This window comes from Aquibacillus saliphilus, assembly GCF_020404745.1.
Lineage (GTDB): Bacteria > Bacillota > Bacilli > Bacillales > Amphibacillaceae > Aquibacillus > Aquibacillus saliphilus.
Genome location: NZ_JAIZAP010000021.1, coordinates 1 through 91,218 on the forward strand (window position 1 = coordinate 1; position 91,218 = coordinate 91,218).

The 91,218-nt window shown below is 35.1% G+C and carries 90 protein-coding genes; 62 read left to right on the top strand and 28 right to left on the bottom strand.

Going from position 1 to position 91,218, the window contains the following annotated elements:
• The first annotated feature begins 253 nt into the window (after window positions 1-253).
• The gene (locus tag LD272_RS17915) at window positions 254-361 is read left to right on the top strand and encodes a YjcZ family sporulation protein (protein WP_226037980.1); all 108 of its coding nucleotides are present in this window, start codon (window positions 254-256) and stop codon (window positions 359-361) included.
• Window positions 362-422: 61 nt separating this feature from the next.
• Here the strand turns inward: LD272_RS17915 and LD272_RS17920 are convergent, their stop codons facing one another.
• A complete protein-coding gene (locus LD272_RS17920; protein ID WP_226037981.1) occupies window positions 423-2,063 on the bottom strand; it encodes a putative ABC transporter permease subunit in 1,641 nt (546 codons plus the stop codon).
• Entirely contained in the window at window positions 2,056-2,781 is a 726-nt protein-coding gene (locus LD272_RS17925) for an ABC transporter ATP-binding protein (RefSeq protein ID WP_226038065.1), read from the bottom strand. Before LD272_RS17925 ends, LD272_RS17920 begins: the two co-directional genes overlap by 8 nt.
• A 173-nt stretch (window positions 2,782-2,954) precedes the next feature.
• Here LD272_RS17925 and map point away from each other — a divergent pair, with 173 nt between their 5' ends.
• The 4 genes from map to LD272_RS17945 all read left to right on the top strand — a co-directional run bounded on the left by map (window position 2,955) and on the right by LD272_RS17945 (window position 5,506).
• Window positions 2,955-3,710, top strand: coding sequence for a type I methionyl aminopeptidase (map, locus tag LD272_RS17930; protein WP_226038066.1), 756 nt, complete (start codon window positions 2,955-2,957; stop codon window positions 3,708-3,710).
• A 210-nt stretch (window positions 3,711-3,920) separates the two neighbouring features.
• Entirely contained in the window at window positions 3,921-4,649 is a 729-nt protein-coding gene (locus tag LD272_RS17935; RefSeq protein WP_226037982.1) for an AzlC family ABC transporter permease, read from the top strand.
• On the top strand, window positions 4,646-4,939 hold the full coding sequence (locus LD272_RS17940) for an AzlD domain-containing protein (RefSeq protein WP_226037983.1): 294 nt from the start codon (window positions 4,646-4,648) through the stop codon (window positions 4,937-4,939). Before LD272_RS17935 ends, LD272_RS17940 begins: the two co-directional genes overlap by 4 nt.
• A gap of 33 nt (window positions 4,940-4,972) precedes the next feature.
• Complete coding sequence (locus LD272_RS17945; RefSeq protein WP_226037984.1) at window positions 4,973-5,506, top strand: GNAT family N-acetyltransferase; 534 nt, start codon at window positions 4,973-4,975, stop codon at window positions 5,504-5,506.
• A 353-nt stretch (window positions 5,507-5,859) separates the two neighbouring features.
• On the opposite strand, the gene LD272_RS17950 is transcribed toward LD272_RS17945, so the two are convergent.
• Genes LD272_RS17950 through LD272_RS17970 form a run of 5 tightly spaced genes read right to left on the bottom strand, consistent with a single transcriptional unit; the run spans window position 5,860 to window position 11,313 of the window.
• Window positions 5,860-7,647 (bottom strand): L-fucose isomerase, encoded by a 1,788-nt coding sequence (locus LD272_RS17950; RefSeq protein ID WP_226037985.1) that lies wholly within the window; start codon window positions 7,645-7,647, stop codon window positions 5,860-5,862.
• A 42-nt stretch (window positions 7,648-7,689) separates the two neighbouring features.
• Complete coding sequence (locus tag LD272_RS17955; protein WP_226037986.1) at window positions 7,690-9,159, bottom strand: rhamnulokinase; 1,470 nt, start codon at window positions 9,157-9,159, stop codon at window positions 7,690-7,692.
• Between the two features lie 15 nt (window positions 9,160-9,174).
• Window positions 9,175-9,825, bottom strand: coding sequence for a class II aldolase/adducin family protein (locus LD272_RS17960; RefSeq protein ID WP_226037987.1), 651 nt, complete (start codon window positions 9,823-9,825; stop codon window positions 9,175-9,177).
• 22 nt (window positions 9,826-9,847) lie between these two features.
• On the bottom strand, window positions 9,848-10,279 hold the full coding sequence (locus LD272_RS17965; RefSeq protein ID WP_226037988.1) for an RbsD/FucU family protein: 432 nt from the start codon (window positions 10,277-10,279) through the stop codon (window positions 9,848-9,850).
• 5 nt (window positions 10,280-10,284) lie between these two features.
• On the bottom strand, window positions 10,285-11,313 hold the full coding sequence (locus LD272_RS17970; RefSeq protein WP_226037989.1) for a LacI family DNA-binding transcriptional regulator: 1,029 nt from the start codon (window positions 11,311-11,313) through the stop codon (window positions 10,285-10,287).
• Window positions 11,314-11,572: 259 nt separating this feature from the next.
• Between LD272_RS17970 and xylB the strand changes: the two genes are divergently transcribed.
• The 5 genes from xylB to LD272_RS17995 all read left to right on the top strand — a co-directional run bounded on the left by xylB (window position 11,573) and on the right by LD272_RS17995 (window position 17,386).
• Window positions 11,573-13,081, top strand: a complete 1,509-nt coding sequence (gene xylB / locus LD272_RS17975; protein WP_226037990.1) for a xylulokinase — start codon at window positions 11,573-11,575, stop codon at window positions 13,079-13,081.
• A gap of 11 nt (window positions 13,082-13,092) precedes the next feature.
• The gene (locus LD272_RS17980) at window positions 13,093-13,758 is read left to right on the top strand and encodes a transaldolase family protein (RefSeq protein ID WP_226037991.1); all 666 of its coding nucleotides are present in this window, start codon (window positions 13,093-13,095) and stop codon (window positions 13,756-13,758) included.
• 17 nt (window positions 13,759-13,775) lie between these two features.
• Window positions 13,776-15,260, top strand: a complete 1,485-nt coding sequence (locus LD272_RS17985; protein WP_226037992.1) for a sugar ABC transporter ATP-binding protein — start codon at window positions 13,776-13,778, stop codon at window positions 15,258-15,260.
• A 29-nt stretch (window positions 15,261-15,289) separates the two neighbouring features.
• Entirely contained in the window at window positions 15,290-16,282 is a 993-nt protein-coding gene (locus LD272_RS17990; RefSeq protein WP_226037993.1) for an ABC transporter permease, read from the top strand.
• 72 nt (window positions 16,283-16,354) lie between these two features.
• On the top strand, window positions 16,355-17,386 hold the full coding sequence (locus LD272_RS17995; RefSeq protein WP_226037994.1) for an ABC transporter substrate-binding protein: 1,032 nt from the start codon (window positions 16,355-16,357) through the stop codon (window positions 17,384-17,386).
• Window positions 17,387-17,715: 329 nt separating this feature from the next.
• On the opposite strand, the gene LD272_RS18000 is transcribed toward LD272_RS17995, so the two are convergent.
• Window positions 17,716-18,579 carry a cation diffusion facilitator family transporter gene (locus LD272_RS18000; protein ID WP_226037995.1) on the bottom strand — a complete coding sequence of 288 codons (864 nt, stop codon included), beginning with the start codon at window positions 18,577-18,579 and terminating at the stop codon, window positions 17,716-17,718.
• 344 nt (window positions 18,580-18,923) lie between these two features.
• Between LD272_RS18000 and wrbA the strand changes: the two genes are divergently transcribed.
• The 4 genes from wrbA (at window position 18,924) to LD272_RS18020 (ending at window position 22,488) form a co-directional block, all read left to right on the top strand.
• Window positions 18,924-19,526, top strand: coding sequence for an NAD(P)H:quinone oxidoreductase (wrbA, locus tag LD272_RS18005; protein WP_226037996.1), 603 nt, complete (start codon window positions 18,924-18,926; stop codon window positions 19,524-19,526).
• Between the two features lie 161 nt (window positions 19,527-19,687).
• Window positions 19,688-20,968, top strand: a complete 1,281-nt coding sequence (locus LD272_RS18010) for an MFS transporter (protein ID WP_226037997.1) — start codon at window positions 19,688-19,690, stop codon at window positions 20,966-20,968.
• A gap of 161 nt (window positions 20,969-21,129) precedes the next feature.
• Window positions 21,130-21,372 carry an IDEAL domain-containing protein gene (locus LD272_RS18015; protein WP_226037998.1) on the top strand — a complete coding sequence of 81 codons (243 nt, stop codon included), beginning with the start codon at window positions 21,130-21,132 and terminating at the stop codon, window positions 21,370-21,372.
• 231 nt (window positions 21,373-21,603) lie between these two features.
• Window positions 21,604-22,488, top strand: coding sequence for a M15 family metallopeptidase (locus LD272_RS18020; RefSeq protein WP_226037999.1), 885 nt, complete (start codon window positions 21,604-21,606; stop codon window positions 22,486-22,488).
• A 122-nt stretch (window positions 22,489-22,610) separates the two neighbouring features.
• On the opposite strand, the gene LD272_RS18025 is transcribed toward LD272_RS18020, so the two are convergent.
• The gene (locus tag LD272_RS18025; protein WP_226038000.1) at window positions 22,611-23,528 is read right to left on the bottom strand and encodes a zinc dependent phospholipase C family protein; all 918 of its coding nucleotides are present in this window, start codon (window positions 23,526-23,528) and stop codon (window positions 22,611-22,613) included.
• 383 nt (window positions 23,529-23,911) lie between these two features.
• Here LD272_RS18025 and fumC point away from each other — a divergent pair, with 383 nt between their 5' ends.
• The 5 genes from fumC to LD272_RS18050 all read left to right on the top strand — a co-directional run bounded on the left by fumC (window position 23,912) and on the right by LD272_RS18050 (window position 26,771).
• A complete protein-coding gene (gene fumC, locus LD272_RS18030; protein WP_226038001.1) occupies window positions 23,912-25,297 on the top strand; it encodes a class II fumarate hydratase in 1,386 nt (461 codons plus the stop codon).
• A gap of 168 nt (window positions 25,298-25,465) precedes the next feature.
• Window positions 25,466-25,669, top strand: coding sequence for an alpha/beta-type small acid-soluble spore protein (locus LD272_RS18035; RefSeq protein WP_226038002.1), 204 nt, complete (start codon window positions 25,466-25,468; stop codon window positions 25,667-25,669).
• A 106-nt stretch (window positions 25,670-25,775) separates the two neighbouring features.
• Window positions 25,776-25,979 carry an alpha/beta-type small acid-soluble spore protein gene (locus LD272_RS18040; RefSeq protein ID WP_226038003.1) on the top strand — a complete coding sequence of 68 codons (204 nt, stop codon included), beginning with the start codon at window positions 25,776-25,778 and terminating at the stop codon, window positions 25,977-25,979.
• A 44-nt stretch (window positions 25,980-26,023) separates the two neighbouring features.
• Entirely contained in the window at window positions 26,024-26,230 is a 207-nt protein-coding gene (locus tag LD272_RS18045; protein WP_226038004.1) for an alpha/beta-type small acid-soluble spore protein, read from the top strand.
• A gap of 286 nt (window positions 26,231-26,516) precedes the next feature.
• Window positions 26,517-26,771 (top strand): hypothetical protein, encoded by a 255-nt coding sequence (locus tag LD272_RS18050; protein ID WP_226038005.1) that lies wholly within the window; start codon window positions 26,517-26,519, stop codon window positions 26,769-26,771.
• Window positions 26,772-26,815: 44 nt separating this feature from the next.
• Here the strand turns inward: LD272_RS18050 and LD272_RS18055 are convergent, their stop codons facing one another.
• The 4 genes from LD272_RS18055 to LD272_RS18070 all read right to left on the bottom strand — a co-directional run bounded on the left by LD272_RS18055 (window position 26,816) and on the right by LD272_RS18070 (window position 30,908).
• Window positions 26,816-27,913 (bottom strand): ABC transporter ATP-binding protein, encoded by a 1,098-nt coding sequence (locus LD272_RS18055; RefSeq protein WP_226038006.1) that lies wholly within the window; start codon window positions 27,911-27,913, stop codon window positions 26,816-26,818.
• A 123-nt stretch (window positions 27,914-28,036) separates the two neighbouring features.
• A complete protein-coding gene (locus LD272_RS18060) occupies window positions 28,037-28,933 on the bottom strand; it encodes a PucR family transcriptional regulator (RefSeq protein ID WP_226038007.1) in 897 nt (298 codons plus the stop codon).
• Between the two features lie 364 nt (window positions 28,934-29,297).
• Window positions 29,298-29,483: a hypothetical protein gene (locus tag LD272_RS18065; RefSeq protein WP_226038008.1), complete on the bottom strand. Its 186-nt coding sequence runs from the start codon at window positions 29,481-29,483 to the stop codon at window positions 29,298-29,300.
• Window positions 29,484-29,627: 144 nt separating this feature from the next.
• On the bottom strand, window positions 29,628-30,908 hold the full coding sequence (locus LD272_RS18070) for a YheC/YheD family endospore coat-associated protein (protein ID WP_226038009.1): 1,281 nt from the start codon (window positions 30,906-30,908) through the stop codon (window positions 29,628-29,630).
• A 164-nt stretch (window positions 30,909-31,072) separates the two neighbouring features.
• Between LD272_RS18070 and LD272_RS18075 the strand changes: the two genes are divergently transcribed.
• From LD272_RS18075 to LD272_RS18115, 9 genes are all read left to right on the top strand, one after another.
• Window positions 31,073-32,209 carry a DUF445 domain-containing protein gene (locus tag LD272_RS18075; RefSeq protein WP_226038010.1) on the top strand — a complete coding sequence of 379 codons (1,137 nt, stop codon included), beginning with the start codon at window positions 31,073-31,075 and terminating at the stop codon, window positions 32,207-32,209.
• A gap of 137 nt (window positions 32,210-32,346) precedes the next feature.
• A complete protein-coding gene (locus LD272_RS18080; RefSeq protein WP_226038011.1) occupies window positions 32,347-32,700 on the top strand; it encodes a YlbF/YmcA family competence regulator in 354 nt (117 codons plus the stop codon).
• A 213-nt stretch (window positions 32,701-32,913) separates the two neighbouring features.
• A complete protein-coding gene (locus LD272_RS18085) occupies window positions 32,914-33,813 on the top strand; it encodes an ABC transporter ATP-binding protein (RefSeq protein WP_226038012.1) in 900 nt (299 codons plus the stop codon).
• Complete coding sequence (locus tag LD272_RS18090; RefSeq protein WP_226038013.1) at window positions 33,806-35,077, top strand: ABC transporter permease; 1,272 nt, start codon at window positions 33,806-33,808, stop codon at window positions 35,075-35,077. Before LD272_RS18085 ends, LD272_RS18090 begins: the two co-directional genes overlap by 8 nt.
• 172 nt (window positions 35,078-35,249) lie before the next feature.
• Window positions 35,250-36,482 carry a metallophosphoesterase family protein gene (locus LD272_RS18095; protein WP_226038014.1) on the top strand — a complete coding sequence of 411 codons (1,233 nt, stop codon included), beginning with the start codon at window positions 35,250-35,252 and terminating at the stop codon, window positions 36,480-36,482.
• Between the two features lie 8 nt (window positions 36,483-36,490).
• Entirely contained in the window at window positions 36,491-39,445 is a 2,955-nt protein-coding gene (locus LD272_RS18100) for an ATP-binding protein (protein WP_226038015.1), read from the top strand.
• A 174-nt stretch (window positions 39,446-39,619) separates the two neighbouring features.
• A complete protein-coding gene (locus LD272_RS18105) occupies window positions 39,620-40,180 on the top strand; it encodes a GbsR/MarR family transcriptional regulator (RefSeq protein WP_226038016.1) in 561 nt (186 codons plus the stop codon).
• Between the two features lie 135 nt (window positions 40,181-40,315).
• A complete protein-coding gene (gene yhaM / locus LD272_RS18110; protein WP_226038017.1) occupies window positions 40,316-41,260 on the top strand; it encodes a 3'-5' exoribonuclease YhaM in 945 nt (314 codons plus the stop codon).
• A gap of 96 nt (window positions 41,261-41,356) precedes the next feature.
• Entirely contained in the window at window positions 41,357-41,563 is a 207-nt protein-coding gene (locus LD272_RS18115) for a sporulation YhaL family protein (RefSeq protein WP_226038018.1), read from the top strand.
• A 62-nt stretch (window positions 41,564-41,625) separates the two neighbouring features.
• On the opposite strand, the gene LD272_RS18120 is transcribed toward LD272_RS18115, so the two are convergent.
• Complete coding sequence (locus LD272_RS18120; protein WP_226038019.1) at window positions 41,626-42,516, bottom strand: peptidylprolyl isomerase; 891 nt, start codon at window positions 42,514-42,516, stop codon at window positions 41,626-41,628.
• Between the two features lie 198 nt (window positions 42,517-42,714).
• On the opposite strand from LD272_RS18120, the gene LD272_RS18125 reads away from it, so the two are divergent.
• The gene (locus tag LD272_RS18125; protein WP_125908269.1) at window positions 42,715-42,798 is read left to right on the top strand and encodes a YjcZ family sporulation protein; all 84 of its coding nucleotides are present in this window, start codon (window positions 42,715-42,717) and stop codon (window positions 42,796-42,798) included.
• A 138-nt stretch (window positions 42,799-42,936) separates the two neighbouring features.
• Here the strand turns inward: LD272_RS18125 and LD272_RS18130 are convergent, their stop codons facing one another.
• The 3 genes from LD272_RS18130 to LD272_RS18140 all read right to left on the bottom strand — a co-directional run bounded on the left by LD272_RS18130 (window position 42,937) and on the right by LD272_RS18140 (window position 44,887).
• Entirely contained in the window at window positions 42,937-43,116 is a 180-nt protein-coding gene (locus LD272_RS18130) for a hypothetical protein (RefSeq protein ID WP_226038020.1), read from the bottom strand.
• Window positions 43,117-43,228: 112 nt separating this feature from the next.
• Window positions 43,229-43,765: a DUF3267 domain-containing protein gene (locus tag LD272_RS18135; protein WP_226038021.1), complete on the bottom strand. Its 537-nt coding sequence runs from the start codon at window positions 43,763-43,765 to the stop codon at window positions 43,229-43,231.
• A gap of 636 nt (window positions 43,766-44,401) precedes the next feature.
• Window positions 44,402-44,887 carry a GbsR/MarR family transcriptional regulator gene (locus LD272_RS18140; protein ID WP_226038022.1) on the bottom strand — a complete coding sequence of 162 codons (486 nt, stop codon included), beginning with the start codon at window positions 44,885-44,887 and terminating at the stop codon, window positions 44,402-44,404.
• A 364-nt stretch (window positions 44,888-45,251) separates the two neighbouring features.
• Between LD272_RS18140 and LD272_RS18145 the strand changes: the two genes are divergently transcribed.
• The 4 genes from LD272_RS18145 (at window position 45,252) to LD272_RS18160 (ending at window position 49,319) form a co-directional block, all read left to right on the top strand.
• Window positions 45,252-46,451, top strand: a complete 1,200-nt coding sequence (locus LD272_RS18145) for a quaternary amine ABC transporter ATP-binding protein (RefSeq protein WP_226038023.1) — start codon at window positions 45,252-45,254, stop codon at window positions 46,449-46,451.
• Window positions 46,444-47,289 (top strand): ABC transporter permease, encoded by an 846-nt coding sequence (locus tag LD272_RS18150; RefSeq protein WP_226038024.1) that lies wholly within the window; start codon window positions 46,444-46,446, stop codon window positions 47,287-47,289. Before LD272_RS18145 ends, LD272_RS18150 begins: the two co-directional genes overlap by 8 nt.
• A 73-nt stretch (window positions 47,290-47,362) precedes the next feature.
• On the top strand, window positions 47,363-48,301 hold the full coding sequence (locus LD272_RS18155; protein WP_226038025.1) for a glycine betaine ABC transporter substrate-binding protein: 939 nt from the start codon (window positions 47,363-47,365) through the stop codon (window positions 48,299-48,301).
• A 103-nt stretch (window positions 48,302-48,404) separates the two neighbouring features.
• Window positions 48,405-49,319, top strand: a complete 915-nt coding sequence (locus LD272_RS18160) for a glycine betaine ABC transporter substrate-binding protein (protein WP_226038026.1) — start codon at window positions 48,405-48,407, stop codon at window positions 49,317-49,319.
• A gap of 62 nt (window positions 49,320-49,381) precedes the next feature.
• On the opposite strand, the gene LD272_RS18165 is transcribed toward LD272_RS18160, so the two are convergent.
• From LD272_RS18165 to LD272_RS18175, 3 genes are all read right to left on the bottom strand, one after another.
• Complete coding sequence (locus LD272_RS18165) at window positions 49,382-49,747, bottom strand: YtxH domain-containing protein (protein WP_226038027.1); 366 nt, start codon at window positions 49,745-49,747, stop codon at window positions 49,382-49,384.
• A gap of 120 nt (window positions 49,748-49,867) precedes the next feature.
• Window positions 49,868-50,386 carry a tryptophan transporter gene (locus tag LD272_RS18170; RefSeq protein WP_226038028.1) on the bottom strand — a complete coding sequence of 173 codons (519 nt, stop codon included), beginning with the start codon at window positions 50,384-50,386 and terminating at the stop codon, window positions 49,868-49,870.
• Between the two features lie 215 nt (window positions 50,387-50,601).
• Entirely contained in the window at window positions 50,602-51,033 is a 432-nt protein-coding gene (locus LD272_RS18175) for an HIT family protein (RefSeq protein ID WP_226038029.1), read from the bottom strand.
• A 1,042-nt stretch (window positions 51,034-52,075) separates the two neighbouring features.
• On the opposite strand from LD272_RS18175, the gene LD272_RS18180 reads away from it, so the two are divergent.
• The 3 genes from LD272_RS18180 to LD272_RS18190 are packed head-to-tail and all read left to right on the top strand — an operon-like array spanning window position 52,076 to window position 54,755.
• Entirely contained in the window at window positions 52,076-52,819 is a 744-nt protein-coding gene (locus LD272_RS18180) for an ABC transporter ATP-binding protein (RefSeq protein ID WP_226038030.1), read from the top strand.
• Window positions 52,812-54,026: an ABC transporter permease gene (locus tag LD272_RS18185; RefSeq protein ID WP_226038031.1), complete on the top strand. Its 1,215-nt coding sequence runs from the start codon at window positions 52,812-52,814 to the stop codon at window positions 54,024-54,026. The genes LD272_RS18180 and LD272_RS18185 overlap by 8 nt, the downstream gene beginning before the upstream one ends.
• 12 nt (window positions 54,027-54,038) lie before the next feature.
• A complete protein-coding gene (locus LD272_RS18190) occupies window positions 54,039-54,755 on the top strand; it encodes an EcsC family protein (protein ID WP_226038032.1) in 717 nt (238 codons plus the stop codon).
• Between the two features lie 466 nt (window positions 54,756-55,221).
• Here LD272_RS18190 and LD272_RS18195 read toward each other — a convergent pair whose 3' ends face one another.
• The gene (locus tag LD272_RS18195; RefSeq protein WP_304511986.1) at window positions 55,222-56,394 is read right to left on the bottom strand and encodes a M20 metallopeptidase family protein; all 1,173 of its coding nucleotides are present in this window, start codon (window positions 56,392-56,394) and stop codon (window positions 55,222-55,224) included.
• 205 nt (window positions 56,395-56,599) lie between these two features.
• Window positions 56,600-57,064, bottom strand: a complete 465-nt coding sequence (locus LD272_RS18200) for a ferritin-like domain-containing protein (RefSeq protein ID WP_226038033.1) — start codon at window positions 57,062-57,064, stop codon at window positions 56,600-56,602.
• Window positions 57,065-57,226: 162 nt separating this feature from the next.
• On the opposite strand from LD272_RS18200, the gene LD272_RS18205 reads away from it, so the two are divergent.
• The 6 genes from LD272_RS18205 to LD272_RS18230 all read left to right on the top strand — a co-directional run bounded on the left by LD272_RS18205 (window position 57,227) and on the right by LD272_RS18230 (window position 61,707).
• Window positions 57,227-57,892: a phosphatase PAP2 family protein gene (locus tag LD272_RS18205; protein ID WP_226038034.1), complete on the top strand. Its 666-nt coding sequence runs from the start codon at window positions 57,227-57,229 to the stop codon at window positions 57,890-57,892.
• A gap of 151 nt (window positions 57,893-58,043) precedes the next feature.
• Entirely contained in the window at window positions 58,044-58,814 is a 771-nt protein-coding gene (liaF, locus tag LD272_RS18210; protein ID WP_226038035.1) for a cell wall-active antibiotics response protein LiaF, read from the top strand.
• A 12-nt stretch (window positions 58,815-58,826) separates the two neighbouring features.
• Entirely contained in the window at window positions 58,827-59,864 is a 1,038-nt protein-coding gene (locus LD272_RS18215; protein WP_226038036.1) for a sensor histidine kinase, read from the top strand.
• 87 nt (window positions 59,865-59,951) lie between these two features.
• Entirely contained in the window at window positions 59,952-60,581 is a 630-nt protein-coding gene (locus tag LD272_RS18220; protein WP_226038037.1) for a response regulator, read from the top strand.
• Window positions 60,582-60,784: 203 nt separating this feature from the next.
• Window positions 60,785-61,222 carry a disulfide oxidoreductase gene (locus LD272_RS18225; RefSeq protein WP_226038038.1) on the top strand — a complete coding sequence of 146 codons (438 nt, stop codon included), beginning with the start codon at window positions 60,785-60,787 and terminating at the stop codon, window positions 61,220-61,222.
• The gene (locus LD272_RS18230; protein ID WP_226038039.1) at window positions 61,219-61,707 is read left to right on the top strand and encodes a thioredoxin domain-containing protein; all 489 of its coding nucleotides are present in this window, start codon (window positions 61,219-61,221) and stop codon (window positions 61,705-61,707) included. The genes LD272_RS18225 and LD272_RS18230 overlap by 4 nt, the downstream gene beginning before the upstream one ends.
• Before the next feature lie 171 nt (window positions 61,708-61,878).
• Here the strand turns inward: LD272_RS18230 and LD272_RS18235 are convergent, their stop codons facing one another.
• Window positions 61,879-62,388: an antibiotic biosynthesis monooxygenase family protein gene (locus LD272_RS18235; protein WP_226038040.1), complete on the bottom strand. Its 510-nt coding sequence runs from the start codon at window positions 62,386-62,388 to the stop codon at window positions 61,879-61,881.
• Window positions 62,389-62,568: 180 nt separating this feature from the next.
• Between LD272_RS18235 and LD272_RS18240 the strand changes: the two genes are divergently transcribed.
• The 8 genes from LD272_RS18240 to LD272_RS18275 all read left to right on the top strand — a co-directional run bounded on the left by LD272_RS18240 (window position 62,569) and on the right by LD272_RS18275 (window position 71,314).
• Window positions 62,569-64,740 carry a transglycosylase domain-containing protein gene (locus LD272_RS18240; protein WP_226038041.1) on the top strand — a complete coding sequence of 724 codons (2,172 nt, stop codon included), beginning with the start codon at window positions 62,569-62,571 and terminating at the stop codon, window positions 64,738-64,740.
• Window positions 64,741-64,878: 138 nt separating this feature from the next.
• The gene (gene hemE, locus LD272_RS18245; protein WP_226038068.1) at window positions 64,879-65,910 is read left to right on the top strand and encodes a uroporphyrinogen decarboxylase; all 1,032 of its coding nucleotides are present in this window, start codon (window positions 64,879-64,881) and stop codon (window positions 65,908-65,910) included.
• Window positions 65,911-65,985: 75 nt separating this feature from the next.
• Window positions 65,986-66,930 carry a ferrochelatase gene (gene hemH, locus LD272_RS18250; RefSeq protein WP_226038042.1) on the top strand — a complete coding sequence of 315 codons (945 nt, stop codon included), beginning with the start codon at window positions 65,986-65,988 and terminating at the stop codon, window positions 66,928-66,930.
• The gene (gene hemY, locus LD272_RS18255; RefSeq protein WP_226038043.1) at window positions 66,927-68,333 is read left to right on the top strand and encodes a protoporphyrinogen oxidase; all 1,407 of its coding nucleotides are present in this window, start codon (window positions 66,927-66,929) and stop codon (window positions 68,331-68,333) included. The genes hemH and hemY overlap by 4 nt, the downstream gene beginning before the upstream one ends.
• A gap of 285 nt (window positions 68,334-68,618) precedes the next feature.
• Window positions 68,619-68,999 (top strand): GntR family transcriptional regulator, encoded by a 381-nt coding sequence (locus LD272_RS18260; RefSeq protein WP_226038044.1) that lies wholly within the window; start codon window positions 68,619-68,621, stop codon window positions 68,997-68,999.
• Window positions 68,996-69,898: an ABC transporter ATP-binding protein gene (locus LD272_RS18265; RefSeq protein ID WP_226038045.1), complete on the top strand. Its 903-nt coding sequence runs from the start codon at window positions 68,996-68,998 to the stop codon at window positions 69,896-69,898. The genes LD272_RS18260 and LD272_RS18265 overlap by 4 nt, the downstream gene beginning before the upstream one ends.
• Complete coding sequence (locus tag LD272_RS18270; protein ID WP_226038046.1) at window positions 69,879-70,637, top strand: hypothetical protein; 759 nt, start codon at window positions 69,879-69,881, stop codon at window positions 70,635-70,637. Before LD272_RS18265 ends, LD272_RS18270 begins: the two co-directional genes overlap by 20 nt.
• A complete protein-coding gene (locus LD272_RS18275; protein WP_226038047.1) occupies window positions 70,634-71,314 on the top strand; it encodes a hypothetical protein in 681 nt (226 codons plus the stop codon). The genes LD272_RS18270 and LD272_RS18275 overlap by 4 nt, the downstream gene beginning before the upstream one ends.
• A gap of 144 nt (window positions 71,315-71,458) precedes the next feature.
• Here LD272_RS18275 and mnmH read toward each other — a convergent pair whose 3' ends face one another.
• Window positions 71,459-72,502, bottom strand: coding sequence for a tRNA 2-selenouridine(34) synthase MnmH (gene mnmH, locus LD272_RS18280; protein ID WP_226038048.1), 1,044 nt, complete (start codon window positions 72,500-72,502; stop codon window positions 71,459-71,461).
• Window positions 72,503-72,785: 283 nt separating this feature from the next.
• On the bottom strand, window positions 72,786-72,914 hold the full coding sequence (gene yhfH, locus LD272_RS18285) for a protein YhfH (protein ID WP_226038049.1): 129 nt from the start codon (window positions 72,912-72,914) through the stop codon (window positions 72,786-72,788).
• 119 nt (window positions 72,915-73,033) lie between these two features.
• Between yhfH and LD272_RS18290 the strand changes: the two genes are divergently transcribed.
• From LD272_RS18290 to LD272_RS18305, 4 genes are all read left to right on the top strand, one after another.
• The gene (locus LD272_RS18290; protein WP_226038050.1) at window positions 73,034-73,765 is read left to right on the top strand and encodes an MBL fold metallo-hydrolase; all 732 of its coding nucleotides are present in this window, start codon (window positions 73,034-73,036) and stop codon (window positions 73,763-73,765) included.
• A 141-nt stretch (window positions 73,766-73,906) separates the two neighbouring features.
• Window positions 73,907-74,902 (top strand): lipoate--protein ligase, encoded by a 996-nt coding sequence (gene lplA / locus LD272_RS18295; RefSeq protein WP_226038051.1) that lies wholly within the window; start codon window positions 73,907-73,909, stop codon window positions 74,900-74,902.
• Window positions 74,903-74,992: 90 nt separating this feature from the next.
• Complete coding sequence (locus tag LD272_RS18300; RefSeq protein WP_226038052.1) at window positions 74,993-76,189, top strand: M48 family metalloprotease; 1,197 nt, start codon at window positions 74,993-74,995, stop codon at window positions 76,187-76,189.
• A gap of 38 nt (window positions 76,190-76,227) precedes the next feature.
• Window positions 76,228-77,169 (top strand): hypothetical protein, encoded by a 942-nt coding sequence (locus LD272_RS18305; RefSeq protein WP_226038053.1) that lies wholly within the window; start codon window positions 76,228-76,230, stop codon window positions 77,167-77,169.
• A gap of 62 nt (window positions 77,170-77,231) precedes the next feature.
• Here the strand turns inward: LD272_RS18305 and LD272_RS18310 are convergent, their stop codons facing one another.
• A complete protein-coding gene (locus tag LD272_RS18310; RefSeq protein ID WP_226038054.1) occupies window positions 77,232-77,702 on the bottom strand; it encodes a DUF3939 domain-containing protein in 471 nt (156 codons plus the stop codon).
• A 259-nt stretch (window positions 77,703-77,961) separates the two neighbouring features.
• Between LD272_RS18310 and LD272_RS18315 the strand changes: the two genes are divergently transcribed.
• Window positions 77,962-78,477 (top strand): competence protein ComK, encoded by a 516-nt coding sequence (locus LD272_RS18315; protein WP_226038055.1) that lies wholly within the window; start codon window positions 77,962-77,964, stop codon window positions 78,475-78,477.
• A 178-nt stretch (window positions 78,478-78,655) separates the two neighbouring features.
• On the top strand, window positions 78,656-79,033 hold the full coding sequence (locus LD272_RS18320) for a hypothetical protein (protein ID WP_226038056.1): 378 nt from the start codon (window positions 78,656-78,658) through the stop codon (window positions 79,031-79,033).
• A 64-nt stretch (window positions 79,034-79,097) separates the two neighbouring features.
• On the opposite strand, the gene LD272_RS18325 is transcribed toward LD272_RS18320, so the two are convergent.
• Window positions 79,098-79,490: a YhjD family protein gene (locus tag LD272_RS18325; RefSeq protein ID WP_226038057.1), complete on the bottom strand. Its 393-nt coding sequence runs from the start codon at window positions 79,488-79,490 to the stop codon at window positions 79,098-79,100.
• Window positions 79,491-79,750: 260 nt separating this feature from the next.
• Here LD272_RS18325 and LD272_RS18330 point away from each other — a divergent pair, with 260 nt between their 5' ends.
• The 4 genes from LD272_RS18330 to LD272_RS18345 all read left to right on the top strand — a co-directional run bounded on the left by LD272_RS18330 (window position 79,751) and on the right by LD272_RS18345 (window position 82,288).
• Entirely contained in the window at window positions 79,751-80,407 is a 657-nt protein-coding gene (locus LD272_RS18330) for a TVP38/TMEM64 family protein (protein ID WP_226038058.1), read from the top strand.
• 54 nt (window positions 80,408-80,461) lie between these two features.
• Entirely contained in the window at window positions 80,462-81,010 is a 549-nt protein-coding gene (lepB, locus tag LD272_RS18335; protein WP_226038059.1) for a signal peptidase I, read from the top strand.
• Between the two features lie 128 nt (window positions 81,011-81,138).
• Window positions 81,139-81,687 (top strand): DUF6241 domain-containing protein, encoded by a 549-nt coding sequence (locus LD272_RS18340; protein WP_226038060.1) that lies wholly within the window; start codon window positions 81,139-81,141, stop codon window positions 81,685-81,687.
• A gap of 163 nt (window positions 81,688-81,850) precedes the next feature.
• Window positions 81,851-82,288, top strand: a complete 438-nt coding sequence (locus tag LD272_RS18345; RefSeq protein WP_226038061.1) for a GNAT family N-acetyltransferase — start codon at window positions 81,851-81,853, stop codon at window positions 82,286-82,288.
• Window positions 82,289-82,507: 219 nt separating this feature from the next.
• Here LD272_RS18345 and LD272_RS18350 read toward each other — a convergent pair whose 3' ends face one another.
• Window positions 82,508-83,653 carry an MFS transporter gene (locus tag LD272_RS18350; protein WP_226038062.1) on the bottom strand — a complete coding sequence of 382 codons (1,146 nt, stop codon included), beginning with the start codon at window positions 83,651-83,653 and terminating at the stop codon, window positions 82,508-82,510.
• Between the two features lie 82 nt (window positions 83,654-83,735).
• On the opposite strand from LD272_RS18350, the gene addB reads away from it, so the two are divergent.
• Together addB and addA are read left to right on the top strand one after the other, a co-directional pair.
• On the top strand, window positions 83,736-87,233 hold the full coding sequence (addB, locus tag LD272_RS18355) for a helicase-exonuclease AddAB subunit AddB (protein WP_226038063.1): 3,498 nt from the start codon (window positions 83,736-83,738) through the stop codon (window positions 87,231-87,233).
• On the top strand, window positions 87,233-90,964 hold the full coding sequence (gene addA, locus LD272_RS18360) for a helicase-exonuclease AddAB subunit AddA (protein WP_226038064.1): 3,732 nt from the start codon (window positions 87,233-87,235) through the stop codon (window positions 90,962-90,964). The genes addB and addA overlap by 1 nt, the downstream gene beginning before the upstream one ends.
• Window positions 90,965-91,218: the final 254 nt, after the last annotated feature.

Genomic DNA, 91,218 nt, shown 5'->3' on the forward strand with positions numbered 1-91,218 from the left:
TCCCTCTCCTTTTCCTTTTGTCTCGACAACTTTAGGATAACAAAAGAGAGGGGAATGAGTGTATTTTTTTGACTTCTTTTAAAGCCTTGATAGAACTGAGGACACCACCACATTTAGTATAGAGCCTCTATAACTCATAAAGCAGGGGGCAGGAACCAATCTGGTTTCCTGCCCATTTTCATTAGCAAGTAGTCCATTACCAAGAATTCTACATAAACTAATGTATCCTAAAAAGAAGGGAGGAATTAAAAACATGGGTGCAGTAGCAGGAGCAGGATATGGATCAGGTTTTGCGTTAGTGGTTGTCTTGTTTATCCTATTGATTATTATAGGGTCATCATGGGGATATGGAGCTTACTAATTAGATTAAGGATGCTCAAGAAAATAGGTAGAAAACCAATTGGTTTCTACCTATTATTTATCTATATTTGTTGGTAATGCTTTTCTGCTATTTTTTTATTTAGTAAGTAATGTATAGTGAAAATCGCTATTGCTAATAGCAAAAATAATAGGATGGTGGTTACCCATAATCCTTGTATGATAGGAATATTCCATAATAGTAAAACGATTGTTCCGAATATACCTACTTCAAACATTAACACTTTTAAACTAATCATTCTAGATTTAAATACTTCTTGTTCGTCGGTCCATTTTAATTTTGGTTTCAAAAAATCTAAGTATGTCCCAACTAAACTTGTAAACCAATTGACTTCAAGAGCCAGAAGCAACCACATGATCAGAATGGTTGTTGGGATGTTTATTAGAAACAGACTAGCTAGAAGGATTAATAGTATAGATAATAAATTAATCATCCATGCCGCAATAATTTTACTTGTGATAATTTGTTTCATGCTAATTGGATAATATAAATTGAGATACCAATCTGTACCATCCTTAGAAATTGCCGAGGTTGAAGTAGGATTTACACCTAATATAAATAAAGTGACTAAAAATAAAATAAGAATCACATATTTACCTTCGAAATTAGCTAGTAATTCACCTAGCGAAGCGGAGTTCTCTAAAAGTAAAATGACTACCAAAAATACTGGCGCGAACAGACTCTGAATTACGCATTGCAATAAGAATGTAGGCGTGCGAAATATTATTTTTAATTCTTTTAAGACATATGTAATCCAGACATGGTGAGAAACTACCTTTGTCCTAGAGATACTTTTGTTTTTGGTTGATTTGTTGCCCTCGTTTAACCCGAGTACACCTTTAAAGTATAATGTTTGCCCCATTGTTAGAAATAGAAGAATTCCTAATCCAGATAGTACAATCATTCCTAATAGATAAAGCAAACCTTTAACAGTATCATGATCAGCTAATGCCATTGTTCCTACGAATGCAGTCGGTATAAATTTTGTGAGCGTTTCGAGTAATCCGTTCTGCTGTTGAAGTGCTCCTGTTAGCATCTCTGCTAGTTGACCTGGGTCCTGATTTAATCGAATTGCTACATTTATACCAATAATAAAAAGAAGTGATAACAGCCCGGCAAATACCTTTGTTCGGTCTTTATTTTTTGATATATTTGCAAAACGCATGAAGAACATAACAATAAGGGCTGATAGAATGAACGGAATAACTGGTATTAGTAAAAAAAGCAGTAATCCATATAAGTAATATAAGAAAAAGGCATGACTGATAGCTCCATAAAAGAGAAGTATTGGCAAGAAAAATATAGCTGTTGTTATGTATAAGTGAATAAAGGGTGTTGCTGCTTTTGCCACCATTAATTGGTAGGGCTGAAATGGGTAAGGAATAAATGATTCTATATCCTCGGAAAAATAAAAAGAACTAAGGATTGAACCAATACTAACCAAGAATAAAATAAAACTAAGGCTAAGAAATGTTACACCAAGAATAAGGCTTTCATTGCCAGAGGGGCTTAACACCTGGTACATTTCCTGGATAATAGTATTAGCTACGGAAAAAATAATGAATGCAAAAGGAATAAGAAATATCAATAAGATATAAACTCCGTACTTCTCTGAGTTGCTTTTTCCAACTGAAGAATACTGCATCTTTAATGTGACCTTAATTAGGTTCCAAGTTTTATTCATTACTAGTCAACTCCAAGAAGATATGTTCGAGTGTTTCTCCCGACTTGAATTGATCTCGCATTTCATCCATATTCCCGTGAAATTCAAGTTTACCGTTGTTAATGATCGCAACTTCATCACAGAGTTGCTCAACAACCTCTAGAACGTGCGTTGAGAAAAACACTGTTTTTCCACGAGCAGCATGTTCTCTCATCATTTGTTTCAATGTATATGATGATTTAGGATCTAGGCCCGATAATGGTTCGTCCAAAATCCAGACATCAGGGTCATGAAGTAAAACGCCACTGACAACAATTTTTTGTCTCATTCCATGGGAGTAAGTATGGATGTGATCGTTTAAATCATGGTAAATACCAAATTCTTTTGTCAAACGCTCTATTTTTTCTTCTCTTATCTCTTTTGGGACGTCATATATATCACCAATAAAATTCAAATATTCAATACCCCTTAGCCTAAGAAAGACATCTGGTCGATCAGGAACATAGCCAAATTTTTTCTTTGTAGCTAAAGGTTCTTTGACAATATCATTACCATTAATAATAATTGATCCTTCGTCAATTGGTAAGATTCCAGTTATCATCTTAATGGTTGTTGATTTTCCAGCTCCATTAGGCCCTAAAAAACCAAAAATTTCCCCGTCGGGTATGCTCAAGTTTAAATTATTTACTGCACGTTTATTTCCTGGATAGTGTTTTGTCACATTATTAATCGTTATCACTTTAATCACCTTTCTTATCTCATTTACCGTCTAAAAACGTACCGTATCTATATTTTTAAGTAGGATAAGTCCATTCTAACATTTTCATTTGCAAAATATGATAAACTTTATAGGGGATTTATAAATTTCACCTTTATGATAATGTATTTATAGATAGAAAGGGAGTAATGAATATGATAACGCGTAAAAGCAGCAGAGAAATTGCTATGATGCAAGAGGCAGGCAAATTGTTAGCCTCTTGTCATAAAGAAATCGCAAAAAGAATGAAGCCAGGCGTCACAACAAAACAAATTGATGATTTTGTTGAAGGCTATTTGAAAAAACACGGTGCAACACCTGAACAAAAGGGTTACAACGGTTATCAATTTGCTACTTGTGCTTCAATAAATGATGAAATTTGTCATGGCTTTCCTCGAGACGAAAAACTAGTAGAAGGAGATATCGTAACCATTGACATGGTCGTTAATTTAAACGGTGGTTTGGCAGACTCAGCATGGACGTATGTTGTCGGTCCTGCAGATGAGAAAACAGCTCATTTACTAGAAGTAACGAAATCAGCTTTATATAAAGGAATTGAAAAAGCGCAAGTAGGTAATCGAATTGGAGACATTGGCCATGCAATCCAAACATATGCAGAAAAAGAAGGATACTCTGTAGTAAAAGATTTTACTGGCCACGGGATTGGGCCAACGATACACGAGGAACCACATATTCCGCATTACGGTGAAGCAGGGAAAGGGCTCCGTTTAAAAGAAGGAATGGTTGTTACTATTGAGCCAATGATCAATGAAGGGTCATGGCATAGTCAAATGGATAGCAATAACTGGACAGCAAGAACAGTTGATGGTGGTCGATCTGCTCAATACGAACACACAATAGTAGTTACAAAAGAAGGTCCAATGATTTTAACAAGTCAGGATGAAATATAGTAGTAAAGAGGGGCAGGTACATAAAGTGACCTGTCCTTTGCTGTGTAACTAAAAAAAATATTGTAAAATTTTTTTGTAATACTTTACCACTTTTATATGATAAAGTATTATTTATGTACGCTTTTGTTGTATAGTTTTAAATAGAATTATTGTTCTGAAGCTACATATGAAAATATTAGTTAAAAGTTATATTATGCAAGGAGTTAGCAAATGCCATCGAATGTAATGCAAAATACACATAGATCAACAAGACTGATAATGATTCAAAAAGGAATTTCAAAGGGGCTTCCAATTATGATGGGATACTTGCCAGTAGCTATTACCTATGGAGTATTAGCTAAACAGGCAGGAATGTCGCTTTTTGAGTTGACGCTAATGAGTGTTTTAGTATTTGCGGGTGCTAGTCAATTTATGGGGGCTGGGATGATTGCTATTGGAACAGGAGCAATAGAAATCATAATAGCAACCTTTGTACTTAATTTTCGCCATTTTGTGATGAGTCTATCATTCATGAATAGATTACGTGGTATTGGGTTGAATTGGAAAGTTCCTTTATCCTTAGGCATTACTGATGAATTATTTACTGTTGCTTCCATTCATAGCGACGAGGCAAAACAAGATAAAGGAGTTTATTTTTATACTGCACTCATTCTCACGGGTTATTTCTCTTGGGTGTTCGGTTCTTTTTTGGGCGGTGTTTTAGGAGATGTAATTCCAGAAGCGTTAAGTCAAAGTATGGGTGTTGCATTGTATGCCATGTTCATTGGTTTATTAATCCCTTCTGTGAAAAAGGAATTAAAATTTGGAATGATTGCAATCATAGCGATGTTAACGAATGCTATTTTTAGTCAATTTTTAGATGTAGGTTGGGCCATCGTAGTTGGAACACTAGTTGGTGGTGCAACGGGTATTTTCTTGTTGAAGGAGGATAAAGCATGATTCTCCTTATAATAATTGGCATGGCTATTGTTACCGCTATTCCAAGAGTTGTTCCAGCTTATATCGTTGATAAAGTTAATTTTCCTAATTGGATAAACAGGTGGTTAAATGCAATTCCATATGCCGCATTAGGAGCATTGATTTTTCCGGGGATTTTATCAGTAAAGCCTGATCAACCACATGTTGGACTCTTAGGTGGGTTGATAGCTATTATTTTGGCTTTCCTAGGTTTTAATATAATATTAATAGTGATAGGATCAATTGCAACCGTGTACTTTTTGACTTTTTAATTTTTTAGACATAGATGAGGGGGATGAATCAAATTGTATCATATTAGAAAAGCTGTCTTAGAAGATGCCGATAAAATTGCGGAGGTACATGTTCAAAGTTGGAAAACAACATATTCTGATTTAATTAATGAAGAAGATTTATCAAATATGACTTTTGAAAATAGAAAGACATTGTGGGAAACAATTCTACAGATGCCTATGAAAGGGCAGGTTGCACTTGTCCTTCATGATGATGATAATGATATAGTAGGTTTTATTTCTGGAGGCAAAGAAAGAACCAAGCGCTTCGGCTATGATGGAGAAATATATGCAGTTTATTTATTAAAAGATTACCAACGAAAAGGTCTTGGAACTATTTTATTAGATGCATTTGCAAAGGCAATGAAAAAAGAAGGATATGAATCTATATTAGTCTGGATTCTAACACAAAATCCATCAAGCAAGTTTTATATCGATTTCGGAGCCGAACAAGTAGACGAAGAAGAAACATCAATTGGAGAAGGAACTTATCAGGAAACAGCATTCGGCTGGCGAAGAATCGATGAACTGATAACTAAATTTAACTAGAGTATATTTACAAAGCTAACACTAAAAAAAGTACCTATAGGGTACTTTTTTGTATAATTCACCAGAGAGTATTAGATAGGGATAAGAATAAATCTTTTAATGTTAATGAAAAGTTGTTTATTAGCTGACAAAACCAAATTTAAGAAAAAGGGATATGTCCAATTAAGAAAAAATTGTTTAATAAACATTACATGTAATAATACAAAACGAATATATATCTTTATAAAGGAATCAAAAATCGACTTGTTATGAAAACATTAAAGATAAAATCTTGACAATTCCGTGGAACTGCATGACAACAAAAACCTGCATCGTAAGTGTCTGTTACGATGCAGGTAAAATGTTAACGTATATTATTTGTATAATGGTCCATATGTTTGACAAGCGCGATAATCTGCACTTTCTTTGTCTTTAGTTCCAAACATATTCCAAGCACTTGGACGGAAGATTGTCTCATCACTCACATTATGCATATTTACGGGGATACGTAGCATAGATGCTAGTGTGATTAAATCTGCACCTATATGACCATAGCTCATAGAACAGTGGTTAGCACCCCAATTGTTCATAACAGAGTATACATCACGGAATGCACCTTCTCCAGTTAAATTAGGTACAAACCAAGTAGTTGGCCAAGTAGGATCTGTGCGATTGTCTAATATATTATGAATGTCATTTGATAATTCAACTGTATATCCTTCTGCAATTTGTAGCACGGGTCCTAATCCTTTGATTAAGTTAACTCTAGCAATGGTAACAGGCATGTCTCCTTTAGATTTAAAATTACTAGAGAATCCCCCACCACGGAAATATTCTGTGTTAGCAGGCCGCCATTGGGTTGCCTTCAAGCATTTATCCGCTTCTTCTTCTGAAATATCCCAGAATGGTTTCATAGCAGGTTTACCATTTATTTCTTGTTCACCGGTACCATCTAATGCAGCAGAACCTGAATTTAACAAGTGGATAATTCCATTCCTAGCTTTACCTTCAAGTTCTTTATTGGATACGCGCTTAACTGCATCAGGACTCCAATACGTACGAACATCAGCAAAAACTTGCGCTGAATTAGTTAATAGGTGTCCAAATAACATCGTTGCAGCATTAAGAGTGTCGTTTTCCGTTGCTACCATATATGGAGTTCGAATCCCATTCCAATCGAAAGATGAGTTTAAGATAGCTTCCATAAAGTCACCATTGGGTAAGTAATCAGTCCATTGACGTTGTCCTTGGAATCCAGATGCAATGGCATTATGTCCCATCGCTTCTTCTTCGTAACCTAATTCTGCTAATTTAGGATTACCTTCCATTAAATCACGAGTAATAATAGTCATCTTAATATTCATTTTTAAATCTTCTTCTTTTTGATCATCCGTACGTTGTCTATCTTTTGCGTTTGTATCAGAACCAAATATAGCATTATCTTTAACCCACTTATAAGCTTGTTCAAATTCCTTTTTATCATAAATCCCTTCATTAACACGACGTGATAGCTCTGTCATATCCACATATTCGTTTCTCATACCTAGATACTCTTGGAAAAAGTCTTCATCTACCATACTACCTGAAATCCCCATAGAAACTGAACCGATAGACAAGTAAGATTTTTCTTTTAACATAGCAACAGCAATACCTGATTTAGCGAAACGTAACAATTTTTCTTGAACATCACTAGGAATGGAGTTATCATCAATATCTTGAACATCTCTACCGTAAATACCAAAAGCGGGGATACCTTTTTGGTTATGAGCTGCTAGAACAGCTGCTAGATAAACGGCACCAGGTCTTCCTGTACCATTAAATCCCCAAATAGCATTGGGACGATTAGCGTTCATATCCATTGTTTCAGATCCATAGCACCAACAAGGTGTTACCGTGATGGTTACCCCTACATTTTCTTTGTCAAATTTTGCTTTTGCTTGCGCTGCTTCAGCCACTCCACCGATACAAGTGTCCGCAATAACCGTTTCTATTGGTTCACCATTGTTATAACGTAAATTACTAGATAAAAATTCAGCTGCTGTTTTAGCCATATTCATTGTTTTATCTTCTAATGATTCACGAACACCTTTTCTTCTCCCATCAATAGTAGGTCGAATTCCAATCTTAGGCATCTCGCCGATTAGTCGTTTATTGTTTGTCATGATATATTCCTCCTATTATTTTTTATAAAAGTAGTTTAAAAACTAATCTATAAAATTCAAAAATTGTTTATAAACTTTTCCCCAATCTTGTTGACTTTCTGGTTCATAAGATTTAACTTCAAAAGATTTTTTTACAATTTTTCTAGCTTCTTGTAAATCATCAATATCACCTAAAGCAATCCATTGTGCAACAGCATTACCAATAGAACTAGATTCTATAGGGCCTGCTAAGACTTCTCGATTCGTTGCATTCGCTGTTAATTGACACAAGTTTTTATTGCGGATTGCACCACCTCCCATATGTATGCGCTTTATTTTCTTCCCTGTTAAGTGCTCTAAACGATTAATAACCCAGTAATATTTTAGAGCTAAACTCTCTAAAATGCAGCGTATTAGTTGACCTCGTGTTTCAGGGATGGGCTGCTGTGTATCCTTGCAAAAACTCCGAATGGCTTCCACCATATTATCTGGATTGAAAAACCTTGGGGCATCTGGATCTATATAAGAACGAAACGCTTCTGTTTTTTCAAATAAACAGTTTTCTTCTTCGTAATTCGTTTCAATTCCTTCTCGTTCCCAAATAACGCGACATTGTTGTAACAACCACATGCCCATATTATTCTTTTGAAGTCGATATTTTCCCTCAAGAGTGCCTTCATTTGTAAATCCCCAAGACTCTGCTTCACTATTCGTGACAGGGTGATCAACGGGTACACCAATCAAAACCCATGTTCCACAACTCATAAAAGCAGATCCATCATCTGTCAAAGGGAGAGCTGCCAAGGCGCATGCAGTATCATGGCCTGGAACATTAATGACTTTCACCGGCTTTATTTGTAATTCATCGTTTATTTCGGATAACGTTTCTCCAGCAATGGTTAATGGTTCTACAATAGGAGCTAACATTTTTTTATCAATACCTAAAGTATTTAAAAGCTCCACGTCCCATTCTGATTTTCCAGCTGATAACATTTGACTAGTCGAGCTAATCGTAAATTCATTACTTTTTACACCTGTAAACAAATAAACGAGCAAATTTGGTGTGAAAAGTAAAGTTTCTGCTTTATCTAAAAGTTCTGGATAATCCTCTTTGATTGTATTTAATTGAAATAATGTATTGATAGGTGCTGTCTCTACTCCTGTTAATTCAAATAATTTGCTAGAAGAGATCTTTTCGAGTGCTTTCTCCATTCCTCTAGCATTTTTCGGATTGCGATAGCTATAAGGATTTCCTAATAGTTCACCAGTGTTAGAAAGTAAGCCGAAATCAACTCCCCACGTATCAATTCCCATACTTTCGATTTCATCATGTCCCTTTTGTACACTAATTAACATTGCTTTTTTGATTTCTGTAAAGAGGTTTAAAATGTCCCAATAATAATTACCGGTAACATGAACAGGATGATTTGGAAAACGATAGATTTCTTCTAAATTCATTGTTTGGCCATCAAAAGTATTAAGCATTAACCTTCCGTTGGATGCGCCAATATCAAAAGTCCATACTTTTTTCATGCTTACCCTCGCTTTCTATTGAGAACCTTTTAATAATTTCGCACGATATTTTTCACTGGATAAATTTTTTAAATCTTCGCATTCGTCATCAGTTAGAAGTCTTGGTGTTCCAACAGTAGAAGAAATTGTGAATACTTTAGCAGCTTCTTCAGTAAGCTGCATGAAGAAATAAGCTTCTTTCATTGATTTTCCGACCGTTAACACACCGTGATTTCGCATTACTATGACGTCTGTATTTTCAATTACATCCGCAACAGCATCTGCAAGAACATGTGTAGTAGGAATCATGTAATCAAGATATTCCACATTTTTTACCATGGCAGGGAAGTCTGGAAACATGCTTGGGATATTTTTTCCAGTAGAAGAAACACCAACCGAATAGCTAGGGTGTGCATGAAGTACAGAATTAATATCGGATCTTTTTCTAAAGCATTCTAAATGCATGAGAATTTCTGAAGATGGTTTTAAATCACTCATTACTTCTCCTGATTCAATATGAATCTTTACCCATTGATCTTCTTCGATTTCTTTTAAATCAAAACCACTAGGAGATAAGTACATGTACTCCCCGTCACGCATACTTAAATTTCCACCAGCACCAACTACTAAGCCAGAAGTTACTAATTTTTTTGCGTACTCACTTAATTGCTTTTTTACATTTGTCATGATATTTCCCTCCTCGTGAAATTTAAGAGATTACTCCCTTTTTTAAAATAATATTGGCATAAAGAGCTTTTTCACTAGTTGCTACAATTGCATACGCTTTCTTAGATCTTTCATAAAAAGAAAATCGTTCCTCATGCTCAATTTGTTCTTTTGAGATTTGATGTTTTTTTAATTTTTTTTGATATGTATTCCAAATTTCAGGTTTTTCGTCTTGGTCAGCGTTCACAACTTCCATAAGAGAAATAGGTTTCTCTACAAAAGTATCTAGAGGGAATAAAGTAAGGATTGCATCTAAAAGTTCAGGTACACCATGTCCATCACAGCGAACTAAACGATTAGCATAATTCGATGCAGGGAAATTCCCATCTCCAATAACGATCTCATCCCCGTGCCCCATTTCATGTAAAATTTTAAGTAGTTCAGGTGATATAATACTAGGAATATTTTTTAACATTCTCGTCACTCCTTATCTATTAATGGTTTAGAAGATTTTCTAATATGGATCTCAGGAGGTAAAATTACTATTCTTTCTTCATCCAAATTATCATTTTCAAGTCTTTCAATTAAGTATTGAGCACTAATTCTTCCAATTTCTAATGCAGGTTGAGAAGCTACTGTGAAAAATGGATCAAAATGTACATGTTCAATTTCATCAAAACAAACAATTGATACATCTTCTGGTACGTTTATATTCATTTCGCGTAAAGAACGAATGATACTAATGGCAATAAAGTTATTGGCTGCAAAAATTGCCGTTGGTTGTTTCTTTTTATCTAAACTCATCAATTTCATTAAAATTTGATGGGCATCTTCTGATTGAACACTTCTAAAATCTAATTCAGATATATAGTGTTCATGGATAGATAAATCATTGAGTTTTAAGGTTTCAACATAAGCGCGTTGACGCTCACGCGAGGTTGATAAATGATGTGGACCATTCACTAAAGCGATTTTTTCATGACCTATATCTATTAAATGTTTGACAAGGTCACGACTACCTTTATAACTATCACCTAGTACATGGTCTCCTACAAAACCATCGATGGTTCGGTCGAATAACACTACAGGAATGTTATGTTGGTTTAACTTTTGAATATGTTTAATACTATTATTATTTGTAGGTGATAGGATTACTCCATCTACTCGAGAGGAGAGCATCCTATTAATATAATTTTTTTCTTTTTCAAAATCTTCATCTGTGTTTGTCATGAAAACACTGTATCCCATTTCAACAGCTTTATCTTCAGCACCTCTGGCAACTTTTGAGAAAAATGGATTGGATATATCAGATAATATTAATCCTAATGTTTTTGTTCGCTTGGATATAAGACTTCTCGCAGCTGAATTAGGAACATAACCTAATTCTTTAATTGCTTTTTCCACTTTTTCTCTTGTTGTCAATCGAATATTCCCAGAATTATTGATTACTCTAGAAACTGTCATAGGAGAAACTTTCGCATTTTTCGCTATATCATAAATAGTAACCATTTTTATACCTCTTTTTTTGAATTCTTATAAATAATGATATCGATAACAATTATTATATGCAAGTATTTTTACTAAAAAATACTATTCAAATATTATTGTAATACAAATAACCATTGATATCACCGGTTATAAATAGTTTTATGCAATCGAATTCAATAGTTAGAAATTTCGAATTTTTATTGACACCTAAGAACGGGTGTGATAATTTTGTGTTACCGATAACAGAAAGCGTTACCAAAAAAGGTGGGAGAGTGATGAGATGCCTTTAAGTACACCGTTGATACTGGCTCATGATATTGGAACGAGTGGTGTGAAAGCAACACTCTTTAATACGAGTGGAGTGGTGAAAGGCAGTTTTACTTCTCCATATCGTACTTCCTATTTAGGACATAATGAAGTAGAACAGAATCCACTTAACTGGTGGCAAGCAATTTGTGAGTCCACAAATTATTTAATTAAAGAAAATAATATAGAACCTTCACAAATTAATGTAGTGACATTTAGTGGCCAAATGATGGGGGTTGTGCCAGTAGATAAAAAAGGTGATTCTATTCATCCAGCTATTATTTGGGCAGATATGCGAGCAACAAAACAAGCAAATCTAGCAACGACGTCTTTAGGTGAAGATTATCTTTATCATATCACTGGTAATAAAATGACTTCTTCTTATAGTGGACCTAAAATAGCTTGGATAAAAGAAAATAAACCGAAAATCTATCAAGCTACTTATAAGTTTCTTCAAGCAAAAGATTATATAGTAGCAAAATTAACAGGTGCATTTTTAACTGATTATTCGGATGCCAGTGGAACCAATTTATTCGATATTCACCAAAAGAAATGGTGTGATGACATCATTGACTTTTGGAAAATAGATAAAAGTAAATTACCAGACGTGGTTGCATCAACTAAAGTTGCGGGGACTGTTAAAGAACAAGTAGCAAGTGAAATAGGATTACTAGAAGGAACACCTGTCGTAATTGGTGGCGCAGATGGCTCTTGCGCAGCGTTAGGAGCAGGTATTGTAAACGTTGGGGATGCATTTAACTATTTAGGATCCTCATCATGGGTAGCTGGTGTAAGTGACAATCCTATAATTGATGAGCAAAAAAGAATCTTTAATTTTATCCATTTAGATGATACAAAAATAATGCCAATTGGTACCATGCAAGCGGCGGGTACTCTGATAGATTGGGTCATTACACAGTGGTATCGAGATTATTCGCTCACAGATAAGAAAAAAGCATATCAAGTGATGAATCAAGAAATAGAACAATCAACCATAGGTGCTAATGGTCTTACTTTTCTACCATATATGTTAGGAGAAAGATCACCCTGGTGGAAAGAAGAAATTAAAGCTTCTATTTTAGGTTTGACACCAGAACACAAAAGAGGTGATTTTTCCCGAGCTGCTATGGAAGGGATTACACTAAATCTAAGATTAATCTTAGATGCCCTTGAGGAAAGCGGCTTATCGATGAAGGAGTTCTGGTTATTTGGAGGGGGAGCCAATAGTATGATTTGGCGACAAATGGTATCAGACTTATTTCAAAAGCCTATCAACATTCCATGTGATGTAGAAGAAACAACATCAAAAGGTGCGGCAATTGTTGGTGGAATAGGAGTTGGACTTTTGAAAGACTTTTCAGTTGCAAAAGAGTGGCAAAACCACGAAACAACAATTTTTTCAAATCAAAAAACACATAAAGAATACAATGAATTATTAAATCGGTTTACAATAGCCTATTATAAAACAGAACAATTTTACTAAGGAGAGAGACAATGGAAATATATTTAGATACAGCGAATAGTGACCATGTTGAATTTGCGAATCGTTATCCGTTTTTAGATGGGATCACTACGAATCCTAGTATTATCGCAAAAGAATCTTTTGAACATAAAGAAATAATGAAACACATTAATGAAAAAGTGAACGGAAAGATATGGATGCAAGTAACTGAAGAAAAAGCAGACCGTATGTATGAACAAGCAATGGAGCTTAAAGATTGGGTAGATCATCCAGTTATTAAATTACCAATGACAGAAGATGGGCTAGAAGCAGCGTATTTGCTTCGCGAGAAAAATATAGAGGTTAATATGACGTTGATTTATACACTATCTCAAGTTGTGTTAGCAGCAAAAGCGAACGTTACATATATCAGCCCTTACATTGGAAGGTTAGATGATCAATCTTTACAAGGTCAACAGTTTATCCAACATGCAAAAGAAATTATTCAATCATTAGGCGCATCAACCAAGATCATTGGAGCAAGTATTCGTACTACTCAAGTAGTTTCAGATTTAGCAAGATTTGGCTATGATGCTGTAACAGTCCCATTTCCTATTTTAAAGAAAATGTTTCATTCACCTTTAACTCAAGAAGGTTTGACTGCGTTCCAAGAAGATTGGGAGAGTTATATGGAAAGAACAGAAATCCATAAACCTTAAAGGAAAGGAGCTTTATAATGGCAAATAAAATATTAGAAATGAGAAACATCTCTAAGTCTTTTCCTGGTGTAAAAGCATTATCTAAAGTGCAATTAGATTTATATGAAGGAGAAGTATTAGCGCTGATTGGTGAAAATGGTGCAGGTAAATCTACTTTAATGAAGATTCTGACGGGTATCTATCAAAAAGATGAAGGAACTGTCGTTTATGATGGAAGAGAAATAGCTCCTGTTAACACAAAAGAAGCGCAAGAAATGGGGATCAACATTGTTCACCAAGAATTGAACTTAATGCGGGATTTGACTGTTGCTGAAAATATTTTTATTGGAAGAGAACCTAGAGCGGGATTTGACTTTTTTATCAAAAGTAAAGAGTTAAATCGAAAGACAGACGAATTGTTTAAACAGTTAAATATTGATCTGGATGCAAAAACTAAAATATCCCAGTTAACCGTAGCGAAACAGCAGATGGTTGAAATCGCAAAAGCTTTATCCTTCAATGCTAAAATTCTAATAATGGATGAACCAACTGCTTCATTAACGGATACAGAAATCAATACACTTTTTGATATGATTAATCGATTACGTAAACAAGGTGTAGGAATTATTTATATTTCTCACAGAATGGAAGAATTAAAAAGAATATCAGACCGAATAACGGTTATGCGAGATGGAAAGTATATTGATACACTTTCGACTGAAACAACAGAAATTAGTCAAGTAGTATCTTTAATGGTAGGAAGAGAAATAACAATCGAACAAAAAGAATCCAATCCAGATGACTTTACAGAAGTAGTTTTAGAAGCAAAGAATTTGAAGAATAAATATTTGAAAGATGTGTCCTTTCATTTAATGAAAGGAGAAATTTTAGGTTTTGCTGGGTTGGTAGGGGCAGGTCGAACGGAAGTTGCTCGAGCAATCTTTGGTGCTGATCCATTTACTGGAAGTATTAAAATTCATGGTGAAGAAGTCAATATTAAAGAACCAGTGGATGCTGTGAATCATGGAATAGGATACTTATCAGAAGATAGAAAACAATTTGGTTTGATGTTAGATATGACAGTGATGGAGAATATATCAATCTCTTCTTTAGGAAAATATACGAAAGCCTTGTTTGTAAAACCGTCACAAATGAAAGCGGATGCACAAGAATATTCTGCTAGTTTGAAAGTGAAAACCCCAAGTGTTAATCAACCAGTAAAATTGTTATCTGGTGGGAATCAACAGAAAGTCGTTATTGCTAAATGGTTACTAAAGAATTCTGACATCCTTATCTTTGATGAACCAACTAGAGGTATAGATATAGGTGCAAAACAGGAAATATACGATTTGCTAGAAAAACTTGCTGATAAAGGGAAATCTATTATTATGATTTCTTCAGAATTACCAGAAGTTCTCCGTTTAAGTGATCGAATTGTGGTCATGAATGAAGGGCGTGTAACTGGAGAATTATTGAATAAGGATGCAAATCAAGAAAAAATTATGGGGTATGCAACAAAGTAACACTAATCATTTTTAGGGAGTGAAAACAGATGGCAGATACTGCAGTTAATAAACAAGGGAATAGCAAAAAGCTATTAGGAGGTTCCCAAGCACTACAACAAATCCTAGCTTTTGCTAGTTTAATTATTTTAATTATCTTTTTCTCTGTTGCATCAGAAAACTTTTTAACATGGTCAAACGTCGAAGGGATTTTATTATCTACGACTGTTATTGGTATTTTAGCATTAGGAACGACATTTGTAATTATCACTGGTGGGATTGATTTATCCATTGGTACAGGAATGACTTTGACGTCTGTTATGACGGGTGTATTTATTGTCTATTTAGGATTACCCGTTATTGTAGGGATACTAGGTGGTGTTCTGATGGGGGGGTTAATCGGATTTGTATCTGGTTTTTCTGTATCCATACTTCGCATACCGCCATTTATTGCAACGCTAGCAATGATGATGATAGCAGAAGGGTTATCATTAGTTATTTCAGGAGCTTCGCCTATTTATTTTAGTGATGTAGAAGGTTTTAATCAAATTGCACTTGGATCTATCATTCCAGCAATCTCTGTTCCAAACGCAGTATTAATATTTTTTGTTATGGTAATTATAGGTTGGATTTTATTATCCAAAACGATTGTAGGAAGATATACGTTCTCTATTGGTAGTAATGAAGAAGCAACTCGATTATCCGGTATTAATGTGAAAAAATGGAAGATGATTATTTATACCATCGCTGGATGTTTTACTGGTGTTGCAGGTGTTATTATGGCTTCTCGTTTAAATTCCGCACAGCCATCATTAGGTATGGGGTATGAATTAGAAGCAATTGCAGCAGTTGTTATTGGTGGTACATCCCTAAGTGGTGGTAAAGGGTCATTAATTGGTACTATGATTGGTGCTTTAATTATGAGTGTTTTAACAAATGGTTTACGTATCATGTCGATTCCTCAAGAATGGCAAACAGTTGTAATTGGTTTTGTTATCTTGCTTGCTGTTTACTTTGATATGTTACGTAAAAAAGGTGAATAAACTATTAATCTTTGGTTTTAACTCATTAAAGGAGTTATTTCATAAAAAAACTTGTACAAAGGGGAGTTTAGTATGAAAGTAAAAAAGTTTCTAGCATTTCTTGTTGTCTTAGCGTCAATGTTGTTGGTGTTAGCTGCATGTGGTAGTGGTGATGAAGAATCTAGTTCAAGTGATTCAAGTTCTGAAAATGGACAATCAAAAGAAGAGTCTTCGGATACTGAAGCAGATGATGATAAACCTTATATCGCAATTATTTCTAAAGGTTTTCAGCATCAATTCTGGCAAGCCGTGCAAAAAGGTGCAGAGAAAGCAGCGGAAGAATTTGATGTAGAAATTACATTTGAAGGTCCAGATAACGAATCACAAGTTGATAAGCAAATTGAAATGTTAAGAGCTGCATTAGATAAAGACCCAGATGCAATTGGTTTTGCTGCGTTGGATTCACAAGCATCTGCACCACTTTTAGAAGATGCTCAAGAAAAAGATATTCCAGTGGTAGCGTTTGACTCTGGTGTGGATAGTGACATTCCGATTACAACTGCTGCTACTGATAACTATGCTGCAGCTGCAGAAGCAGCACACCAAATGGCAAGTTTAATAGGTGAAAAAGGTAAAGTGGCACTAGTTGTTCATGACCAGGTATCTGTAACAGGTGTTGATCGTCGTGATGGTTTTATGGAAACAATTGAAAATGAATATCCAAATATTGAAGTAGTAGATACACAATATGGTAAAGGGGATCACTTAGAATCTACTAACTTAGCCAAAACTATGCTTCAAGCCCATCCAGATTTAGCTGGTATTTATGGTTCTAACGAAGGTTCTGCCATTGGTGTTGTTAATGCGGTTCAAGAGTTAGGAAAAGAAGGAGAAGTAGTAGTTGTAGGTTTTGATTCTGGTAAACAACAAATTGATGCGATTAATAACGGAGTCTTGTCAGGAGCAATTACACAAAATCCAGAAAGTATTGGATATGAAACAGTAAAAGCTGCTGTAGATGCGTTAAATGGAGAAGAAGTTCCGGAAATGATTGACACAGGATTCTACTGGTATGATAGTGAAAATATTGAAGATGAAGAAATTCAAGCAGCTATCTATGAGTAAGTAGAAAAAGTAGTATAAAGAAACCATTTGCTTGTATTAAAAGCGATGGTTTCTTTTTTGTTTAAAAAAGATAGAAAAAGTATAAGTCCCAAAAAAGCAGTACTTTTATCATGACAATCTTCACCGTTAATCTAAAACGAATATTGAAACTAATGAGTTAAACATAAGCAAATTAGAATACATGAATCAATAAAAAGACGACTTTAATTGAAATAAAATTCGTCTTTTTTGATAACAAATTTCACTTAAACTGAATTATCATAAGATTTACAATGTCCGCCGAAATATGCCTTTTTTTCTTAATGAATTTATTTCAAACTGTCCATCTCTTATGATGGTTCAATATGAATATGCGCGTGAGGAATATCATGTTCTTGATTTAAGAGGGCCTCAATACGCTCTGTAATATCATGACTCTCCTGAACGGTAAGCTCCGGATCAACAAATATTGTCACTTCAACTAGAGCTTGATTCCCGTGTAAGCGAGCCTTTACATCTTTTACTACTTCAACCTCCGGAACCTTAGCGATACTTGTTTTAATCTGTTCTAGTTTTTGCTCATCAAACCCGTCTGTTAATGTGTGTGTTGCATCTCGAAATATCTCCCAAGCTGTCTTACAAATAATAAGACCTACAATAAAACCTGCGACAGGGTCTAACCAGAATAATCCGTAATTTGCACCCACAATACCTATAAATGCTCCAATACTAACGAGTGCGTCAGATCTATTGTCCTGGGCGGCTGCATATAGCGATGTGCTTTTAACCTCTTTTGACAACTTTAAGTTATATCGATAGACAAAAAACATAATAATTGCTGCGAATAATGCTGTCCAAGCCGTTATCATGTCTGGTTGTGAGTAGTTATTATTAATAATTGACTCAAACGTACCGTATATGACTTGCAAACCAACTGTAATCATTATAAAAGCTGCAATTAGTGAAGCAATTGTTTCCGCACGGAAATGCCCATAGTGGTGATCTTTATCAGGAGGCTTTCTAGAAATACGTAATCCAATTAATACTGCTATTGATGCAATAACATCAGTTGTATTGTTTAAACCATCTGCCCTTAGTGCTTCAGACCCACCAATAGTAGCAACGATTATTTTAATAGCTGCGAGTAAAAGGTAACTAACGATACTAATCCAAGCACCTTTTTCACCTTTTTTTAAATTTTCATATTGCCCCATTATCTTTTGCCTCCGATTCATTGCCTGTAGCATCAATATCTTATCAAATTGTCATTGTATGAGTCTAGAGAAAAAAATAGTCGTAAAGGAACATGTATTGATTAATAGCAACTATGTTTCCTTAAGTAAAATACTATCTAACATTAATATCACCAAGTATTGGCTAATGAAATATAGGAAACTAATTCCTTTGCTATTTAATTTTAAAATTAATACTTAAGGTGACGGTTGAAACTTGCTGTATTTATTTTATATAACGCCCAAAATTAAATAGAAGAAGCAGTCTAGGTATGTACTTTTTGTAAATGTCTATACTAATTATGATATTTGAAAGGAGAATAAAAATGGCAAATATGGCAATTTTTTACTACAGTTCAACTGGTACAAATTATCAATTAGCTAAGTGGGCAGAAGCTGGCGCAAAAGAAGCTGGAGCAGAGGTTAAACTTAGAAAGATAAAGGAGTTAGCTCCTGAAGAAGCTATTGCCCAAAATCCTGCATGGAAAGAGCATTATGATGCTACAAAAGATGTACCTGAGGCTACAATGGATGATTTAGAATGGGCGGATGGTATGATTTTTAGTATTCCAACTAGATTTGGAAATGTACCATCTCAAGTAAAGCAATTTATGGATACTGCTGGTGGACTTTGGGCACAAGGTAAAACTGTTAATAAAGTTGTAAGTGCCATGTCTTCGGCTCAAAATCCGCATGGTGGTCAAGAAGCAACCATCTTAAATTTCTATACTTCAATGTTTCATTGGGGTGCAATTGTGGCAGCTCCTGGTTATACAAATCAAGAACTATTTGTGGCGGGTGGAAATCCTTATGGTGTAAGTGTAACAGTAGATCAAGACGGTAACATGGTGGAGGATGTAGAAAAGTCGGTTAAACATCAGGCCAGAAGGACTGTTGAAGTTACAAATATGGTTGTAGGCAGTAAGTAATAAAATAACTGTAGGAGCTCATCCTAATAGGGTGAGCTTTTTTTAGCAAACTAAATTAAATCGTTGAAAACAACGTCGTCAAGGGTGATCAAACATGCCTAAAAAAAAGCAACTATTATTTAAGAAAAACGATTGGAATTAATTTTGAAAGGATTGTATGTATGGGGCAGAACAAGAACAAAGAAACAAGGGAAAATTCAAAACAAGAAAACGAAGTTCATGAAAAAAGGTGGGCTATTATCTCCTTAGCCTCGATACCTTTAATCATGACACTGGGAAATTCTATGCTGATCCCTGTGTTACCATTAATGGAAAAAGAAATGGGAATATCGAAATTACAATCGAGCTACATAATAACGGTGTACTCCATTGTAGCTATTTTTCTTATACCAATTGCAGGGTATCTTTCAGACCGGTATGGTAGAAAAGTTGTCATTATCCCTTCGCTTATTTTATCTGGTCTTGGTGGTCTCGTATCTGGCTATGCGGCCTGGAAAATGAATGATCCATTCATGATAATTCTAACGGGTAGAATTTTACAAGGTATTGGAGTTTCAGGCACTGCACCAATAGTATTACCTCTTGTTGGTGATATGTTCAAAAAAGAAAAGGATGTTAGCTCAACTCTGGGACTCGTTGAAACATCCAATACGTTTGGAAAAGTGTTAAGTCCGATTCTTGGTTCTTTATTAGCGGGTATTATTTGGTTCTTACCTTTTTTTGCAATACCTATCTTTTGTTTATCGTCTGCACTATTAGTATTTTTTTTAGTGAAGAAACCTGTTGATGATAAGAAAGGGCCAAATTTCAGTAAATTTTGGAAAAACACGAAAAAAACATTTCACATTCATGGCGGCTGGCTTCTGTCTGTTTTTATAATAGGTGCAATTTTAATGTTTATTTTATTTGGTATTTTGTTCTATTTATCAAGTGTTTTGGAAGAGAATTATGATATTGATGGGATAAAGAAAGGATTTTATTTAGCTGGACCACTTGCAGCTCTTTGCCTAACCTCATTCGTTACTGGAAAAGTCATTCAGGATAATTTGGTGAAAATGAAATGGATAACGTTCTTTGGAATTTTAATTGCTGCGGCTGCAGTTGTAGCTGTACAATTTTCTAGTCAATTTATTTACTTGTTAATTGTTTTTCTTGTTTGTGGGATTGGCATTGGTGCGGGACTTCCATGTCTGGATGCAATGATAACAGAAAGTGTACAAAAAGATGTAAGGGGTACGGTGACTTGCATATATAGCTCTGCGAGGTATGTAGGAGTGGCCGTTGGTCCGCCAATTACTGCTATACTTATGACCAAAAATCTTATTTGGTTAGTAGGTTTGTTAGCTATATTAGCTTTAGTCGCAGCTATCTTATCTTTTAAAACAATCAAACCAAGATCGAAGGACAAAGAATCGGCAGATACTCTGTTTGTTAAAAATTAAACTATACTTCCCAGAATCATTATCCATAAGTTACTGATTCTAGGGTTTTACGTTTAATTTTAAATTAATTAGGGAAAATATAAATAAATATTCAGAAAATTATTGCATTAATCTGAAAAATCTAGGATAATAAAAAAAAGGAACAAGGGGGCTTGTGTTCCATGAAAAAACATAAGGTAATTTACAATTTACAAATTTTTGGTAGTGGAAATGAATCGAAAATCGTTGCTAAAAGGGAAATTTCTTATGAAATTAAGCTCGCATCCAAATTATTACTTGATGAACTTTGCTTTAATTGGAATAAGGCAAAGCTAGAAGAACAGATCAATGATTCCATTGATAGTAATGACAAAAAAACTTTTTTAGACTTAAGTAAACAATATCAACATTACACATGGGAATGATAACTTAATAAGTAAAGATCCTTGTTATTATGACAGGGATCTTTTTTTGATATTTATAAAGAAAAGTTAATTGGTAAGTTTTCCCTTGAGCTAACTTCTAGTTAAGTATGTTATATTTTTATTAACAGAATTGATTTCTAATAGTATAATACGTGGAGTCTGACCTTTGGATAATTAATTTTTTTAGCATCAAGAGTGTTTTTTAAAATAGCAGGGATGAAGGGATTTTTTATGAAATTGACTAAATTATTAACAGTATTATTAGTGATAAGTTTAACCCTATTAATAAGTTGTCAAAAACAAGAAAAAATGGACAACGGTGAACGAGTGAATGAAGGTGAAACCGTGGTTGACGATAAAAAACAACCACCTATTGATAATGACTCTGAAAAAGAAAAGGACAAAAACAATCAAGAAGATAAGTTAGAACAGGAATCAGACAAAAATGGTCAGGAATCCACAGATGAAGAAGAAACAGAAGAAAGTAAAGAAGTAGCTCAACATATTGAAAAAATAGATGAGTTTGGATTAGTAATTGTAAGTAATCCAGAAAGTGTTGAAGTTTTTGTGAATAAACAGAGAAGGCTTCCGGATGGATATGAACCTCCAAATTTAGTTGTACCAAATGTTCCATTCTCTTTTGATTATTTTGATCCGAAGAAACAAATGAGATCAGTTGCAGCTACTCCACTAGAAGAACTCTTCTTAGAAGCAGAAGCAGCGGGATTAGACTTAGTTGCTTCATCAGGGTATCGATCGTTTCAACGACAAAAGCAAATATATGAGAGAAATGTAGAAACAAAAGGCCAAGAGGAAGCAGATAAATTTTCAGCACGACCAGGAACTAGCGAGCATCAAACGGGTTTGGCGATGGATGTTACAACAGCCGAAGTAGCTTTCGCTTTGGAACAAACATTTAAACAAACTGATGAAGGGGCATGGCTAGCAGAAAACGCTCATAAGTTTGGTTTTATTATTCGTTATCCTGAAGGTGATAGTGAGATTACAGGTTATAGCTATGAACCTTGGCATATCCGTTATGTTGGTATGGATATTGCGAAAGAGGTTTATCTTAACCAGATGACTTTAGAAGAGTATTTTGGATATGGATATTAAAAGACTGCACGCCAATTGTTTGTCTAACAATTGGCGTGCAGTTTAATTTCTTGAAATTTGAAGTTGTGTATGTTTCGTGTGTAATAAGCTCATACGATAGGAAGTTGCATTAATCAATCCGCTCAAACGATAGGAGCACAGTACAGGTTCATATAATTAAACTCTAATGGTTCACCAGTATCATAAGATATATCCCCGATTAAAATTCGTAACCTTTCTTTCTTTTGGGGAGATGGTTTTTCCAAAAAGGAGACTACTTCAGACATTATTTCTATTCCTTCCGCACGTCCTGCTTCATACAATTGCAGAAAACTACTCTTCTTAGATTCATTCGTTGCTGGGTGGTACCAAGTTGATTGTTGGTTATTTAAGAAGTCTATGTCTTTTTTTACTGGCTGATGAGAAAAGGATGAGACTAGTGGTGCAAACAATAAATTTTTCCAGCCATAAGGATCAAATAAAACTCGAAGTGCAAGCTTCATGTCCTTGTAAGAATCTAGAATGTAGTTTTTTGGCACACCCTCAAGTGCATCAGGGAATTGCTTAGAAATGTTTTCATGGAGTAGTGTATGAATACTCGAATGTAGCTTTCTTCCAGAATCAATTTCTTTATATACAGGTGCCTTCCAAGTCTTTAGATTGCGGAACTGATCCATCAGCAAAGTGTCAATGATTACCTCTAACTTTTGGTGCTTATTTCCACTATATCCCGCACGATAGTGAATATAAGGATGTGTATTGCGGTCCAAAATATGATGAGTAATAAAGCCAAATACATAGGCTTTTGTCTGATCATCTCCATTTGCTGCATCGGTTATAAGATTCATTAAGAAATCACCACATTTTTTTGTATGTAGTAAAGTTCCTATATTGTTAACTTTTTTATTTTTCATCCATGGCCAAAAGTTGTGGTAAAAAAATGGATCTGGCCCTTGTGCCCCCAAATTTAGATAGGCTTCTTGTTGCTTGTAAGAAGCAGGAGCATCGATTGTATCTAGTAGTTCTTCACAAAACAAAATATGTGTCCAAATATTTGGCATTCGTTATTCCTCCTAATCGGAACAGATTCTCTACTATTATATATTATAAAGATACGCCTCAACTCTTGAGTGGACAAATCGTTAATTTTTTGTGTCAATATTGTATATTTTTTACATAAAGTCACTTATTTTTTTGACAAAATTAAAAGGGACTCTATTTCAAGAGCTCCTTAACCATTTTTATGATATAAAAGATACGAGTACTTGTCTCTAACTGAGTCCTTTAGAGGTCCCCCTCCCATTTTATCGGATATTATAGCATAATTTAACTAGTCTAAAAACTTGTGGATAATGAGAATTTGTTTTTTTATGCGTCATTTTAATTTTTTAATTCAAAATTTGATACAATAGTAAATGAGAATTCAAACTAAGGGGGAAAAGAGATGGATTATCGAATTGAAAAAGACACAATAGGAGAAATTAAGGTACCAGCTGATAAGTATTGGGGAGCCCAAACTCAGCGAAGTAAACAAAACTTTCCTATTGGTGAAGAAAAGATGCCTAATGAAATTATTAACGGTTTCGCTATTCTGAAGAAGAGTGCAGCCATCGCAAATAATGAATTGGGGTTACTAGAAAATGAAAAAGCTGAAGCTATTACATATGCGGCCGATAAAATCATCGCTGGAGAATTAGTAGATCATTTTCCTTTAGTTGTTTGGCAAACGGGTAGTGGAACGCAATCGAATATGAATGTCAATGAAGTAATCGCTTATGTAGGAAACAATTGGCTCAAACAAAATAATAGTAACTATAAACTACATCCGAATGACGACGTTAACAAATCTCAAAGTTCAAACGATACGTATCCTACAGCCATGCATATTGCTGCGGTGCTTAAATTAGAGGATGATGTATTACCAGCATTGAAGATTCTGAAGACAACTTTAAAAGAAAAAATGGAAGCGTTTAAAGATGTTGTCAAAATTGGTAGAACCCATCTTCAAGATGCAACACCGCTTACTCTTGGCCAAGAGATAAGTGGTTGGCATCGAATGCTTGAAAAAACAGAAGCAATGATGTCAAATAGTAACCAATATGTGAGAGAATTAGCTATTGGAGGAACGGCTGTTGGTACTGGTTTAAACGCTCATCCTGAATTTTCCGAAAGAGTTTGTGCAAAAATTAATGAATTTACTAATAAAAAGTTCATTTCGGCTCCAAATAAATTCCATTCACTAACAAGTCATGATGAACTTGTTTATGCTCATGGTGCACTAAAAGCATTGGCAGCTGATTTGATGAAAATAGCTAATGATGTCCGTTGGTTAGCTAGTGGTCCCCGGTCTGGAATCGGAGAAATTAATATTCCTGCAAACGAGCCTGGAAGTTCTATTATGCCAGGAAAAGTTAATCCAACCCAAAGTGAAGCAGTGACAATGGTCGCTACTCAAATTATGGGGAATGATGCCACCATTGGGTTTGCTGCTAGTCAAGGTAACTTCGAATTGAATGTATTTAAGCCAGTCATTGCCTATAATTACCTGCAGTCTGCACAATTACTAGCAGATAGTATGTTATCCTTTGAAGAACGCTGTGTAAGAGGATTGGAACCTAACTTTGAAAATATTGAAAAAAATCTTAATAATTCTCTAATGCTAGTAACTGCATTAAATCCACACATTGGATACGAAAATGCTGCTAAGATTGCTAAAAAGGCATTCAATGAGAATATAACACTGAGAGAAGCTACCGTTACATCTGGTTTATTGACAGAAGAGCAATTTGATTCTTACATCAATCCAAAAGAAATGACCTATCCAAAATAATTTTAGTACAAGCCATCCTAATGTTAGGGTGGCTTGTTTTATAAATACTGAAAGTTATTTTAGATAAATAATGTCACCACTTTTAACTTGATGTAACATATTGCCAGCTAAAATCGATGATAAGATTCGGATTACTGTCCACAATAGTCATTACAGGAGGTGATAGACATGCCAAGTAGCAACAATTCAAACCAATTACTAGTTCCTGGTATTGAACAAGCATTAGATCAAATGAAGTATGAAATTGCACAAGAATTTGGCGTCAACCTTGGAGCTGATACAACGTCTCGAGCTAATGGCTCTGTGGGCGGAGAAATCACTAAACGTCTTGTCCAAACAGCTGAACAACAATTTGGTGGACAAACTAAATAACGCTAGTAAAAATATTGATTAGTTAAGTTACAAAAAACTACCAATAGAAATCGCTAATAAATTATGAAGTTAACATTAATAATAAGGAATATAGGAGGTGAGAGACATGCCAAGCAACAATAGCTCAAACCAATTATTAGTTCCTGGTATCGAACAAGCGCTAGATCAAATGAAATATGAAATTGCACAAGAATTTGGAGTAAGCCTTGGAGCTGATACAACATCTCGCTCTAATGGTTCTGTAGGCGGAGAAATCACTAAACGCCTAGTCCAAACAGCTGAACAGCAATTTGGCGGACAATCGAAGTAATAAGCTATAAATAGGATATCTATAAAGATGGGAGGTGAATAAACATGGCACAAAGCAACAATTCAAACCAATTACTAGTACCTGGCGTTGAGCAGGCACTTAGTCAAATGAAATATGAAATTGCACAAGAGTTTGGTGTAAACCTTGGAGCTGATACAACATCAAGAGCTAATGGTTCCGTAGGTGGAGAAATCACTAAGCGCTTAGTTCAAACTGCTGAGCAACAATTTGGTGGGCAAGCACCACAATAACTAAATAACACATGGCCGGGAGGCACCTTATAGGTGTCTTCCTTTCACTTTGGGCGAAAAGTGTCTGTAGAAAGGAAATAAATTAATTGTTACTATATTGATATATTTTACAAATTAATTGGTTTTATACGGATTTGTACTAAATTTTTTCCAATTGTTTGTAACTTCCATAATCTTTTCGATGGACTTATTTTTAACATCATAAAAAAGATAAAAATGATGATTATTATTTTAACTTTGTAAAATAATAAAAAGAGTATTAGAAAATAGTGATTGGAGGAAGCTTATGTATGCATGTCCTCTATGTAATGGATTTAAAAGTTTAGAACAGTCCTGCCCAGCTTGTGGGAACGCAATGGACGACCAAGGCAGACTTGTTGATTATATGGGAGATTATATAGCGTATTTAGATTACGAGGGAACAAATTTAATTGATGGGATATCTAGCTCGAACGAAAAACACATGTGTCTCCATTTGTTTCTATGCCTGTCATGTGATAAGCAAATACATGTTCCAATTAAAGAAACAGAAGTATTTTAAATTAAAAACAGGCGACCTTTATAAGATCGCCTGTTTAAGATGTATTATTTAATTCTAAGTTCTGTTTCCTGATCGAAGAAGTGTACTTTATTCATGTCTAATGCTAATTCAATTTTTTCGCCACCGTTGATGTCTGTTCTAGAATCAACACGAGCAACGAAATCTTGGTCATTTAATTTAGAGTAAAGATATGATTCAGAGCCCATTAATTCTGCTACTTCAATAGTTGCAGTTATTTTTGTACCAGGACTTGATTCAATAAATAATGGTTCATCATGCATATCTTCTGGACGTACGCCAAGAATAACTTCTTTGTTAACGTATCCTTGGTCGCGTAAAACTTTCATTTTTCCTTCTGGTACATTTACGCTTATATCACCAATCGTAATCTGTCCATCACTTAATGTTCCAGTAAAGAAGTTCATAGATGGTGATCCAATAAATCCACCAACAAAAACGTTATCAGGCTTGTCGTAAACTTCTTTTGGTCCTCCAACTTGCTGGATATAACCATCCTTCAAAACAACAAGTCTTGTAGCCATAGTCATTGCTTCAGTTTGGTCATGTGTAACATAAATGGTTGTTGTTTGAAGACGTTGGTGCAACTTTTGAATTTCAGCACGCATTGCAACACGCAATTTAGCGTCAAGGTTAGAAAGCGGCTCATCCATTAAGAACACTTTAGCATCACGTACAATCGCACGTCCTAATGCCACACGCTGACGTTGACCACCAGATAGAGCTTTTGGTTTACGGTCTAAATAAGCTTCAAGTCCAAGAATGCTTGCAGCGTTATTAACTCGTTGTTCAATCTCATCCTTTTTAAATTTACGTAGCTTTAGACCGAATGCCATATTGTCATATACATTCATATGTGGATACAAAGCATAGTTTTGGAAAACCATTGCGATATCACGGTCTTTAGGTGCAACTTCATTCATTAATGTATCGTTAATATATAATTCGCCACTTGTAATTTCCTCTAGTCCAGCAATCATACGAAGTGTGGTAGATTTACCACAACCTGATGGTCCAACAAAGACAACAAATTCTTTATCTGCAATTTCCAGATTAAAATCAGTTACTGCTGGGTCTTCTTTGCCGTACACTTTATTAATATTTTTTAGCGATAACTCTGCCATGTGAATTCCTCCTGTTTTTTGAAAGCGTTTAACTTATAAACTAAGTTTACCTAACGAAGCCTAAAAGGTAAATGGCAAGCGTGCACAAAATTGTACAACCGTTTTGTGCACGCTTACATATAATTAGATTTTTTGCTTTAACATAAGCGTGAGATAAACTGAAAGCGCGCCCTTAAATTGTTTGACATCAATACTTGATTTTTCTATAAACTTATCGACACGATATTGAAGGCTATTTCGGTGCATATAAAGCTTTTTAGCCGCAAGTGTAGCATTTGAATTGCATTCCAAAAATATCTGAACTGTTTTAAGTAGCTCTTCATCATTAGTTGCATCTTGTAAAATAGAAGTAACAATTAAAGGTATTGACTCTTCATCTAAAGGCTCTAGCAATAAATAGGGTACAGATTCAATATAATCTACAACTGGACTTTTGCAATACTTATGTACGACACAAAAGCAGGATTTCGTCCATTTATATTGTTGTAAACAAGCGTCGATAACATTGAAATACGGACTGATAAATAAGTTAACATTCATATAAAAGTCACTCATAAGAACTTCAATTATTTCATGGTATGAGATATCACTTTCATCACTTTTCATGTTTTCTTCAATGATGACTCCTTGATGACTATTTTCCCAAATAATTGGAACTTTTGTAGAGAATAATCCGTGAATAGCCTCACGAAATGCAACACCATCAATAGTGTCGTCAGACAAAGAGAAATAGACAAATCGGTATATTTGTGGTTGATCATGAAACTGTTTGGCGTTGCCATTATTAAATAAAACATGTATCCATTGTTCTTCACGTTTGGTTACAGGGGGTTGATTTGCGTGATAGGGTGTCAAAAAAGTTTCCAGTAATAAGCTTTCTTTTTTGGAAAGCTCTTTACAGGGAAAACCTACTAGTTTATTTTCAGGGGTTGTAAACCAAAAAAAATTGTCAGTATCAATCGAAACTTCTTCGTTAGCTTCAACTAACGAAGGAAATATTTCTTTTAACTTTTTAATCATTAGTAATAGCCTCTTTCGTGTGATAGTCTAGCAAGATCGTCTTATTTAACTAATCTTACCAAGATGGGCAAGAACAAGAATAAATATATAGCAACCTTTTACTTCTTTCATTATAACAAACAAGTGAAAATTGAACATTTTTAAAATATAAAAGTGCGCACATAAGTAATATATGTGCACACTTTTTAGTTGCTTAGTAATTTATAAAATTGGTTTTGCCAATTAAGCTATGTCCAGATCGAGCACTTATCCCGGCTGAGGCTTTTCTTCTTGTCCAAGGGTGAGAACTATGGAACGTAATTTAGATTTATCTCCGAAGAAATAAATGTCTTTCTTATTTCAAAGGCGCCTTTCGCCTTATTCTTTAACTTTCTTCAGGAAAAGGTTCATTCTCCTCAGGTAAATCTCTTGCCTGCTCGATTTGCATTCGACCATGAATGGATTTGGTTGTCCCTCCAGCCATACCCTCGCTAATCATTCGATCAACATCCAGTTCATGTTCTTTTCGATTTTGATAGTCATCGTTACTGTATTTAGTTTTCTTTTCCATCGACTATTCCTCACTTTCGAAATACAATGTTTGTCCTGTTTGGATTTCTATCAATAGGATTTAACCGAAGATTTGTGAAATAAACTAGATTAATTCACCTGATTAGCTTTTCCACTAAAGCTGGTAAACATGCGAATTCTTTTGTTAATCCTTGTTCATTTTTAAATTATGAAGATAAAAAGCATACATAAACGGATAAGATAAGATGTTAATCGCATCTTGATTGATTACTGGGTGGTTAAAAATACTGAAACCTGGCTTGGAGTTTGCTTCAAATAACCAAACCTTTCCTTCTTCGTCGATGCCAAAATCAAATCCTATTTCACCAATTAGATGAGGCATATCCTTTTCAATCTGAGTACTTAAAAGAATAGCGGTGGTTGTCAGACGGTTGTAGATTCTTTTCGTTTGTACTTCAGAGAATAACTCGTTCACTGTATGAATACTACCACCTCTTTGAACATGTGTAGTAAGACTCCCCTTACCGGCAAATTTTGCGCAAATTAAACTGACTTCCCAACTGTTTCGGTGATTTTTATTAGAGTGAACTCGGAAATCTATTGCACTGTTTCCTTTTTTCATCAGCGGTATTTCCTTCTGAGCAACATAACCTTTTAAACCATTAGGAAAGTGCTGGTCAAGAAAAGATTCTATTTTGGTATAACGATTGACTTGCGATTTATCTTTATAGTAATAGTGACATTCTATCTCTCCTGTTGCTATTTTTTTGCACCGTACAATTCCGGTTCCGCGGCTACCGTGTATTGGCTTAATATATAATGGATGTTTAGCTAATAGATTAATTATTTTTTGTTTAGAAGGATGAAGTGTGGTTTCAGGTAAAAGGTAGGAGCATTGGAGGTTTTTCATTAAATGCTCATAAATCTCCCATTTATTAAAGAAACCTTGATTAAATAAAGTTGAATTCATATTTAGCCATTTCTTTGCCTGAATGACTTCAGGATGATGTTCAATTTTTCTGTTGGGAAGACGATTATAAATAACAGTAGGAATCGTAAAGAAGTCTTGAGAGAATTGTCCCTTGTCTAAATAATAGGCATAAATTTCCCTTCGTCGATAAGAAATATGTTGGTAACCAAAAAATATTGTTTTAAACCCAAGCTTTTCTCCAGCTTCACTTAATGACTTGAATATTTGTGTTCTTGGGCCTAAGACTTCTGAATCAGAATTAAATCCAGCTGTTAAAACACCAAGAGTCAATAATAATGTACATTGATTATCATTTATAGTTACAGCTAGAGTTTTATTTTTAGAAAGGTTTAGTTTAGATTTTAATTTTGACGAAATATATAATGTTTTATCATCTTTATGATGAGCAAGGCACTCAACGTTTGCTTGATGCGGACCATATCGTATATATTGGATGAAGTGAAACTTAGAAAAAAACTGATACGGGACAATCATTCTATTTTTACTGCCTTGGTAAAATTTAATATCAAATGTGTAGGTAGTGATAATGTGTCCCTCCTTAAAAGATAGTATATGGGTAATATATATGATATAACTTATCAACTCATGACTAGCGCTTAAATGTATGTACCCTGAGATAAAAAGAGAGGTCGATTGATGTGACAGGATTTTTCATCATTATTATGATGGTAGTTGTAGGAGCTATAATTGGTGGTCTGACGAATTCCTTAGCAATTAAGATGCTATTTCGTCCATATCAGGCTAGATATATAGGGAATTGGAAGATTCCTTTAACACCAGGATTAATACCGAAACGAAGAGATGAGCTTGCGAGACAATTAGGAAAAACAGTTGTAGATCACCTGCTAACTCCTGAAGGATTAAAACAGAAGCTAAGACAAGCTGATTTCAAGCAACAAGTAACGGTTTGGGCACAGACAGAAGTAACCAGAATTATCGACAAAGACCTTAGTACTAAAGAAATGTTAGCTAAAATCGGTATCTATTTAAATGAAGAACAGGTTAAATTAAAAATATCAGAAATAACAAAAAAACAATATCAGAAATTCATGCAGTCGAAACGTCCTATGACGCTAAGAGAAATAATAAGCGAAGAATCGATAACTAAAGCGGACGAAGGAAAGGCCAAATTGTCAAGTTACCTTCAACAACAGTTGACGGATTATATTGACAGTGAAGATGCCAAAATGAAAATTGGGAAGTTAGTAGATGACTACCTAGAAGGAAAAGGTTTTTTGGGTAATATGATATCATCTTTCCTCGGAAATGAAGGATTAGCCGATCGAATCCAGCCAATTTTAGTTCAATATATACAATCGATTGAAGCAGAACAAGTGATTAATGAATTGTTAACTAAAGAACTCGATCATTTGTTAGACCAACCTGTCGGTGATATTGAAGCCAAGTTTGGTGCAGAGGCAATTGGTGATATTTTGGGAAGAGTTGTGTCAGTTGCTGTTCCTGTTGAAGAATGGTTAAACAAATCTGCTAAACAATTATTCAACCCTTTTGAGGGACAGTTGCTATCTCATATCGTACCAACAATTGTAACCAAGCTAACTGATACGCTTGTAGAACGAGTAGATATGATGATGGGGAAATTAGGATTAGAAGAGATTGTTGAAAAAGAAGTTGAATCCTTTCCGATTGAGAGAATAGAACAACTTGTTTTAAATATTTCTGGAAAAGAGTTTAAATTAATAACTTATTTAGGTGCTCTTTTAGGTGGTTTAATCGGTTTAATTCAAGGTATTATAGTGCTGTTCGTGGGATAAATCAAAAGAAAAACGAGTAAATTTCTCTTTTTTACATCCATGTAGTTGTAGCTTGCTATTGTATCAGTATACACAGCTTTTTTCGTTTGTTATAGTTGTAGAAGTGTAAGAGAAGCAATCACAAGGAGGACATTATAATGGCAAATATTTATGATAGCGCATATGATCTTGAAAAAGCGATTAGAGAAAGTGATGAGTTCCAAGGACTTAAACAGGCTTATGAAACAGTAATGGCCGATGAATCCGCTAAAAACATGTTTGAAAACTTCCGTACAACTCAAATTAACTTGCAAGAAAAGCAAATGCAAGGGCAAGAAATTTCTGAAGAGGAAGTAGAACAAGCAAAACAAGTTGTTGAATTAGTACAACAACATCCTGACATTTCTAAGTTGATGGAAGAAGAGCAACGCCTAAATGTCCTAATTAACGATGTTAGCAAAATTATTACTAAACCATTAGAAGAATTATATGGTTCACCAGAAGAACAGTAAGTAAGTTAGAAACCTTGTCCGTAAGTTGGGACAAGGTTTTTTTTGTCAGGAAATTATAAAATGGACTGCTGTGGATAATTAATTACTAAGCTTTGCCACGTTCAGCTCCGGCGCCTACGCTTTTGTTCTTTGAGAAATGTCATTAATTATTCATTAAATTGAAACCTTATCTCGAGATAAACGTAAAACAGTAACGAAAGGGGTATGGGATCAATGACATTAAAATTAAACGATGTGACAAAGCATTTTGGTAGATTTACAGCAGTTGATGGGTTATCTTTAGAAATCCCTGAACATCAAATTTTCGGGTTTTTAGGGGCAAATGGTGCTGGCAAGACAACTACTTTTAGGATGATCATAGGTTTGCTGGACGCAACAGATGGTAAAATTACATGGAACGGTGAAAATATTGATTATAGTAAAAGTAATTATATAGGTTATTTACCTGAAGAGCGTGGGTTATATCCTAAATTGAAAGTTAGAGACCAACTTGTTTACCTAGGTAGGTTACGAGGAATGGCCAAAAACGACATCATTGTCGAATTAAAAGACTGGTTGGAACGATTTAAGGTTCCTGAGTATTTAGACAAAAGGATTGAAGAACTATCAAAAGGAAATCAACAGAAAATTCAATTCATATCCGCAGTCATACATAAACCTAAGCTACTAATTTTGGATGAGCCATTCACTGGTTTGGACCCTGTCAACGTTGAAATGTTGAAGCAGGCAGTTGTTGATTTGAAAGAACAAGGAACATCTATTGTGTTTTCGTCTCATCGGATGGAGCATGTGGAAGAACTATGTGAACATTTGTGTATAATGCAACAAGGTAAACCAGTTGTTCACGGTTCCTTAAAAGAAATTAAAAGGTCATTTGGTAAGAAAAACTTATTTGTGAACGCTGATTTTAATTTAGAATACCTGAAAGACATTCCAGGGGTTGTAGGATTTAAAGGCTTACCGGATGGTTGTAAGTTACAAATTGAAAGTGAAGCAATATCACAGAAAGTTTTTGCAGCGATTCAAGATAAGGGATTTGTTAGAAGATTTGAATTAGAAGAGCCATCATTAAATGACATCTTTATTGAAAAAGCAGGTGAGTCTTATGAATAAGTTTTTGATCGTTATGGCTCATACATACTGGAGCCGTTTTAAAACAAAATCCTTTCTAATCACTACTGCAATTGTTTTGGTTTTTATTGTTGCTTTGGCAAATATTCAGTCAATTCTTGACTTATTTGGTGAAGAAGACGAACAAAAAAGAATTGCTGTTATTGATGATACAACAAACATTTTTGATCTTTTTTCACAACAAATGGAGAGCACGGATAGTAATATAGAGCTTGTTAACTTTCAAGGATCGTTAGAAATGGCGAAAAGTGAAGTAGTGGAGGAAGAATACCAAGGGTTACTTCATATAACAGCTAATGATGAAGAACTTCCAGAGGCTACCTATCATTCCAATAAGGTAAATTCGTCAGAAGTGGGCTACCTGTTACAAAATAATTTGCAACAAATAAAAGTTATGATAGCTACTAATAACGCTGGAATTGATGAATCGGTAATCCAAGATATATATTCTCCAGTAGTATTTGAGACTGTTATGATTGAAAATACAACTGGATCTGGACAGATAGGAAAAACAGAAGAAGAATTAAGTAACGCACGCGGGTTAGTATATGTTATTTTATTTTTATTGTATTTTGCTGTAATTACTTATGGAAATATGATTGCCATGGATATAGCGAATGAAAAGTCATCGAGAGTAATGGAAATATTGATTTCGAGTTCTTCACCAGTAAGTCAGATGTTTGCAAAAATAATAGGAATTGCACTATTAGGCCTCACACAATATGTATTATTTATTGGTGTGGGATATACAGTTATCAGTTTAAAGCAGGATGAAATGGTCGGAGGTATCTTTGAGTACTTTGGTATTGCTGACATAGAAGCAACTACATTTATCTATGCAATTGTGTTCTTTTTATTAGGGTATTTATTATATGCAACGCTGTCTGCCATGCTTGGTTCATTGGTTAGTAGAATCGAAGATGTTCAGCAATTAATGATGCCAGTAATATTCTTAATTATGATTGCATTCTTTATTGCAATGTTTGGCTTAAATATGCCCGATTCTACGATGGTAACAATAACATCATTTATTCCTTTCTTTACACCAATGTTGATGTTTTTGCGAGTGGGTATGCTAGATGTCCCGTTTTGGGAAGTAGGGTTAAGCATTTTAATAATGATTATAACCATCGCAATCCTTGCACTTATTGGGGCAAGAGTCTATCGAGGCGGAGTACTAATGTACGGACGATCGACATCACTGAAGGATTTTAAGAAAGCATTACAACTATCTAAAAAAGATTAATTTGTCTATTTTAAGTACATTTGAAAGGTCAATGATAATAATTAAAGTTCCTTTTTGAAAGGGTAACTTTACATTATTTCATTGACCTTTTTTAAATTTTATAAAACGAACGTGCATTCGTTTTTTCTATCTGCTAAAATATAAATAAATAGTTTTTATAGAGAGGAATAAAATGATGAATGAAAAGATTTCATTTATTCACTGTGCTGATTTACATTTAGATAGTCCCTTTAGTGGGCTGAGTCACGTATCAAGCAAGATGTTTAACGACATAAGGCAAAGTACATTTACAGCCCTTCATTCATTGGTGTCATTAGCTATAGAGAATAAAGTTGACTTCGTGCTAATCGTTGGTGATCTATTTGATAGCGAAGAACAAAGTTTAAAAGCATTAATCCGTTTAAAGCATGCGTTTGAACAACTAAATAAGTATGACATAGAAGTGTATATTTCATTTGGCAATCACGATTTTCTTGATGGTGGAAATATTGATGTCGACTATCCGAAAAATGTTCATATATTTAATGAAGAAACAGTTACGTATTTTACATTTAACAAGAAGGGTAAGGCTGTAGCGAATATCTATGGATTTAGCTATAAACAACGTGGAGTTCTAGCTAATAAATCTCTAGAATTTAATCCGACAGATGAAAATGTCTATCACATTGGAATGCTACACGGTAGTCTTGCAAGTAATACAGAACACGACGTTTATGCTCCATTTCAATTAAGTGACCTAATCAATAAGGAATTTGATTATTGGGCACTGGGACATATCCATAAAAGGCAAATATTAAAGGAAAATCCCCCGGTTGTTTATCCTGGTAATACCCAGGGAAGGTCAAAAAAGGAGTCTGGGGAGAAGGGTTGCTATTATGTAGAACTAGACAATAACCAGAACAGACTTGAGTTCAAGCCTTTGCAACAATTACGGTTTGAAAATCTAGAAATAGATTCGAGCTGCTGCAAACAACCTCAAGAATTAGAGGCTCTCATCGAGGAAGTAGCTACTAAAACTAGTACCGAACTAGGTTCATCTATTATAACTATTCATATATCAAGTGATTCGGATCATATCGAAGAGTGGCATCAGGCTGGATATATTGATGAAATTCTTGATTACATTAATGAGAGTAACCAAGAAGTAGAACAGTGGGTGTTTATCAGGTCGTATAGTATAGAAAAACGAGTTAATGTAAATAAACAAGAATTAAAACAAGGACAGCATTTTTTAGGAGAATTACTGCGAGAATTTGAAGGTAATCTAAATATAGAGGAATATTTGCAACCATTACTTCAACACAGGCAGGCTAGGAAGTTCCTGTCCCCCTTTTCAGAAGAAGAACAAGAACAAATCAGACAAGAAGCAGAGGATTTGTTGATGTACCAGTTACTTAAGGAATGAGTGAGAATATGAAGATACTTAGTGCTAATATTTATGGATTTGGTAAATGGCAGGATCAACAAATAGATTTTAGGGACAAGGGCTTGGTAATAGTATCAGGAGAAAATGAATCTGGAAAGTCAACGCTCCGTCAGTTTATCTTATTTATTTTATTTGGTTTTCCACCAAAAAAAAGAGAGTCTTATTTACCAAAAACAGGCGGAAAAATGGGCGGAAGACTAAAAGTATCAACAAGGGAACAAGGTATATTTACCATAGAACGGATTCATGACCGAAATAATGGAGCTGCGGTATGTTTTCTAACTAATGGTGTTACCGAAGATGAAAAGTGGTTGAAAGAAAGTATAGGCGGAATCGATTATCGAACATTTCAATCCATTTTTTCTTTTAACTCAAGTGACTTAAATCAACTACATACAATAAAAGCTGATCAGCTGGGAGAAGTTCTTTTAGGTATCGGAATGACTGGATCAGATCAAATATATCAAACCGAAAAAAAGTTAGACAGTCACTTAAATCAAATGTTTAAACCACAAGGGAAGAAACCAGAGGTAAACGAGCAACTTATCAATCTCGAAGAAATAAAGAAACGACTAAATGATTTAAAAACAGAAGAGAATTCCTACCATGAAAAGAAGAACCTAGAAACAAAAGTGATTGAAGAAATAGATGAGTTGCAGCAAGAACTAACTATATGGAAGAAAAAACAATTATATATTGAAAAACAAATACAAGTTTCTCCGTTACTAAATGAATTTCATGAAACGCACCAACAACTATGCTTATATAAAAAAGATGGAGAATTTCCTGAGAACGGAATTGACCGATATAATTATTTGAAAGAACAACTTATGCCTTTGAAAAGTGAATTCTCTGTGCTAAAGGATAATGAACAAAACTATCTAACTGAATTAGAAAGAATTAAGCAACTGTTATGGGATCCTGAAATACTTGAAGAGGCATATATATTATCTGAAAAGTCAGGAGAGTATAGCCAGAGTTTAAATGAAATAGAATACCTTTTTACTGAAATAAGTAAGATAAAGAAAGAATTAACGAACGACATTGACCAGCTTCAAATTGGCCTGCGGATGGAAGACGTAAAAGATTTGTCATTACCCTTTCATGTTGAAGAGACATGGAACCAGCTAAAGAATGAAAAGCAGCGATTGTCAATGGACCAAGAAAATGTTGATAGTGAGACGAAGTCAATCGAGCACCAGATGAAGAATGTTGAAGAAAGCAATCAGCGAATTAATTCTGAATTATTACCTTTAGAAACAATCAACGATTACAAACAAAAGCTAAATAGTCATGAGAATCAAACAAAATTGCAGTTATTTAACGACTATAACCACAATCAAAAAAACAAGTGGCAAAAGGAATCAGGACAGCGAATAAAACAGTCAAATATAGTTGTTATTGTCTGTCTATTGTTGAGTTTAATTGGTGTTGGTACCTTTTTAGTTACAGAAATTAACAGTCTATTAATCTTGTCTATTGTTTTAATTCTGTTTGGAATAATACAAAGGTTATTTGTGAAAAATTCCAACCAACGTATGGAGCGAATTTTAAATCAGGCTCAAACAGTTAGTAATAGTGAATTAAAATTAGAAGATGAACAATTTAAGGAAATCAACACAATATTATCAGAACAAGAGAAGTATCTCACTGAGCTTGAAAAAGGTGAGGATGATTATCAAAAGCTTCGCATCGAACAATTAAAGATTGAGGAAAAGAGAATTTTCTTTAAGACCAAACAAGAAAACTTGGCTGTGCAAATAGATGAACAAATAAAGCTATATCCTTTTTTAGAATCAGTCGATTCAGATTATTGGCCAAAGCTCTATCACATACTCATTACTGTAATCCAGCGTTGGAGTAAAATAACAAATTTAGAAAGTGCGATTGAAGAAAATAAAAAGCAATTAACGGGTTACGAAAATGAAATCACTGTCTTTTTTCAAAACAATGACTTTGAATCGCCTCAAAAAGAAACAAGTGAAAAATTCACTTTTTTAAGACAATTGATAGATCAACAAATGAAGTATAAAAGTAACTTAGAACAATATCAAGAATGGCAAAAACAAGTTCACGACTTACAACGCAAAATAACTCAACGAATGAAGCCTTACCATGAAGAAATAGAAAGTTTATGGAAGCATGCAAGTGTGGAAGATGAGGAGAATTTCATAAAAAAAGGAAATAATAAAAACAATCAACAGAAGCTTGAAAATAGAATAGCAGATATTAAAAGTCAATTAAGCCAAGTGCTAAGTCAAAGCGAACTGGAAAATGCATCAGTTAAACAGCCAAATGAGCAAGAATTAAAACTTGAAGCGGGTATTATAACAGATTATCTAGAAGAAATAGAGTTGAATTTAGAAGGGAAACGTCAAGCATTAGCTGATGTAAAAGCATTATTAGTTAAAATGGAAGGGAGAGAGGACTACTCAATTGTTAAACACAAATTCCATCTGGAACAAGATTTTTTGAAAAAACAAGCAAAAAAGTGGGCTGTCTATCAGCTTGCTAAACAAATGCTAGGAGAAACAAAGCAAACCTTTCAGAAGAATTACCTTCCGAAAGTAATAAAGTCGACAGCTTATTACTTTAAGCAGTTAACAAATAATAAATATACAAATGTTTTCGCACCAAGTGAAGGTGATCCTATCCAAGTTGAAAATCACTTTGGAATACGATTTAATGTAAATGAATTGTCACAAGGTACTAGTGACCAATTGTATATGTGTTTGAGAATTGCACTAAGTGAAGTAGTTAATGAGGATTATCAATTACCCTTTTTTATAGATGATGCATTTGTTCATTTTGATGAAAATCGCACGAAAATAATGGTTAAATTATTAAAGAAGATTGGAAATGAACAGCAAGTAATCCTATTTACTTGCCGGAACTCAAATGAGTTTTCAGAAGAAGAAATAATGGATTTGCAATTGGTTTAATTCAACGTGTTCGCTTTATCGTTTTATTAATGATAGAATATTTTATGATAAAATGGTAAAAATAACTAAATTAATGTCCACTAAATCCCTTTAAAAAAATAATGGGTAAGGATTTTTCAATTTTCAGTTCTTAACTGAAAAAAGATTCACTCTATGTAGTTGGAGGGTTTTCTATTGCCAAACAATGATACAGCAAAAGAATGGCAGGTTTATGAAGAAATTATTGAAAAGTTTGTTCAGGTAATAGCGAAGAATATGAACTTGTATGGTATTACTCCATCTGTCGGGCGACTTTATGGTGCGCTTTATTTCAATGATGGTCCGATGACCTTAGATGATATGAGAGACGCTTTAGAAATGAGCAAGACGAGTATGTCTACTGGTGTAAGGTCATTAGCTGAAATGAAAATGGTAGAACAATCATTTGAAAAAGGTGTGCGTAAGGACCTATATAAGTCTGATGAGGACTGGTATAAATCCTTTACATCTTTATTTGGTAGTCGATGGAGTCATCATACAGAAAAAAATATTGAAGAGGCAGAGGAAGCAATTCAAGAGTTAGAACAAATAAAAGAAGAGACATCAAACGAACGGTTACAGAATAAGATTGACCTTGATATCGACAGGTTAAGATATGCTCAAAACTACTACAGTTGGTTAATGAGATTCATCCAAGTAGTAGCATCGGGTGAAATCTTCCAGTACGTGCCAAAACATGATTTACATAAGTCTTGACTTAATCAGTCTCAAAGCCCTTACTAACATATTTTTTAGTAAGGGCTTGTTGTTATAATTAGACATTACAACCTTGAAAACAACATGGTAGAACAAATAAAACAAACAATTATTACTTGAAAGGGGATTTTATAATTGAAAAAGGGAATTGCTTATTATCAGGTAGGAGATTTATTTGATTATTTTATGCTGATCAAGGCATCAAACAAAGGTGTAGCTAGTAATGGCAAGCCATTTCTAACACTAATATTAAAAGATGTCAGTGGGGAAATAGAATCTAAGCTATGGGAAGCTACATCAGAGGACGAGGAGTTGTTTCAGGCAGAACAATTAGTTAAGGTTACTGGAGAAGTCAATCAATTTCGAGGGAGAGCACAATTGAAGATTCATAGTATTCGTCCGGCTCAACCAACTGATGGAGTACACAAAAATGATTTTATTGAAAAAGCCCCGGTTGAAAAAGAAGAATTGTCAGAACGAATTACTGAAATTATTTTTGAAATGGAGAATTCGAATCTTCAAAGAATAGTTAGATTTTTCATTAAAAAATATCAGGACGCGTTAATGACATATCCGGCAGCAGTGAAAAATCACCATGAATACGTTTCTGGTTTAGCATACCATATTGTTTCTATGCTTAACTTGGCAAAAGAATTAAAAGGTCTATACCCTGCTATTAATAAAGATTTATTATATGCAGGTATCATCCTCCACGATCTCGGAAAGATGAAAGAATTGTCAGGGGTTACAGCGCCTTCTTATACTTTAGAAGGGAAATTAATTGGTCATATTCCAATAATGGTAGAAGAGATAGGTCAAGCAGCAAAAGAGCTTCAAATTGAAACCGAAGAAGTTACGATATTACAGCATATGGTATTAAGCCATCATGGGAAAGCAGAGTGGGGTAGTCCGAAACCTCCTCTAGTCCGCGAGGCTGAATTGTTACACTTAATAGATTTAATTGATGCAAAAATGAATATGTTGAACCGATCGTTGGAAAAAATTAAACCAGGTGAGTTTACAGATCGTTTATTTGCCATGGATAACCGTTCTTTTTATAAACCGACATTTGATGAATAACAAAGTGTATGATTTAGTTGATTCTTCTTGTAGAGAGCATATTTTTTAAAAAATAGCATATATTTTAGCAAATATGGACAAGGGGAGGAATAAATAATGATACTAGGTATCCCGTGGTGGGTATATATGTTTATTATATTTATTTTTTTAAGCGGGTATATGTCTTTTCGGGCATTAGTGGCTGAGAAAAAACTTGAGCAGCAGTATATTGAACGCGAAGGTAAGGTTTATATGGATAGGATAGATGAAAAGCGTAGTGTTAAAAGTGACCAGAAAAGTGAGAATCAAATGACCTCAAGTTAACATAAGAAATGTCCTACTTGTTAGCTTTTAACAAGTAGGACATTTCTTATTAATAATTTAAATTACTGTGGTACAGCAGCTTGTTCTGGTTGTTCAAAAAGATCTTTGTATTCCTCAATTTTTATATCAACATTTGAATCTTCTAGAAGAGTCATTAATTTTTCTTGTGCATTTTTCTGCCCTTCTTGTAATGCCATACTTTTTCTTAAATCTTCTTTAATGTCCTCATAAGCTCCTACTTCTTGCTCAGGTTCGACAATATCTAGTACTTCAATAACATGCCAACCATGTTCAGTTTCTACAGGCTCACTAATTACTCCAACTTCCAAGTTATAAGCGGCATCTTCAAATGGTTTTACCATTTGACCAGGGCCAAAGGGTTCACCTAAATTTCCACCGTTTTGTGCAGAACCATCTGTAGAATATTCAGCAGCTAGTTCAGCAAAGTCTCCACCATCATCTAACTTTTGTTTCACTTCTTTAGCGGTTTCTTCATCTTCAACTAGTATATGACGAGCCTCAATTTTTCCTTTTTTCATGTAGTCATATCGTTTTTGTAATTCTTCGTCAGTTATTTCAACGTCTTCAGTTAGGAATTTTTCTTGAATCAAGTTACTACGAAGATCTTCTTTTAGTTCATCTTCATCAGCGTAATTCCCTTGCTGTAAGACCATTTCAAACTGCTCACCGTATTGTTCTTTTAAGCTAGTGAATTCTTCTTCTACAACGTCATCTTCTACCTCGTATTTGTCAGCTAAAACTTTTTCAATCACCATTTGTTGTAAAATAGTAGGACCTTCTTGGCCACTTTTTAGTTCTTGATAATACTCTTCTTTGGTGACATTTCCAGCGTCTGACTCAACAACGTTTTCTGTCTTTGAATCATCAGATGAACATGCAGATAGTGTAAGAACTGCTGCTGTTATTGATGCTGCGATTGCTAGTTTTTTCATTATATAAACACTCCTAATCTTGTGTCTTTGCTTTTGCCCAATATGAACAAGCCCATAAAATAATATACCACATTTTGATACAAAAATAATAGTTTGATTTCAGATTACACACTTTTTACTTAAAATAGACGATAGCCTATCCCAACTTAAAACAGAATGCATAAGATAAAGTAGATATTGAATAGAGGGGGTGTTCTCATGGGTGCAGCATACGGTGGCGGTTTTGCCTTAATCGTAGTATTGTTTATATTACTAATTATTGTTGGCGCAGCCTGGCTATAGGATAGCAGTAAGATATCTTTTATTTTAAAAGGGATGACAAAGGCTGTTTATCAGCATTTTTGTCATCCCTTTTTCTCGTAGCAAAAAATTATTTGTGCTCTTAAATAAATATTATTGTAAGATTTATTTTTTCTTATACTATGTGAATAATACTTCAACATATGATGATATTAGTAATATAGTAATCAGAATGTTTATCGTGCGAAATACATTAGGTTGGCGTTCTTGTGACATTTCCGTTTGCAGGCACAATTTAAGTGTCAGAGAGTTAAACGAAAATAGAACAAATAAAGCAAAGAAACCAAAAATAATTGCCATAAGATAATGACCTCCTTATACACCTATGAAACTACTTTAACAGAAATTCTACGCGTTGAACAGTTATAAGTAAGAAAAAGAGCACCCTGATTACAGGGTGCTTTGAAATAGGCTAACCAATTAAAATATCATATCCATTTTTCGCATTTTCAATTATACACTTTTTGGGAGCTTTAATTATATGACTCGTATATAAGAAATCAGTGAACGACAACCCTATATTGACCGAGGTGAATAGAAGAATATAGGCATGATATTCAGCAAATAAATAACTAGATATTAACCCCGGAATTGTTATAAGCACAGTGGGTGCTAATAAAATAGTAATTGAAGTTTTTTTAGACATTCTCTTATTAGTTAAAAATGAAAATGTAGGAAAAAGTCCTATTTTAAAACGCCAATTCATTTTCAGGCGCTTTTTTACTAAAAATAACGGTAAAATATGCGTTAATTTGTGTACCATAGGTAAAAGGATGAGTCCAATTAGTAAAGGCAGTAATCCATGATCTTTCAATTCATTGGTTTGATGGACAATAGAAAATGGAAGATAAAGAAATATAAATGACATAAGGCCAGTTAGTAAAGAAATTAAATAGATGCGATTTAATCCAAACTCTCTGGTAACATTGACGGTTTTCCAGCAATTCATCTCCAATTCCCCCTTGCATTTGTATCTACGTTTTATTTTATTTAATGGAGTTTTCCCCCAATGAATATAGTCCTTTTTCAAATGAAAATCAATAGGTATTTCGCAAAAAAAAATTTAAGTTGAAAGTTTTAATGATAACTGTAAACAATAAGTTGCAAAGAGGGGGTTGTGAATGGGCTCATCTTGGATTTGACAACCTCGATAATTTTTTCGTTCAGGCTTCAATTATTGTTTACTTTAAAAGAAGTGAAACAGTATCTTTTAACGACAGATCAAGCACTCATCTCGTTATTTAAATGATGGGGTGAATGCTTGGTTCCATCAATTACTTTTACTTTGGAAGTTCACTTTTTTAATAGTGGGAGGACGTCACAAAAGTTAATTATTGAAAAGGAGTTAGACAGAGATGAGTATGGATGGGTGTTAAAGTTGTTAGAATCGCTTAATAGAGAGTACATTATCCAAAGTGAGGAAGGGGTGATGTGCTTCAATTGAAAATTCATTATTTCTTCAAATTACAGGGATGCTAAATGAGAAACTAAACTCCAATTGTGACTCTTTTTGCATGGCAAAAAGGAAGGTATTTACCTTCCTTTTTGAAGTTTTTGTGAAAATTCATAGAGAAAATAATAGAGTTTAAGGATTTGTTTTATAAATATTTTGGAATGCCTGTTCAATTAGTAGATGAAACTCAATCATATCTCTTAATTTGTTGTTAATATGATTGACTTCACTATTCTCGATACTCTCTTTATCTAAGCTACTTTCTATTTCTTTCAAAGATTGTTTTTGTTGAATTGTTGTTTCTAATCTCTTTTGAACGAATGTTTTCAAAAACCTTTTGTAAAGGTTTTCGTCAGCAGTGTACAAATCTTTTCGATTTCCTTTTTTCCATACACGGTCAACTAATTTCATCTCTAATAGATTACGCACGGCAGTACTAATGGATGTCTTGCTTTTGCCTAATTCTTCACTCATTTGATCTAAAGTCATTGGAGAATCTTTTAAATAGAGAATGGAAAATAGTCTAGCCTCTGCTGAAGTTAAATCAAACATTTCCATTGTTTTTGAAAACTCAGTAATAACCTTATTGTTTATTTCATCAAGATGATTTTCAGTCATAGGAGCCTCCCTTAAGAACGTTAATACATTAAGAGTACAACAAAATATATTATAAAGGAAATTGCATAGTTGTAAGTAATTTGGAGAAATTAAGTGGAAATCGAAGAAAAAAACAGAAAAACATTATACAGATTAAACTGAATATAAAATTCAAACGAAAATAATAGTGTGTATCATTTGAATTTTATATGGGATAAAGGATATAGTATTAAAGGAATGCTTAAGTCGTGGCGTTATCGTAAAATGACTTAAAAGAACCTATTTGTATTACTTATATTTCTTTTGCTAATGTTTATGTAGTAATTTAAAAAGGTACTGTAAGTTATCTAAAAGGTAAATTATTGAAAGTAAAGAGGTGAATGTAGTGCCGGTTATTCAAGTAGAAGGCTTATCAAAAGTATTTGGTAAAAATACGAAAGAAGCACTTAAACTCCTGGACGAAGGAAAAACAAAAGAAGAAATACTTAAAAAAACTGGTAATACAGTTGGTGTTAACAGAGCGTCTTTTGAAGTAGAAGCAGGAGAGGTCTTTGTTATTATGGGTTTGTCAGGTAGTGGTAAGTCAACATTAGTGCGTCTGATAAATCGGTTAATTGAACCGACTGAGGGTAGCGTAATGATAGATGGAGAAAATTTGGCTAAAATGGACAAAACGAATCTTCGTCGTGTACGCCGTGAGAAGTTAAGTATGGTTTTCCAAAAGTTCGGATTATTTCCTCACCGGACAATATTGGAAAATGCGGAGTTCGGTTTGGAAATACAAGGATTAGACAAAGAAAAGAGAAGTAAAAAAGCAACAGAAGCTTTAAAACTGGTTGGACTCGGAGAATATATCCACCAGAAACCCGCTCAGCTATCAGGTGGTATGCAACAGCGGGTAGGATTAGCTCGAGCTTTGGCAAATGATCCTGAAGTACTATTAATGGATGAGGCTTTCTCCGCACTTGATCCATTGATTCGTAAAGACATGCAAGATGAACTACTTGATTTACAGGAAACGATGAAGAAGACAATTATCTTTATCACGCATGATTTAGATGAGGCTTTACGCATCGGTGATCGTATTGCGTTAATGAATGGTGGATCCATAGTACAAATTGGTACACCAGAAGAAATATTAGTGAACCCTGCTAATGATTACGTTGAAAAGTTCGTTCAGGATGTAGATCGTTCCAAAGTATTAACTGCTGAACATATCATGAAGCGCCCGGAAACGATTAATATTGAAAAGCACGGACCTAGAGTTGCTTTAGAACGGATGAGAGAAGTAGGATTATCTAGTATTTACATAACTGATGCAAAACGTAACTTAAAAGGTTATGTAACTGCAGATGATGCTTCTGAAGCACGTAAAAATGAAGTTAGAGATTTAAATGAAATATTGAAAACTGATGTACCAACAGTATCAAAGGATACAACAATGCATGATATATTTGAGGTTATTCATGATTCACCGGTGCCAATTGCAGTGGTAGAAGATGGTAAGCTGTTGGGCATCATTGTACGAGGTGCAGTAATTGCTGCACTAGCAGGTGAGGGTGAGGTGAATTTAAATAATGCTTGATTTTATTCCAAAAATCCCAATCGCAGAGGCTGTAAGTGATTTTACCGATGATATAACAAATGCATTTGCATGGCTATTTAATCCGATAAAAAACCAATTTGGAGACTTTATGGAATGGTCTGCGGATCTTTTAGTTGCAATTCCGCCAATTATTATCATTCTAGTTGTGGCATTGTTGGCATTTTTTATTACTGGAAAACGAATTGGTTTAGCAATTTTTTCAGTTATAGGGTTATGGCTTATTTATAATCAAGGTTTATGGGAAGAATTAATGTTTACTTTTTCTTTGGTATTAATCGCAAGTTTACTTTCAGTAATAATTGGAGTTCCGGTTGGAATTTTAATGTCTAAGAGTAAATTAGCAGAAAATATTATTAGTCCAATTTTAGATTTTATGCAAACAATGCCTGCTTTTGTTTACCTAATCCCTGCTGTTGCTTTTTTCAGTATTGGAATGGTACCAGGGATATTTGCATCATTAATATTTGCAACACCACCAACGGTTCGTTTTACGAATCTAGGTATTAGGCAGGTTTCAGAAGAGTTAGTAGAGGCTTCAGACGCCTTTGGTAGTACGGGGACACAGAAACTTTTTAAAGTTGAACTACCAATGGCAAAGAGTACAATCATGGCGGGTATTAACCAAACAGTTATGTTATCTTTGTCTATGGTTGTTATTGCATCAATGATTGGTGCGCCTGGATTAGGAAGAGAAGTACTATCCTCCTTACAACGCGCGCAAGTTGGAACAGGTTTCGTAGCAGGTATTGGAATTGTAATCCTGGCTATCATTATTGACCGTTTCACTCAAAATCTGAACATGAAGAAAGCAGATTAATTTGTTGGCTACTTTTCTTAAGGGAAAAGTTAACCATAAATAAAAAAATAGGAATAGGGGAGATTTATTAGTTATGATAAAACTACAATGGAAACATTTAGGTCTAGTACTTGTACTAGTACTTTCATTAGTATTAGCTGCATGTGGTGGAGCAGAAGAAGAAGAAAACACTGATGGTGGTGACACAACAGGTGACACTACTGAAGAGGAAGCTACAGGAGTAGAAATGGGTAATGAAGAGCTTGAACTTGTTTATGTAGAATGGGACTCTGAAATTGCTTCTACAAATGTTATTTCTCAAGTACTTGAAAGCGAAGGATACGATGTTAAAATTACTCCTATCGATAACGCTGTTATGTGGGAATCGGTTGCAAATGGAGACGCTGATGGTATGGTAGCGGCATGGTTACCTGGTACACACGGACCTTTATATGAAGAACATAAAGATAATCTTGTTGAGTTAGGTCCAAATTTAGAAGGTGCTAAAATTGGTTTAGTTGTTCCTGAATATATGGATGCAACTACAATTGGAGATCTTGCTAATTTTTCAGAGGAATTAGATGGTAGCATTACAGGAATTGAGCCTGGTGCTGGTGTGGTTCAAGCTGCTGAACAATCTATTGAAGACTATGGTTTAGAGAATTTTGAAGTGCAATCTTCTTCTAGTGGTGCGATGGCAACAGCTCTTGGGCAAGCAATTGATAATGAAGAACCAATTGTTGTTACTGGATGGACTCCACACTGGAAGTTCGCTCAGTATGACCTTAAGTATCTAGAAGATCCAGAAGAATCATTTGGTGGAGCTGAAACAATCGAAACAATGGTACGTCAAGGACTTGAAGAAGATAGTCCTGCAGCTTATCAAATTTTAGACCAATTCAACTGGACTCCAGCGGATATGGAAGAAATTATGCTAGAAGTTTCTAATGGTGCAACTCCAGAAGAAGCATCTGCAACTTGGATTGAAAATAACCAAGATAAAGTTGATGAGTGGACTGCTGGATTAGAGTAAACTTAAACAATATTCATTGAAGTAAATAAAGAACTGCCATTCGGGTAAAACTAATGGCAGTTCTTTTTATTTTGTCAAAAATGAATACAGGAGGTTTGGGATAATGAGAAATAAACGGTTAAACCGAATAGGTATTATCACTGGTTTATCATTTGGAATCTTTATTTCTGGTTGCGGAACAGATGAAAATGAAGAAGAGAACAATCAGGCAGAACAAACAAATTTTGGTGAAGAGATGAATTTCACCATTACAGGTATTGAGCCTGGTGCTGGTGTTACTCAAGCAACAGAACAGGTATTAGAAGACTATGAGAATCTGGAAGATTGGGAATTTGAGACGGCTTCTACTGCGGCTATGTTAACCGCTCTAGGGGATGCCTATGACAAAGAAGAACCAATTGTTGTTACAGGATGGTCTCCTCATTGGATATTTGCTGAATGGGATCTTAAATATTTAGAAGATCCAAAGGGGATTTATGGTGACGTTGAATATATTAGTACAATTGTAAGACAAGAGCTAAAAAGCGACATGCCAGAAGCATATGAAATATTGGATAGGTTTCACTGGGAATCAGAAGATATGGAAGAAGTAATGCTTGCTGCTCAAGAAATTGAGTTTGAAGAAGCGGCCAAAAACTGGATTAAAGATAATAAAGATACAGTTTCTGAATGGACAGAAGGTCTACAACAAGTTGATGGCCAATCAATTGAGCTTGTTTTAACTCCATGGGATACAGAACGCTCATCAGCCCATGTGATGAGTCAAGTCCTACACAACCAAGGGTATGAAGTAACGCTGACCCCGGTCGACCCGTCAGTTATGATTCAAGCAGTTGCTACAGGTGATGCAGATGCATCGCTAGCACCGTGGTTACCTAGGACCCATGGTGACTTTTATGATGCATATGAAGGTGAATTTGAAGACTTAGGTGAAAACTTAAAAGGAGCGAAGATCGGACTAGTTGTTCCAAAATATATGGATATTGAATCAATTGAAGACTTAGAGGAAAAGAAGTAGTTAGAAATAATTGTTCGCACAACAAAAAGTTCGCCATCACTAGGTGAGGGCGAACTTTTTTGTTAATCTTCCCTTTTTGACGTACTTTCTTCTAATTCTTTTAAACTTTTCTCAATCTGCGCTAGGTATTTCTGAATATTTTTTTGATGCGGTTCAATAGTTTGTTTCCAGCTTTCAATTGATTGTTTCATATCCGAAGACAAGTCTTTAATTAAAGAAACACCTTCCTTAGAAGTTTGAGCAATTTGATCGGTCAAATGAATACCTTCATTTTTTAGCTTATCGAACGAATGGACCAAACCCTCACCGCGTGATTTAGCTTGATTGCGGAGTTCTTTTCCAGAAGTTGGAGCACTAAGTAAAGTAGTTGCACCGCCCACAACTCCCCCAATGATTAAGCCGAGTAGTAATGATTTTCCGTTTGCCATCGCTTACACTCCTTTCTATCCATATTATACTATGTTCTCGAATTTTGTAATTATAAAACATAGAAATACTCAAATTTTAATAAAACAACCTCCGAGCTATTTCGGAGGTTGTTTATGTGACTATAACGTAACAGGTTGAGCTCGTTTCATAATGTTTGTTACAATAGGATATAAAACTACGATAAATATCACATTAAACAATGTGGCAGGAAGTACAATACCAGCGAATAATGCGATAAAGCTTCCTGGTAGTAATCCAATCACATACAGTGCCATTACTAGGAACACTGTTCCACTTACAATAGTTCCAACAGCCGCAAGAATTGGTGCTGAAATGTTAAGATTGGTTCGATTTTTAACAAGCAAATATAATCCAAAAAAGATAAAAGCGGTAATTGGCTTGTCTACAATATTAGAAATTTGTCCACCAGGGGCTGTCGTCGTTAATGCCGAGATAATACCGGTAACTATTGACAGTAATAAAACATATTGAGTCTTCGGGAATAATAAAATCCCTAGAAACATCATCGGTAACATAATGTCTGGTCTCATACCAAACAGAATCGGTGGGGCAATTGCGTGTAATACGGCACCAATCCCTATAAATAATGATAAAATAATTAAAACTCTTGTTTTCATAAAACTCTCTCCTCTGCTCGGTCTATACTATTTCCTCCCAATTATGCACTGATTGCTAATTGCGAAGGTTAGTTGTAATTATATCAAATAATAAATAAAATAAAAAGAATTAAATTATTAGAATGTTCCATATATATAAGAAAGTCTCTAAATAGTGATTTAGAGACTTTCTATACTTTTTAAATGAATTTTTAAGATAGACTTGGATAAGTATGTTAATCGGTCAGTTGACTATTAATATCACTAGCAATTTTTTGAAGTTCCTCTTGGCTGTTGTCATTATTTGTTTTCCAAACAGCACCGAAACCATCTCCTTTGCCGTAGCGAGGGATAAGATGTAAATGTAAATGAAAGACGGATTGACCAGCAGGTTCCTCATTGTTATTCAATATATTTAGCCCAATTGGCTGATAAACTTTTTTGATAGCATTAGCTAATTTAGGAACGCGCTTAAATAATTCTGCAGCAACGTCTGATGGTGTGTCATAAATATCCTTAACATGGGTTTTAGGTATTATTAACGTATGTCCTTTTGTCACCTGGCTAATGTCTAAAAATGCATAAACATAATCATCTTCGTACACTTTTGCTGAGGGAATATCACCGTTAGCTATTTTACAAAAAAGACAATCTTTTGAATTACTCATACTTTCACTCCTTTATTTTTTCAATCAGCTAGGGAATTACTCTACTTTATACTATCATAGTAATAGTTTTCCTTGGTTTTAAATATCAACTTGTTTAATTAAGTTGTTTTCTTACAGATTGGGACAGCGGTTACTCGTCCCACTGAGAATGCACAAAAACTACTCGGTTGATTTCCTTTTATATTCTTTATAAGATGAGTGCTATGTCAGCGCTGCGGCAATACACTTCGCTTTTAAAGTGGGTTATCAATTGAAATATATTGATTAATTTTTTCACACAATAACTAGTTGTTTGGAGCGGAGGGCAGTCGACTCCTGCGGGAAAAGCAACGGCTGAAAATCCCGCAGGAAGCGGTTTTCTTCCGAGGAAGTTGAAGCGTTGCCCGCGGAAAGCGACTGCCCGGAGCGGAAATCAACATAGCAGACACGTCGTATTTTCTATCAACTGCGGAGATTAAAAAGTAACAACACTTTCGAAAAGAGCATTAAATTAGACTATCCGTTTTCTTTATTTTATAGACTGTTGTAGTTTTATGTAAAGATTATCAATTTTTTTGGATAAAAACAAACGGGTTAGTCCTTTAACAGTTCAGTCATATGACCTTTCTGTTTAAGGACAACCCGCTGTTTGAAGGAGAAGGATCATTTCATCATCTGTCATGAACTTGAACATAATTTTACTTGAACCAGGGGAATGATTCTTTCGATTACCAAGTTATAAACCTTTCGTCAACACCCCATTTGGCTAGAGTAGTTGCTCCCTTTTGGAAGAGGTTTGTAATACTAGACGATTATCTTTCACCGACACCTCATTTCGTGGATTTCCACAATATCATTGTCGTGAAGTAAAAAAAAATTAGCCTAACTCCTTCTCTAAGTATTCTGTTCAGAAAAGGATAATAATATTCAAGAAAAAATTTAAAGTACACTAGAGAAACTTCTGTATAATTGTAGAAGGATATAATTTTGGAAAAGCTATGGTGAAGTGGTAAAATTTTAATCAATATACATGTGTTTTTAGACTTTTAGGAGGTAATGTTAATTGAAACCTTTATTACATATTGAAGATTTACAAGGAGGATACACTCGCAAAAATGTTTTACATGGCATTTCCTTTGATGTTTTTCCAAACGAAATTGTCGGGCTTATTGGCTTAAATGGAGCCGGAAAGAGTACCACCATTAAACATATAATTGGATTAATGCAAGCAAAAAAAGGAAAAGTGGAAATCGAAGGTAAAAGTTTTGAAGATTCACCGGAAACATATCGAGGCAACTTTTCTTATATACCCGAAATGCCCCTTCTATACGATGAGTTAACGCTTTATGAGCATCTACGTTTAACAGCTATGGCTTATGATATACCTGAAGCAACATTTAAGGCCAGGTTAGATCCTTTACTGAAGGAATTCAGATTAGAAAAGAAATTAAAATGGTTCCCTGTCCATTTTTCTAAAGGAATGAGACAAAAAGTGATGATAATGTGTGCGTTCTTAATTGAACCACCACTATATATTGTTGATGAACCGTTTGTTGGTTTAGATCCTCTTGGCATCCAGTCCTATTTGCAACTCATGGATGAGATGAAGCAAAAAGGTTCAGGTGTACTAATGTCTACTCATATCTTAGCTACAGCGGAACGGTACTGTGATCGATTCATTATCATGCATGAAGGTAAGATTAGGGCACAAGGAACCATTGAAGATTTGAGGGAAGAATTTAGTATGCCAACAGCCAACCTAGATGAATTATATATTCAACTGACAAAGGAAGATAGTTATGTTTAATGCGCAACATTTCTTTAATGAGCGGTTTTCAGCACATCTAAAGGAAACAAGCCGTTATCTACGCTATATATTCACTGGTCATCTTGTGATAGCGATGTTATTTATGGTGTCAGCACTTGCATTCTATTACCAACAATGGCTTGCGACAATGCCTGAAAGTTTCCCTTCCGTCTTCGTAATAAGCCTATTATTTAGCGTTGTAGCTAGTTATAGTCCTGTTCGAACGCTGCTGAAGGAGCCTGATTTGGTGTTTTTGTTGCCTGCAGAGCATAAAATGGGGCGATACTTTAGAAGTACTTTAATTTACAGCTTCGTTGTTCAGTTATATTTAATCTTCTTAGTTGCAGCTGTTCTTGGTCCACTTTATTTCGAAACTTTTCCGGAGGGGACTAATAATCCCTATATTTTAATCATAATTATTTTACTCATCCTAAAGGTATGGAATTTACTCGCGAATTGGTGGATTCTAAAAATAAGGGATGGAAAGAGTCGTTTGATCGACCATACCATTCGGTTTGTATTAAACTTTTTCACATTTTACTTTTTTATTAATGGTGAAATTATATTCGCAGCAATAACAACGGTGCTTTTATTTGCACTATTTATTTACGATTATTATTTGTCAAAACAAAATCCTGGAGTTATATGGGATTTACTAGTTGAAAAAGATCGGATGCGAATGCGAACCTTTTACCGGATTGCAAATATGTTTACCGATGTGCCACACCTTAAAACACAAATAAAAAAACGACATTGGTTAGTAGCTTTAGTTGTTAAAAATCTGCCATTTAAACAGGAGAGAACATTTGATTATTTGTATCGAATTACGACAATCAGGAGTGGAGATTACTTAGGAATATACAGTCGTTTAATGGCGATTGGCGCATTAGCAGTGTACTTTGTTCCGAACTTATGGGTTAAAGTCGCTTTTAGTATATTATTTCTTTACTTGAGTGGTTTTCAATTAATGACATTGTGGCAACACCATCGCACAATAGCATGGTTAGATATCTATCCAATTAAACAAAAATGGAGAACTAAGGCCATGATTTCCTGGTTATCTCGGTTAATGATTATCCAAACCTTTCTCTTTGGCTTATTATTTCTATTTTTAGGAAACATTACAGGTCTTTTCATCGTATGGTTTGGTGGCACCCTATTTAGTTACCTTTTTATTCAGGGTTATGTAAAAAAAAGATTAACCTAAAGGGAGATAATAATGGCACAGTTTACTTACGAACAAGAAGTCTTACTGGAAGCTCAGAGGTTTCAAAGGTCATTACAGAAGAAGTCATCGATTGTGAAACGTACGTCGAAAAAAATCCAATCGAAAATCAATAATAAAGTACCTGAAAAAATCCATCGTGTAGTCACAGAAAGTATAAAGCGTATGATTGAATTAGCATTAACTTCATCTAATTATATTCATCCGATTGAGGTTGAAACCAAATGGACATTTGAAGAAAGAGAAATTCAAGTACACGAGCGGTTAGAACAATACAAGAAAACAGCCATGTTAGAAGGAGCTGGTACTGGTGCAGGTGGAATCTTTCTAGGTATGGCTGACTTTCCATTGTTGCTAAGTATTAAAATGAAATTTCTCTTTGATACTGCTCGAATATATGGATATGATGTAGAAAAATACGAAGAACGGATGTATTTATTACACATTTTTATGCTGGCTTTTTCTAGTGATGAGAAACGAAGCGAAGTATTACGTACCGTTATTAATTGGGAGGAAGAAAAGCTGTCATGGCGAGAAGTAGATTGGAAGACGTTACAATTAGAATATAGAGATACGATTGACCTAGTAAAGATGCTTCAGCTAATCCCAGGTTTTGGAGCAATTGTAGGTGCTGTGGCTAATCGAAGGCTGTTAGATCAATTGGGTGATACAGCAATACAAATGTATCGACTCCGTCTATTATCAAAATAGAAATAAGGCTGTCAATGAAGATAAGTTGGTCATTTTTTGGTAAAAAAACTATATTTGTATATTTAGGAAAAAATGCATGTTAACTTTTGGACAGATAAATTAGAAAAATTGTGAACTTTAGGAGGGTGAAAGTGGCTACTTGGGGATGGATTGCACTATTCATAAGTATGTTTATTGCCATATTTGGAGGTACTTATTCTGGTCAAAAAAGAAAAAACAAGAAAAAATAAGAACACTAGATTTTGAATTAAGTTGTAATTTTTTTCGAGAATTGGGTTATGTAGTTAAACAGTCAAATAACAGATAATACAAACGCTAGGATAGAGTTTTTTCTAACCAAGCGTTTGTATTTAATTTTAGGTACTAAAAGTAGTTAAAAAGCATTGTGAAACACTATGCTACTTGTTTTATGATTTTTAATTTTTTCCACGATAAATGAACCACAATGAAGACAGCCTCTTTTTCATTATATCTTTTCTTGATAAAGTTTAATCGTTTGAATCAAAGTCTGAGCAGCTAGCACCATTGATCGCTCATCAATATCAAATTTCGGGTGATGGTGAGGATAGAAATGCCCTTCTTTTTGAGCACCAGTGAAAAAGAAAGCACCAGGTTTTTCTAAAAGATAATAAGAAAAATCTTCTCCTGTCATGCTAGGGACAACTTCCTCCGCTTTATTCACTCCGGGTACCGTGGCAGCAGCTTTTAGAACGAGTGCAGCCTCCTCAGGATGATTGACAACAGGTGGATAACCTTTTTCATAATTGAATTCGTAGTCAGCTTGATTAGAAAGACATGTGCCCTTAATTATTTGTTCCATTTCACTAATGATTTGATTTTGTAACTTGGGGTCAAAAGTTCTAACTGTACCTGTAATTGTAGCGGAATCAGCAATAATGTTAAAAGTACTGCCCGAATAAAAAGTCCCTATTGTAAGAACAGCGGTACTTAATGGATCTATTCGACGGCTTAGGATTTGTTGTAAATTAGTCACAACTTGTGAGCCAATAACAATCGAATCCTTCGTTTGATGTGGCATAGCGCCATGACCACCTTGTCCTCGAATAGTAATGGTAAATCGGTCTGCGCCGGCCATAAATTCTTTTGGAGCCGTTTGGACAACACCATATGGAGTATTTGTCCATAAGTGTGTGCCAAAAACGACATCTACATCATTTAATATGCCAGTGTCAACAATTGACTTAGCGCCGCCTGGAGCCAGTTCCTCAGCATGCTGATGAATAAATACAAGCGTACCGGATAGTTGCTCTTGAACTTGTTTAAAGGCCTTAGCTAGTGTTAGTAAAGTAGTTGTATGACCATCATGACCACAAGCATGCATGACACCGGCAACCTTTGATTTATATGGTACATCTTTTTCATCTTGGATTGGTAAACCGTCAAAATCAGCTCGAATAGCAATTGTTTTACCAGGGTTACCACCTTTTAATGTGGCAACGACTGCGTTTCCGGCAACCTGTGATTGATATGGAATACCTAATTCTTCATATTTATCAGCAATGTATGCAGCAGTTTTATACTCTTGAAAAGATAGTTCAGGATATTGATGTAAATATCTTCGCATATCAACCATTTCATCATAATAACAATCAATAGAAGATAATAATTCCTTCCACAAAATAATGTCCTCCTCTATAAAACTATCCCGTCCTTGAATCTCGAATTCTATGAAATAGCATGTCTAACGATTCAACGAAATACTCCGCTGGTGAAAGTTTTACTTTATTGATAGTATAGCATACGCGTTAATTAACGCTCTTACCTCGCTTTCATAAACAAAAAAATAACCTTCTGAATTTTTTCAGAAGGTTATTTCTACTTTGTTATTTAGAGAAGATTGGATCAGCAAGGATTCGATCAGCTTCTTCTTTATGGCCTGTTTCGTCAGCAATCATATCCTCTAGTTTAACGACTAGTTCGGTAAGTTCTAACTTTTCAGCCTGTTTTTTTCGTATTTCGTAACGTCTAATTGTATCTTCTTCTGCTCTTCTTGTTTCTACTAGCATATCCTTAACATCAGTTAATTGCTTCACTTTTACAGGTGTAGTTGTCGGGGTTCCACCTAATGTTTTTATTTTGTCTGATAAGTATAAAGCATGACCTATCTCATCATTAATCTCATCTTCGAAAAATGGCTTCAGTATGGAGCGGTATAAACCAGAAACCACGGAGGCATTGTACGTGTACATAATAGTTGCTGCGTATTCGTTTGCTAAATCCTCATTTAAGCCGTCAATTAATTCTTGAAATTGGTTATCATTTTTAATGTTTCTTACATTATCTGCCATTATAAATTCTCCCTTTCATAATTAAATTGATCATATATAAGTACAATTCCCTAATAGATAATTAATAAACATATTATGGATAAGTCTTTTTTGTAAGTGTTTAAATATACTATGAAATAGTGTATAACCATATATGAATACTAGTTTTAGAGGAGAATAAGAATGAAGACTTCTTATCGCAAGTATTTTGCTGTTTCTGTTTTTATACTTGCAGTCGGTGTAAGCATTTTTTTAACTATACGAGTTATTGATAAAGAGATGCCTATTATTGATGAATGGTCTTCACCGGCTGTAGCTGGAATCAATGATTCGATATTATTTGAGATCTTTAGGTGGTTAACAGAATTAGGGTCAGGTACATTTTTAACCCCATTTAGTATTGCGTTTGGAATTTTTCTATGGTTTTATTCGAAAGATTGGATTGCTGCCTTCATGCTTCCAATCGGAACAATGATAGGATATAAGATAAATTACTGGATTAAGCTGTTTGTAGCTAGAGAGCGACCCAGAATATTCGCTGAAGCTGAAGGTGTTGGATTTAGCTTTCCATCTGGACATGCCATGGTAGCGTTGATTGCTTACGGAATGGTTATTTATTTTTTAATTAACTATACGAAATCAAGACGTGTTTCACTTTGGATAAACGTTGGTGGGCTGATATTAATCTTATTAATTGGGGCTAGTCGATATGTAATTAGGGTGCATTACTTAACAGATGTAGTAGCAGGTTATGCATTTGGTTTAATCTTTTTAATGATTTGGATTGTTGTCTACCAGCTTTTAATTAGTTTTAAGAGTAGAATCATTTATTTTCGGTCTCCGTCTTAAGGCGGAGACAAAACCATTCTACCGGTCGTTATAACCCGGATCTAATTTCATTAAAATATAGTTATAGGATGAAGTGATATTTTTTGAAAAGAGAAATTTCTGTGTGGATTTCGGGACATTACAATCAGTATCGATAAAGGATGAAGTGAAAATGAAAAAAAATCTCCTGCGTAATAGTGTAGCTATTATCATTATATTATTAGGTATCGCTTTAGTATTGACGAATATAGGTGTAGTTTCGTTAGAATTTACCGAAGCTTGGATATATATTTATCCATTCTTTTTTATTTTACTAGGTGTTAAGTGGCTATGGGACGGACTCAGAGGAAGATGGGGTCTTGGAGCTGGTTCTTTTATTGTTATTTTTGGTGGTTTACTACTATTGGATCGTTTTGCCATAGTAGACTTCACCTTTTGGGACATCTATAAGCTCTGGCCTTTATTATTTGTTTATTTAGGATTCAGTTTTTTTGGTACTTCTAACAAGCGTGAAAAGAAGAAAAAGTTTCAATTTATTTTTGATTCTGATGATCACCACAATAGTGAGAAGATGTATGGAAAAAAAAGTTTCGCTGTTGGAGACCATAAATTTAATACACCAAATTGGAAAGTTGAACCAATGGAATTATGGAATGCTGTTGGAGATTATCATATTGATTTTACAAAAGCATTTATTCCTGATAAAGAAATACCTATTACTATCCAAGGTTGGGCGGGTGATATTCGGATTCTAATGCCTGAAAATGTAGAGTTTTCGTTAGAGGCGCATGTTAAGGCTGGTGATATTAACGTATTCGGTCAAACTGCAGACGGGATAAATCGACAGGTGACCTATGTAACTCCAGACTACAACGAATCAACTAGAAAATTAATTATTTACTTAAAACTTCAAGCTGGATCAATTCGAGTGGATAAGGTGTAGGAGGGAGAAGAGTTGTTAAAAAGGTTAAATTCGATCCGTTATGCATATATACGTTCCCATTTTTATGGTTTGTTTCTAACTACTGTTACATTACTTGCGATACTGCTTTCCATTCATGTATTGTTTGAACCGATTTGGTTAAGCAAAACAAGCATATTTGTCTTTATTATTCTTTATCTTTTTTTAGCCTTTATCTTTTCTATTTATGTTGGATTCAAATCGAGTGGTGATATGAAAGATCGATTCGATTATTTATCTGTTCTCATTGCCCAGCTCGCCCGAGGTAATTACTCATCAAGGGTTTATGATAACGATGACGATGAGATTTCTAGAATTGGTACAGAACTAAATGAGCTAGGAGAGAAGATGCAAGGACAAGTAAAGTCTTTACAACGATTGGCTGACGAAAAGTCAGAGTATGCCAAGTCTGCACATAAAGCAGCGACAATCGAGGAAAGACAGCGCTTAGCTCGTGACCTTCACGATGCAGTAAGTCAGCAGCTTTTTGCTCTAACAATGATGTCACAAGCATCTATTCGTTTATTTGACAAAAACCCAAACGCAGCAAAGGAGCAGATGAAGGAGATATCAGCTACTGCATTAAAAGCACAAACAGAAATGCGGGCGTTGTTATTACATCTGCGACCTGTTGATTTGTCTGGAGAACCGCTACAAATGGGAATTCACAATTTAATAGAAGAATTAAAGCAGAAGTGTCAAATTGATTTCAACTTACATATAGAAGAGATACGGGAGTTATCCGAGACAGGAGAGGAACATTTATTTCGGATTGTTCAAGAGTCATTATCTAATATATTAAGACATGCGGATGCTACTGAGGTTACAGTAGAACTAGTTAAACGTAGCGAAGAGTTATTTGTTCACATTGCTGATAATGGAAAAGGATTTGACATAGAGAATAATCAAGAGAAGAAAATTTCTTATGGTTTAAAAACAATGAAAGAGCGAAGTGAAGAAATTGGTGGAACCTTTGCCATACGTTCAAAGCAGGGTGAAGGGACACATTTGGATATTCGCATACCACTCTAGCATATTCGTTTATACCTTAAATAAAATGGTACGATTGAACAATTAATAAAATAACCCTTTTGTTAGAGAAGCAAAGGAGTCGATAAAATGATACGGGTAGTTGTCGTAGATGACCACGATGTTGTACGCAAAGGTGTTATGGCCTACTTGATGACAGAACCTGATTTAGAGATTGTTGGGGAAGCATCTAGTGGCAATCATGCTGCAAAAGTGGTAATAGAAAAAAAGCCTGATGTAGTGTTAATGGATTTAATTATGGATAATGGAACCGGTATAGATGCAACAAAACAAATTATGGATGCACTTCCAAATTGCAAAGTTATTATTCTCACAAGTTTTTACGACGACGAGCAAGTTTTCCCGGCGTTAGAAGCAGGTGCATTTAGTTATATGTTAAAAACATCTTCAGCTGATGAAATAGCATCTGCTATTAAAAAGGCCTATAAAGGGGAAACAGTTATTGAACCAAAAGTGGCTAATAAAATGATGACTAGTTTCAGATCGCAAAATAGCAAACCACACCAAACATTGACGGAAAGAGAATTAGAGGTGCTTCTATGTATTGGAGATGGATTGACGAACCAAGATATAGGAGAGAAATTATTTATTGGTATAAAAACAGTTAAAACTCATGTCAGTAACGTATTAGGTAAGCTGGGTGTAAACGATCGTACTCAAGCAGCTGTATATGCACATAAAAACGGTTTATTTAGATAGTAGAATAATAGAATGTTGGTCCTTGCCTATCAAAAGGTAAGGACTTTTTTATTATTTCAGTTTCTTTTTCTTGTCTTTTATTGGAACACTAGTATAATATTTGTACTATCGCAGGCGATACTTTCAGTGATAGGATAGATGGTGTTAACCGTTTATATTACTAGTAATGTAAAAATTAAAGATAATGATTAGAGGGATATGATATGTCTGACAAACAAAGTAAACAGGAGCAAGTTTTGTTTTTTATTTGGGCACAAAGTTTGGTTGCTACCTTAGGTAGTTTGTTTTTTTCTGAGATTATGAACTTTATTCCATGTGAATTGTGTTGGTATCAACGAATTTTAATGTATCCTCTTGTCATCATTTACGGTGTAGCTGTAATTAAAAAGGATATTAAGGTTGGTTTTCCAGGGATTATTTTAAGCGGCATTGGTATAGTCGTTTCTGGATATCATTATCTTATTCAAAAACTACCTAGCCTGAATGAAGCTGGAGCCTCTTGTGGCATTGTTCCATGTAATGTTGAGTATATTAATTATTTCGGATTCATGACAATCCCATTTTTGGCATTAGCTGCTTTCATTATTATTTTTGTATTGCACTTAACATTAATTTTACAACAAAGGAGACATAACCAATGAAGAAAAATATGATTACTTTTATCATTGTTCTAGTTCTATTGTTTGCGGCACTTGCTTTCATTGTTAACTATCAAAATAAGCAAAAAACTGAAGGTAATCCATATGGAAAAAGCAATTTACATCCTGACACAATTGAACAGTTAGATGATCCACTTTATCAAAACCAAATACTACCTGATGAATTAAAAACATCTCTTGAAAATGGGGAGGATGTAACCGTCTATTTTTATGCTTCTGATTGTATTCATTGTCAAAATACAACACCATTAATCGTTCCGATGACAGATGAACTTGGAATCGATTTAGTGAAACTGAATTTACGTGAATTTGAAGAACCGTGGAGTACCTATGGAATCAAAAGCACACCAACGGTTGTCCATTTTGAAGACGGTAAAGAGGTTGCTAGAATTAATGGAGCTCGCCCAGTTATCGAATTTGACAACTTCTTTAACGAACATGTATTAGATTCAAATTCAAAAAGCTAGCTTAAGAAAGCGCAAGGGGCGCCTTGGTTGCCCTTGACTTAAGTTGACCTTAGGCGCTGGAGCTAGTAACTAGTGGACAATCCAAGTAGTTATACTTTCTACTTAATTAAGAAAAGAACCCCGCTTAAATGTTGATCCTGAGCGGGGTTTACTTATATAAACTTGTTTAATTTAAACTTCTTTTTCGAAATCAACCATATGATAGGTAATGGCATATGATGGCCCTGCTGAATAAGAAGGCTTCTCTTTTTTCTTCTTTGCTTTTTGATGGGATTTTGTAAATGCATCAGAGTTTTTCCAGTTCTGATAGCTTTTCTGATCCTGCCATTGAACCATTACAACATATTTATTTCCTCTTAATGGTCGTAAAACACGAAGAGCATAAAAGCCAGCTGTTTCTTCGATCATTCCCGCCCTACTTTTAAATTGACTTTCAAAAATCGGTTTTCCCTCGTCAGTGACAGGTATGTTGTTCATCACAACAAAACCGTCTTCTTTAAGCGTTCCTTTAGAAATTACAGTTTGATATTCCCTCGGTGTGTCAAATATAGTCGCATCTTCATCTTCATAATATGCAATTGTGTTATCACCATCATGCATGAAGTAGAGGTTTAATCTTGGGTGTTGTTCATCAATTTTAATTAAATAATCCAATGTCCCACTTGTCATGAAAGCTTTCATAAGTTTCTCCTTTCAACTGACGTAGTTACGTAAACATTATTTTCTTTAGTTTAGCAATAGTTCAAGTAAGACCGCAAGTATATAAGAGATATTTGCCTTTATGTTAAGGTGTATTTAGCGTATAATTATCAGATATGTGTTAATTAAGCACCATAAGAAAGTAAAGTAGAGGTGAGCATCATGAACATATTCGAACGTTTACCTTCGTGGATTTTAAAAGTTAAATGGCTAATCATACTTGTAGGAGTAACGATTCTTCTGGGGATCATTGGCTATTTGTTTATTCTGTTTGGTGGGCGGTTTGTTGTCGATGATAAAGATTTGATTCTGCCCTCAACCACCCAAATCGTTACAAAGGATGGAAGTACAGTTGCAGAGCTATATGATGAGAATCGGAAGCCAGTAAAAATTGAACATATACCAGACCATGTAAAAAATGCCTTTTTAGCGATAGAAGATCAACGATTTTATAGCCATGCTGGCGTTGATTTTAAATCTGTAACACGAGCGATTTACCGGGATATCATCGCTGGTGGAAAAGTAGAAGGAGCTAGTACTATTACACAACAACTAGCGAAAAACCTCTTCTTATATAATGATAAAACTTGGATGAGAAAAACCAAGGAAGTGATGGCATCCATTTATTTAGAAAGAAACTTTAGTAAAAATAAAATTCTAGAGTTGTATTTAAATGAAATTTATTTTGCACATGGTGTATATGGGATTGGGACTGCAGCAGAATTTTATTTTAATAAACAAGTGGAGGACTTAACGATAACTGAAGGTGCATTGCTTGCTGCGTTGTCAAAAGCACCCAACACATACTCACCGTTAAATGATGCTACAAAAGCAAAAGAACGGCGAGACTTAGTATTACAACAAATGAACAACCTAGATATGTTAAAAACAGAAGAAATGATTCAGTTTCAAGGAAAAACATTAGGATTAAATCAACCGGAAACAAAAGAACGGCCATGGATGGATGATTATCTTGATATGGTCATCAAGGAAGCCGCCAATGATTTGCAACTGACATTGCCAGAACTTAGAAGGGGTGGTTATCAGATTATAGTAAATCTGAATGAACAAGCCCAACAAATTGCTTATCAACAGTTTCAAAATGAGGATAATTTTTATGGTTCAACAGAAGGTGTTCAAGCAGCTTTTGTGCTAGTAAATAATGAGCAAGCAACGATTGAAGCGATTCTGGCTGGAAGAGGTTTCACAGCAGGGGATATTAACCGGGCACTAGTTCCAAGACAACCAGGTTCGGTATTAAAGCCTCTTGCAGTTTATGGTCCAGCAATGATGTTAGATGACTATCAGCCCTACACACTTATTCCGGATGAAAAGCGAACGTATAATGATAATTACACACCTAAAAACGTTAATGACCAGTATAGTGGTGTAGTTACAATGTATGATGCGATTAAGTATTCAAAAAATGCTCCAGCTGTATGGTTATTAGATCAAATAGGAATTGACTACAGTAAAAGTTATTTGGATAAGATGAACATAAAGATCCCAGATGATGGACTAGCAATTGCACTCGGAGGGCTAGAGCATGGATTAACACCGGTTCAAATAGCAGAAAGCTATCGAACATTTATTGATCAAGGACAATGGACAAAAGCACACGCGATTGACAGTGTCTATGATCGAAATGGCGAATTGATTGAGCAAACAAAAAAAGATACTAAAGAAGTTTTTTCAAAACAAGTCGCTTGGAATATGGTGCGAACGTTGGAAGGTGTTACAACAGGTGGTACTGCGAGAGTGGGTAACTATGATAAAGCGTTAGCTGGGAAGACGGGATCAACACAGCATCCAAACGCGCAGGGTCAAACGAAAGATGCTTGGTTTGTGGGCGTTACACCTGAATATACAACGTCACTCTGGATGGGATATGATCAGTCTGATGAATCGCATTACTTAACAAAAGGTAGTGAAGCTCCAACTGTATTAACTAAGAGTATTTTAAGTGAATTAAGCAAACAACAAAAGTTATCTAATAACTTTGACGTACCGGAAGATGTTGAAGATTTACCAGATCCAATCCAACTGCCACAAATTAATGACCTTGAGGCAAACTATAAGCTGGGCGGTTTTTCACTAGTAAGAGGAAGGTTGACGTGGACAGCTGCCGATGATTCGAGAATCATTTACCATATTTATAAAGAGACAGGTGAAGGTGATGGGGAAAAAATAGGGGAAGTTGAAGGAAAAGGAGAATTTACGATTGAACGTGTCAATGTCTTTCAGGATACAACTTATTATATAGTTCCTTATGATCCTATCACAGAACAACAAGGTCCTGAGTCCAATCATACTGTTCTATCTTTTGACCTATAGGTAAGAAATGAATTAAAATTAAACAAGATATTAGTTTGTAATAATTACAATTTAGTGACAAAAACATCAATTGCTATACTTACGATAATTAAATCGTTATAGTGAAAGACGGATGGAATAGAAATGAAGGGTGAAAAAATGTCTAGACAAATAAATGATACAATCTTAAAAGCTTTTAAGGGTGAAGAAACAGACTATACCCCAGTATGGTACATGAGACAAGCTGGTCGTTCACAGAAAGAATATCGCGAACTAAAAGAAAAATATTCGTTATTTGAAATAACTCATCAACCAGAGTTATGCGCATATGTAACAAGATTACCTGTTGAGCATTACGGTGTGGATGCAGCTATCCTATATAAGGATATTATGTCACCACTTCCAGCTATTGGTGTCGATGTAGAAATTAAATCAGGTATTGGTCCGGTGATTGATAAACCAATTCGTAGGTTACAAGATGTTGAAAATCTTGGTTCTATCGATCCTGAATCAGATGTTCCTTATGTGCTTGAAACGATTCGTTTACTTGCTGAGGAACAGCTTGACGTCCCGTTGATTGGTTTTAGTGGAGCACCATTTACACTTGCCAGTTATTTAATTGAAGGTGGTCCTTCAAAAAATTATCATAAAACAAAAGCAATGATGTATAGCGATCAAAAAACATGGTTTGCTTTAATGGACAAATTGGCTGATATGACAATTACATATGCCAAATCACAAGTAAAAGCTGGTGCAAGGGCGATCCAAATTTTTGACTCTTGGGTTGGGGCATTAAATGTAGCAGATTACCGTTACTTTATTAAACCAATCATGAATCGCATTTTTACCGAGTTAAAGGAAACAGGAGTCCCATTAATTCTGTTTGGTGTAGGAGCACGTCATCTTGTGCTTGAATGGAATGACTTGCCAGTTGATGTCGTTGGTCTTGATTGGAGAATGTCAATCACGGAGGCTAGAGGAATGGGAATCACGAAGCCACTCCAGGGCAATTTGGATCCAGCTATTCTATTATCGGACTGGAATATAATAGAAGAAAGAACAAAAGCTATATTAGATGAAGGAAAAGAGCATCCATCTCATGTGTTTAATTTAGGGCATGGGGTAACTCCAGAAATTAAACCTGCAACACTAAAGAAATTAACTGAGCTTATTCATAGTTATTCTAAATAAGAATAGGTGCGTTTACTTTTTACTATAAAATGAGAACCTATTAACTAAAATTAATAATAAAAGGGGTGCTACGACGTGGCAAAGAAAAAAGTTGGCTTGCTTGTAATGGCATACGGAACGCCATATAAAGAAGAGGACATTGAAAGGTATTATACCGACATCAGACATGGTAGAAAGCCAACCCCGGAAGCTCTAGAGGATTTAAGACAGCGTTATAAAGCAATTGGAGGGATTTCTCCACTTGCAGAAATTACACAAAAACAAGCAAAAGCATTAGAAGATAAGCTTAACAGTCAGCAGGATGAACTAGAGTTCGTTTATTATCTAGGTTTAAAACATATCGAACCATTTATTGAAGACGCAGTTAAGCAAATGGCTGAGGATGGAATAGAGGAAGCTGTTTCTCTTGTACTTGCACCACATTATTCTACATTTAGTGTGAAGTCATATAATGGACGTGCTCAAGCAGAAGCTGAAAAACAAGGGAACCCAAGCATTACTTCTGTGGAGAGCTGGTATGATGCGCCAGGGTTTATTGAATATTGGGCTGAGTCAATTGGTGCTGAGTACGCAAAAATGGATGAGGCTGAAAGGCAAAAGGCTGTCCTAGTTCTGTCAGCTCATAGTCTACCGGAAAAAATCTTACAAAATGGTGATCCATACCCAGACCAATTAAAGCGAACAGCAGAGCTTATTTCTGAAGCTACAGGGATCAATCAGTACGAATTGGGTTGGCAGAGTGAAGGGAACACACCAGATCCTTGGTTGGGACCGGATGTTCAAGACTTAACAAGAGACCTGTATCATAACAAGGAATATCGTTCATTTGTTTATGCGCCAGTTGGATTTGTGGCCGATCACTTAGAGGTGTTATTTGATAATGACTATGAGTGTAAGGTTGTTTGTGATGAGCTTGGTGCCAACTATTATCGTCCGGAAATGCCAAATGCATCACCAAAATTTATTGAAACGTTAGCTGCGGTTGTGTTGGAAAAATTTCAAGGTAATGATATTTCATGAGTGAACAAAAACAAATTGCTATTGTTGGTGGAGGAATCGCTGGCTTAACAGCAGCCTATTACTTGCAAAAGGAAATCAACGAGCACCAACTGCCATACAAAATAAAATTAATTGAAGCTAATAACGAACTAGGCGGTAAAATTAGAACGGTAAAAAAGGATGGGTACATGATCGAACGTGGCCCTGATTCCTTTTTAAAAAGAAAACAATCTGCAGCTCGCCTAGTGAAGGAAGTTGGATTAGAAAATGACTTGGTTGGAAACGGGACTGGAGGATCATTTATCCTTGTTAACAATAAGTTACATAGGATGCCCAGTGGTTCCTTCATGGGGATTCCTACCGAAGTAAGACCATTTTTATTTTCTAGCCTTTTCTCAACAAAAGGAAAATTACGAGCAGCTTATGATTTTGTCTTACCTAGAGGAGAACAAATCAGTGATCAATCGTTGGGTAAGTTTTTTAGAAGACGCTTTGGTGATGAATTAGTAGAGAACTTAATTGAACCACTTCTTTCAGGTATTTATGCGGGGGATATTGATGACTTGAGTTTAATGGCAACTTTTCCGAATTTTTATCGTCTCGAGCAAGAACATAAAAGTCTTGTCAAAGGTTTACAGGCAACGATGCCCAAGAAGAAAAAAACAAAAGGTCCAAAACCTAGTATGTTTTACAGTTTGAAAAATGGCCTGCAGTCATTAGTAGAAGCTGTTGAGGCTGAACTAACAGAAGGTGTCGTTACCAAAAACACGACTGTCGATCATATCGAGCGAAAAGAAAATCATTACCATCTGCTATTAGGAAACGGCGAAGTCTACAAGGCTGATGCAGTTGTGTTAGCTACACCGTTTTTTGCCACAAACAGAATCCTTAGTCAGTATGATTTCATGGATCCATTGAAGGAAATGAAAGCTACTTCTGTTGCAAACGTTGCTTTAGCCTTTGATGCATCCGCTATTAAGAAAGACATTGATGGGACAGGATTTGTTGTGTCACGTAACAGTGATTACCGTATTACAGCTTGTACCTGGACACATAAAAAGTGGCCAGAAACAACTGCGCCAAAAGGTAAAGCATTACTTCGATGCTATGTAGGGCGTCCTGGTGATGAGGGTGTCGTTGATTTATCTGATGAAGAGATTGTTGATATTGCCTTAAAGGATTTAAATAAAACAATGAATATCACAGAAAAACCGGAGTTTTCAGTTGTTACACGCTGGAAAAATGCGATGCCTCAATATTCCGTTGGGCATAAAGAGCGGATTGATAAAGTTACCGAACAAATCAAGGAAAACCTTCCTGGCGTTTATTTAGCAGGAGGTTCCTACCGTGGCATTGGTATTCCAGATTGTATTGATCAAGGTGAAGCTGCGGTAGCAAGTGTTTTGGACTATCTAAAATCATAGCATTCTAAAAACCCCATGAGGATTATTCTCGTGGGGTTTTTAGCGTTTTAATGGCAAAAAGGTCATGAAAGGATTTGGTTTAGTCAATTTCATAATACTGATTTTCCTGAAAGTTGTCATCCGCATATAGTTGGGATTACCGTTCCCAAACTATATGCGGATGACAATTTCTGCATAAGGTAACTATAAAATTGATTCAGTTAGCTCTTGATAAATATCATAAAGTAGTATATAGTACATTACAACACTAATGCACTATGTCGGTTAGTTATAGGAGGTGGACTTTTGATTCTTCACGGTGATGGAGCAAAACCTATTTATATACAGATTAAAGAATGGTTGGAAACGGAAATATTAAGTGGAAAAATTAAGGCTGATCAGAAAATATACTCACAGTATCAACTGGCTGAAATGTATAACATTAATCCAGCTACAGCGGCTAAAGGGTTAAATATACTTGCAGAAGAAACGATTCTATATAAAAAGCGAGGACTTGGAATGTTTGTATCAAATGAAGCTAGAGAAATCATTTTGATGAAACGGAAGAATACGACGCTGAAAAATTTAGTGCGCGATTTAGTTGGAGAAGCAAAACGTCTAGAAGTAAGTGAACCAGCTTTAATTGAGATGATTAAGATAGCTAATAGCGAGGAGGAAAATAAGTGAACGTGATTGAGTGTAATCAGTTATCGAAAGCATATGGAAAATTTGATGCCTTGAATCTACTATCCTTTAGGATTGAAGAAAATAAAATCACAGGATTAATTGGAAGAAATGGTGCAGGAAAAACAACACTTTTAAAAATCATTGCCGGATACTTAAAGAAAAGCTCAGGTGAACTGCGTGTTTTTTCTGAAGATCCCTTTAATAACTTAAAACTGTCAGCAAATACAATTTTTGTAGATGACGACATGAATTTTCCACCGGCATTAACTATCAGACAACTGTTACAAGCAGCTGGTACGTTTTATCAAAACTGGGATATGGATTTGGCACTGCGCTTGTTTGATTATTTCGAATTTAACCCAAACCAAAAGCATGATAACTTGTCAAAGGGAAAGAGGAGTACCTTTAATATGATTGTCGGGTTAGCGGCAAGATGTCCAATTACCATTTTTGATGAACCGACAACAGGAATGGATGCAGCTGTAAGGAAAGACTTTTACCGGGCGTTGCTTAAAGATTACCTTGCCCATCCTAGGACAATCATTTTATCTAGCCATCTATTAAATGAAATGGTAGAAATACTTGAAGATATTTTGCTGATTAAGAATGGAGAAAAATACTTCCAGATGTCAATAGCTGATGTAAAAGAATTCGCTATCGGTATAAGTGGTCAGAAGCAAATTGTTAATGAATGGATAACAGGTAAGGAAATTCTATATAAAAAAAGTTACACACTAGGAAATACCTATGTCGTTGTAAGGAATGACTTGTCAGAGGCGGAGCTCGAGAGTGCTAAACGGAAAGGTTTAGAAATATCTCCAGTTGCGGCTGATGATCTATGTATCTATTTAACAGGTGATACGAAGGGAGGAATTGATGATGTCTTTGACAGAGGTTAACCACTGGGGAATCGTAAAAAAACAGTACAAATTCAAACTGAAAGCATATGCGGGTGTATTTACTTCAATGATGGTTGTTCAAGTCATTGCTTTGTTACTCTCGCTTGGGGGAACTGGTGGTTCGAGTGGTTCTAGTTCCTCGGGGTTTTCCTTAACAACAAATTCATACTCTGGAAGTATGGTCATCGCATTTACAATGGTGTGGGCATTCATCACTGCAATACTTATTACAACAAAGGCATATCGAGATGATGATTTTACGTTTGTTACAAATAGGTTAACTAGCAACCTATCCAATATGCTTTTTTTAACAATAGCTAGTATTATTGCTGGTACTACCTCATTACTTACGGGTTATCTGTTAAAAGTCATTGTCTATTTGTTTTTCGATGTTGATTTACTTATTAGTAGTAGTCAAACGTTTTCTACGCTTCTAATAGGACTTGTTGCAACGATAATGTATATTCTTTTATTTGCTGCTTTAGGTTATTTAGTTGGTGTCCTTGCTCAACTAAGTAAAATGTTAATAATAATCCTAGTGGCACTATTTATAGGATATCCGATATATGCCTCCACGGGGACAGGTATTAGAGATGAACCCACTTTGTTTATAACAATTGGACAATTTTATCAAGGAGAAAGTACGTTATTGTTATTGGTGATCAAAATAATTTTAACAGTAATTGTTCTCTTCTTTACATCACTCATCATCACGAACCGATTGGAGGTTAAACAATGACCTTAATAATGCAGTTACTACCACTTATAATTATGATTGGATTAATCGTTGTCATCGTTGTAATCGTCAAAAAAAATGATCTCTTTAGAATTAATCAAATGAGTGGAAATAAAATAAAATGGGTGCTCAGCATTTACGGCATTATTTTACTAGCTTCAATAGTTGTTTTTTTCTCTTTACCAGATGATGAAATCACTTCCATTAGCCAAGTAGATTCCGAAAAAATAGAACGGTCTAATCAGGAATTGTACAACAGAGCGCATTTAGGTACCCTTGAACAATCAAAACAAATAACTGTGAAAGAAAAATGGCAGTTTGATGTAAAAGAACAGTTTTTGCAAGTAACCTCGAACGGGGAAGAAAATCAAGATATCATTATATTCGTTGAACGTAAAGAGAGTAATGATGGAGAAATAGATGTTGTTAAATATGCAACAGAATCCTTAGTCAATCATGGTGGTTATCAAGTGGAACTAAATAATAATAAACTAATCGTGCAGCAACCTGATAAAATGGATTACCATTTTGCGATATTTACAAATGAATTCTCGATTACTCAGTTCACAGGGGAAAAAAGATTGCATTTCCCGACTAGCGCAATTGAAGCAGAGCTACTTTATATCCGTATTCCAAAGGATTTGGAATTGACAGGGGAAGTTCAATTCGTTGAGTTATAGTGTCGGGAATAATAGGGAGAAGTAAAGGAGCTTGTTGTCAAGCTCCTTCACCTTGCTGTCTAGGAAATTATAAAATGGACTGCTGTGGATAATTAATTTCTAAGTTAGCCACGTCCAGCTCCGGCGCCTGCGCTTTTGTTCCTTTTAATTTTTAACCTTTGCACCAGTAAGGAAGTCTTGAAGAGCAATAAATGCTTCATCCACATTTTTCGCTTTAATGATATGGGTGCGCTCCTCAGGATATTGGTTCTTACTGTATTCGTATTTCGGATCGTAGTAATATTCTAATAATAAATGAATGGCAGATGTATAATTTTCTGCTTCTAAATCCATTTCAATTTGTTTGGCAATTGGTGTATGAACTCTCTTTTTTATTATCTGAAAAGCTCTAATAAATTCGTCATAATAATTCCAAGGTTGATATTCTTCAATAATATTTTGGACTCGTTCTTCTCTCGGCATTTCGACAAATAGTTGTATTCCTTCTTCTTTCTTTTTAAGAAGGAAGTCAGGAAGAACTACTTTGCCGATTCGCTTGCTTTCTGCTTCCAATAATAGATACGGTGCCTGTTTGAGTCTAAGTAAGTCATTTAGTATCAGTGTGTCAAATGTTGTCTGATTGCTTGGCTCAAGTCCAATTTGTCCGAAAATAGACCCTCTGTGTTTAGCAAGACCTTCAAGGTCTATTACAGGGTAATTTACATCATGTAATTTGTTTAACAGTATTGTTTTCCCTGTACCTGTATAGCCGTTTAACACGTATGTGTCTGGAGTGGATGTAAACGTTGCTAAAGAATCAACTACCCAATTGCGATAGGATCTAATCCCACCTTCTAAGCGAAATACATCCATTCCCATTAAGTCAATCATCGTTGCTGCTGTTTTACTGCGCATTCCGCCGCGCCAACAGAAAACTACTTTAGGTTCACAAAGAGCCCTGAATTCCTTCATAAATTCAGGTAACTTTTTCGAAAAGATTTCGAGACCACGTTCTGTTGCAACATCAGGGCCGGCTTGTTTGTATAGTGTACCTACTTCAGCTCTCTCTTCATCTGTGAAAATGGGAATATTAATACTACCAGGAATAGTTGAATGATTAAATTCTGATGGTGAACGGACATCAATCATAGCTATTTCCTGTTTTTGTTGTAAATCTGATAAGTGGTTTATATCGATATCGTTAAACATGTTTTCACCTCTGTGTAATGGCTGGTCGTGTATATGATAAACTTATTATATCTAGAATTGTTTTATCTAATGATAGAACGAAGAGTACTCAATTGTCACTTTACTAATTAACCATACCACAAATTCACTTATAGTTTAATAATTTGGAGTTTGGGGATGAAAATTTGAACACACAAAAAAGCAGCTTAGAAATAAGCTGCTTGGTTATACTGTATGAATGTTATTTTGTAAAATGTATTCGCTTTAATTATTTTTATAAGCGAGGTTGAAATTAGTATCGCCGTTATAATGCAGGGTGATCACAATTGTCACATAAGTTAACGTAACAATCAGCTTTTTCAACGATGTCATTACCACATTTTGCGCACTTTTTACGCGGAAGATTTCTGAAAAACTCAACGATACTTATCATAAGGATCCCTCCAAAATATTATTATATATCTATTGTATTATAACAACTAGATAATTACAATACCCTGTTTTATAACAATTGTGTCAATTTGTTTACAATTGGATGAAAGGATGAAAAAAATGAAAGTAACTGTAATAGGATTTTGGGGAGCATATCCCGGGAATGGAAGTGCGACATCTTCCTATTTAATAGAAAAAGATGGATTCACATGCTTGATAGATTGCGGTAGTGGTGCATTGTCAAGGATTCAAATGTATAAAGATGTTATGGAGATTGATGCGGTCATCTTATCTCACTATCATAATGATCATGTGGCTGATATTGGTGTGTTGCAGTACAGTTGGTTAGTCCAAAACTCAATTAATAATACAGAGAAGATTTTACCTATCTATGGGCACTTGGAAGATAAGATTGGTTTTGAAAAACTGACACACAACTTTACTGAGGCAATTGCATATGATCCTGAATCTGTTTTAGTAGTGGGACCATTTTCATTTACTTTTATGAAGACAGAACATCCAGTTCCTTGTTATGCGATGCGAATAACGGATGGAGACAAGGCAATGGTTTACACAGCAGATTCTAGTTACACCGATAATTTTATTTCATTTAGTCAAGACGCTGACTTACTTATCACAGATTGTAATTTTTACGAAGGACAGGATGGTAGAAAGGCTGGACATATGAATAGTAGGGAAGGCGCTGAAATAGCTAAACATGCAGGAGTCAAACAGTTAATTCTAAGTCACCATCCTCATTTTGGAAATAGACAAGATTTATTAATACAGGCAAGGAATTATTTTAACGGACCTGTTCAATTGGCAGATGAAGGACTCATTTGGGGCAAATGAAAATGGTAATGCTTAAGTTCCATAAATTGCCTTGTAATTCAGTTTATTTTATACTGAACCTTTACAGGTATTAAAAAATATAGTTCAGTAAAGAGCTTTTTTAAACAAGGACAAGCTTATAAAAAAGGGAGATGTTAAAAAATGAAATTTATCGATAATGAGGGGATTACAGATCCTCATATTAATCTGGCCATTGAAGAGTACGTATTGAAAAACTTTGGTGAAAAAGATACATATTTGTTATTTTACATTAATGAACCGTCTATTATTATCGGAAAGAATCAAAATTCTATTGAAGAAATTAATACCGACTATGTAGATTCCAAGGGTATTCATGTCGTACGTCGACTATCCGGTGGTGGCGCTGTATATCATGATTTAGGTAATCTTAACTTTAGTTTTATTACTAAAGATGATGGGGATAGCTTTCAAAATTTCGCTAAATTTACTGAACCAGTTGTTAAAGCTCTAAAAGAATTAGGAGTTCCAGCTGAGCTGTCTGGAAGAAATGACTTAACTGCAAACGGTCGTAAGATTTCTGGAAACGCTCAATTCACTACTAAAGGTCGTATGTTTAGCCATGGCACGTTAATGTTCGATTCAGAAATTGAACATGTCGTTTCTGCTTTGAATGTGAATGCAAAAAAAATTAAGTCAAAAGGAATTAAATCAATCCGTAGTCGTGTAGCTAACATTATTGATTTAATGGACGAAAAGATGTCTATGGAAGCATTTAAAGAGCATATCTTATGTTATGTGTTTGGTGTGGAAGATGTAAAGGAAGTTCCTAAATTTAAATTAACAGAACAAGACTGGGAAAACATTCATCAATTATCGAAAGATCGCTACCAACAATGGGATTGGAATTATGGGAAATCTCCAGCTTTTAATGTTCAGCAATCTCATAAATTTGATTATGGCTTAGTTGACGTTCGTTTAGATGTTAAAAAAGGAGTTATTAATAATTGTAAAATCTATGGTGACTTCTTTGGTGTTGGTGATGTTACTGTTATTGAAGAGCGTCTTATTAATGCTCGTTATGAAAAGCGAGCAATTGAAGAAGCAATTAGTGATTTAGACATCCCACATTATTTAGGTAAAATTTCTAAAGAAGACTTCATTAATCTGATTTATTAATCATAGACTAATAACGATAATCCCTTGTCCAAATAGACAAGGGATTATCTATATATCAAAGTTAGGCTGAGCATAGAGGGGAGAATACTAATGAAAAGAATACTATTAATTTACTTCGTTTATCTCCTTTGTATCTGGAGTTATTTTCTGTTTTTTTACCGATTAGAGACGTTTAGTGATTCTAATTATGCTGCATTAGCCCATGCAGTATTTTTTTCAAAACTACCCTTAGAATGGATTCTGTTATATAGCCTTATCAGAAGTAAATGGTCCAAGAGATGGGTTAGTTCGATTGAGGTAATAACACGGTTTGAATGGATGAGAACCTTGCTATTCTCAATACTCCTTGTGCTTGCCTACGGAATAATTCGATTGCCTTTTAATTTATTGTGGTTTTTTATATCACATCAAGAAGGAACTAGTCACCAACCATTAGGGGATTGGTTTTATGAAATAAGCTTAGATTTATTTTTTTACTGGATAGTTTTAACACTTGGGATAATTGTCATTCGACTTCTAATAGAGCAATTTAAAAAAACGTGGTGGTTGTTATTATGGTTATTAGCACTACCGCTCGTTTTGTTTGTTGTCTATGTCCAACCAATCTGGATTGATCCACTATACGAGGATTTCACTACTATGGAACAAGGCCCGCTACGAACTGAAATAGAGAATTTCACTAATGAAATTGGCTTAGACAATGCAACACTGTTACAGGTAAATATGAGTGAGAAGGTTACAACCTTCAATGCATATGTTACGGGCATCATGGGAAATGCGAGAATTGTACTGTGGGATACAACGTTAGAAGGTATGGAGCAAGATGAGATTTTATTTATTCTAGCACATGAGATAGGACATTATGTTAAGCATCATGTGTTTATAGGGGTCGCGGGATATTTAGTTTTAAGTTTTGTAGTGTTCTTTCTTGCAGCTGTTATTTATGACCGCGTATGGCTGAATATAAAACGGAAAGAAAGTTACAAGTCAAAAAGTGAACTCAGAGCTATTCCTTTATTATTATTAATTCTGTCATTGCTTTTGACAGTAACGCAACCGATATCTAATTATGTCTCCAGACAAATAGAAAGGTCGGCAGATGACTATGCGATTGAACATACAGACAATCTTGCCCCAGCGCTTGAGGGCTATCATAGAATGGCTGTTCAATCGAGAAGTGACATTGATCCGATTTTTTTGGTTAAATGGATGCGTTCTAGTCATCCTTCTACAAAAGAAAGAATTGCACGAATAGAGAGGGAAATTCAAAAACGTGAAACAAATTAAATTTCTGTTCGTAAATAGTAGGAAGAGGTGATTAGCTTATGTTAAATGAATACCAAAAAAAATTAATTGATGAAAAAGAAAAATTGCGTGATGTAGAAAGACTAGAAAGGCAAGCCGTGGCGTTAAGAGATGAGTTAAACAAGCTGCAAGAAAAAGAAACAAATCATAAAATAAAACTAGATCAAGAACAAGTGGATGTCGACAAGTTGGAAGGCGTTAGTATAACTGGTATTTTTATGAGTCTTACTGGTAAAAAGGATGAACAATTAATCCAGGAGAAAAAAGAGGTTGTGGCTGCTCATTTAAGATGGAAAGAAGCGAGCGAGGCAAAACAAGACGTTGAGTATGAACTTGCTGAATTAACCAAAAAAATTAACATTTTGGGTAATCCGAAAGAAAATTACCACCAATTGTTAATGGAAAAGCATCAGTATTTGTTACACAGTAGCCATGAGGACGGGGAACGAAGCTTTTATTTACTTAATAAAATTTCTGATCTATCTTCAGATATCAAAGAAATTAACGAAGCGTTAGAAGCAGGAACATTAGCTTCTGAGTCTTTATCGTATGCAACTGAGTCGTTAACTAAAGCTAAAAATTGGGGAACCGTAGATATGTTTGGTGGTGGATTAATTAGTACCTCTATAAAGCATAGCAATATCGATACAGCTAAGGAAGAAGTACACCGGTCCCAACAACTTCTTAGAAAATTTTCTTATGAATTAGATGATATTGGTCAGACCTTTAAAGTTGACCTTTCTATTTCGGGTGGATTGACCTTTATGGACTATTTCTTTGATGGATTGATTTCCGATTGGCTAGTTCAGGACAAAATTCATGATTCGACTGAACAAGTAGAGAAGATGCGTTTGGAAGTGAATAAAACACTAGATCAACTAAGTCAACTATTAATTGAAACGAGACAAACAAACGATTCGCTACAAAAAGAATGGCAACGTATTGTTGAACATGCTGATTAAATGGTTTTTATTCAGAAGGTAAAACAGGTGCGTTTGTACCTGTCTTTACTAGGTCAAGGATGCTAGCTAGGTTTCTTGTAAGTTATTAAATATTCTTCATCTGTTAGGTAAAATGCTAGTTCAGGGCGGTATTCAATGAGATTTAATTTTTCAAGCTTAAAGAAGCTCACCTTTTTGTACGGGTCCCCGTTAATAACCGGCAGTTCCTTCGTTTGTTGCATGTAATCATCAACTGCTTTTTGAATCATGTCAATATCGAAGGCAAGCTGCTGATCTTTTTCTTCAAATAAATCGTAGGTCTCTCGTGTCATATAATAGGTTTGCTCGGGAATACCTTTTAAAAATGGAGCTAATAATTGGAAGTTTAGCGTTAAATCATCATTGATTATAACGCTTAAAGGAATTTGATTTGGTAATTGATCACTGTATTTATCAATAGCTTTTTTTAGTTCAAATAAGGGAATATCACGGATAGGGTATTTTGGTAATTTAGCTTGTTTTTTTTGCTTTTTATTTTTATTTTTTTTCCACATTTTAAGCCCCCTGTTCTATATTTATATGCAAATTCAACGGAACCTTAAAATAAGATAAATAATCTATTTTAAGAATACTAATCATTCCATTGAAAGCCCTTTCTTTATATTAATTATATCAAAAATAATCACTTTATAGGGCTGAATTGTGACAATTTTTCGATATTTTCATATTTAAACTACCATTTTTTTCTTTTTATTGGTAAATTGTTTTTAGGTCTTTTACTTTTCATTTAACAGTTTGGAAAGGGACGATATAATGTTAGGTGAAATGAAATTAAATCATGAAATAACCCCAATGACGCTAGCTGTCATGACTAAGGAATTAAGTGGAAAACATATTACGCAAATTCTAGAGGATGATGAAATTATTTACGTTAAAAAATCTCCTGGAAAAGTAATTGATTTAGCTTGTAAATTCTTTGGAAGTAGTTTAAAAGGTCGTCAGGATGGAACACGAGATATTTGTGGCATCACTCATAAAGCGCCTATCGTAATTGACCCTTCAAGTGGTATGTATTTTTTCCCGACATCATCTCCACAAAACCCTAAGTGTGCTTGGATTTCGCACTCCCACATTGATCAAATCGTTAAAGCCCCAAAACAAAGAGCACAAATCATTTTCAAAAACGGACAAACGGTTATATTAGAAGTTTCTCACGGTTCGGTGTTAAATCAAGTTCAACGGACAGCTCAATACAGGTATTTACTTGATAACAGGATTAGGTATATCTTGAAGAATAATGTGGATATTGTAGCAGAGCCGTTTATTTAACACTGATTAAAATCCTTTAAAAATAAAACTAAATACTAGATAACTAATAAAATGATTAGTGAAAGACCTAAAATTAGTTAAATAATGTTTAAAATTCCCTTTTTTTATGCAGAATAAGATTACATACATATATTTGGTATGCTCTTGTGACTGACAACTAGAAGGGAGCGTAAATAGATTGGAGCAACTCGGCAGCTTTTTCACAGAGAACAAATTTTTGAGTTTAATTGTAGTTGTTATTTTACTTTTCTTTGTAGTTAAAATTGTGAAATCATTAGTTAAAATGGCTGTGGTAGTTGCAATTATTGCGTTAATTATGGTTGTGTTTTTTGACTTTAAACCTCAAGAGGTTGTTGATAAGGGAACGTATTTGGCTAAAACTGGTACAGGGTTAATTGAAGAGAGTTTCAAGCCAGTCTTTCTAAACACATTCAACTACTTTATTAAGCGAGAAAATGGTGATACGATAATAAAAATTGACTCACTAGATATGAAATATAATTTAACTGAGTTAATTGAGCAAATAAATCCTAATGAACAATCAGAAGATACATAGAAAGCAAAATAGAGTAAACTAACTAATAAAGAGCGCATTATGCGCTCTTTATTAGTTAGTTTACTCAGCGTGACCTTGAGACCACTTTCTTATCTGTAACTATTTTCTTTTGCATAAGCTCATTCATTATAGTCTCTACTTTTTTTCGAATGGCTGGATTAAAGTAATTTCTCTTTTCTTCTCGCCCTTTACAAAGGAATAGAAAAGAGGAAAAAGACTCGTTTTTGTTAAGAGAAACCACTTGTAATTGTTTCTCGTTCATGCTTTTTCGCAATTTTCCGCGTTCCTTCGTTGCTTCGTACTCCATCATATCAAGGAGCTCGATATATGGCTCTTTAATTTTGAATGATGTTCCCTTTTCTATACTTTTGAGGTCTTGTTTGATAACGAGGATAGCCATGGAAAGGAATAAAAAACGTGAAGCTAATTCGAATTCTTCTTTGCTGAGATAACGCAAGTGCTTTCCCTCCTAAAGAACGTGTGTTCTATTATAACTTAAATATATGGAATAACAAACAAAAATATACCGAAAAAACTATTTCTCAAGTAAAATCATCTACGTTTATAGAAATTGAGCGCTACGAGTGTTTAATATTTTGTTAATATTAGAAAAATCAAGCCTCAACGATAGGCATTTTTGTTTGTTTACTTTAAAATAAAATGAGGAAACTAAGTTAATGAACTTAAAATGTAAGAACGCTTAAGGGGTTTATGAGTATGTATATACTAAACATAGATGTATCAGAGATAAAGGAAATGATTGAAAGTAATGAGTATAATGATGTTCTTATTGAGTTATTAAAAAGTTATGAAAGTTTGGGACCACTGCCAGGTGTTTTATTGCCATTCTTCGAGGCATTTTTCTCCTTTCTTCCATTAGTAGTTTTTGTGATGACGAATGCAGCTGCATATGGTTTATTACAGGGTTTCTTGCTGTCTTGGATAGGAGCGAGTGCGGGAGCAATATGTGTCTTTTTACTTGTCCGAAGGCTGGGAGAAAAGCGTTTCTTTCGGTGGATTAGAGGGAATAAACAGGTAAAGAAGGTAACTAATTGGTTGGAAAAACATGGATTTGGGCCACTGTTTTTATTAATGTGTTTTCCCTTTTCTCCTTCAGCGATTATTAATATCGTAGCTGGAATGTCAAAAATCAGTTTTCAACAATTTGCTTTAGCTGTTTTACTCGGGAAAACAGTCATGATATTTACGATCTCATACATAGGCGAGAGTATTATGTCCTTCGCTCAAAATCCAATGAGAACAATCATTGTTGGGATAGGTATCGCTCTTTTCTGGATATTGGGTAAATTCATAGAGAAACACTTACAAAAAAGGGCGAATGCTCGGGATAAAGTACAAAGTAAAGACGAATAAAAAACTATCGAGTGGGTAAAATGTATATAGATGGAAAATTTGGAGGAAAATGCTATGGAGAAAATAAAGTATTGGGCAATTTTGCGTACGGTTCTCATTGCCATTGCTTTAGCTGTATTATTCCGATCTTATTTGTTTGCTAGTTATGTTGTTGATGGTAAATCAATGGAACCTACCTTAAACGATGGTAATTTACTAATGGTGAACAAACTAATCTATGATATACAAAGCATTAACCGATTCGATGTTATCGTTTTTCATGCAAGCGAAGAGGAAGATTACGTAAAAAGGGTAATTGGTGAACCTGGGGATAGGATAGAATATCGTAATGACCAGTTATATATAAACAATGAGCAAGTGGGCCAAAGTTATTTAGAACCTTTCAGAAAAAATGATGGAGAACCGCTAACCGAAGACTTTACGCTGGAGCAGGTGACAGGTGAAAAGAAGGTACCTGAAGGAAAGCTATTTGTTTTAGGCGATAATCGAAGAGAAAGCTTAGACAGCAGATACTTTGGCTTTGTAGATGCGACTTCGGTTGTTGGTAAAGTGGACGTTAGATATTGGCCAGTCTCTCAATTAGGATTTCAATTTTTAAATTAGAGTATGAACCATGTGGTTTGTACTTTTTTTTTGGTTCAGGAATCTATAAACAGCTAGTTAAATAATTTGATACAGGAGTGTAAATAGTGTAAATTTAATTAAAATGGCAATAAATAGGAGTTTTTAAATTGGGAAAGAATAATCTGAAAAAAAGAAAATTCATTTACTTGTTTTTAGGTGTGGTGGGGATAGCTATTATCTTAATAATTTGGAAAACAATTAGCGATGGCGACCAATCCACTGAAATAACCGAGGAAGAGATGGAAGAAATTCAAGAAGAACAAGAAGAAATTCAAGCATCCATCGATGAGAATTTTGAAAATGACTCGACTCCAACAGATCAACTCAAAAAATACGAAACGATGAGTGAAAACTCTATACTTCAAGAAGTTCATAAAATGACACATCAAAAGGTGTTAGCTGATAAGAAATGGGGCACTGTTGAAATTACTAAAGAACGTGTCGAAAAATTATATACAGTAGTAAAAAATAGAGATGATTTAGAACATGATGCGCTGTTATTAGATTCACTTTCCCCATGGGTAGAAGGTGATTTCGACAATGCCGTAGAAGTACATAATAGAATTTGGACTATTCAAAATGGCAGTGTAGGTAAAGCTTCTCGATTATTAACACCAGAAGAAGAACAGGAATATATTAAAAAGAATTTTGACTAATTATTGTAACCCTACTCCAATGAGTCAATTTCATAATTACACGATCAAGCCATATCCTGACAGCATATAGTTTGGAAAAGATTTAATCCCTGATGCGCCGGTAATAGGTATTATGAAAATGATTACAGTATTTAACTTTTATTTTTAAAAGGGGGTTTAACCATTGGAAAAAGTAACAATTAAAGAATTAGAATCTGTAGAAGAGATAAAACAGGCTTTTCCGATTATGAAACAACTAAGAACGCATTTAGATCAAGAATCCTATATTGATTTAGTATTGGAAGCGCGTGATTATGATCGGTATAAAGTGGTCGGATTATTTGATGCAGGAGTACTTGTTGCTGTAACTGGTTTTAAGCCAATGATTACACTGTATAATGGTAGATTTGTCTGGGTGTGTGATTTAGTAACAGATGCTTGCTTCAGGTCAAACGGATATGGTGAAAAATTACTAGATTACGTACAGACTTGGGCGAAACAAAATAAATATGAAAGTGTCTCCTTATCATCTGGTTTAAAGCGGACCGACGCACATCGTTTCTATGAGAAAAAAATGAACTACGATAAAGTTAGTTATGTATTTAAACTACCTCTAACTTAAATATCAAAAAATTGCAGGGTGCTACGATAATGAATCTGGCGACTTTTTTTGGTATTTTCAACATTCTAATCTATAAGGGTTAATTTTTTATCATTATCACCAAAGAAAAAAATTATGTTTTAAAACAAATACGGGATGAACTAACAAGAAAAAAGAGTGTCGAGATAATACTTTAAAAGCTTAAAAATAGCTTAAATTACTTAGTCTAAGTAATTTAAGCTATTTTTGATTAGAATGAATCATCAATCCGCTAAATAAACAAAGTCCAATAAAAGCAATTGGGATGATCGTTATAACAGTAGTAAACGAAAGGTAGGATGCTAAGGTCGAACCTAGACTCGCGCCTATTAATAGTGTGAAGGAATATACAGCCACTGCAGTAGACTTATGTGAAGAGGCGTGTTTTCCAACAAGTAAAACAACCATTGGAATTGTTAATGATGTGGAAGCAATCATAAGTAAGGAAGCAAATAGAGCTGTTGCTACATTCAAGCAAATGACGATAGGAATAAATCCTACAACCATAACACCTAATTGGAACATCAAAATATTTTCTGATCCAAATCTTTTGATTAAGGGACTGGCAAAAAATGCAGGTATAATACCAATCAAACTAATAGTACGGAATAACTGAAGGGAAAAAGGGAAATCTCTCCACTCAGTAAACAGAAAAATTTCAAATGATCCATAAAATAACATAATCGTTAATAGTAGGAAAAACGTAATAGCGTAGAGTTTTTGCAATGATTGATGCTTGAAACATGATAAAATGGTAGAAAACAAATTGTTTAAACGGTATGTTTGTTTTGATGAAGATGATTCTAAGGTTAGAAATAAACCGATAAAGCAACTTAAATAAAAGCAGAAAAAAGCGATAAATACTGCTTGGTAAGAAAATAAATCAGCAAAAAAAGCGGAGATTATTTGACCAAATACACCAGCAAACAAAAAACCTGTATTAATCATAGCAATTACAAATGCTTGTAAGGAGCCTTTAAAGTGTTTGAAGCAGTATGCAAATGATACTGGTGCGAAGCTAGCAGCTAAAATTCCTTGGAATACTCGAAGGAAGATTAAGCTGTCGATAGAATTAGTTAAACTAAGTAGCCCTGTGACTATGGCAAGTAACGCCATGCCGACTAATAAAATGTTTCGCAGTGGAAGTCTGTCTGCTAATACGCCAAATAAAAGAAGACCAAATGCGTAAGGAAAAACAAATAATGTACTAGACAGTGACATATAACTTAGAGATACATCAAACGTTTCTGCCAATATCGGTTGTAAAGGAATCATCACATAAATACTACTAGCGATAAAAACTGAACAATAAATAAGTATAATGGCTGTAGTGATTTGTTTTGACATCATCTCACCTCACGATTGTAATGGCCTATTTTACTATATGAAAAGACAATTATTATGTGCAGAGACAAAAGGGAGTTAGACTATGGGGATTCGATTTTTACTAGGAAAAGCGAGTACTGGAAAAAGTGATAGATGTTTAATGGAAATAAAGGAAAAGTTAAAGACAAACCCCGAGGGTTCACCAATTATTTATATCGTCCCAGATCAAATGACTTTCCAGCAAGAATATGCACTATTAAACAAAGACGAGCTCTCAGGTAGTATTCGAGCGCAAGTGTTTAGTTTTTCGCGATTAGCTTGGAGAGTTTTACAAGAAACGGGTGGTGGAACAAGGAAATTCATCAGCTCGACGGGTATCCAAATGATGCTTCGCAAAATTACTGAAGAACGTAAATCTGATTGGAGCGTATTTCAAAAGGCAATTGAAAAACGAGGGTTTATGGAACAATTGGAATCAATGATTACTGAATTTAAACGATATCGAATAACCCCGGAAATGTTGGCCATGCAAATAACAGAGATGGATCAGTTTCAACATAAATATACAGGAGAAGTAGCATTAAGAAACAAGCTAGAGGACCTAAGTTATATATATGACAGGTTAGTGTTTGCTTTAAAGGATAATTATATTGATAGTGAAGATCAGCTCCAGCAATTGGCTGATAAAATTGGTGATGCTGATTTCCTAACAGGAGCAGATATTTATATCGATGGTTTTCATCGCTTCACACCACAAGAATTGTTCGTAGTAGAAGCCTTGTTAAAAAAGACTGAACAAGTTTCTGTAACACTTACGCTTGACCAACCAAACGATAGTAATATTTCAGAACTAGATTTATTCTGTCAGACAAAAGAAACGTATCAGTCGTTAATTGAATTAGCAGAAGCAAACAGCATAGAAATCAAAGAGACTGTATTGCTGGATGATGCAGAAGGAATCTTCCATGAACGTCCATATTTTTCCCACTTAGAAAAATACTTTGATGTTAGACCGGCGCCAAAATACCAAGGGGAAGTTCCAATAAAAATAGCTCAAGCCGTCCATCCAAGAGCGGAAGTAGAAGGAGCGGCACAAGAAATTCTTCGGTTAGTTCGAGAAGAAAATTATCGATATAAGGACATAGCTATATTAATCAGACAAACAGATTTATATCAAGATTTAATTGAGACTGTATTTAGTGACTATGGTATTCCAGTGTTTATTGATGAAAAGCGAACGATGATGAATCACCCACTAATTGAACTAATTCGCTCAGTCCTAGATGTCGTAGAGGGCAATTGGCGGTATGATGCTGTTTTTCGTTTGTTGAAAACAGGATTAATTCCAGTGAGTAATCCTCGTTTTCCGCTTAATGAAGATGCGATTGATGAGCTCGAAAACTACGTGTTGGAGTACGGAATTCGTGGTAGAAGCCGCTGGTTAGGTGAAAAGCCATGGATTTTCCAACGATTCCGTGGCTTTGAACAAGCATCGCAAACAGATCAGGAAAAAGAAACTCAACAAAAAATTAACGCCTATCGTTCTCAAGTAGTCCAAGCATTACAGTCGATCGATCAAAAGATAAGAGAAGCTGTTACGATTCATGAGAAAGCTATCGTCTTATTTGAGTGGTTAGAATCGATTGGTGTATCGGAACGTTTAGAAGCTACACGTGACCAGTTAGATCAACAAGGAAGAATAGAGCGCGGGCGTGAACAGGAGCAAGTATGGGAAGCAGTTATTCAATTACTTGATGAAATGGTTGAGATTGCTGGTGATGAGAAGATGTCCTTGCAAATCTTTCAAACAACGCTTGAAGCTGGTTTTGAATCACTGAAATTTGCTCATGTACCACCAAGCATGGATCATGTCGTGACAGGGACTATTGACCGCTCAAGATTTAGTGGTATTAAATGTGCATTTCTGCTTGGAGTTAATGAGGGTGTATGGCCAATGAAGCCATCAGCTGATGGGATGATTTCTGAGGATGAAAGAGATCTACTTGCAGAGCATGGAATGAAACTAGCTGAGGGTAGCAAACGTCAACTGCTAGATGATTGGTTTTACATTTATTTAGCCTTCACTATTGCTAAAGATAAATTATGGGTTAGTTATCCACTAAGTGATGAGGAAGGGAAATCAAAAGTACCATCACAGCTAATTAAAAGGTTACAAGATTTGTTTCCGGCATGTAATGATCAACTTTTACTTCAAGATCCAGAGGAAATGGTAGATGCCGAACGATTTGTCACAACACCAAATAAAACTAGATCGGCTCTTACTTCCCAGCTTGCTAGGAGACTCAGGGGTTATCCTGTTGATGATATCTGGTGGAGTGTGTTGAATTGGTATATGAACAATCATCAAAAGAACGGTACAACAAATCGAATTCTGGAAAGTTTATTTTATAAGAACAAGCCTATTAATCTTTCAGAAGAGACAATAAATAAAATTTATCCGAAACAAATAAAAGCAAGTGTATCACGACTAGAAATGTACCATCGGTGTTCCTATCAACACTTTGCGCGCTACAGTTTAGGGCTAGAAGAAAGAAAAACATATAAACTAGATGCACCAGATATTGGTCAACTATTTCATGAAGCATTGAAAAAAATTACTGAATGGATTAAGGAGGAAGGCCTGGATTTCTCACAAGTTTACCAAGATGATGCTAGAAAATATGCACATAGAGCTGTAGAAAACCTTGCGCCTATTCTGCAACACCAAATTTTGCATAGCTCCAATCGCTATCAATATATTCAACAGAAATTACAAGATATTATTTCGCGAGCTGCATTTGTACTTAGTGAGCAGTCTCGTCAAAGTAATTTCTCACCAGTAGGACTAGAACTTGGCTTTGGTCTTGATGAAAACGAGTTGTCACCGATAAATCTACAGCTTCCTAATGGATTTGAATTAGTTCTAAGAGGAAGAATTGATAGGGTGGATCGTGCTTTAAATCAAGATGACTTGTTCTTAAGAATAATCGACTATAAGTCCAGTTCAAAGGGATTAAATCTTGTCGAAGTCTATTATGGTTTGGCATTACAGATGCTGGCATATTTAGATGTTGTTTTGTCTAATTCCGAGAAATGGTTAGGATCAAAAGCCATCCCAGCAGGTGTGTTATATTTCCATGTCCATAACCCAATGATTTCTGGAAGCAAAAAATTAGATGATTCGGCAATTGAAAAAGAAATAGTTAAGAAATTTAAAATGCAAGGTCTCTTAGTAGAGAATGAACAAATTGTGAAAATGATGGACACTAATTTAGATAGTGGTTCGAGTCATATTGTCCCAGCAGGTTTAAAAAAGGATGGACAATTCCGCAAAGGTTCAAATACAGCGCCAGCAGAAACATTTAGCCAACTGCAGGGATATGTTCGTGAATTAATGACAGATGCAGGAATGGATATAACGAGTGGTGGAGTTCATCTAAATCCGTTTCAACAAAAACAGCAAACAGCTTGTACATTTTGCTCATTTCGTTCGGTTTGCCAATTCGATCCGACCTTAGAAGAAAACAACTATCGACGGTTACAAGAGATGAAGGATGAAGAAATTATCGATGCGATTGGACGAAAGGAGGAAGGAAAATAATGCCAAAATGGACAAAAGAACAAGAAGAAGCAATCTATGCTAGTGGTAGTGATATATTAGTTGCTGCTGCGGCGGGATCAGGGAAAACAGCTGTACTAGTTGAAAGAATTATTCAGAAGTTGCTCAACCGGGAGAACCCCGTTGACATTGATTCTTTATTAGTTGTGACATTTACCAACGCGGCTGCTCAAGAAATGCGCAACCGCGTTGCAGAAGCGTTAGAGGCTGCTCTTGAAGCAAATCCTTCCTCGCTTCACTTAAAAAAACAATTATCATTATTACAGCGGGCATCGATTTCTACCTTGCATTCATTTTGTATGGATTTAGTTAGACGCTATGCATATTTAGTTGATATTGACCCAAGCTTCCGAATCGCTGATGATGTCGAAGCTGATATGATCAGACAAGAAGTGTTAGAAGAGTTATTTGAAGGCTGGTATGGAAAAGAAGGAGAAGAACAAGCAGCTTTTTTTGCTGTGGTAGATCGCTTTTCAAATGATAGAAGTGATTTAGAAGTAGAAGAACTTATTTTAAAGTTATATAATTTTGCAATGCAAAATCCTTGGCCAGATACATGGTTAGATGAGATGACTAGCATGTATGATGTCAAAGAAGACGAAGATGAACAGGCGATTCCATGGTTGGATATTTTAAAACGCGAAGTAAAAAGTCAGTTGCAAGCAATGAAACAAGAAGCTTGGTATGCAATGGAATTAACAAAAGAAAGTGACGGCCCGTACCATTATGCTGAAACGATTGATATGGATTTTGCTTTAATTAATGAAGCTAGTGCACAACTGGAGATGTCATGGGACAATGTTCAATCTACTTTCAAAGAGGGGAAGTTTAAAGCTTTGTCTCGCAAGAAAATAGATTGTGATGAAGAGAAAAAAGATAAGGTCAAATCGCTCAGAAAAAGCTATAAAAAAAGATGGAATGACCTCGCAGAAGACTGGTTTTCGAGAAAACTTTCCTCTTACTTAAAGGATATGAGCTCATTGTATCCAACTATTAAGCAATTGACGGTACTAGTCAAAGAGTTTAAACAAGGATATGCAAAGTTGAAAAAAGAGAAGGCTTTAGTAGACTTTTCGGATCTAGAGCACTATACATTACAAATATTGCTTGATGAATCATCAACAGCTGACAATGCGGTGCCATCTTCAGTTGCTAGTGAATTACAGAAAAAGTTTTCGGAGTTATTGGTAGACGAATACCAGGATACAAACCTTGTACAAGAAACATTAATATCGCTTATTTCTGATAGACAGGGAAATGGAAATAGGTTCATGGTCGGTGATGTAAAACAAAGTATTTATCGTTTTCGTCATGCCGAACCATCCTTGTTTCTTGAGAAATATAAGCGTTTTGCGGGGGATGATTTTCCTGCTAAACGGATTGATCTTGCACGAAACTTCAGGAGTAGAGACCAAGTTCTGTCAGCAACCAATTATATATTTAGACAGTTGTTAAGTGAAGAAGTTGGAGAAATGAATTATGAAAAAGATGCGGAGCTTATTTATTCAAATAAGGTGTATGACCAGCTAACACTAAGTGATGCAGATGCTGAACTAGTGATCATTGACCGGGAAGGTAAAGAAGAAACACCAACTGAAAATCAGGGTGAGGAAGATTTTCAAGACTTAGAAAAAGCTCAAATAGAAGCCAGAGCCTATGCGGAAATGATTAAAAAATGGATTGGACACGCAGATAAGGCTCCAACACAAGTCGTTGATAAAAAAACGGAAACACAGCGCGACTTACAATATCGAGATATTGTCATCCTCCTTCGTTCAATGACCTGGGCGCCGACGATAACAGAAGAGTTAAAACAGCAAGGAATTCCTGTCTATGCGGAACTATCAACTGGTTATTTTGAGGCAATTGAGATAAAAGTGATGCTCAGTCTTCTAAAAGTAATCGACAACCCGAAGCAGGATATTCCACTTGCATCTGTCCTGCGCTCCCCAATTGTTGGGTTAAATGAGGAAGACTTAGCACAGATTCGGTTAGCGAAAAAACGTGTTTCTTATTACGATGCCCTAACTAATTTTGCAATTGAGACCGACAATAGTAAAAAAAAGTTCCAAGTAGAACAATTCTTGCTTCAGTTAAAAGATTGGCGGCTTAGAGCAAGACAAGGGTCGTTATCTGAACTAATTTGGCAAATCTACCGAGAAACAGGGTATTATGACTTTGTTGGTGGTATCCCAGGTGGTAAGCAGCGTCAAGCCAATCTACGTGCTTTATATGACCGAGCACGAACGTACGAATCTACATCATTTCGTGGACTGTTTCGATTCTTACGTTTTATTGAACGGATGGAAGAGAAAGGTGATGACTTAGGAGCAGCTAGAGCTCTGGGAGAACAAGAAGACGTCGTTCGAATTATGACAATACACAAGAGTAAAGGACTTGAATTTCCGATTGTAATTTTAGGGGCAATGGATAAACAGTTTAACCAACAGGATTTACGTCAGAAGTATTTGCTTCATAAAGATCTTGGTTTTGGAAGTAAGTACATTGATCCCGAAAAAAGAATTATCTATCCGACGCTGGCTTACCATGCGTTAAAAAAAGAAAAACAGCGAGAGTTATGGGCTGAAGAGATGAGAGTATTATATGTTGCGCTGACACGAGCTAAAGAGAAGTTAGTCATGGTTGGAAATGTTGCTTCATTTGAAAAAAAACAAAAGAGATGGCTTGAAATAATTGACCATCATGATTGGGTGTTACCGCCACACTATCGTTTAGAATCTAAAACATATCTAGACTGGGTGGGACCTGCGTTAATTAGGCACAAACAAAATGATGCGTTAAGAAATGTTGAAATGAGCGTTCAAGTTCCTCAGGCAATCAGAGAGGATGATTCGAAGTGGAAGGTACAGCTTGTTCATGGCAGTGAGTATTCAAGCCTAGATCAGCTGGAACAGAAGCAGGAATTAGATTTACAACATACGATTAATGAGTGGAAGCCGGTTGATGATATAGATGAAAAACTGAGTACAAAGGTTGATGAAAGGCTATCGTTTGTTTACCCACATAAAAACGCGTCCAGATATCGTGCAAAACAAACGGTTACTGAAATAAAACGTCAACGAGAAGTGAAGGATGATTATAGCGATTCTGAGCTGATTCAACCATTTAAAGCTCCGATTATTAAACGTCCTAAATTTATGCAAAAACAAAAGAATTTGACAGCGGCCGAAAGAGGTACGGCGATGCATACAGTCATGCAACATATTCCCCTTACGAAAAAGTGGGGTATAGAGGAAGTAAAAGAATTTGTACAACTAATGGTTACTAAAGAAATACTAAGACAAGAAGAAGCAGATGTTGTTGATGCTGTTGCAATTCAACAATTCTTTGAAACAGATATTGGTGAGCGTGTTGTTCAATCTGAAATAGTTCACCGAGAGGTTCCGTTTAGTTTTACTCTAAATGCTAGTGAAGTTTACCACAATTGGCAAGGTGAACCAGGGGAGAAGGTCTTGATACAGGGTGTCATTGATTGTTTGATTCCTGTTGAAGACGGGTGGTTACTATTAGATTATAAATCAGACAATATTGCTGAAGAAGTGACCACAGAGGTAAAAGAAAAGTTAAAGCAACGCTATCAAGTTCAGCTCGATTTATATGTTAAAGCTTTAGAAGGTATATGGAAACAGCCAGTTAAGGAGAGATATCTATATTTCTTTAATCATTCTTTATTAATTGATAGTATTGATTAATTTTAGTGTTGGGCACAACGGTTGGAAGCATTCAGCCGTTGTGTTATTTTTTTGATAAAATAATTGATGGGGGCTTCAGATTTGAATTTGGGCGAATAACCTTAGGTTTGGTTAGAATAACTTCGGTTTCTTTTAAGCCCCCTTATTCCTTTGGACACCTAAATCGATTAAGAGTAGAATGATTTTAATAAAAAATCAATCGATAAAGGTGGTGATAAGATGCCAAGAGAAGCAGAAATCATTGAGGATCTAAA

Excerpts from the sequence above, each read along its gene's own strand:
- LD272_RS18065 (WP_226038008.1), bottom strand. The coding sequence starts at position 29,483 with ATGGAAAAGAAAACTAAATACAGTAACGATGACTATCAAAATCGAAAA.
- LD272_RS18125 (WP_125908269.1), top strand. The coding sequence starts at position 42,715 with ATGGGTGCAGCATACGGTGGCGGTTTTGCCTTAATCGTAGTATTGTTT.
- map (WP_226038066.1), top strand. The coding sequence starts at position 2,955 with ATGATAACGCGTAAAAGCAGCAGAGAAATTGCTATGATGCAAGAGGCA.
- LD272_RS17990 (WP_226037993.1), top strand. The coding sequence starts at position 15,290 with ATGGCAGATACTGCAGTTAATAAACAAGGGAATAGCAAAAAGCTATTA.
- LD272_RS17935 (WP_226037982.1), top strand. The coding sequence starts at position 3,921 with ATGCCATCGAATGTAATGCAAAATACACATAGATCAACAAGACTGATA.
- LD272_RS18020 (WP_226037999.1), top strand. The coding sequence starts at position 21,604 with ATGAAATTGACTAAATTATTAACAGTATTATTAGTGATAAGTTTAACC.
- LD272_RS18060 (WP_226038007.1), bottom strand. The coding sequence starts at position 28,933 with ATGATTAAAAAGTTAAAAGAAATATTTCCTTCGTTAGTTGAAGCTAAC.
- LD272_RS17950 (WP_226037985.1), bottom strand. The coding sequence starts at position 7,647 with ATGACAAACAATAAACGACTAATCGGCGAGATGCCTAAGATTGGAATT.
- LD272_RS17985 (WP_226037992.1), top strand. The coding sequence starts at position 13,776 with ATGGCAAATAAAATATTAGAAATGAGAAACATCTCTAAGTCTTTTCCT.
- LD272_RS17995 (WP_226037994.1), top strand. The coding sequence starts at position 16,355 with ATGAAAGTAAAAAAGTTTCTAGCATTTCTTGTTGTCTTAGCGTCAATG.
- LD272_RS18185 (WP_226038031.1), top strand. The coding sequence starts at position 52,812 with ATGTTTAATGCGCAACATTTCTTTAATGAGCGGTTTTCAGCACATCTA.
- LD272_RS18080 (WP_226038011.1), top strand. The coding sequence starts at position 32,347 with ATGGCAAATATTTATGATAGCGCATATGATCTTGAAAAAGCGATTAGA.
- LD272_RS18095 (WP_226038014.1), top strand. The coding sequence starts at position 35,250 with ATGATGAATGAAAAGATTTCATTTATTCACTGTGCTGATTTACATTTA.
- LD272_RS18310 (WP_226038054.1), bottom strand. The coding sequence starts at position 77,702 with ATGTGGAAAAAAAATAAAAATAAAAAGCAAAAAAAACAAGCTAAATTA.
- lplA (WP_226038051.1), top strand. The coding sequence starts at position 73,907 with ATGAAATTTATCGATAATGAGGGGATTACAGATCCTCATATTAATCTG.
- LD272_RS18045 (WP_226038004.1), top strand. The coding sequence starts at position 26,024 with ATGGCACAAAGCAACAATTCAAACCAATTACTAGTACCTGGCGTTGAG.
- fumC (WP_226038001.1), top strand. The coding sequence starts at position 23,912 with ATGGATTATCGAATTGAAAAAGACACAATAGGAGAAATTAAGGTACCA.
- yhfH (WP_226038049.1), bottom strand. The coding sequence starts at position 72,914 with ATGATAAGTATCGTTGAGTTTTTCAGAAATCTTCCGCGTAAAAAGTGC.
- LD272_RS18100 (WP_226038015.1), top strand. The coding sequence starts at position 36,491 with ATGAAGATACTTAGTGCTAATATTTATGGATTTGGTAAATGGCAGGAT.
- LD272_RS18305 (WP_226038053.1), top strand. The coding sequence starts at position 76,228 with ATGTTAAATGAATACCAAAAAAAATTAATTGATGAAAAAGAAAAATTG.
- LD272_RS17970 (WP_226037989.1), bottom strand. The coding sequence starts at position 11,313 with ATGGTTACTATTTATGATATAGCGAAAAATGCGAAAGTTTCTCCTATG.
- LD272_RS18050 (WP_226038005.1), top strand. The coding sequence starts at position 26,517 with ATGTATGCATGTCCTCTATGTAATGGATTTAAAAGTTTAGAACAGTCC.
- LD272_RS18140 (WP_226038022.1), bottom strand. The coding sequence starts at position 44,887 with ATGACTGAAAATCATCTTGATGAAATAAACAATAAGGTTATTACTGAG.
- LD272_RS18315 (WP_226038055.1), top strand. The coding sequence starts at position 77,962 with ATGTTAGGTGAAATGAAATTAAATCATGAAATAACCCCAATGACGCTA.
- LD272_RS17965 (WP_226037988.1), bottom strand. The coding sequence starts at position 10,279 with ATGTTAAAAAATATTCCTAGTATTATATCACCTGAACTACTTAAAATT.
- LD272_RS18155 (WP_226038025.1), top strand. The coding sequence starts at position 47,363 with ATGATAAAACTACAATGGAAACATTTAGGTCTAGTACTTGTACTAGTA.
- LD272_RS18085 (WP_226038012.1), top strand. The coding sequence starts at position 32,914 with ATGACATTAAAATTAAACGATGTGACAAAGCATTTTGGTAGATTTACA.
- LD272_RS18035 (WP_226038002.1), top strand. The coding sequence starts at position 25,466 with ATGCCAAGTAGCAACAATTCAAACCAATTACTAGTTCCTGGTATTGAA.
- LD272_RS17915 (WP_226037980.1), top strand. The coding sequence starts at position 254 with ATGGGTGCAGTAGCAGGAGCAGGATATGGATCAGGTTTTGCGTTAGTG.
- LD272_RS18275 (WP_226038047.1), top strand. The coding sequence starts at position 70,634 with ATGACCTTAATAATGCAGTTACTACCACTTATAATTATGATTGGATTA.
- LD272_RS18200 (WP_226038033.1), bottom strand. The coding sequence starts at position 57,064 with ATGGCAGATAATGTAAGAAACATTAAAAATGATAACCAATTTCAAGAA.
- LD272_RS18000 (WP_226037995.1), bottom strand. The coding sequence starts at position 18,579 with ATGGGGCAATATGAAAATTTAAAAAAAGGTGAAAAAGGTGCTTGGATT.
- wrbA (WP_226037996.1), top strand. The coding sequence starts at position 18,924 with ATGGCAAATATGGCAATTTTTTACTACAGTTCAACTGGTACAAATTAT.
- hemE (WP_226038068.1), top strand. The coding sequence starts at position 64,879 with ATGTCTAGACAAATAAATGATACAATCTTAAAAGCTTTTAAGGGTGAA.
- LD272_RS18300 (WP_226038052.1), top strand. The coding sequence starts at position 74,993 with ATGAAAAGAATACTATTAATTTACTTCGTTTATCTCCTTTGTATCTGG.
- LD272_RS17920 (WP_226037981.1), bottom strand. The coding sequence starts at position 2,063 with ATGAATAAAACTTGGAACCTAATTAAGGTCACATTAAAGATGCAGTAT.
- LD272_RS17960 (WP_226037987.1), bottom strand. The coding sequence starts at position 9,825 with ATGACAAATGTAAAAAAGCAATTAAGTGAGTACGCAAAAAAATTAGTA.
- LD272_RS18220 (WP_226038037.1), top strand. The coding sequence starts at position 59,952 with ATGATACGGGTAGTTGTCGTAGATGACCACGATGTTGTACGCAAAGGT.
- LD272_RS17940 (WP_226037983.1), top strand. The coding sequence starts at position 4,646 with ATGATTCTCCTTATAATAATTGGCATGGCTATTGTTACCGCTATTCCA.
- LD272_RS18350 (WP_226038062.1), bottom strand. The coding sequence starts at position 83,653 with ATGTCAAAACAAATCACTACAGCCATTATACTTATTTATTGTTCAGTT.
- LD272_RS18010 (WP_226037997.1), top strand. The coding sequence starts at position 19,688 with ATGGGGCAGAACAAGAACAAAGAAACAAGGGAAAATTCAAAACAAGAA.
- xylB (WP_226037990.1), top strand. The coding sequence starts at position 11,573 with ATGCCTTTAAGTACACCGTTGATACTGGCTCATGATATTGGAACGAGT.
- lepB (WP_226038059.1), top strand. The coding sequence starts at position 80,462 with ATGGAGAAAATAAAGTATTGGGCAATTTTGCGTACGGTTCTCATTGCC.
- LD272_RS18175 (WP_226038029.1), bottom strand. The coding sequence starts at position 51,033 with ATGAGTAATTCAAAAGATTGTCTTTTTTGTAAAATAGCTAACGGTGAT.
- LD272_RS18120 (WP_226038019.1), bottom strand. The coding sequence starts at position 42,516 with ATGAAAAAACTAGCAATCGCAGCATCAATAACAGCAGCAGTTCTTACA.
- LD272_RS17980 (WP_226037991.1), top strand. The coding sequence starts at position 13,093 with ATGGAAATATATTTAGATACAGCGAATAGTGACCATGTTGAATTTGCG.
- LD272_RS18240 (WP_226038041.1), top strand. The coding sequence starts at position 62,569 with ATGAACATATTCGAACGTTTACCTTCGTGGATTTTAAAAGTTAAATGG.
- LD272_RS18040 (WP_226038003.1), top strand. The coding sequence starts at position 25,776 with ATGCCAAGCAACAATAGCTCAAACCAATTATTAGTTCCTGGTATCGAA.
- LD272_RS18055 (WP_226038006.1), bottom strand. The coding sequence starts at position 27,913 with ATGGCAGAGTTATCGCTAAAAAATATTAATAAAGTGTACGGCAAAGAA.
- LD272_RS18025 (WP_226038000.1), bottom strand. The coding sequence starts at position 23,528 with ATGCCAAATATTTGGACACATATTTTGTTTTGTGAAGAACTACTAGAT.
- LD272_RS18150 (WP_226038024.1), top strand. The coding sequence starts at position 46,444 with ATGCTTGATTTTATTCCAAAAATCCCAATCGCAGAGGCTGTAAGTGAT.
- LD272_RS18230 (WP_226038039.1), top strand. The coding sequence starts at position 61,219 with ATGAAGAAAAATATGATTACTTTTATCATTGTTCTAGTTCTATTGTTT.
- LD272_RS18330 (WP_226038058.1), top strand. The coding sequence starts at position 79,751 with ATGTATATACTAAACATAGATGTATCAGAGATAAAGGAAATGATTGAA.
- LD272_RS18160 (WP_226038026.1), top strand. The coding sequence starts at position 48,405 with ATGAGAAATAAACGGTTAAACCGAATAGGTATTATCACTGGTTTATCA.
- LD272_RS18270 (WP_226038046.1), top strand. The coding sequence starts at position 69,879 with ATGTCTTTGACAGAGGTTAACCACTGGGGAATCGTAAAAAAACAGTAC.
- hemY (WP_226038043.1), top strand. The coding sequence starts at position 66,927 with ATGAGTGAACAAAAACAAATTGCTATTGTTGGTGGAGGAATCGCTGGC.
- LD272_RS18170 (WP_226038028.1), bottom strand. The coding sequence starts at position 50,386 with ATGAAAACAAGAGTTTTAATTATTTTATCATTATTTATAGGGATTGGT.
- LD272_RS18130 (WP_226038020.1), bottom strand. The coding sequence starts at position 43,116 with ATGGCAATTATTTTTGGTTTCTTTGCTTTATTTGTTCTATTTTCGTTT.
- LD272_RS18290 (WP_226038050.1), top strand. The coding sequence starts at position 73,034 with ATGAAAGTAACTGTAATAGGATTTTGGGGAGCATATCCCGGGAATGGA.
- addB (WP_226038063.1), top strand. The coding sequence starts at position 83,736 with ATGGGGATTCGATTTTTACTAGGAAAAGCGAGTACTGGAAAAAGTGAT.
- addA (WP_226038064.1), top strand. The coding sequence starts at position 87,233 with ATGCCAAAATGGACAAAAGAACAAGAAGAAGCAATCTATGCTAGTGGT.
- LD272_RS17955 (WP_226037986.1), bottom strand. The coding sequence starts at position 9,159 with ATGAAAAAAGTATGGACTTTTGATATTGGCGCATCCAACGGAAGGTTA.
- LD272_RS18225 (WP_226038038.1), top strand. The coding sequence starts at position 60,785 with ATGTCTGACAAACAAAGTAAACAGGAGCAAGTTTTGTTTTTTATTTGG.
- LD272_RS18205 (WP_226038034.1), top strand. The coding sequence starts at position 57,227 with ATGAAGACTTCTTATCGCAAGTATTTTGCTGTTTCTGTTTTTATACTT.
- liaF (WP_226038035.1), top strand. The coding sequence starts at position 58,044 with ATGAAAAAAAATCTCCTGCGTAATAGTGTAGCTATTATCATTATATTA.
- LD272_RS18165 (WP_226038027.1), bottom strand. The coding sequence starts at position 49,747 with ATGGCAAACGGAAAATCATTACTACTCGGCTTAATCATTGGGGGAGTT.
- LD272_RS18235 (WP_226038040.1), bottom strand. The coding sequence starts at position 62,388 with ATGAAAGCTTTCATGACAAGTGGGACATTGGATTATTTAATTAAAATT.
- mnmH (WP_226038048.1), bottom strand. The coding sequence starts at position 72,502 with ATGTTTAACGATATCGATATAAACCACTTATCAGATTTACAACAAAAA.
- LD272_RS18090 (WP_226038013.1), top strand. The coding sequence starts at position 33,806 with ATGAATAAGTTTTTGATCGTTATGGCTCATACATACTGGAGCCGTTTT.
- LD272_RS18135 (WP_226038021.1), bottom strand. The coding sequence starts at position 43,765 with ATGAATTGCTGGAAAACCGTCAATGTTACCAGAGAGTTTGGATTAAAT.
- LD272_RS18015 (WP_226037998.1), top strand. The coding sequence starts at position 21,130 with ATGAAAAAACATAAGGTAATTTACAATTTACAAATTTTTGGTAGTGGA.
- LD272_RS18115 (WP_226038018.1), top strand. The coding sequence starts at position 41,357 with ATGATACTAGGTATCCCGTGGTGGGTATATATGTTTATTATATTTATT.
- LD272_RS18190 (WP_226038032.1), top strand. The coding sequence starts at position 54,039 with ATGGCACAGTTTACTTACGAACAAGAAGTCTTACTGGAAGCTCAGAGG.
- LD272_RS18070 (WP_226038009.1), bottom strand. The coding sequence starts at position 30,908 with ATGATTGTCCCGTATCAGTTTTTTTCTAAGTTTCACTTCATCCAATAT.